Annotated in this window: 103 protein-coding genes (1 of these 103 running past the window's edge); 67 read left to right on the top strand and 36 right to left on the bottom strand. The window is 65.2% G+C overall.

Annotated elements, in window-relative coordinates:
- Positions 1 to 215: the final stretch of a TRAP transporter large permease gene (locus AC066Y_RS17875; RefSeq protein ID WP_456757905.1), read on the top strand. It extends 1126 nt beyond the left edge of the window; 215 of the gene's 1341 nt are visible here — the last part of the coding sequence; the start codon falls outside the window, past its left edge; it ends in the stop codon at positions 213 to 215.
- 8 nt (positions 216 to 223) lie between these two features.
- Here AC066Y_RS17875 and AC066Y_RS17870 read toward each other — a convergent pair whose 3' ends face one another.
- The gene (locus AC066Y_RS17870) at positions 224 to 1015 is read right to left on the bottom strand and encodes an enoyl-CoA hydratase/isomerase family protein (RefSeq protein WP_478275016.1); all 792 of its coding nucleotides are present in this window, start codon (positions 1013 to 1015) and stop codon (positions 224 to 226) included.
- Between the two features lie 259 nt (positions 1016 to 1274).
- Here AC066Y_RS17870 and AC066Y_RS17865 point away from each other — a divergent pair, with 259 nt between their 5' ends.
- On the top strand, positions 1275 to 2492 hold the full coding sequence (locus AC066Y_RS17865) for an NAD(P)/FAD-dependent oxidoreductase (protein ID WP_478275015.1): 1218 nt from the start codon (positions 1275 to 1277) through the stop codon (positions 2490 to 2492).
- A gap of 101 nt (positions 2493 to 2593) precedes the next feature.
- Here AC066Y_RS17865 and AC066Y_RS17860 read toward each other — a convergent pair whose 3' ends face one another.
- Together AC066Y_RS17860 and AC066Y_RS17855 are read right to left on the bottom strand one after the other, a co-directional pair.
- Positions 2594 to 3529, bottom strand: a complete 936-nt coding sequence (locus tag AC066Y_RS17860) for a ribokinase (RefSeq protein WP_478275014.1) — start codon at positions 3527 to 3529, stop codon at positions 2594 to 2596.
- A 21-nt stretch (positions 3530 to 3550) separates the two neighbouring features.
- Positions 3551 to 4444 (bottom strand): sugar kinase, encoded by an 894-nt coding sequence (locus tag AC066Y_RS17855; protein ID WP_478275013.1) that lies wholly within the window; start codon positions 4442 to 4444, stop codon positions 3551 to 3553.
- A gap of 222 nt (positions 4445 to 4666) precedes the next feature.
- Between AC066Y_RS17855 and AC066Y_RS17850 the strand changes: the two genes are divergently transcribed.
- From AC066Y_RS17850 to AC066Y_RS17805, 10 genes are all read left to right on the top strand, one after another.
- Entirely contained in the window at positions 4667 to 5524 is an 858-nt protein-coding gene (locus AC066Y_RS17850; protein WP_478275012.1) for a VOC family protein, read from the top strand.
- Positions 5525 to 5794: 270 nt separating this feature from the next.
- Positions 5795 to 6448, top strand: a complete 654-nt coding sequence (locus AC066Y_RS17845; protein ID WP_478275011.1) for a TetR/AcrR family transcriptional regulator — start codon at positions 5795 to 5797, stop codon at positions 6446 to 6448.
- A gap of 265 nt (positions 6449 to 6713) precedes the next feature.
- A complete protein-coding gene (locus AC066Y_RS17840) occupies positions 6714 to 7523 on the top strand; it encodes an ABC transporter permease (protein WP_478275010.1) in 810 nt (269 codons plus the stop codon).
- A gap of 61 nt (positions 7524 to 7584) precedes the next feature.
- Positions 7585 to 8583, top strand: a complete 999-nt coding sequence (locus tag AC066Y_RS17835) for an ABC transporter substrate-binding protein (RefSeq protein ID WP_478275009.1) — start codon at positions 7585 to 7587, stop codon at positions 8581 to 8583.
- A gap of 151 nt (positions 8584 to 8734) precedes the next feature.
- The gene (locus AC066Y_RS17830) at positions 8735 to 9583 is read left to right on the top strand and encodes an ABC transporter ATP-binding protein (RefSeq protein WP_478275008.1); all 849 of its coding nucleotides are present in this window, start codon (positions 8735 to 8737) and stop codon (positions 9581 to 9583) included.
- 14 nt (positions 9584 to 9597) lie between these two features.
- Positions 9598 to 11001, top strand: a complete 1404-nt coding sequence (locus AC066Y_RS17825) for an enolase-like domain-containing protein (protein WP_478275007.1) — start codon at positions 9598 to 9600, stop codon at positions 10999 to 11001.
- Positions 10998 to 12149, top strand: coding sequence for a Gfo/Idh/MocA family protein (locus AC066Y_RS17820; protein ID WP_478275006.1), 1152 nt, complete (start codon positions 10998 to 11000; stop codon positions 12147 to 12149). The genes AC066Y_RS17825 and AC066Y_RS17820 overlap by 4 nt, the downstream gene beginning before the upstream one ends.
- A 14-nt stretch (positions 12150 to 12163) precedes the next feature.
- Positions 12164 to 13357, top strand: coding sequence for a dihydrodipicolinate synthase family protein (locus tag AC066Y_RS17815; protein WP_478275005.1), 1194 nt, complete (start codon positions 12164 to 12166; stop codon positions 13355 to 13357).
- A complete protein-coding gene (locus AC066Y_RS17810) occupies positions 13357 to 14220 on the top strand; it encodes a sugar phosphate isomerase/epimerase family protein (RefSeq protein ID WP_478275004.1) in 864 nt (287 codons plus the stop codon). The genes AC066Y_RS17815 and AC066Y_RS17810 overlap by 1 nt, the downstream gene beginning before the upstream one ends.
- Before the next feature lie 112 nt (positions 14221 to 14332).
- Positions 14333 to 15478 (top strand): alpha-hydroxy acid oxidase, encoded by a 1146-nt coding sequence (locus tag AC066Y_RS17805; protein ID WP_478275003.1) that lies wholly within the window; start codon positions 14333 to 14335, stop codon positions 15476 to 15478.
- 24 nt (positions 15479 to 15502) lie between these two features.
- Here the strand turns inward: AC066Y_RS17805 and AC066Y_RS17800 are convergent, their stop codons facing one another.
- Positions 15503 to 16195, bottom strand: a complete 693-nt coding sequence (locus AC066Y_RS17800) for an ion channel (RefSeq protein WP_478275002.1) — start codon at positions 16193 to 16195, stop codon at positions 15503 to 15505.
- A gap of 123 nt (positions 16196 to 16318) precedes the next feature.
- On the bottom strand, positions 16319 to 17557 hold the full coding sequence (locus AC066Y_RS17795; protein WP_478275001.1) for a Spy/CpxP family protein refolding chaperone: 1239 nt from the start codon (positions 17555 to 17557) through the stop codon (positions 16319 to 16321).
- Here AC066Y_RS17795 and AC066Y_RS17790 point away from each other — a divergent pair.
- Positions 17513 to 17740 carry a hypothetical protein gene (locus AC066Y_RS17790; protein ID WP_478275000.1) on the top strand — a complete coding sequence of 76 codons (228 nt, stop codon included), beginning with the start codon at positions 17513 to 17515 and terminating at the stop codon, positions 17738 to 17740. The two genes, AC066Y_RS17795 and AC066Y_RS17790, sit on opposite strands and share 45 nt — an antisense overlap.
- A gap of 509 nt (positions 17741 to 18249) precedes the next feature.
- Here the strand turns inward: AC066Y_RS17790 and rocD are convergent.
- Both rocD and AC066Y_RS17780 read right to left on the bottom strand, forming a co-directional pair.
- A complete protein-coding gene (gene rocD, locus AC066Y_RS17785) occupies positions 18250 to 19464 on the bottom strand; it encodes an ornithine--oxo-acid transaminase (RefSeq protein ID WP_478275124.1) in 1215 nt (404 codons plus the stop codon).
- A gap of 126 nt (positions 19465 to 19590) precedes the next feature.
- On the bottom strand, positions 19591 to 20814 hold the full coding sequence (locus AC066Y_RS17780) for a cytochrome P450 (protein ID WP_478274999.1): 1224 nt from the start codon (positions 20812 to 20814) through the stop codon (positions 19591 to 19593).
- A gap of 207 nt (positions 20815 to 21021) precedes the next feature.
- Here AC066Y_RS17780 and AC066Y_RS17775 point away from each other — a divergent pair, with 207 nt between their 5' ends.
- From AC066Y_RS17775 to cnbZ, 6 genes are all read left to right on the top strand, one after another.
- Entirely contained in the window at positions 21022 to 21555 is a 534-nt protein-coding gene (locus tag AC066Y_RS17775; protein WP_478274998.1) for a phosphonopyruvate decarboxylase, read from the top strand.
- Positions 21552 to 22142 carry a thiamine pyrophosphate-dependent enzyme gene (locus AC066Y_RS17770; protein WP_478274997.1) on the top strand — a complete coding sequence of 197 codons (591 nt, stop codon included), beginning with the start codon at positions 21552 to 21554 and terminating at the stop codon, positions 22140 to 22142. Before AC066Y_RS17775 ends, AC066Y_RS17770 begins: the two co-directional genes overlap by 4 nt.
- 64 nt (positions 22143 to 22206) lie before the next feature.
- Complete coding sequence (locus AC066Y_RS17765) at positions 22207 to 22908, top strand: TetR/AcrR family transcriptional regulator (protein WP_478274996.1); 702 nt, start codon at positions 22207 to 22209, stop codon at positions 22906 to 22908.
- A gap of 1 nt (position 22909) precedes the next feature.
- On the top strand, positions 22910 to 24103 hold the full coding sequence (locus AC066Y_RS17760) for an efflux RND transporter periplasmic adaptor subunit (RefSeq protein ID WP_478274995.1): 1194 nt from the start codon (positions 22910 to 22912) through the stop codon (positions 24101 to 24103).
- A gap of 82 nt (positions 24104 to 24185) precedes the next feature.
- Positions 24186 to 27287: a multidrug efflux RND transporter permease subunit gene (locus tag AC066Y_RS17755; RefSeq protein WP_478274994.1), complete on the top strand. Its 3102-nt coding sequence runs from the start codon at positions 24186 to 24188 to the stop codon at positions 27285 to 27287.
- A gap of 189 nt (positions 27288 to 27476) precedes the next feature.
- Positions 27477 to 28220 carry a 2-amino-5-chloromuconate deaminase CnbZ gene (cnbZ, locus tag AC066Y_RS17750; RefSeq protein ID WP_478274993.1) on the top strand — a complete coding sequence of 248 codons (744 nt, stop codon included), beginning with the start codon at positions 27477 to 27479 and terminating at the stop codon, positions 28218 to 28220.
- Positions 28221 to 28387: 167 nt separating this feature from the next.
- Here cnbZ and AC066Y_RS17745 read toward each other — a convergent pair whose 3' ends face one another.
- The 12 genes from AC066Y_RS17745 to AC066Y_RS17690 all read right to left on the bottom strand — a co-directional run bounded on the left by AC066Y_RS17745 (position 28388) and on the right by AC066Y_RS17690 (position 42324).
- Complete coding sequence (locus AC066Y_RS17745) at positions 28388 to 29278, bottom strand: ABC transporter permease (RefSeq protein ID WP_478274992.1); 891 nt, start codon at positions 29276 to 29278, stop codon at positions 28388 to 28390.
- Positions 29279 to 29282: 4 nt separating this feature from the next.
- A complete protein-coding gene (locus tag AC066Y_RS17740) occupies positions 29283 to 30224 on the bottom strand; it encodes an ABC transporter permease (protein WP_478274991.1) in 942 nt (313 codons plus the stop codon).
- Between the two features lie 31 nt (positions 30225 to 30255).
- Complete coding sequence (locus AC066Y_RS17735; protein ID WP_478274990.1) at positions 30256 to 31767, bottom strand: ABC transporter substrate-binding protein; 1512 nt, start codon at positions 31765 to 31767, stop codon at positions 30256 to 30258.
- A 27-nt stretch (positions 31768 to 31794) separates the two neighbouring features.
- Entirely contained in the window at positions 31795 to 32877 is a 1083-nt protein-coding gene (locus tag AC066Y_RS17730) for an ABC transporter ATP-binding protein (protein WP_478274989.1), read from the bottom strand.
- The gene (locus tag AC066Y_RS17725) at positions 32874 to 33863 is read right to left on the bottom strand and encodes an ABC transporter ATP-binding protein (protein ID WP_478274988.1); all 990 of its coding nucleotides are present in this window, start codon (positions 33861 to 33863) and stop codon (positions 32874 to 32876) included. Before AC066Y_RS17725 ends, AC066Y_RS17730 begins: the two co-directional genes overlap by 4 nt.
- The gene (locus AC066Y_RS17720) at positions 33860 to 34570 is read right to left on the bottom strand and encodes a DUF1028 domain-containing protein (protein WP_478274987.1); all 711 of its coding nucleotides are present in this window, start codon (positions 34568 to 34570) and stop codon (positions 33860 to 33862) included. The genes AC066Y_RS17725 and AC066Y_RS17720 overlap by 4 nt, the downstream gene beginning before the upstream one ends.
- Positions 34571 to 34789: 219 nt before the next feature.
- Positions 34790 to 36595, bottom strand: a complete 1806-nt coding sequence (locus tag AC066Y_RS17715) for a gamma-glutamyltransferase family protein (RefSeq protein WP_478274986.1) — start codon at positions 36593 to 36595, stop codon at positions 34790 to 34792.
- A gap of 100 nt (positions 36596 to 36695) precedes the next feature.
- Entirely contained in the window at positions 36696 to 37691 is a 996-nt protein-coding gene (locus tag AC066Y_RS17710) for an ABC transporter ATP-binding protein (protein ID WP_478274985.1), read from the bottom strand.
- Positions 37688 to 38671 carry an ABC transporter ATP-binding protein gene (locus tag AC066Y_RS17705; protein ID WP_342723243.1) on the bottom strand — a complete coding sequence of 328 codons (984 nt, stop codon included), beginning with the start codon at positions 38669 to 38671 and terminating at the stop codon, positions 37688 to 37690. The genes AC066Y_RS17710 and AC066Y_RS17705 overlap by 4 nt, the downstream gene beginning before the upstream one ends.
- Positions 38668 to 39630 (bottom strand): ABC transporter permease, encoded by a 963-nt coding sequence (locus tag AC066Y_RS17700; RefSeq protein ID WP_478274984.1) that lies wholly within the window; start codon positions 39628 to 39630, stop codon positions 38668 to 38670. Before AC066Y_RS17700 ends, AC066Y_RS17705 begins: the two co-directional genes overlap by 4 nt.
- Before the next feature lie 11 nt (positions 39631 to 39641).
- Positions 39642 to 40622, bottom strand: coding sequence for an ABC transporter permease (locus AC066Y_RS17695; RefSeq protein ID WP_478274983.1), 981 nt, complete (start codon positions 40620 to 40622; stop codon positions 39642 to 39644).
- 103 nt (positions 40623 to 40725) lie between these two features.
- Positions 40726 to 42324, bottom strand: a complete 1599-nt coding sequence (locus AC066Y_RS17690; protein ID WP_478274982.1) for an ABC transporter substrate-binding protein — start codon at positions 42322 to 42324, stop codon at positions 40726 to 40728.
- Between the two features lie 375 nt (positions 42325 to 42699).
- On the opposite strand from AC066Y_RS17690, the gene AC066Y_RS17685 reads away from it, so the two are divergent.
- The 15 genes from AC066Y_RS17685 (at position 42700) to AC066Y_RS17615 (ending at position 60532) form a co-directional block, all read left to right on the top strand.
- Entirely contained in the window at positions 42700 to 42957 is a 258-nt protein-coding gene (locus AC066Y_RS17685; RefSeq protein WP_092125001.1) for a DUF6489 family protein, read from the top strand.
- Positions 42958 to 43022: 65 nt separating this feature from the next.
- A complete protein-coding gene (locus tag AC066Y_RS17680; RefSeq protein ID WP_478275123.1) occupies positions 43023 to 43757 on the top strand; it encodes an alpha/beta hydrolase in 735 nt (244 codons plus the stop codon).
- Positions 43758 to 43815: 58 nt separating this feature from the next.
- Entirely contained in the window at positions 43816 to 45366 is a 1551-nt protein-coding gene (locus tag AC066Y_RS17675; protein WP_478274981.1) for a WS/DGAT/MGAT family O-acyltransferase, read from the top strand.
- 11 nt (positions 45367 to 45377) lie between these two features.
- The gene (locus tag AC066Y_RS17670; protein WP_478274980.1) at positions 45378 to 46373 is read left to right on the top strand and encodes an alpha/beta fold hydrolase; all 996 of its coding nucleotides are present in this window, start codon (positions 45378 to 45380) and stop codon (positions 46371 to 46373) included.
- 133 nt (positions 46374 to 46506) lie between these two features.
- Complete coding sequence (locus AC066Y_RS17665; protein ID WP_478274979.1) at positions 46507 to 49740, top strand: bifunctional cytochrome P450/NADPH--P450 reductase; 3234 nt, start codon at positions 46507 to 46509, stop codon at positions 49738 to 49740.
- Between the two features lie 172 nt (positions 49741 to 49912).
- On the top strand, positions 49913 to 50587 hold the full coding sequence (locus AC066Y_RS17660) for a polyamine aminopropyltransferase (protein WP_478274978.1): 675 nt from the start codon (positions 49913 to 49915) through the stop codon (positions 50585 to 50587).
- A gap of 146 nt (positions 50588 to 50733) precedes the next feature.
- Positions 50734 to 51597, top strand: a complete 864-nt coding sequence (locus AC066Y_RS17655; protein ID WP_478274977.1) for a helix-turn-helix domain-containing protein — start codon at positions 50734 to 50736, stop codon at positions 51595 to 51597.
- Positions 51598 to 51772: 175 nt separating this feature from the next.
- Entirely contained in the window at positions 51773 to 52894 is a 1122-nt protein-coding gene (locus AC066Y_RS17650) for a maleylacetate reductase (RefSeq protein ID WP_478275122.1), read from the top strand.
- Positions 52895 to 52919: 25 nt separating this feature from the next.
- Positions 52920 to 53822: an intradiol ring-cleavage dioxygenase gene (locus AC066Y_RS17645; RefSeq protein ID WP_478274976.1), complete on the top strand. Its 903-nt coding sequence runs from the start codon at positions 52920 to 52922 to the stop codon at positions 53820 to 53822.
- A 35-nt stretch (positions 53823 to 53857) separates the two neighbouring features.
- Entirely contained in the window at positions 53858 to 55648 is a 1791-nt protein-coding gene (locus AC066Y_RS17640; protein WP_478274975.1) for an FAD-dependent oxidoreductase, read from the top strand.
- Positions 55649 to 55728: 80 nt separating this feature from the next.
- A complete protein-coding gene (locus AC066Y_RS17635) occupies positions 55729 to 57072 on the top strand; it encodes an ABC transporter substrate-binding protein (protein WP_478274974.1) in 1344 nt (447 codons plus the stop codon).
- A gap of 26 nt (positions 57073 to 57098) precedes the next feature.
- Positions 57099 to 57866: an ABC transporter ATP-binding protein gene (locus tag AC066Y_RS17630; protein ID WP_478274973.1), complete on the top strand. Its 768-nt coding sequence runs from the start codon at positions 57099 to 57101 to the stop codon at positions 57864 to 57866.
- Entirely contained in the window at positions 57863 to 58567 is a 705-nt protein-coding gene (locus tag AC066Y_RS17625) for an ABC transporter ATP-binding protein (protein ID WP_478274972.1), read from the top strand. The genes AC066Y_RS17630 and AC066Y_RS17625 overlap by 4 nt, the downstream gene beginning before the upstream one ends.
- A gap of 7 nt (positions 58568 to 58574) precedes the next feature.
- Positions 58575 to 59441 (top strand): branched-chain amino acid ABC transporter permease, encoded by an 867-nt coding sequence (locus tag AC066Y_RS17620; RefSeq protein WP_478274971.1) that lies wholly within the window; start codon positions 58575 to 58577, stop codon positions 59439 to 59441.
- Positions 59438 to 60532 carry a branched-chain amino acid ABC transporter permease gene (locus AC066Y_RS17615; RefSeq protein WP_478274970.1) on the top strand — a complete coding sequence of 365 codons (1095 nt, stop codon included), beginning with the start codon at positions 59438 to 59440 and terminating at the stop codon, positions 60530 to 60532. Before AC066Y_RS17620 ends, AC066Y_RS17615 begins: the two co-directional genes overlap by 4 nt.
- 257 nt (positions 60533 to 60789) lie before the next feature.
- Here AC066Y_RS17615 and AC066Y_RS17610 read toward each other — a convergent pair whose 3' ends face one another.
- Complete coding sequence (locus AC066Y_RS17610) at positions 60790 to 61254, bottom strand: nuclear transport factor 2 family protein (RefSeq protein WP_478274969.1); 465 nt, start codon at positions 61252 to 61254, stop codon at positions 60790 to 60792.
- Positions 61255 to 61471: 217 nt separating this feature from the next.
- Complete coding sequence (locus tag AC066Y_RS17605) at positions 61472 to 62392, bottom strand: alpha/beta fold hydrolase (RefSeq protein ID WP_478274968.1); 921 nt, start codon at positions 62390 to 62392, stop codon at positions 61472 to 61474.
- 181 nt (positions 62393 to 62573) lie between these two features.
- Here AC066Y_RS17605 and AC066Y_RS17600 point away from each other — a divergent pair, with 181 nt between their 5' ends.
- The 16 genes from AC066Y_RS17600 (at position 62574) to AC066Y_RS17525 (ending at position 77425) form a co-directional block, all read left to right on the top strand.
- Positions 62574 to 62957 carry a hypothetical protein gene (locus AC066Y_RS17600; RefSeq protein WP_478274967.1) on the top strand — a complete coding sequence of 128 codons (384 nt, stop codon included), beginning with the start codon at positions 62574 to 62576 and terminating at the stop codon, positions 62955 to 62957.
- Positions 62954 to 64036: a PHA/PHB synthase family protein gene (locus tag AC066Y_RS17595; protein WP_478274966.1), complete on the top strand. Its 1083-nt coding sequence runs from the start codon at positions 62954 to 62956 to the stop codon at positions 64034 to 64036. The genes AC066Y_RS17600 and AC066Y_RS17595 overlap by 4 nt, the downstream gene beginning before the upstream one ends.
- Positions 64033 to 64629 carry a GNAT family N-acetyltransferase gene (locus AC066Y_RS17590; protein ID WP_176532683.1) on the top strand — a complete coding sequence of 199 codons (597 nt, stop codon included), beginning with the start codon at positions 64033 to 64035 and terminating at the stop codon, positions 64627 to 64629. Before AC066Y_RS17595 ends, AC066Y_RS17590 begins: the two co-directional genes overlap by 4 nt.
- Positions 64630 to 64809: 180 nt before the next feature.
- On the top strand, positions 64810 to 65286 hold the full coding sequence (locus AC066Y_RS17585) for a phasin (RefSeq protein ID WP_092125019.1): 477 nt from the start codon (positions 64810 to 64812) through the stop codon (positions 65284 to 65286).
- Positions 65287 to 65541: 255 nt separating this feature from the next.
- Positions 65542 to 66825 (top strand): DUF445 domain-containing protein, encoded by a 1284-nt coding sequence (locus AC066Y_RS17580; RefSeq protein ID WP_478274965.1) that lies wholly within the window; start codon positions 65542 to 65544, stop codon positions 66823 to 66825.
- Positions 66826 to 67022: 197 nt separating this feature from the next.
- Positions 67023 to 67793, top strand: a complete 771-nt coding sequence (locus AC066Y_RS17575; RefSeq protein ID WP_456724250.1) for an esterase/lipase family protein — start codon at positions 67023 to 67025, stop codon at positions 67791 to 67793.
- A 221-nt stretch (positions 67794 to 68014) separates the two neighbouring features.
- A complete protein-coding gene (paaX, locus tag AC066Y_RS17570) occupies positions 68015 to 68884 on the top strand; it encodes a phenylacetic acid degradation operon negative regulatory protein PaaX (RefSeq protein WP_478274964.1) in 870 nt (289 codons plus the stop codon).
- Positions 68885 to 68960: 76 nt separating this feature from the next.
- A complete protein-coding gene (paaA, locus tag AC066Y_RS17565) occupies positions 68961 to 69953 on the top strand; it encodes a 1,2-phenylacetyl-CoA epoxidase subunit PaaA (RefSeq protein ID WP_050626131.1) in 993 nt (330 codons plus the stop codon).
- A 13-nt stretch (positions 69954 to 69966) separates the two neighbouring features.
- A complete protein-coding gene (paaB, locus tag AC066Y_RS17560) occupies positions 69967 to 70254 on the top strand; it encodes a 1,2-phenylacetyl-CoA epoxidase subunit PaaB (RefSeq protein ID WP_024579339.1) in 288 nt (95 codons plus the stop codon).
- Between the two features lie 145 nt (positions 70255 to 70399).
- The gene (paaC, locus tag AC066Y_RS17555; RefSeq protein ID WP_478274963.1) at positions 70400 to 71176 is read left to right on the top strand and encodes a 1,2-phenylacetyl-CoA epoxidase subunit PaaC; all 777 of its coding nucleotides are present in this window, start codon (positions 70400 to 70402) and stop codon (positions 71174 to 71176) included.
- Entirely contained in the window at positions 71170 to 71673 is a 504-nt protein-coding gene (gene paaD, locus AC066Y_RS17550) for a 1,2-phenylacetyl-CoA epoxidase subunit PaaD (protein ID WP_478274962.1), read from the top strand. Before paaC ends, paaD begins: the two co-directional genes overlap by 7 nt.
- A gap of 2 nt (positions 71674 to 71675) precedes the next feature.
- Entirely contained in the window at positions 71676 to 72752 is a 1077-nt protein-coding gene (gene paaE / locus AC066Y_RS17545; protein WP_478274961.1) for a 1,2-phenylacetyl-CoA epoxidase subunit PaaE, read from the top strand.
- Between the two features lie 89 nt (positions 72753 to 72841).
- Entirely contained in the window at positions 72842 to 73312 is a 471-nt protein-coding gene (gene paaI / locus AC066Y_RS17540) for a hydroxyphenylacetyl-CoA thioesterase PaaI (RefSeq protein ID WP_478274960.1), read from the top strand.
- A 19-nt stretch (positions 73313 to 73331) separates the two neighbouring features.
- Positions 73332 to 74663, top strand: coding sequence for a phenylacetate--CoA ligase PaaK (gene paaK, locus AC066Y_RS17535; protein ID WP_478274959.1), 1332 nt, complete (start codon positions 73332 to 73334; stop codon positions 74661 to 74663).
- Between the two features lie 36 nt (positions 74664 to 74699).
- A complete protein-coding gene (iaaH, locus tag AC066Y_RS17530) occupies positions 74700 to 76130 on the top strand; it encodes an indoleacetamide hydrolase (RefSeq protein WP_478274958.1) in 1431 nt (476 codons plus the stop codon).
- A gap of 239 nt (positions 76131 to 76369) precedes the next feature.
- Complete coding sequence (locus tag AC066Y_RS17525) at positions 76370 to 77425, top strand: YeeE/YedE family protein (protein WP_478274957.1); 1056 nt, start codon at positions 76370 to 76372, stop codon at positions 77423 to 77425.
- Positions 77426 to 77596: 171 nt separating this feature from the next.
- On the opposite strand, the gene acuR is transcribed toward AC066Y_RS17525, so the two are convergent.
- From acuR to AC066Y_RS17505, 4 genes are all read right to left on the bottom strand, one after another.
- On the bottom strand, positions 77597 to 78229 hold the full coding sequence (acuR, locus tag AC066Y_RS17520) for an acrylate utilization transcriptional regulator AcuR (protein WP_478274956.1): 633 nt from the start codon (positions 78227 to 78229) through the stop codon (positions 77597 to 77599).
- 127 nt (positions 78230 to 78356) lie between these two features.
- Positions 78357 to 79982: an alpha/beta hydrolase domain-containing protein gene (locus tag AC066Y_RS17515; protein WP_478274955.1), complete on the bottom strand. Its 1626-nt coding sequence runs from the start codon at positions 79980 to 79982 to the stop codon at positions 78357 to 78359.
- A gap of 85 nt (positions 79983 to 80067) precedes the next feature.
- Positions 80068 to 80586 carry a hypothetical protein gene (locus AC066Y_RS17510; protein WP_478274954.1) on the bottom strand — a complete coding sequence of 173 codons (519 nt, stop codon included), beginning with the start codon at positions 80584 to 80586 and terminating at the stop codon, positions 80068 to 80070.
- A gap of 425 nt (positions 80587 to 81011) precedes the next feature.
- Positions 81012 to 81920, bottom strand: coding sequence for a DMT family transporter (locus tag AC066Y_RS17505; protein ID WP_478274953.1), 909 nt, complete (start codon positions 81918 to 81920; stop codon positions 81012 to 81014).
- An 81-nt stretch (positions 81921 to 82001) separates the two neighbouring features.
- Between AC066Y_RS17505 and pdxR the strand changes: the two genes are divergently transcribed.
- A complete protein-coding gene (pdxR, locus tag AC066Y_RS17500; protein ID WP_478274952.1) occupies positions 82002 to 83459 on the top strand; it encodes a MocR-like pyridoxine biosynthesis transcription factor PdxR in 1458 nt (485 codons plus the stop codon).
- Between the two features lie 209 nt (positions 83460 to 83668).
- Here the strand turns inward: pdxR and AC066Y_RS17495 are convergent, their stop codons facing one another.
- The 5 genes from AC066Y_RS17495 to AC066Y_RS17475 form a co-directional block, all read right to left on the bottom strand.
- Entirely contained in the window at positions 83669 to 84889 is a 1221-nt protein-coding gene (locus AC066Y_RS17495; protein ID WP_478274951.1) for a bifunctional alpha/beta hydrolase/OsmC family protein, read from the bottom strand.
- A gap of 156 nt (positions 84890 to 85045) precedes the next feature.
- On the bottom strand, positions 85046 to 85708 hold the full coding sequence (locus AC066Y_RS17490; RefSeq protein WP_478274950.1) for a sulfite oxidase-like oxidoreductase: 663 nt from the start codon (positions 85706 to 85708) through the stop codon (positions 85046 to 85048).
- A 13-nt stretch (positions 85709 to 85721) separates the two neighbouring features.
- Positions 85722 to 87044 (bottom strand): MFS transporter, encoded by a 1323-nt coding sequence (locus tag AC066Y_RS17485; protein WP_478274949.1) that lies wholly within the window; start codon positions 87042 to 87044, stop codon positions 85722 to 85724.
- Positions 87045 to 87129: 85 nt separating this feature from the next.
- Entirely contained in the window at positions 87130 to 88356 is a 1227-nt protein-coding gene (locus tag AC066Y_RS17480) for a cytochrome P450 (RefSeq protein ID WP_478274948.1), read from the bottom strand.
- A gap of 74 nt (positions 88357 to 88430) precedes the next feature.
- Positions 88431 to 88637 carry a ferredoxin gene (locus tag AC066Y_RS17475; RefSeq protein WP_038387982.1) on the bottom strand — a complete coding sequence of 69 codons (207 nt, stop codon included), beginning with the start codon at positions 88635 to 88637 and terminating at the stop codon, positions 88431 to 88433.
- A gap of 177 nt (positions 88638 to 88814) precedes the next feature.
- Here AC066Y_RS17475 and AC066Y_RS17470 point away from each other — a divergent pair, with 177 nt between their 5' ends.
- Positions 88815 to 89447 (top strand): TetR/AcrR family transcriptional regulator, encoded by a 633-nt coding sequence (locus tag AC066Y_RS17470; protein WP_478274947.1) that lies wholly within the window; start codon positions 88815 to 88817, stop codon positions 89445 to 89447.
- A gap of 6 nt (positions 89448 to 89453) precedes the next feature.
- Here AC066Y_RS17470 and AC066Y_RS17465 read toward each other — a convergent pair whose 3' ends face one another.
- On the bottom strand, positions 89454 to 90875 hold the full coding sequence (locus tag AC066Y_RS17465; protein ID WP_478274946.1) for an amidase: 1422 nt from the start codon (positions 90873 to 90875) through the stop codon (positions 89454 to 89456).
- Positions 90876 to 90963: 88 nt separating this feature from the next.
- On the opposite strand from AC066Y_RS17465, the gene AC066Y_RS17460 reads away from it, so the two are divergent.
- Complete coding sequence (locus tag AC066Y_RS17460; RefSeq protein ID WP_478274945.1) at positions 90964 to 91818, top strand: alpha/beta hydrolase; 855 nt, start codon at positions 90964 to 90966, stop codon at positions 91816 to 91818.
- Positions 91819 to 91946: 128 nt separating this feature from the next.
- Here the strand turns inward: AC066Y_RS17460 and AC066Y_RS17455 are convergent, their stop codons facing one another.
- Positions 91947 to 92723, bottom strand: coding sequence for an SDR family oxidoreductase (locus AC066Y_RS17455; RefSeq protein ID WP_478274944.1), 777 nt, complete (start codon positions 92721 to 92723; stop codon positions 91947 to 91949).
- A 170-nt stretch (positions 92724 to 92893) separates the two neighbouring features.
- Here AC066Y_RS17455 and AC066Y_RS17450 point away from each other — a divergent pair, with 170 nt between their 5' ends.
- Positions 92894 to 93970: a tartrate dehydrogenase gene (locus AC066Y_RS17450; protein WP_478274943.1), complete on the top strand. Its 1077-nt coding sequence runs from the start codon at positions 92894 to 92896 to the stop codon at positions 93968 to 93970.
- A 265-nt stretch (positions 93971 to 94235) separates the two neighbouring features.
- Here AC066Y_RS17450 and AC066Y_RS17445 read toward each other — a convergent pair whose 3' ends face one another.
- From AC066Y_RS17445 to AC066Y_RS17435, 3 genes are all read right to left on the bottom strand, one after another.
- Positions 94236 to 95147: an NAD(P)-dependent oxidoreductase gene (locus AC066Y_RS17445; RefSeq protein ID WP_478274942.1), complete on the bottom strand. Its 912-nt coding sequence runs from the start codon at positions 95145 to 95147 to the stop codon at positions 94236 to 94238.
- 32 nt (positions 95148 to 95179) lie between these two features.
- The gene (locus AC066Y_RS17440) at positions 95180 to 96430 is read right to left on the bottom strand and encodes an allantoate amidohydrolase (RefSeq protein ID WP_478274941.1); all 1251 of its coding nucleotides are present in this window, start codon (positions 96428 to 96430) and stop codon (positions 95180 to 95182) included.
- A gap of 122 nt (positions 96431 to 96552) precedes the next feature.
- The gene (locus AC066Y_RS17435) at positions 96553 to 97470 is read right to left on the bottom strand and encodes a LysR family transcriptional regulator (protein WP_092125043.1); all 918 of its coding nucleotides are present in this window, start codon (positions 97468 to 97470) and stop codon (positions 96553 to 96555) included.
- 120 nt (positions 97471 to 97590) lie between these two features.
- Here AC066Y_RS17435 and AC066Y_RS17430 point away from each other — a divergent pair, with 120 nt between their 5' ends.
- The 6 genes from AC066Y_RS17430 to AC066Y_RS17405 all read left to right on the top strand — a co-directional run bounded on the left by AC066Y_RS17430 (position 97591) and on the right by AC066Y_RS17405 (position 103227).
- Entirely contained in the window at positions 97591 to 98406 is an 816-nt protein-coding gene (locus AC066Y_RS17430) for a putative hydro-lyase (RefSeq protein WP_478274940.1), read from the top strand.
- A gap of 87 nt (positions 98407 to 98493) precedes the next feature.
- A complete protein-coding gene (locus tag AC066Y_RS17425; protein ID WP_478274939.1) occupies positions 98494 to 99741 on the top strand; it encodes an ABC transporter substrate-binding protein in 1248 nt (415 codons plus the stop codon).
- A gap of 202 nt (positions 99742 to 99943) precedes the next feature.
- A complete protein-coding gene (locus AC066Y_RS17420; protein WP_478274938.1) occupies positions 99944 to 100822 on the top strand; it encodes a branched-chain amino acid ABC transporter permease in 879 nt (292 codons plus the stop codon).
- Complete coding sequence (locus AC066Y_RS17415; protein ID WP_478274937.1) at positions 100822 to 101808, top strand: branched-chain amino acid ABC transporter permease; 987 nt, start codon at positions 100822 to 100824, stop codon at positions 101806 to 101808. Before AC066Y_RS17420 ends, AC066Y_RS17415 begins: the two co-directional genes overlap by 1 nt.
- Positions 101805 to 102539: an ABC transporter ATP-binding protein gene (locus AC066Y_RS17410; protein WP_478274936.1), complete on the top strand. Its 735-nt coding sequence runs from the start codon at positions 101805 to 101807 to the stop codon at positions 102537 to 102539. The genes AC066Y_RS17415 and AC066Y_RS17410 overlap by 4 nt, the downstream gene beginning before the upstream one ends.
- Positions 102523 to 103227: an ABC transporter ATP-binding protein gene (locus tag AC066Y_RS17405; protein WP_212311178.1), complete on the top strand. Its 705-nt coding sequence runs from the start codon at positions 102523 to 102525 to the stop codon at positions 103225 to 103227. The genes AC066Y_RS17410 and AC066Y_RS17405 overlap by 17 nt, the downstream gene beginning before the upstream one ends.
- Positions 103228 to 103424: 197 nt before the next feature.
- Here the strand turns inward: AC066Y_RS17405 and otnC are convergent, their stop codons facing one another.
- Entirely contained in the window at positions 103425 to 104075 is a 651-nt protein-coding gene (gene otnC, locus AC066Y_RS17400) for a 3-oxo-tetronate 4-phosphate decarboxylase (RefSeq protein WP_478274935.1), read from the bottom strand.
- Between the two features lie 176 nt (positions 104076 to 104251).
- On the opposite strand from otnC, the gene ltnD reads away from it, so the two are divergent.
- The 7 genes from ltnD (at position 104252) to AC066Y_RS17365 (ending at position 114037) form a co-directional block, all read left to right on the top strand.
- Positions 104252 to 105163 carry an L-threonate dehydrogenase gene (ltnD, locus tag AC066Y_RS17395; protein WP_478274934.1) on the top strand — a complete coding sequence of 304 codons (912 nt, stop codon included), beginning with the start codon at positions 104252 to 104254 and terminating at the stop codon, positions 105161 to 105163.
- A gap of 12 nt (positions 105164 to 105175) precedes the next feature.
- Positions 105176 to 105958 (top strand): 2-oxo-tetronate isomerase, encoded by a 783-nt coding sequence (gene otnI / locus AC066Y_RS17390; RefSeq protein WP_478274933.1) that lies wholly within the window; start codon positions 105176 to 105178, stop codon positions 105956 to 105958.
- Complete coding sequence (otnK, locus tag AC066Y_RS17385; protein ID WP_478274932.1) at positions 105955 to 107232, top strand: 3-oxo-tetronate kinase; 1278 nt, start codon at positions 105955 to 105957, stop codon at positions 107230 to 107232. Before otnI ends, otnK begins: the two co-directional genes overlap by 4 nt.
- A gap of 170 nt (positions 107233 to 107402) precedes the next feature.
- A complete protein-coding gene (locus AC066Y_RS17380; RefSeq protein WP_478274931.1) occupies positions 107403 to 109094 on the top strand; it encodes a methyl-accepting chemotaxis protein in 1692 nt (563 codons plus the stop codon).
- Between the two features lie 61 nt (positions 109095 to 109155).
- Entirely contained in the window at positions 109156 to 109281 is a 126-nt protein-coding gene (locus AC066Y_RS17375; RefSeq protein ID WP_478275127.1) for a hypothetical protein, read from the top strand.
- Between the two features lie 387 nt (positions 109282 to 109668).
- Positions 109669 to 112848, top strand: a complete 3180-nt coding sequence (locus AC066Y_RS17370) for an efflux RND transporter permease subunit (RefSeq protein WP_478274930.1) — start codon at positions 109669 to 109671, stop codon at positions 112846 to 112848.
- On the top strand, positions 112835 to 114037 hold the full coding sequence (locus AC066Y_RS17365; protein WP_478274929.1) for an efflux RND transporter periplasmic adaptor subunit: 1203 nt from the start codon (positions 112835 to 112837) through the stop codon (positions 114035 to 114037). Before AC066Y_RS17370 ends, AC066Y_RS17365 begins: the two co-directional genes overlap by 14 nt.
- Positions 114038 to 114335: the final 298 nt, after the last annotated feature.

The raw sequence follows: 114335 nt of genomic DNA, 5'->3' as shown, positions 1-114335 counted from the left end.
ACGGGCTCGTGCTGCTGATGGCCTCGAAATTCGTCGGCATCAGCTTTGCAAAAGCGCTGCGGGCGGCGCTGCCGATCTATGTCGTGTTCCTGGTCACGATCTGCTTCACGATCTATTTCCCGAAGGTCGTGCTGTGGCTGCCCAAGCAGGTGATCCCGGAATCGGTCGGCTGCTTCAAGGCGCCCGGCGGCAGCGGATACATCTGCCCGAACTAGCCCACCCTCTATTTCGATTTGCTGGTGAACTTCTTCACGGCGACGCGGAAATCCTCGGTATGCATCGATGTGATGATCCTGTGCTCCTCGGCATCGAGCTGCTGCTTGGTCGGCATGGTGGCAGCCTGATAGACCAGCGACTTGGTCCCGGCGATCGCGGCGGGCGGATTTTTCGCCAGGCGCTCGGCGAGCTGCCGGGTGGCCGCCTTCAGCTCGGCTGCGGGGACGGTCTTGACGACCAGTCCCCATTCATAGGCTTGCTGCGCGGTGAAGCCATCCTCGGCAAGGAAAATCTGCAGCGCGCGACGGGTCCCGACCGTGCCGACGATGCCGACCGTGCTGCCGCCGTCGGGCGATACGCCGATCTTGGCATAGGCGGGCGTGAAACGGGCATCCTCCGCGGCGATGCACAGGTCGGTCACGAAGGCGAGGCCCATGCCGGCGCCGGCCGCCGACCCGTGCACGCTGGACAGCACGACCTTCGGCATCCGCCGAACCGTCTCGATGAAGGCGTGATAGTGGTGAAGCATTTCGCCGACCACGGGCGCGACGTTGTTGGCTTCGGTCGCAGCACCGATGGTTTGCAGGTCGCCGCCGGCGCAGAAGGCACGGCCTTCGCCCTCGATGACCAGCACGCGGATGTCCTTGTTGGCTTCGACCTCGGCGCCGAGCTGCTCGAGCTTTTTGGCGATCGTCATGTCGATCGCGTTGAACGCGGCCGGCCGGTTCAGCGTGATGGTCGCGATGGCGCCGTCGATGCGGAGCAAAGCGGGGTCGTTGGGGGAGGCGGGATCGGGCATTTTTGAAGACCTTGGGCTTGTTATTTCCGGACATTTAAGGCCTTGACGGCAGCCGTGGCAATCCGGCAGGGGCCTGGAGGCGGCTTTCTGGTGTCCAGATTTGCCGGCGACCCCCTTGCATCAGGGCGAGCCATGGGGCCAAATGGCGCGCGCCTTCGGTACGCAGACACGAGCGCTGTGGTGACGGGGCACGCAAGCTAACATCGACAAGAGGAAACGGCATGGGTCACTCCTGCTCGCGCGTATTTGGGTTGTTTCGATGACAGGCTCGGTCATCATCGTCGGCGCCGGACATGCCGGCTTCCAGCTCGCGGCGTCGCTGCGCCAGGCCGGCTTCGCCGAGCGCATCGCCCTGATCAATGACGAGGGCCATTTGCCGTACCAGCGGCCGCCTTTATCGAAGGCCTATCTGAAGGGGACCGGCGGGCCCGAGTCCCTGATGTTCCGGCCCGACAAGTTCTACCAGGACAACAAGATCGAGCTGATCACCGATCGCGCCCACGCGGTCGACCGCAACGCGCGGAAAGTGGCGCTCGCCTCCGGCACGTCGCTCGACTACGGCCATCTGGTGTTCGCGACCGGCGCGCGGAACCGGCTGCTCGATATTCCCAACGCAAAGCTCGACGCCGTCCGCTACCTGCGCATCCTGGATGAGAGCCAGGCGCTGCGCGATTTGCTCGCGCCCGGCATGCGCGTCGTCGTGATCGGCGCGGGCTTCATCGGGCTCGAATTCGCGGCCACCGCGCGGGCCAAGGGCCTCGAGGTCGACGTGGTCGAGCTCGCCTCGCGCGTGATGGCGCGCGCGGTGACTGCGGAGATCTCCGAGTTCTCGCAGTCCCGCCATGGCGCGGCCGGCATCCGGATCCACCTCGGGGTGCAGGTTACGGCGATCGAGGCCGATGGCGCCAAGGTCACCGGCGTCAGCCTGAGCAACGGCACGCACATCCCTGCCGATCTCGTCGTGGTCGGCGTCGGCGTGCTGCCGAATGTCGAGCTCGCTGCGGAGGCCGGCCTGCCGGTCGCATCGGGCATCATCGTCGACGAGCATCTTTCGACCGCCGATCCGAATATCTCCGCGATCGGCGATTGCGCGCTCTACACCAGCAAGCGCTTCGGCGGATCGCTGCGGCTGGAGTCGGTGCAGAACGCGACCGATCATGCGCGCTGCGTGGCCTCGCGCCTGACCGGCAAGACCGAGGTCTATGACGGCCTGCCGTGGTTCTGGAGCGACCAGGGTCCCGACAAGCTGCAGATGGCGGGTCTGACCACCGGCTACGACCGCGTCGTGGTGCGCGGCGACCGCGCGCAGGGGGCATTCTCGGCGTTTTGCTATCGCGGTGACAGGCTGCTCGGCATCGAGTCGGTCAATCGCGCCGGCGATCACATGTTCGGCCGCCGGCTGCTCGGCGCGGGCGGTTCGATCACGCCGGAGCAGGCGGCGGATGCGAGCTTTGATTTGAAGAGCGCGCTTTCCTAACCCCTGGTCGTCCCGGCGAAGGCCGGGACCCATACTCCGCGGCGGTTATTGGCGGAGATGAACGCAGTCACTATGCGCGTGCCCCAAACTGTAGCCGGTGGTTATGGGTCCCGGCCTTCGCCGGGACGACGTGTAGAGAGAGCGTCCTTCACCTCCTGTGCCGTCGGCATCGACGGCGCAGCCCCCATCCGTTGCACGCAGATCGAGGCGGCAATGTTGGCGTAAGCCAGCGCGTCGCCGAGCTGCTTGCCGATGGCGAGCTGCGAGGCGAGGGCGCCGACGAAGCAATCGCCGGCGCCTGTGGTGTCGACGGCCTTGACCGCGCGTCCGGGCACCAGCAGCGGCTGGCCCTCGACCAGCGCAAGAACGCCGCGCTTGCCGAGCGTGACGCAGACGATCTTGCCTTGCCCCAACGCGCGCGCCGCCTCGGCAAAGCAGGAGGGGGCGTCGCTGTCGCGCAGCTCCGTTCCGGTGAGCAAGCCGAGCTCGGTCTCGTTGAGGATCAGGATATCGACGAGATCAAGCAATGCACCGTCGGCCTGTTTCGCCGGGGCCGGATTGAGCATCGTGGTGGCGCCGGCGGCGCGGGCGCGGCTGAAGAATGCGGCGATCGTCGGCAGCGGGATCTCGAACTGGCTGACCGCGACGTCACCCTTCGCAAGCACGGGGGCTGCGACATCATCGGCATCGACCAGCCCGTTGGCGCCCGGCACGACGACGATCGTGTTGTCGGCATTGGCAAGCGTGATGATCGCCGTGCCCGAATGCGCGCCGCCGGTGTCCTTGACGAAGCTGAGATCGACGCCTTGCGCGGCGAGGAAGGCTCTCAGCTCCTTGCCGAACGCATCGGTGCCGAGCCGGCCGACCAGCGTGGTCGGCACGCCCTGCTTGGCCGACGCTACCGCCTGGTTGGCGCCCTTGCCGCCGGGAAAATACAGCACGGCATCGCCGGCTACGGTTTCGCCGACCTTCGGATGGCGTTCGGCGGTCACCACCACGTCCATATTGATGCTGCCTGCGACGAAGACGCGCCCCATCCCTAACCCCATTCAGCCGTGTCAGGCTTCTGCGCGAAACTCCTGCTTGACCGCCGCGATATCGGCGAGCGTCGGCAGGCCGGCTTCGTTGCCGAGCTTCTGGATCTTGAAGGTCGACGCCGCACGCGCGAACTTGAAATGCTCATGCCAGCCTTTGCTCGGGTTTGACAGATAGGAGTAGATGTAGGCGCCATGGAAGACGTCGCCCGCGCCGTTGGTGTCGATCACGCGCTTGCGCGGGATCGGAAACGCCGGCAGCGTTTGCACCTTGCCCGCCTCGTCATACCAGAGCAGGCCGCGCTCACCCATGGTGATGCCGCCGACCCGGCAGCCGCGGCTCTTGAGATAGTCGAGCATCTGGTCCGGCGTCTTGTCCATCTGCTCGCACAGCCGTTCGGCGACGATCGCGACGTCGATGAATGCGAGCAGCTCGTGGGTGTTGGTGCGCAGGCCGCCGCCGTCGAGCGAGGTCAGGATACCGTCCTCACGGCAGAGCTTTGCATAGTGGATCGCGGCGTCCGGCTGGTGGCCGTCGATGTGCAGCGCGCGGCAGCCCTTGATGTTCAGCAGTGGAAAGGGGTGGATGTGCTGGTCGTCGCGGCAGCGGACGATGGCGCGCTTGCCGTCGTTCGGCATGATGAAGGACAGCGAGGAGGAGTTCACCTTGCGGGGATGGAACGAGATGCCGTACCTGTCGGCCATGTCCCAGAACATCCGTCCCAGCCAGTCATTGGCCATGGTGGCGATCAGGTCCGGCTCGACGCCGAGCTTGGCGCAGCAGAACGCCGCGGTCACCGCGTTGCCGCCGAACGACACCGCATAGGCGTCCGCAACGTGCTTCTCGTCGCCGACAGGCATGTGATCCGTGATGAAGGTGACGTCGATATAGGTCTGTCCAATGAAGAGAGCCTGCATTCGCTTCCCGTGATCGCTTGGTGTGGTCCCGGCCGAAGATCAGACTAGCACCGCTGATCGGCCGATATCGCTGAAATTATTCGCAACCCTGCTTGGTTTACAGGTAGAGATGATGGATGTACCGGGCCGTTCTGGTATGCGGCATAACGGCCGGTGGCAGGGCGTGGTTCCGGGATTCGTAAGGAGAAGCACAATGACGGCAGATTCGGGGAGGCCAAAGCCATGATTACCGGTCTCGATCATGTCGTCGTCCTCACCGGCGACATTGCTGCCGCCAGCGCCGCCTACGAGAGGCTGTTTGCGCGGGCGCCGGCCTGGCGCAACAGCGGCGACGGCGCCGACCGCGTGCTGTTCACGCTCGACAACACGACGCTGGAATTGATGGCGCCGCGCGGCGATGACGATGCCGCCCAGCGCGTCCGCAGCGCGCTCGTCACGCAAGGCGAGGGGCTTGCGAGCCTCTGCTTCCGCACCAGCGATATTGCAAGGACACACCGCAAGCTTGAGCGGCTGACCCTGAAGCCCGAGCCCGTCGCCGAGGTCGAGAGCCGCGACGAGACCAGCGGCGCCACGCTGTCGTGGAAGCGGACGCGCGCGGCGACCGATGCGACGCGCGGCGTGCGCATGTTTTTCCTGGAGCGGGCGCAGGAGCGGCCGCTGTCGGTGCGCACCACGCCGGCCTCGATCACCGCGATGGATCATGTGGTGGTCTCGACCGCCGACCCGGAACGCGCGGCCGCGCTCTATGGCGCGCGGCTCGGGCTCGACATGGCGCTCGACCGGTCGCATCCCGAATGGGGCCGGTTGATGTTCTTCCGTTGCGGCGACCTCGTGGTCGAGGTCACGCACCGGCCGGGCAAGGAAAACAAAGCGGAGACGGACGCGCCGGACCGGCTGCGCGGCATCTGCTGGCGCGTCACCGATATCGATGCCACGCGCGCGCGGCTGGTTGCGGCCGGCGTCGACGTCTCCGAGATTCGCACCGGCCGCAAGCCCGGCACGCGCGTGATGACGGTGCGCAACGGCACGTGCGGCGTGCCGACGCTTCTGGTGCAGCCCTCACAGGGAAAGCCAGACTAGGCCGCGTTTCATCCGCTCGTCGTCACGACAGCGTGCACCGCCGGCAATCCGAGCGCCGATCTCCTCCGTCATTCCCCGGTGCGCAATTGCGCACCGGGGAATGACGAAGGAGTGGCTGTGGCAGCTGCGAGAAATATTCCCGCATCGCCGTCACGACAACATTCGTTCGCAAACGCCGCGCGTCATGCTACATTCATCAACCCAGCATCACGGGCGATCGATTTGGCCAAAGCAAAGCGGATACAGAGATGGCAGCGCGACCCCCAGGGGATGCGGCTGCGGATTCTCGAGGCGGCCAAGCAGGAATTCGCCGCCCATGGCCTTGCCGGCGCTCGGGTTGATCGCATCGCGGCCAATGCCGACGCCAACAAGCGCATGCTTTATTACCATGTCGGCAACAAGGAGGATCTCTATCTCGAGGTGCTTGAGGGCGCCTACGAGAAGATCCGCGCCGAGGAGCGCTCGCTCGATCTCGAGCATCTCGACCCGCCCGAGGCGATCGCGCGCCTGATTAATTTCACGTGGAACTATTTTCTGCGCAATCCAGAGTTCCTGGCGTTGCTGAACACGGAAAACCTCGCCAAGGCAAAGCACCTGAAGCGCTCGACCAAGGTCAAGTCGATGCACTCGCCCTTTGTCGAGATGATCCGCACCGTGGTGACGCGTGGGGTCGAAAGCGGCGATTTCCGCGACGCGGTCGATCCGGTGCAGCTCTATATCTCGATCGCCGGGATGGCGTTCTTTTATCTCTCCAACAGCGCCACGCTGAGCGTGATCTTCGGCCGCGACCTGCTCAAGAAGGACGCCCGCGACCAGCGCCTCGAGCACATGACCGCGCTGGTGCTGGCGGCGCTGACCGGCAAGTCCACCGCCGCGTTTGGCGCGATGCCGGTGCGGCACGCTGCGGAACACCGCGTGGTGTGAGGGCGCGCGACTCATTCGCGCTCATTGCCCAGCATTTCGGCGCGTAGCCCGGATGGAGCGAAGCCCAATCCGGGGAGCTGCATCCGCGGATAATGCGGTCCCGGATTTCGCTGCGCTGCATCCGGGCTACGGACTCAAATCCAAAAATCTCGCCTGACGAAAGTAGCGTGCTTCGGCGCGATTTTGCCGCGTGCCGGGGGCTGGACAGTATTTATCCAACGGGTTAATTTCTACTCGAACGAGAGAGACTAGAAGGGAGCGTGACGTGGCGGAGGCAAAGAGCCCTTCGGGCGTGTCGAAGGTGCTGAATGCGGCGTGGGTGCGTCCGTTCCTGTTCCTGGTGGTCATCGTGGTGGCTTGGGACCTTGGGATCCGGCTGTTCCACATCCCGGCCTATCAGATCCCGTCGCCCGGCGACGTCGTCGCGGTGCTGTGGAGCGACTGGCCGGAGTTGCTGCGGCAGTCCTGGCCGACCACCTATGCGACGATCTGCGGTTTCCTGCTCTCGGCGCTGTTCGGCATTCCCACAGCGATGCTGATCGCGGGCTCGAAGACGGTCGAGAGCTACGTCTATCCGCTCCTGGTGTTCTCCCAATCGGTGCCGAAGATCGCGATCGCGCCGCTGTTCGTGGTGTGGTTCGGCTTCGGCATCGTCCCCAAGGTGATTTCCGCGTTCCTGCTCGGCTTCTTCCCCGTCGTGGTCTCGGCCGTGCAGGGCTTCAAGTCGGTCGATCCCGACATGGTCGATCTGGCGCGCGCGATGCAGGGCAGCCGCTTCAAGGTGTTCTGTGCGGTCAACCTGCCGCATGCGATGCCAGCGATCTTCTCCGGCCTGAAGGTGTCGGTGACACTCGCCGTGGTCGGCGCGGTGGTGGGCGAGTTCGTCGGCTCCAATTCCGGCATCGGCTATGTGATGCAGCGCTCGATCGGTACCTTCGACCTGCCGACGATGTTCGCAGCGCTGGTGATCCTGGCGCTGCTCGGCGTCATCCTGTTCTGGATCGTCGACCGCATCGAGCGGCTGGTGATCCCGTGGCACGTCAGCCAGCGCGACGACATCATCTTCGCGTCCTAGCGCAGTAACCGGACAAGCGGCCCAGACAAGGGCCGCGGTACAATAAAAAGGGAGAACAACCATGAAGCGTTTGATTGCGGTCGCCGGCGCGGCACTGGCCTGGACCGCGCTTGCGGTGGCGCCCGTGTCCGCGGCCGACAAGGTCGTGCTGATGCTGAACTGGTACGTCTATGGCGAGCACGCGCCGTTCTATTACGGCAAGGCCAAGGGCATCTATGCTGCCGAGGGCATCGACCTCGAGATCCAGGAAGGCCGCGGCTCGGCCGCGACCACGCAGGCGGTGGCGGCCAAGACCGCCGATTTCGGCTATGTCGACGTGCCCACGATGATGCGCGCCGCGGTGAAGGGGGCGCCTGTCATCGCCACCGGCGTGCTGCTGCAGACCAGCCCGATGTCGGCGATGGGCTTCGTCGACAAGAACATCAGGAAGCCGGAGGACATCAAGGGCAAGACGGTCGCGATCACGCCGGCGGATTCGATGACGCAGATCTGGCCGCTGTTCCTGAAGAAGACCGGGCTGAAGGAAAGCGACTTCCAGACCGTCGCCGGCGACGGCCAGACCAAGCTCAACGCCGTGATCAACGGCCAGGCCGATCTGTTGCTCGGCTACGTCATGGACCAGTCGATGAAGATCAAGGACGCCACCGGCAAGGACGTCTATCCGATCAAGTTCGCCGACTACGGCATCAACATGGTGTCGTCGGGCATCATCGCGAACTCAGACTATGTGAAGGCCAATGCCGACCTGGTCCGCCGCTTCATGTCGGCGACCACCAAGGCGGTGGAAGCCGCGGAGAAAGAGCCGAAGGCGGCCGCGCAGTCGATCCTCGACGCCAACCCGAAGGGCGGCAAGATCGACACGCTGACCCAGGGTTTTGAGCTGACGATCCCGCTCTATCGCACGGCGGAGACCAAGGCCAAGCGGCCGTTCCAGGTCACCGATCAGAACATGACCGAGTCGGTCAATCTGATGGTCGAGTATGGTGGCCTCGACGCCAAGGCCAAGGCCAATCCGAAGGCGTTCTACACCAACGACTATCTGCCGAAGGGTGACTCGTGAACCGTAAACTCCCGCTGTCGTCCCTGCGAAAGCAGGGACCCATAACCACCGGCCCTGATTGGTGCGGAAGGCCTCTGCCCGCCTGCCCAAACGAGAGAACACGGAGTATGGGTCCCTGCTTGCGCAGGGACGACGAGTGGAGAGGGACGCGATGAATCCTGCAACCAAACCAGTAGAAGTCGGCCAGCCCGCCGCGCATCTGCGCCTGGTGTCGGATCGCGCGGCCGGCGCCACGCCGGGCATCACGCTGTCGGGCGTGTCGAAGACCTACCGGTCGCGCGACGGCGACGTGCCGTCGCTGCGGCCACTCGACTTCACCATCAATGACGGCGAGTTCTTTGTCGTGGTCGGGCCTTCCGGCTGCGGCAAGTCCACGCTGCTGAAGATGATCTCGGGCCTGTTGCCGCCGACGACGGGCGAGGTGCTGGTCGACGGCGAGCCGGTGACCAGGCCGCATGGCAATGTCGGCATCGTGTTCCAGAATGCGCTGCTGCTGCCGTGGCGCAACATCCTCTCCAACGTGATGCTGCCGATCGACATGAAGCAGCTGCCGCGGGACAAATATCTCGCCCGCGCCAAGGCGCTGCTGAAGCTGGTCGGGCTCGAGGGTTTCGAGAAAAAGCTGCCCTGGCAGCTGTCCGGCGGCATGCAGCAGCGCGCCTCGATCTGCCGCGCGCTGGTGCACGATCCCAAGATCATGCTGATGGACGAGCCGTTCGGGGCGCTCGACGCCATGACGCGCGAGCGGATGAATGTCGAGCTGATGCGGATCCAGCGCGAGACCGGCAAGACGGTGCTGTTGATCACGCACTCGATCCCGGAAGCCGTGTTCCTCGCCGACCGCGTTCTCGTGATGACCGAGCGGCCCGGCGCGATCGCCGCGATCTATGACGTGCCGATGCCACGGCCGCGCTCGCTCGAGACCATGTCCGATCCCGTCTTCACCGAACTGGTGCAGCGGATCCGCAAGCATTTCTTCACGCAGGGGTCGCTGGACTAACACCCGAGTCTCCAATGCCGCTTCGCCTCAAAGTCAACGATATCGCCTTCTTCGAACGGCCGCTGGTGTTTGCCCGGCCGTTCCGTTTCGGCGCCGTGACGATCACCGCGTCGACGCAGCTGTTCGTGCGGGTCGAGATCGAGGTGGAAGGCAAGGGCCGCGCCACCGGCGCCAGTGCCGAGATGCTGGCGCCGAAGTGGTTCGACAAGCGGCCGCATCTGACCGAGGCGCGGTCGCTCGACGGACTGCGCCGTTCGCTTGCGATTGCCCGCGAGCTCTATCTGGCGAACAGGGGCTTTGACACCGCGTTCGGCCTGCACGCCGCCTGTATCGGTCCGCAGGTCGCGGCCTGCGCTGTGCAGGACATTCCGCCACTCGCAGCGAGCTTCGGCCCGGCCGAGATCGACAAGGCAATCCTGGATGCGCTGCTGCGCGTGGCCGGCGCGAACTTCTTCGACGCCATAGCCGGCAATATCGCCGGCATCGACGCCCGGCTGACGCCGGATGTCGACGACGCGGCTATCGCGCGGTTCCTTTCAACACGCAGGCGGATCGACCGTGTGGCGGTCAGGCATACGGTCGGGATGGACGACAAGGTTGAAGGCGAGGGCGGAGTCGCCGACGCAGGCGAGAATGCCGGTGCGCGCTATTTCAAGCTCAAGCTGAACGGCGATCCCGCCCATGACGCGGCGCGGCTGGCGCGGATCGGCGCCGAGCTCACTAGGCTGCCTTACGCTACCCAGGTCACGCTCGACGCCAACGAGCAATATGCCGACCTTGCCGCACTGAACGCGCTGGTCGACCGGCTCGACCACGACGCGGCGCTTGAACCGATCGCGGCAAACCTGCTCTACATCGAGCAGCCGATGCCGCGCGATATCACCAAGGCATCGCCGCTCGGGGGATTGGCCGCGCGCAGCTTCATCATCGACGAGGCCGACGATTCCTACGATGCGTTCCCGCAGGCGCGGGCGCTCGGCTATCGCGGCATCTCCTCGAAATCGTGCAAGGGCATCTACAAGTCGATCATCAATGCCACGCGTGCGGCGGCGTGGGGCGCCGATGGCCGGTATTTCATCAGCGGCGAGGACCTGACCTGTCAGGCCGGGCTCGCCGTGCAGCAGGATCTCGCGCTCGGGGCGCTGATCGGCGTCACCCATGCCGAACGCAATGGACATCATTACGTCGACGGCTTTGCCGACACCCCGGCCGATGAGGCCGACGCCTTCCTCGCCGCGCATCCCGATCTCTACACGCGCGCCGGCGGCAAGGTCCGCCTCGCGATCCACGACGGCGACCTGCTGACGGGGTCGATCGCCGCCGCACAGGGCTTTGCCAGTTCGATCCATCCGGACTGGTCCACCATGCAGCCGCTGAAGCGGCCCACACCACGCGTTTCGCAGGAGCAGACAGCATGACGACCAAGCGCCTCGGCCTGATCATGAACGGCATTACGGGCCGGATGGGGCTCAACCAGCATCTGATCCGCTCGATCGTTGCGATCCGCGAGCAGGGCGGCGTGCTGCTCGCGAACGGCGACCGCATCATGCCCGATCCGATCCTGGTCGGCCGCGATGCCGAGAAGGTCGCCAGCCTGGCCAAACGCTTCAACATCGAGCGCCACACCACCGATCTCGATCGCGCGCTGGCCGACAAGGGCGACACTCTGTTCTTCGATGCTGCCACCACGCAGGCGCGGCCGTCGCTGCTGACCAAGGCGATCAACGCCGGCAAGCATGTCTATTGCGAGAAGCCGATCGCGACCAATCTCGAGGAAGCCGTTGCGGTCGTGAAGCTCGCCAATGCCAGGGGGCTCAAGCACGGCACGGTGCAGGACAAGCTGTTCCTGCCGGGCCTGAAGAAGCTCGCCTTCCTGCGCGACTCCGGCTTCTTCGGCCGCATGCTCTCGGTACGCGGCGAATTCGGCTATTGGGTGTTCGAGGGCGGCTGGCAGGAGGCGCAGCGGCCGTCTTGGAACTACCGTGCCGAGGATGGCGGCGGCATCATTCTGGATATGGTCTGCCATTGGCGCTACGTGCTCGACAATCTCTTTGGCGAAGTCGAGAGCGTGGTCTGCATCGGCACGACCGATATCCCCGAGCGCTATGACGAGAAGGGCAAGAAGTACCAGGCGACCGCCGACGATTCCGCTTACGCCACCTTCAAGCTGAAGGGCGGCGTGATCGCCCACATCAACATGAGCTGGGTGACGCGCGTCTACCGCGACGACCTCGTCACCTTCCAGGTCGACGGCACCCACGGCTCGGCGGTTGCGGGCCTGACCGACTGCGTCATCCAGGCGCGCCAGGCCACGCCGCGGCCGGTGTGGAATCCGGACGAGAAGCGCATGTACGATTTCTATACCGACTGGCAGAAGCTTCCCGACAACGTCGTCTTCGACAACGGCTTCAAGGAGCAGTGGGAGATGTTCATCCGCCATGTCTGCGAGGATGCGCCCTACAAATACACCCTGCTCGAAGGCGCCAAGGGCGTGCAACTCGCCGAATGTGCGCTGAAGAGCTGGAAGGAGCGGCGCTGGATCGACGTCGCCCCGATCGTGGTCTGAGAAAGGACGTTGTCATGAACAAGCCGGTCCTGCCGATATCGTCGCTGTCGCTGAAGCTGCCGACCGCCGATGGTGGTCTCGAGACCTATCGCCTGGCAGCGTCGCGGACCTTTCCGGCGAAGCTCGAGGGCACGCTGAACCGCGTCGCGTTCTCTGCCGCCCATGTGGTGGCCGATCCGCGGGCCGACGTCGATCCCTGGCTGACCGCTGCGATCGACTGGGACAAGACGATCGCGTTCCGCGAACACGTCTGGGACCTCGGCCTTGGCGTTGCCGAGGCGATGGATACCGCCCAGCGTGGCATGGGCCTGGACTGGGCGACGTCGCTCGAATTGATCCAGCGCTCGGTGAAGGCGGCGAAGGCAAGAGGCAATGCGCTGGTGTTCTCGGGCGCCGGCACCGATCACCTCGCGGTGGAGGACGCCAAATCGATCGACGACGTGATCCGCGCCTATGAGGAACAGATCGTGGCAGTCGAGAAAGCGGGGGGACGCATCATCCTGATGGCCTCTCGCGCGCTGGCAAAACTCGGCAGGAATGCGGACGATTACGCGAAGGTCTATGACCGGGTGTTGTCGCAGGTCCGCGAGCCCGTGATCATCCACTGGCTCGGTGACATGTTCGATCCAGCGCTGTCAGGCTATTGGGGTACGGCCGATCTCGACGAGGCGATGGACACGGCGGTTGCAATCATCAACGCCAATGCGGCCAAGGTCGATGGCGTCAAGGTCTCGCTGCTCGACAAGCAGCGCGAGATCGACATGCGGCGACGGCTCGACAGCAGCGTGAAAATGTACACCGGCGACGATTTCAACTATGCGGAGCTGATCGCCGGCGACGACAAGGGATTTTCCCACGCGCTGCTCGGAATCTTCGATGCCATCGCGCCCGCCGCGTCCTATGCGCTGTCGCGCCTGGCTGCGGGCGACGAGGCCGGCTTCCACGACGTGCTGGGACCGACGGTGCCGCTGTCGCGCCACATCTTCAAGGCGCCGACGCGCTTCTACAAGACCGGCATCGTGTTCATGGCCTATCTCAACGGCCATCAGGATCACTTCACGATGGTCGGCGGGCAGGAGAGCGCGCGCTCGACCCTGCATCTTGCCGAGCTGTTCCGGCTCGCCGACCAGGCGGGGCTGCTCGCCAGTCCGGAGCTCGCGACGCGTCGAATGGCGGCGATCATGGCCACGCGGGGCGTTGACGCCTGATGCGTGATTTTTCCAGAGATCACCGTTGGCTGTCGCTCAACACGGCGACGGTCCGCAAGCAGGGCGATCTTCTCGCCATCATCGATGCCTGTGCGCGCCACGGCATCCGCGCGATCGATCCCTGGCGTGACCAGGTCGCTGCCATCGGCCTCGACCGCGCTGTGCGCGCGGTCAAGGACGCCGGGCTCGATCTGTCAGGCTATTGCCGCGGCGGCATGTTCACGGCCGATAGCGCACGTCGCAGCGAGGCGCGTGACGACAACCGCCGCGCGGTGGACGAGGCGGCAGCGCTCGGCGCTTCCTGCATCGTGCTGGTGGTCGGCGGCCTGCCGCAATATTCGCGGCCGGGCAGCGCGGCGTCCAAGGATATCGCTGCGGCACGGTCGCAGGTGCATGACGGCATCGCCGAGATGCTGGAGTATGCAAAAAAGGCAAAGCTGCCGCTCGCGATCGAACCGCTGCATCCGGCCTATGCCGCCGACCGCGCCTGCGTGAACACCACGAAACATGCCCTCGACATCTGCGACGCGCTCGATCCCGGCCGCACCGGTGCGATCGGCGTCGCGCTCGACGTCTATCACATCTGGTGGGATCCCGAACTCAAGAGCCAGATCGCGCGCGCCGGCAAGGACCGGCTGCTCGCGTTCCACGTCTGCGACTGGCTGGTGCCGACCAGGGATATCCTCAATGATCGCGGCATGATGGGCGATGGGATCATCGACATCAAATCCGTCCGCGCGATGGTCGAAGCACAGGGCTTTGCCGGTTATTCGGAGATCGAGATCTTCTCGAATGACTGGTGGAGCCGTCCGCTGGACGACGTGCTGCGGACCTGCGTCGAGCGGCATCGGAGGGTGGTCTGACCCAACGACCGGTTCGATGGACAAGGCGAAGCGTGCCCGTTATTCCGGGGGTGTGGGTGTGAACGGCACTGGAGGCCGTTGAACTCCGCGGTCTGGACCTTCGGAGCACGACATGCGCTTGAGCCACTGCCACAACTTCCATGACTTCCGCGAACTGGCGCGGCGGCGGCTCCCGGGGCCGATCTTCGATTACATCGACGGCGGGGCGGACGATGAGGCGACGCTTCGGCAGAACACCGCGAGCTTCGAGCGCTGCGACCTGGTGCCCAACGTCCTGCGCGGCGTGGAGAATGTGGATCTCTCGGTCACCGTGATGGGCCAGAAGCTGGCGACGCCTTTCTATTGTTCGCCAACCGCGCTGCAGCGTCTGTTTCATCATCAGGGCGAAAGGGCGGTCGCAGCCGCCGCGGCGAAATTCGGTACGATGTTTGGCGTGTCCTCGCTCGGTACCGTGAGCCTGGAGGAATTGCGCAAAGCTTACGACACGCCGCAAGTCTATCAGTTCTATTTTCACCGGGACCGAGGCCTGAACACGGCGATGATGCAGCGTGCCAAGCAGGCCGGCGTCAACGTGATGATGTTGACCGTCGACAGCATCACCGGCGGCAACCGCGAGCGCGACCTGCGGACCGGGTTTTCGATCCCCTTCAGGCTGACGCTCGGCGGCATGCTGCAATTCGCCATCAAGCCGGCGTGGGCCATCAACTACGTCACGCATGAGAGTTTCAAGCTGCCGCAACTCGACGAGCATGTCGATATGAGCGGCGGTGCCATGTCGATCGGGCGTTATTTCACGGAAATGCTCGATCCCGCCATGACATGGGACGATGTGGCCAAAATGGTCCGGGAGTGGAACGGACAGTTCTGCCTGAAGGGCGTCATGTCGGTTGATGATGCCAAACGCGCGGTCGAGATCGGCTGCACCGGCATCATTCTGTCCAACCACGGCGGCCGGCAGCTCGATGGCTCGCGGGCGGCGTTCGATCAGCTGGCCGAGATCGTCGATGCCGTGGGCGACCGGATCGATGTGATGATGGACGGCGGCATCAAGCGGGGCAGCCATGTGCTGAAAGCGCTGTCGCTGGGCGCCAAGGCCGTCGGCCTCGGACGCTTCTATCTCTATCCGCTGGCGTCGGCCGGCCAGGCCGGGGTCGAGCGGGCGCTTGGTCTGCTGCAGGCGGAGCTGGTGCGGGACATGCGGCTGATGGGGTGTTCCTCGATCAGCCAGCTCTCCCGGGCAAACCTGCGGTTCAGATAGCCGCCCGGCCAATCTCGATTGCGCTCACGAATCCTGATCGCTGTGCGTGATCTCGAGCGTCACGAGCCGCGCCAGCAGCGTTGCGGGATAGAGCTGACCGAAGATCGCCTCGAGATTGCACAGGCTGCGTGCGATCGGATGCAGCGGAGCGACGTCGCCATAGCCGGTGGTCGTCAACGTCATGAAGCTGAAATAGATCAGCTGGTTCGCCAGCGCAGGACTGTCCTCCATCTTCATTCCGGAAAAGGCGTTCGGCAGCAGCGTGCCGATGAAGGTGTAGAGGGCCGAGAAGATCACGGCAACGGACAGATAGAGCAGGACGGCGCCGATCACGCGGTGATAGGTGACGCGGCCCGGCGCGAATGTCGCGCGAGCCACCGTCACAGCCAGGGTGATGCCGACGATCAGCCACGAGCCAGCGAACAGATTGAGGTCGAGGATCGAGGGCGAACGTAGCCTCAGGACTCCGCCCGTGACGATCATGGCGAGCGCAATCAGCATCGCGGCGACCGCGATTGCGCTTCCCGACATCAGGAACACGCCGCCGACCAGGAACAGCGCGAGCAGCAGCTCGAAGATCTGGAATTCGAACAGGCCGAGGGCCTGGAGCGGTGCGATCACGAACATCATGATCATGATCAGGGCCGTGAACACGGTCAGCAGGGAATCACCCCAGCGCTCGCGCAGCTCACCGATGCTCGTCCAACCCCGCTTCATATCCGCCCCGCCGTTCGGCATCGCTTCAGGATGCGCCGGCGCCAAACATTGCTGCGGGGCAGCGGCAAAGGCAAGACGGAGCCCGGCCTCGCGTGCCGGGCGGTCGGGATGGTAGGCTGGGCCTCAGGGGCTCGCGACCCGCTCCAGGGTGTTGAAGCGTGCCTTCTGCTCGCTGCTCAGCAAGGCATAGAACTTGTCCAGCGCGGGCTCGATCAGCTTCGCGGCCTTCTGCATGGCCTCGAGCCGGTGTTGCATCGCCTCCAGCCGGCCGACCGGCGTCAGCGGAATGTCGTTCGGGCAGGCCGCCTGCAGATCCGCAATGGCCTTTGTGGTCGCATCGCTCAGGCGATCAAGCGCGTCCTTCTGCTTGCCCGCCGGATGAAGCGAGGCATCGATCCGGTTGATCGGCAGTTGCGCCAGGTCGGATTTCGAATCGCCGCAATTCCCGGCTTGCGCGGTCGCTTGCTGTTGGTGCGGCGAACGCTCGCCGATATGCGGACCGAGTGCGTTGAAGCGGGCCTGTTGCTCGTCGCTGAGCGAGCTGTAGAAATTCTCGAGCGCGGGCCGCACGATCCTGATCGCCTCGAGCGTCGAGCTGATGCGATTCAGCATCGAGCGCAAACGGCCGGTCGGCGTCATGGCATAGCTGTCGGTGCAGGAGTCCTTGAAGACATTGGCGGCCTGGGCCGCTGCTGTCTTCAGGTCGTCGAGCAAGACGCGCTGCTGCTGGCTCGGCCGCACCGCGCGCGCGATGTCGGCAAGCGGCCAGGCCGTGACGCCCTTGTCCGGTTCACCGCAAAGCTGCTGGATTGCCTGCGGACTCATGTCGGCGCGTTGACGGGATCGCGTGCGGCCTGCGGTCGGCGGATAATCGCCAGGCTCGATGCCGGCATAGGCGGAGTAGGGACTGTTGGTGTCCCAGAACACGGTGTCGACGAAGTCGTCGTAGGCGTAGGCCCAATAGCCGGGGTCGTAGGCGTAGGACCAGAACGTGTAGTCGAAGATGTCCGAATAGGCGTAAGGCAGGAACACCGGGCCCAGCCACGCCACGAACGCTGCGCGGTGGCCGCGCCGCCAGGCATTCCGGGGCGCCCAGCCGCCTTGGCGCGCCGCGAGCGCGGCCTGGCCTTGCGCGCCCGCCTGGTCGCGGAAGCGTGCCGCAAATCGCTCGCGCTGGGCGGCCTGCGCTGCGGCCGTGGTCGCGGCGGCGGCCCCAACCGTCGTGGCCGGCGCCAGTCGCTGCTGGCGGGCAAGGTCGGCTTGCTGTGAGCGCTGCTCGCGCTGTAGCAGGCGGTTCTGCGCCTGCAGGGCACGGTCATGGACGCGTTGCGCGCGTGCGCCTTCGACCTTTTGCGACTGCAATTGCTGGACGCGTTGCTGCAGTCGATCGATCCGGGTCTGCCGTTCCGCGGTCTGGCGCGAGAGCGTGTCACGCTGCCGTTGCTGCGTGGCCTGCTGGCGTTGCTGGGTGAGCTGCTGGCGCTGTTGAATTCGTTCGGTCGGCGACGGTCGCTCGCTTACGCGCGCCGGTGGGCTTGGGCGTGATGGCGCGGCCACATGGGGAGCCGAGCGCTGCGGCGGCGCACCACGGCGGAATTCGGGTCGGTGCGTTGCGACGCTGGGCGCTGTGATATGAGGAGCCTGGCGCACCGACGGGGCGGCGAAATGCGGCGCCGGGCGTGATGCCATCGCGGGTCGCTGCGGGGCATGGAACGCGGGTGCGGCCGGCCGAGCCATCGCTTGTGGCCGAGCCATTGCTGGCGGTCTCGCCATTGCGGGCGGCGCGGCGTGGACCACCGGTGCGGAAGGACGCGCCATCGCTGGCGGTGCGGCTGGGCGTGCCGCCGGTCCACCCTTGACATGCGGCTGGGCGGACGCGCCGCCACTTGCCACTAGCATTGAGGCACTAATCAAAAAGACAATAAGTCTTGCGCGCCGGGAAGACATGAGCGTGGCTCTCCGTCCATCCCTGCCCGCAGAGCTTCAACGCATGGACGTTGAAATCGTTCTTGAAGATCGCAACTGGTTCTGCGGTCTTCCGACGCAGGGAACCGTCAGGAGAGGTCCTGCGTCAGCGCAGTCGCGATCCGTTCTGACGCCCAGTCGACCTGATCGGCTGTGATCACCAGCGGCGGCGCGATGCGGATGGTGTGCTCATGGGTGTCCTTGGCGAGGATGCCGCGCGCCTGCAGCGCGAGGCAGTAGCGGCGGGCGCCGCCGGCCTCCGGATGCAGTTCGATCGCTAGCATCAGCCCGCGCCCGCGCACCTCGCGGATCACGTTGGCGCGGATGTCCTGCAACCCGGCGAGAAAGCGCGCGCCTTGCCGCGCCGCGTTCTCGATCATCCCTTCCTCGACCAGCACGCGCAGCGCGGCGCGGGCCACCGCGCAGGCCAGCGGATTGCCGCCGAAGGTCGAGCCGTGCTGGCCCGGCCGCAGCGTACCGAGCACGGCGTTGTTGGAGAGCACCGCCGACACCGGATAGAAGCCGCCCGACAGCGCCTTGCCGAGCAGCGTCACGTCAGCCTCGATGCCCTCGTGCTGTTCGGCGAGCAGCTTGCCGGTGCGACCGAGCCCGGTCTGGATCTCGTCGAGGACCAGCATCACATTGTGCGCAGTGCACAGCTCGCGCACGCGCGTGAAATAGCCGGGCGGTGGAATCATGACGCCGGCTTCGCCCTGGATCGGCTCGACCAGGAACGCCGCGGTGTTCGGCGTGATCGCCTGCTCGAGTGCCGCGGCATCGCCGAACGGGATGATCTTGAAGCCCGGCGCGAACGGGCCGAAATGGTCGCGCGACGCCGGGTCGGTCGAGAAGCCGACGATGCCGAGCGTGCGTCCGTGGAAATTATTGGCGCAGACGATGATCTCGGCCTGGCCGTCCGGCACGCCCTTGACCTCATAGGCCCATTTGCGCACCGACTTGATCGCGCTCTCCACCGCCTCGGCGCCGCTGTTCATCGGCAGCACCTTGTGCGAGCCGGTCAGCTCCGCGAGCTCGCGGTAGAAGGGAGCGAGCTGGTCGTTGTGGAACGCGCGCGAGGTCAGCGTCAGCCGATGCGCCTGCTCGATCATTGCGGCCAGGATCTTCGGATGGCAGTGGCCCTGGCTCACCGCCGAATAGGCCGAGAGACAGTCGAGATACCGGTTGCCATCGGTGTCCCAGACCCAGACGCCTTCGCCGCGGGATAGCACGACCCCGATCGGCTCGTAATTGTGGGTGCCGAACTGCGCTTCGGTTGCGAGGAAATCAGTGACCGTTGCATTCATCATGCGTCACTCCCGCTGCAGCACAGCAGAGATTACATCAATCCGCGCCTGCAGTTGATGTGGGTGTCAGTTCCTCCACAGGGAAGTGGTGCAGCCGGCCAAATTCGCAGGGGACAATGCGCTGTTCTATGCGCTGATGCGGCAGGGCACGCTGAGGAAGCCGCGGAAGCGCACCCGGCCGCCGCGCACCGGCTCGCCGTCGAGCACATAGTTCGGGAAGCGCGCCAGGAAGCGCGAGATCGCGATGGCGCCCTCGAGACGCGCCAGCGCCATGCCGGCGCATTGATGCGCGCCGGTCCCGAAGGCGAGGTGGCGGTTCGGCGTGCGCGCGACGTCGAAGCCTTCCGGGTTGGGGAACTGCGCGGGGTCGCGGTTCGCGGCGCCGATGCACAAAGTGACCAGCGTGCCGGCCGGCATCTTGATGCCGCCGAGCTCGGTCTCCTCCACGATCATCCGGTTGCCGAGCTGGTTCGAGCTCTCGTAGCGCAGCATCTCCTCGACCGCGGTCTTGATCAACTCGGGCTGCGCGATCAAGCGCTGCTTTTCTTCGGGATATTGGGTGAGCGTCACCAGCCCGTTGCCGATCAGGTTGGTCGTGGTCTCGTGGCCGGCGTTGAGCAGGAAGATGCAGTTGTGCAGCAATTCCTTCGCGGTCAGCCGTTCGCCATTGTCCTCACGCTGGATCAATCGGGTCAGCACGTCGCGCTCGGGATTGCCCGGTTTGGCGCGACGCCTTTCGACCAGGGTTTCGAGATAGGCGAGAAAATCCTTCACCGCATCGTTGCCGCGGTCGAACGCGTCCTTTGCGATCACGGGCTCCAGCGCGCCCAGGATCGCCAGCGACCAGTCGCGCAGCGGCTCGCGCTCGTCGTGCGGCACGTCGAGCAGATTGCCGATCACCTCGACCGGGATTGCGGAGGCGAAGTCGCCGATCAGCTCGAAGCGGTCTTTCGCGGCGATCCGGTCGAGCAGACTGTCGACCAGCGCGATCAGGTCCGGCTCCATGCCGGCGATCGCCCGCGGCGACAATGCGCCCATGATCAATCGCCGCACGCGGGTGTGCGCCGGCGGGTCGTTGAAGACGAGGCTGGTCGTGTGGTGCTCGTAGAGCAGCGAGTTGCCGTATTTCGGCAAGAACTCCTTCTTCTTGTCGGAGGAGAAGGTCTTGGTGTTCTTGTAGGCGGTGATGAGGTCGTCGTAGCGCGTGAGAAAATAGCAGCCGTTCGGCAGCCGCTTCACCGGCGCGTGCTCGCGCAGCGCGCGATAGGTCGGGTAGGGGTTCGCGTAGAAGTCAGGCGTCAGCTTTTCCAGATCGAAGCCGTCAGCCAGCTCTCGCGCGTGCCTGTCCATGGCGGATATCCAACCCACATTAGTTTCATTTGCAACTATCGTAAGCCGCGGGCGGCGGCCGCGCAACAGGATTTGCGGGCACCGGGATCACCGCGGCGCACGCCGCGCGATGCGAGTAAATCGCAGAGCCATATGCGGTTTTGCGCTTTGATGAAGTGCGCGCGCCCCTCTACAGTCGCGGCCAAACAATCAAGACCGGAAACGCCGATGCATGCCCGAGCCGACACCGCGGCCTCCTGGCCCGAGGAGGTTTTTTCGATTCTGCAGCGCTTCGAGGTGCGTCAGGTGCCCTATGTGCCGGACGCCGGGCATTCAGAGCTGATCGAGCGCGTGCTGGGATCGCCGTCGATGCGCGGCATTGCGCTGACCACCGAGGAGGAGGGCGTGGCGCTGCTCGCAGGCGCCTGGGCCGGCGGCCAGCGCGGCGTGCTGCTGATGCAGTCGAGCGGGGTCGGCAATTGCATCAACATGCTGTCGCTGGTGCAGATCTTCCGCTTGCCGTTCCTCACGCTGGTGACGATGCGCGGCGAATGGGGCGAGTTCAATCCCTGGCAGGTGCCGATGGGCTCGAACACCCAAGGGATTCTCGAATTGGCGGGGATCAAGGTGCTGCGCGCCTCGCGTCCGGACGAGGTGCGCGAGGTCGTCGAAGCCGGCGCGGCGCAAGCCTACAACGCCTGCACGCCAACCGCCGTCCTGCTGTCGCAGCGCCTGATCGGGGCAAAGGTCTTCACCAAATGAGCAAAGCCAATCTCCTCGACCGCCGCGCCGTGGTTGCCGAACTGCTGAGGGATCGCAAGGGCGCCTTCGCCATCGGCGGCCTCGGCGCCTCGACCTATGACATCGCCGCGGCCGGCGACCACGACCGCAACTTCTACCTCTGGGGTGGCATGGGCGGCGCTGTCATGATCGGGCTCGGCCTCGCGCTGGCCCAGCCGACGCTGCCGGTCGTCGTGATCACCGGCGATGGCGAGATGCTGATGGGCATGGGGAGCCTCGCGACCGTCGCGCTGCAGCAGCCGAAAAACCTCTCGATCATCGTGCTCGACAACGAGGCCTATGGCGAGACCGGCGGCCAGGCCAGCCACACCGGCGGCCTCGCCGACCTCGTGGGTGTTGCCAAAGCCTGCGGAATCGGGGATAGCCGGGCGATCAGCACGATGGCCGAGGTCGAGGCTTTTGCCGTGTCTTTGCAAGACGTTGCGGCGGGGCCACGGTTCGCCAGCGCGAAGATCGACGGTGCCAATCTGGAACGCGTGCTGTCCAGCCGCGACGGCACCTACATCGTCAACCGGATCAGAGGGTCGATCGGACACACTCCGATATAAAGTGACTTTCGCGGTGCAATAGAACCTTGACTTTTGGTAAAGTGAGTGATTACTCACGACCCAAATGTCTACCTTACGCATGACGAGTGACTTGCGGCGTCAGTTGATCCTGAGCGCCGCAAAGCGGTGTTTCGCCCGCAACGGCTTTGCCGGCACCACGACAAAGAGCGTGGCGGCCGCGGCTGCCATTTCGGAAGGGCTGCTGTTCAAGCACTTCCCGTCGAAGGCGGCGCTCTACGCCGAAATCCTTGCCGAAGAGTGCGAGGCGGATCCGGATCTCGCGCATCTGCTCGGCCAGGAGCCCTCCACCGCGACGCTGATCGAACTGGTGCAGGGCATGGTCGGCCATTTCATGCAGCTGCGCGACGCGCCCGACCAGGAAGAGGCGCAACGGATGCGGCTGATGGTGACAAGCCATCTCGACGACGGCGAGTTTGCGCGCCTGCTCTACGACAAGGTCGGCAAGCTGATCGGTCCGACTTTCTCCGCCTCGCTCGAGCGCGCGATCGCCGCCGGCGAAGCGACGCGGATCGGCGACGAGCCGCTCAACCTGTTCTGGTTTGCGCACCATACCGTGCTTATGGGCGCGCTGACGCAGCTGCCTGCGACACCTTGTCTCCCCTATGGGGATGCCGCCGCGGCCGAACGGCAGCTTTGCCAGTTCATTCTTCGCGGCATCGGACTTACCGAAGCCGCAATTTCAACTCATTTGGGCCGCCAGCCGTCGCCGAGCGCAGGACCGTCGGTAACTGCAGAAAGTGCATGACATGAATATCCAGACCGAAAGCCACATCTCGGGGCAACCGCTCAAGGAAAAGCAAGCCAAGCGCCCCGTCCGCCTGGTGCGTTGGTTCATCATCGTAGGCCTGTTGCTGGCCCTGCTGGTCGGCGCGCTGGTCGGCTTCAACGCCTTCCGCAGCCACATGATCGCGCAGTTCTTCGCCAACAATAAGCCGCCGCCGTCGAACGTCTCGATCGCCGAAGCGAAGACCGAGGTGATTCCGAATCTGCTGACCGCCGTCGGCGATCTCGTCGCCGTGCACCAGGTCAATGTCACGACCGACGTGCCGGGCCGCATCACCGAGATACTGTTCACCGCCGGCAGCCATGTGAAGGCGGGCACGCCGCTGGTGCAGTTGTTCGACGCACCGGAGCAGGGTGACCTCGCCAGCTTCAAGGCGCAGGCGACCGTGGGCGAGCAGCAGCTCGACCGCGCCAAGCAGCTCGCGTCGCGCCAGTTCGGGCCGCAGTCGACCGTCGATACGGCGCAGGCGACCTACGACCAGGCCAAGGCGGGCATTGCCAAGACCGAAGCGCTGATCTCGCAGAAGCTGGTGCGCGCGCCGTTCGAAGGCGATCTCGGCGTTCGCCAGGTCGAAGTCGGCCAGTATCTGACGGCCGGCACGCAGATCGTGTCGCTGACGGATTTGTCGGTGCTGTACGCCAACCTGACCGTGACCGAGAAGCAGAGCTCGCAGATCAAGGTCGGCCAGGCCGTGCGGGTCGCGGTCGACGCCTATCCGGGCCGCACCTTCGAGGGCAAGATCACCACCATCGAGCCGCAGATCGCGACCGAGACCCGCAACATCCGGGTACAGGCGACGATCCAGAATCCGGAAAGTATCCTCAAGCCCGGCATGTTCGCGACCACCACGATCGTGCTGCCCGAGAAGCCGCCGGTCGTGACCATTCCCGAAACCGCCGTCGACTACACGCTGTACGGCGACTCGGTGTTCCTGATCACCGAGAAGAAGGGTGAGGACGGCAAGACCAGCCTGACCGCGGACCGCACCTTCGTGAAGACGGGCAACCGTGTCGAAGGCCGCGTCCAAATCCTCAAGGGCCTGAAGGCCGGGGACAAGGTCGTGGCCGTCGGCCAGATCAAGCTGCAATCGGGCATGCCGGTTGTGATCTCGACCGATCCGCCGCCGCCGGTTCCGGCCGAGCCGCCGCGCTACTAATCCCGATCATGAAACCCGGAGGGCCGGTTGGCCCTCCGCCACATGTTGCCGCAACCGGCAGACAACACGAATCGAGTTGGCGATGGCCTTCACTGATATTTTCATCAAGCGCCCGGTGCTGTCGGTCGTGGTCAGCCTGCTGATCCTCTTGATCGGCTTGCGCGCGGCGATGGTGCTGCCGATCCGGCAATATCCGAACCTGTCGAATACCGTCGTGACAATCACGACGTCATATCCCGGCGCGTCGCCCGAGCTGATCAACGGCTTCATCACCACACCGATCGAGCAGGCCGTCGCTTCGGCCGAAGGCGTCGATTACATGACGTCGAACTCGGTGCTCGGCACCTCGACGATCCAGGTCTACGTCAAGCTTAATCACGATCCGAACCAGGCGCTGACCGAAGTGCTCGCCAAGGTCAATTCGGTCAAATATCTGATCCCGAAGGAAGCCTTCGATCCGGTGGTGAGCAAGGCGACCGGCGACACCATCGCCGTGATGTATCTCGGCTTCTCCAGCGAAGAGCTGACCGGATCGGCGATCTCGGACTATCTGACCCGCGTCGTGCAGCCGGTGCTCTCGACGGTCGACGGCGTCGCTTCGGCCGACATTTTGGGCGGCCAGACCTTTGCGATGCGTGTCTGGCTCGATCCGAACCGGATGGCCGGACGCGGCGTGTCGCCCAACGACGTCGCGGCTGCGATCGCCGCCAACAACTTCCAGGCGGCCGCCGGCCAGACCAAGGGCTTCTTCATCGTATCGAACGTCTCGGCCAATACCGACCTTCAGAACATCGATCAGTTCAAGCGGATGATCGTGAAGGCGAAGGACGGCGGCTTCGTGCGCATCGAGGACATCGCGACGGTGGAGCTCGCGGCGCAGTCGACCGACGCCAGCGTCGCCTTCAACGGCGAGCATGCGATCTTCATCGGCATCAAGGCGACGCCGCAAGGCAACCCGCTGACCCTGGTGAAGGGGGTCCGCGCGCTGTTCCCCGACCTCGAGCGCAACCTGCCGCCGTCGATGAAGATGAAGGTGGCCTACGACTCCACCAAGTTCATCCAATCGTCGATCGACGAGGTCGAGAAGACGCTGACCGAGGCGGTCCTGATCGTCGTCGTCGTCATCTTCCTGTTCCTGGCCTCGCTGCGGTCGGTGATCATCCCCGTCGTCACCATTCCGCTGTCGCTGGTCGGCGTCTGCATCCTGATGCTGGCCGCAGGCTTCAGCTTCAACCTGCTGACGCTGCTGGCGATGGTGCTGGCGATCGGCCTCGTGGTCGACGACGCCATCGTGGTGGTGGAGAACATCCATCGACATCTCGAGGAGGGCCTGCCACCAGTTCAGGCATCGCTGAAAGGTGCGCGCGAGATCGTGGGCCCGGTCGTCTCGATGACGATCACGTTGGCGGCGGTGTACGCGCCGATCGGCTTCCTCGGCGGCGTGACCGGCACGCTGTTCCGCGAATTCGCCTTCACGCTGGCAGGTTCGGTGATCGTGTCGGGCGTAATCGCGCTGACGCTGTCGCCGATGATGTGCTCGGTTTTCCTCAAGAGCGCGGAGGAGGGGCGTTTCGCCAAGCTGGTCAATCGCGTGTTCGGCGCGTTGACGCGCGCCTATGGCCGCCAGCTCGACCGTTCGCTCGACTACCGCCCGATCACGGCGCTGTTCGCCGTGACCATCCTCGGCCTGGTCGGCTTCCTTTATATGCACATCCAGAAGGAACTGGCGCCGCAGGAAGACCAGGGCATCGTGTTCGCGGTGACCAAGGCGCCGAAATACGCCAACATCGACTACATCGATTTCTACGGCGACAAGATGGACAAGGAGTTCCAGAAGTTTCCCGAGACCGACCTGCGGTTCATCCTGAACGGCATCACCGGTCCGCAGGGCGGCTTCGCCGGCATGCTGCTCAAGCCGTGGGATGAGCGCAAGCGCAGCGCGCAGGCGCTGCAGCCGCTGGTGCAGGCCGAGCTGTCGAAGATCGAGGGCATCAGCGCGTTCGCGTTCAGCCTGCCGCCGTTGCCCGGCGGTCCCGGCGGTCTGCCGGTGCAGATGGTGATCTCGTCGACGGCCGGATTCCAGCAGGTGTTCGACCAGATGAACAAGCTGAAGGATGCCGCGCGCAAGAGCGGCCTGTTCATCGTCACCGACAGTGACCTCGACTTCAACCAGCCGGTGGTCAGGGTGAAAGTCGATCGCTCTAAGGCGAGCGACCTCGGCATCACCATGCAGTCGATCGGCGGCGCGCTGGCGACGCTGCTCGGCGGCAACTACGTCAACCGCTTCAACCTCGAAGGACGCTCCTATCAGGTGATCCCGCAGGTGCCGCGCGCCAGCCGGCTCGCGCCGGAATCGTTCGACAACTACTACGTCCCGACCGCGACCGGGCAGCTGGTGCGGCTGTCGACCGTGGTTACGGTCGAGACCGGCGTCGATCCGAACGCGCTGACCCACTACAACCAGCTCAACTCGTCGACCTTCCAGGCCGTGCCGATGCCCGGCGTTTCGATGGGGCAGGCGGTGGAGTTCCTGCAGGGTGAAGCCAAGAAGCTGCCGTCCGGCTTCAGCTACGACTTCCTGGCCGACTCCCGGCAGTACGTCCACGAAGGCAACCAGCTGCTGGTCACCTTCGCGTTCGCCATCATCATCATCTTCCTGGTGCTGGCAGCGCAGTTCGAGAGCCTGCGCGATCCGTTCGTGATCATGATCAGCGTGCCGATGGCGATCGTCGGCGCCCTGATCCCGCTGTTCTTCGGCGTCGCCACCATGAACATCTACACCCAGGTCGGCCTGCTGACGCTGGTCGGACTGATCACCAAGCACGGCATCCTGATGGTGGAGTTCGCCAACGAGCTGCAACTCAACGAGGGACTGGACCGCCGTTCCGCAATCGAGATGTCGGCCCGGATTCGTCTGCGGCCGATCCTGATGACGACGGCGGCCATGGTCACCGGCCTGCTGCCGCTGCTCACCGCCTCGGGCGCCGGTGCCGCCAGCCGCTTCTCGATCGGGCTTGTCGTCGTCACCGGCATGACGATCGGCACGCTGTTCACCCTGTTCGTGCTGCCGATGGTCTACACGGTGATTGCGACCGACCACCAGGCCGCGGCCCGGTCCGAGCGTGCCAAGCAGATCGCCGACTACGAACTCGAAGGCCGCGGCGGCGCACTGAAACCGACCTGAGCCCTCCAAGCTCATGCTCGCAGGAAAGGCGGCATTGGCGAAAGCCACTGCCGCCTTTTCTTTGTCCCGCGAACGCCTTGCCGATGGGCGTGCCGAACGCTGCTTGGCTTGACGCGTTTTCTTGACTCGACCGGGAGACCAATTCGCTCGAAAGCGCTATGCTCCTCACAAGATCTGGAGGAAACAGGCATGGCGAGCGAATTTGCGGCGGGCAATTACCGGTTCATTCCGGCCGTGTTCCAATATTCAAGCGGTGCGCAGGCGAACGCCGGCTACGAGATCGAGCGGGTGCGCTTCGATCGCCTGGTGCCGCTTGCGGAAGGTTTTGCGCGCATTGCGGCCTACATCAAGGACGCCGGCCGGCCGCTGACCTCGTTCTGCGCCTGCGAACTGCGCTCGCCGGCCGCCTTTACCGAGGACGGCTTCCGCGCCTTCAACCAGCACTATGTCAAGACGCTCGCCGAATGGGGCCTGTTCGACGGCACCATCAATCCGGTGGCGCGCAGCAATGTCTGTCCCGAGATCGATCCGCCGGCCGAGCCGTCGTTTTACGCGTTCTCGTTCACGCGGCCCAGCACGAGCACGTCGCCGTCCTTCGTGATCGCGGGCGGCGCCGAAGCCCGCAGTGGCACTGCCAGCTACCCCGACCGCATCGTTTGTTACCGCGATCTCAGCCCCGGCGCGTGGCGGGAGAAGGTCCGCTTCACCACCGGCGAGATGGAGCGCCGTCTTGCTGAGTTCAGCTTCGGCTGGGAGGAGACGACAGCGGTGCAGGCCTACACCGTGCACGACATCCATCCCGTGATATCAGACGAGTTGGTCCGCCGCGGCGCGACGCGCTCGGGCCTGACCTGGCACTTCTGCCGCCCGCCGGTCGTCGATCTGGAATACGAGATGGATTGCCGGCGCGTGCTGCGCGAGGTGGTGATTTAGCTGAAGAGCTTTGGGTGCGCGTGCAACGAGTCCCGTCATCCTGAGGAGCGCGTAGCGCGTCTCGAAGTATGCACGGCCCGGCTGGTGGCCGTCGACCCTTCGAGACGCGCGTTCCGCGCTCCTCAGGGTGACAGGAAGAATGGCGCGCGTTAGGGACGGCCGACCGGTCACCGCGCCTTCGGATCCAGCGCGTCGCGCAGGCCGTCGCCGACCAGGTTGAACGACAGCACGACCAGGAAGATCGCAAGCCCCGGCCAGACCGCCATCCATGGCGCGCTGGTCAGGAAGCGTTGCGCGGCGTTGAGCATGCTGCCCCAGGACGGCGCCGGCGGCTGCTGGCCGAGGCCGAGGAAGGACAGCGCCGCCTCGGCGATGATCGCGGCCGCGATCGACAGCGTGGCCTGCACCAGGAGAGCTGGCAGGATGTTGGGCAGGATATGGACCAGCGCGATGCGCCAGCGCGGATTTCCCATGGCGCGCGCGGCCTCGACATAGTCCTCGACCTTGACGCTCATCACCTGGCCGCGGGTCAGGCGGATGAAGATCGGGGTCGCCGAGATGCCGATCGCGATCATCGCATTGCCGAGGCTCGGGCCGAGGAAGGCGGCGAGCGCGATCGCCAGGATCAGGAACGGGCAGGCCAGCATCGCATCGGTGATGCGGCTGATCAGCGCGTCGATGAAGCCGCCGCGATAGCCGGCGAGCAGCCCGAGCGGCACGCCGATCGCAAGCGCGATGCTGACCGAGATAACGCCGGCAAGCAGCGAGGCGCGGGCGCCGAACACGACGCGGGCGAGCACGTCGCGGCCGAGCTCATCGGTGCCGAACCAGTGCTGCATCGACGGCGCCTTGCGGACCAGCGACCAGCTCGTCGCGATCGGATCATAGGGCACGATCAGCGGCGCGAAGACGGCGAGCAGGATGAAGAGCGCGATCACGGCGAGGCCGAGCACGGCACCCTTGCGCCGGATCAGCCGCCGCCCGGCGCGCCGTGCCGGGCTCTCCAGCGTCTCGGCGGTGGCAAGCGAAGCTGATGTCCTGAGCACGGCGTCGGTCATCTAGTCAGCCTCTCAGCCGCGGATTGACCAGGATGTAGGCGATGTCGGCGATCAGGTTGAGCGTGATGTAGATCGTCGCCGTGGTCAGCACCACGCCCTGCACGACCGCATAGTCGCGGTTGAACACGGCATCGACGATCAGCTTGCCGAAGCCCGGGATCGAGAAGATCTGCTCGGTGAGGACTGCGCCCGACAGCAGCGTGCCAAGCTCGAGCGCGCCGAGCGTGATGATCGGCGTCAGCGCGTTGCGCATCGCATGCTTGAGGATCACCGTGCGCTCGGAGAGGCCCTTGGCCCGCGCGGTGCGGACATAGTCGCTCTCGAGCACCTGCAGCATGGCGCTTCGGGTGTGCCGCATCAGGACCGCGGCGATCGCATTGCCGAGCACGAAGGCGGGCATGACGGATGCGGCGAGGCTGGCGCGCCAGTTTTCGCTGAGCGGCACGTAGCCGGAGGCCGGCAGCCAGCCAAGTTCGACGGAGAACAGGAAGATCAGCATGATGCCGAGCCAGAAATTCGGCGTCGAGATGCCCCACAGCGCGAACAGATTGGCGCCGTAATCCCAGGCGGTACCTTTCTTCACCGCCGAGATGATGCCGGCAGGAATGCCGATCAGGAAGGCGACCACGATCGCCATGCTGGCGATTTGCATCGTAACCGGCAGCTTCTGCGCGATCAGGCTCGACACCGGCATCTTGTTGCGCAGGGACTCGCCGAAGTCGCCCATCAGCACGCCCTTGACCCAATAGGCGTATTGCACCGGGATCGCTCGATCCAGGTGATACTGCTGGCGGATCTGTTCGATGACGGCCGGATCACGCTCCTCGCCGGCCATCACGAGTGCCGGATCGCCGGGCAGCAAATGTTGCAGCGAGAAGATCAGGAGCGAGACGAAGAACAGCGTCGGGATCAGCTGAACCAGCCGCTTGGCGAGGAAGTTCAGCATCGGCAGCCCCGCGTGCCCTGGGCTGAGGCGATCATTTCAATTTCAGCCCGACCACGCGCACCAATCCATCCGGCATCTGCCGATAACCTTCGACCTTGGTGGTGTGCGCGATCAGGAGTGTGCGGTGATAGATGTAGATGATCGGCTCGTCATTGAGCACGATCTTGGTCATCTTCTCGTAGATCGCCTTGCGCTGGACAGGATCGTTGATCAGCCGCGCATCTTCCATCAGTCTGTCAGCTTCCGCGTTGGAATAGCCGCCATCGTTCTGCGGCGCCTTGGTGTGCAGGAAGACATAGGAATTGCCGTCAGGATCGATCCGGCCGCTCCAGTTGATCTGAAACACCTGAAATTCGCCGGCTTGGGCTTGCTTGAAGGTCGTCGCAAATTCGACCACGCGAATCTTGATGTCGAAGCCCGCTTCGGCCGCCATCGACTGCACGACCTGGGCCACGGCCTCGTTCTCGGCCCCCTTGGGGACCATGTAGTCGATGGTGACGGGCAGCGTAACACCGGCCTCCTTCAGCAGCGCCTTGGCCTTGGCAATATCGCGTCCCCGAACCGGAAAGGCCTTCTGATAGTAAGGATGTACCGGGCTGACCCATTGATTGCCCGGCGTGAACTCGCCGTTGAAGACGACCTGGTTGAGCGCCTCGCGGTCAATCGACAGGTCGAGCGCCTGGCGCACCTTTTCCGACTGGCTGAGCGGCCCCTTGCTCTTGTCGTTGCCGATGTTGATGGTGAGGCCGAGATAGCCGAGTTCGGGCGCGGTCGACAGCACGAGCCGCTTGTCGGCGCGGACGTCCTTGATGTCGGTGGCGAGCACGCGCTCGATCAGATCGAGCCCGCCGGATTTCAGATTGGCGAGCCGCACCGTGGCATCGACGATGGGAAGGAACACGATGCGATCGATGAAGACGTTATCCTTATTCCAGTAATCCTGAAACTTCTCGAACACCATGCGGTCCTGCTGCACGCGTTCGACGAACTTGTAGGGGCCGGCGCAGACCGGATGCAGGCCGAATTTGTCGCCCGCTTCCTTCACCGCCTTCGGCGAGACCATCATGCCGGCGCGGTCGGTCAACTGGGCGATCAGCGGCGAGTAGGGCGTCTTGAGCACCAGTTTGATAGTCAAGGGATCGACGACGTCGACATGGTCGAGCGCGGCCAGTTCGGGTTTGCGAAACGAGGTCGGCAGCGTGAGATGGCGCTCCAGCGAGAATTTCGCGGCTTCGGCGTCGAACGGCTCGCCGTCATGGAACTTGACGCCCGGCCGGAGCCTGATCGTCATCTCCTTGCCGTCAGCCGAGTTCTCGTAGGACAGCGCGAGCTGCGGAACGATGTTCAGCTTCTCGTCAATGTCGAACAGCTTGTCGCAGAAGGCGGAAAAGACGATGCGGCCGACATAAGTGCGTCCGATTGAAGGATCGAGGATGTCGGGGTCCTCGGCGAGCCCGATGCGAAGCGTGGTCTCGGCACGTGCGCTCGTTCCGCACCAGGTCACGAGGGCCGCCATCAGGACCGCCAAGCGCCAAAATCTCATCGCCAACCCCTTAATTCCCTACGTTCCTTACGAAATAACCCCGGGCCGCCCCGAGGCTTCCGCCGCATTGAACGCCGCCACCAGCTTTTCCAGTGTCGGCGAGAACCCGCCATCGGACGGCACGATCGCCTCCGCGCCGGGCAGCTCGCCCGTCCGGTGGCAGGCCGTTGCATATCCGGTGCCATCTTCGCGCAACTGCGGCACTTCGCTGCGGCAGCGCGCGATCACATAGGGGCAGCGGGTATGGAAGCGGCAGCCGGAGGGCGGATTGAGCGCGCTCGGCAGCTCGCCCTCCAGCACGATGCGGCTGCGCCTGGCGCGCGGCTTCGGCACCGGGATCGCCGACAACAGCGCGCGGCTGTAGGGATGGCGCGGCGCGGCGAACAGCGCTTGTGCCTCCGCCGTCTCGACGATGGTGCCGAGATTCATCACGGCGACGCGGTCGGCAATGTGCTTCACCACCGCGAGATCGTGCGAGACGAAGATGTAGGCGAGCTTCAGGCGATCCTGCAGGTCGCGCAGCAGATTCAGGATCTGGGAGCGGATCGAGACATCGAGCGCCGACACCGGCTCGTCGCAGATGATCAGCTTCGGCTCGACCGCAAGGGCGCGCGCAATCGCGATGCGCTGGCGCTGGCCGCCGGAGAATTCATGCGGATAGCGGCGGGCGAAGCGCGGCTCGAGGCCGACAAGGCGCAACAGCTCCTCGACCCGCTCACGGCGGCCCGCCGGAGGGACAAGATTGTGCAGCGCCAGAGGCTCGGTCAGGATCTGGCTCACCGTCATGCGCGGGTTGAGCGAGGCGTAGGGGTCCTGGAAGATCAGCTGCGCGTCGCGGCGGAACGCGCGCAATTGCTCGGCATTGAGCGCGCCGAGGTCGCGGCCCTCGAAGCTGACGCGGCCGGCGTCCGGCTCGATCAGCCGTAGCACCAGGCGGCTGACGGTTGATTTGCCGCAGCCGGATTCGCCGACCAGCGCCAGCGTCTTGCCGGCCTCGACCGTGAAGCTGACGCCGTCGACAGCCTTTACATGAGCGGTGGGCCAGCCGAACACCGAGCGTTCGGCGACGAAATGCTTCACCAGCCCTTCGACCTCGAGCAGCGCAGTCATGATACCAGCCGCTCCAAGGGCGCGCGGATGCAGCGCGAGGCATGGGACGCGCTCAGCAGCGCGAGCGGCGGTGGCGACCGGGTGCAGGCATCTTCCACGAATGGGCAGCGCGCGGCAAATCGGCAGCCCGCCGGCGGGGTCGCCATGTTCGGGACCATGCCTTCGATGGTGGCGAGATGGCTGGTGCGGCGGTCGAGCCGGGGGATCGAACCGAGCAGGCCGACCGTGTAGGGATGCTGCGGATTGGCAAACAGATCGTCGACCGGCGCGCGTTCGACGATCTCACCCGCATACATCACCGCGACCTCGTCGCAGACCTCGGCGACGACGCCGAGATCGTGGGTGATCAGGATGATCGCCGCGCCGCTCGCTGCCTTCAGCTCGCGCATCAGATCGAGGATCTGTGCCTGCAGCGTGACGTCGAGCGCGGTGGTCGGCTCGTCGGCGATCAAGAGCTGCGGATCGCAGGCCAGCGCCATCGCGATCATCACGCGCTGGCGCATGCCGCCGGACAGCTTGTGCGGATACTCGTCGATGCGCTTCTCGGGCGAGGGAATATGGACGCGGCGCAGCAGTTCGATGGTGCGCTCGCGCGCCGCGCGCCGGGAGCCGCCGCGGTGGCGCAAAATGGTTTCGGCGATCTGGTCGCCGATGGTGAAGCTCGGGTTGAGCGAGGTCATCGGCTCCTGAAAGATCATCGCGAGGCGATTGCCGCGCAGGTCGCGCAGCGTCGCGTCCGGCACGTCGAGCAGGTCGAAGCCGTCGAAGCGGATCGCGCCGGAGACCGCGGCGGACTGCTTCGGCAACAGCCCCATGATGGCGAGCGAGGCGACGCTCTTGCCGCAGCCGGACTCGCCGACCAGGCCGAGCGTGGCGCCGTTGGCTACCGAAAGGTCCACGCTGTCGACGGCATGCGTCATGCGGCCGTCGTCGCCGTGGAAGGTGACGCGCAGTCCCTCGATCTCGATCAGCGGACCGGCGGTCATTCGCGGCTCTTCGATGCCGCTGCGATGCCGGCCTCGATCCTGGCGCGGTCGCTGGTTCCGGCCGGGTTGTCGCGGGTCGGCATGAAGCTCCGGAACGGCACCCAGTGTTCGCGGCTGACCGCTTCCAGCCGTTCCAGCTCGCGCAAGGGATCGGCGTGGTCGTCGACCCGCAGGTCGAGCAACGGCCATTGCTCGGTTCCGTGGATCAGAAGGGCCGCCGATTGCTTGCCGCGCTTGTCACCGCCGGCTGTCTCGCCGGCGAACATCGCCTTGATCAGCCGCTCCGCGAACGGCAGCTTCTCGTTCGCGGCATAGACGCGCGCGGTCTCGTCGAGCACGGCGGGGCCGGCCAGCATATTGCCGGCGATCGAGAAGCCGTCGTCGGCGATATGACCGAACCAGTCGATGCAATCCTTGCCCGAATGCGCGGCGATCCGGCGGTTGCTGTCCATGACATGCACCTGCCGGCTCTCACGGCCGCCGTCACGCGCGAGCAGCGCCGCGATCGTCTCGTGCGGGCTCTTGCCGTCGCGCAGCAGCGCGAGGCCGTCGATGCCGTAATAGGGATTGACCAGCGCCTGCGTCGCAATGGCGCCGATCCCCGGTGCAATATGCGGCACGAGGGCGCCGACCGCGAAGAACCGCGTTGCGACGGCGATGCCGAGCTGGCCGGTGGCGCTGTCGCGGGCGATGATCGACCAGGTCATCTCATGTCTCTTCTCCCTCTCCCCGCTCTTTGCGGGGAGAGGGTTGGGGTGAGGGGCTCGTTCCGCGAAAGCGGCAGATGTCGGCTTTGCGGAGGCTCCCCCTCACCCGGATCGCATCTTCGATGCGATCCGACCTCTCCCCGCAAGCGGGGCGAGGTGGAGTTTGAGGCTTGGCCCGCAATTCGATCCGACGTCATCATGATACGATGGTCATCTCGTCTAGCGGCCCGCAGCGTAACCCTGCATGCCGCGCGGGTTGGCGGCGGCGCGGCGGCGGGGGCCGACCTTCGAGGCCGCGGTGAGGCGTCCTTCCGACCAATCGGGCCCAATCTCCACCACATGGCCGCGGCGCTTCAATTCGTCGATGGTCGATTTCGGCACGCGATTCTCCAGCACCAGCACGCCGGGGCGCGAGGTGCGCGGCCAGAACGAGATCGGGAAATGCTCGGAGTGCCAGGCCGGCGCGTCGATCGCCTCCTGCAGATTGAGCCTGGCGTGGACATGGCGCAGGAAGAACTGCGTGATCCACTGGTCCTGCTGGTCGCCGCCCGGCGAGCCCCAGGAGAGGTACGGCTCGCCGTCGCGCAGCGCCATCGTCGGCGACAGCGTGGTGCGCGGCCGCTTGCCCGGCGCCAGCGAGGCAGGGTGGTTTTCTTCCAGCCAGAACATCTGGGCGCGGCTGCCGAGGCAGAAGCCGATCTCGGGAATCACCGGCGAGGATTGCAGCCAGCCGCCGGACGGCGTCGCCGAGATCATGTTGCCGGCCTTGTCGATGATGTCGAAATGCACGGTGTCGCCGCGCACCTCGCCGAACCGGCCGACGGTCGGCTCGCCCGCGCCCATGGCGCCGACCGCCTCGCGATGCCCTTCGGCGTGTCGCAGCTTCACGACGCCGCCGAAGCCTGTGACCGAGCCGGGCCGGAAGTCGAGTGAAGCCTTGTCTTTCGAGATCAGCTTGCGCCGTTCGTTGTTATAGGCATCGGACAGCAGCGTTTCGATCGGGATCTCAGTGAACTTGGGATCGCCATAGAACGTCTCGCGATCGGCATAGGCAAGCTTGGCGGCTTCGATCTGCAGATGGATGAAGTCGGGGCCTGCGGGGTCGAGCCCGTCGAGCTCAAAACCCTTCAGCAGCGCGAGCTGCTGCAGCATCACTGGACCTTGGCTCCAGACGCCGCACTTCTGCACGGTGTAGCGGCCGTAATCGTAGGTCAGCGGCGCCTCGATGGTCGGCTGCCAGCGCGCCATATCGTCGGCCGACAGCACGCCGCGATGCGGCGAGCCGGAGACGTCCATCACCTCCTGGGTGCGGCAGAATCTGTCGATCGCTTCGGCGACGAAGCCCTTCGACCAGGCCTGCCGCGCGCGCTCGATCTGCACCACGCGGTCGTGGCCTGCGCTCTCCGCCTCGGTCAGAATGCGTGCGTAGGTCTCCGCGAGCTTCTTGTTGGTGAAGATGGTGCCGGGCTTCGGCACCTCGCCACCAGGCAGATAGACCTCGGCCGACGTGGGCCAGTATTTCCGGAACAGCTGCTCGACGGTCTTGATGGTGGCCGAGGCACGCTCGACCAGCGGATGGCCGTCGCGGGCATAGGCGATCGCGGGCTCCAGCACGTCGCGCAGCTTCATCGTGCCGTAGTCGCGCAGCAACAGCATCCAGGTTTCGAACGTGCCGGGCACGCAGGCCGCGAGCAGGCCGGTGCCGGGAACCATTTCGAGGCCTTCGCCGCGATAATGCGCGATCGTCGCCTTCGCCGGCGCCGGTCCCTGGCCGCAGATCACTTCGGTTTTGCCGCGCTTGACGTCGTGCACGATGAGCGGGACGTCGCCGCCGGGGCCGTTCAGATGCGGCTCGACCACCTGCAACGTGAACGCCGCCGCAACGCCGGCGTCGAAGGCATTGCCGCCTTTCTCCAACGCCGCCATTCCGACGGCGGTCGCGATCCAGTGGGTCGAGGTGACGACGCCGAAGGTGCCTTCGATCTCGGGCCTTGTGGTGAACGGATCGGGGTTGACGTTGCTCATGGGGCTGCGCTTCCGGCTAGGTCTTGTGGCGCGCGCACTTGATCACAGGCGGGCTGGTATGCCAACCGCTTGGTGGACATGGCCGCTCCCATCCGCGTGATCATGCCGGAACGGCGGCGGCGGGGCTGTTGACGGCGTGGCAGGCGACGCCGTCGATCAGTTCCGGCGCCTTCTCGCGGCAGAGATCGAAGGCGAGGGGACAGCGCGGGTTGAACGCACAGCCCCGCGGCGGATCGATCGGATTGGGGATCTCGCCCTTGACCGGGATGCGCTGGCGGCCGGACATCGCAAGGTCCGGAACCGCGCCGAGCAGCATCTTGGTGTAGGGCATCCGCGGGTTCTCGAACAACTTTCGGCCCTCGGCGATCTCGACGATGCGGCCGAGATACATCACGCCGATTCTGGTCGCCATGTGACGGACAACTGCCAGATTGTGGCTGATGAAGAGGTAGGTCAGGCCGAACTTGTCCTGCAGGTCGCGCATCAGATTGAGGATCTGCGCCTGCACGGAGACGTCGAGCGCCGAGGTCGGCTCGTCGCAGACGATGAACTCGGCCTCTGACGCCAGTGCGCGGGCGATCGCGATGCGCTGGCGCTGGCCGCCGGAAAATTCATGCGGGAATTTTTGGCCGTCATCGGGGTGCAGGCCGACCAGCGAGAGCAAGTCGCCGACCCGGGCCTTGATCTCACGTTCGCCCTCGATCAGGTCGAAGGCGCGGATCGGCTCGGCGACGATGGCGGCGACCCGGTAGCGCGGATTGAGGCTGGCATAGGGATCCTGAAAGACCATCTGGATGCGCCGACGCAGCCGGCGGCGCGCCTGCGCCTGCCGCGGATCGGTCATCGAGACGCCATCGATGACGACTTCGCCCGAGCTCGGCGGCAACAGGCCGACGACCATGCGCGCGACCGTGGTCTTGCCGGAGCCGGATTCGCCGACCAGCGCAAACGTCTCGCCGCGCCTGATGTCGAAGCTGACGCCGTCGACGGCTTTCAGGAATTCGAGATGGCCGCCCTCGATCACGCGGTTGAGCCATGGCTTCGAGACGTCGAAGACGCGGCGCAGGTTCTTGACCTCGATCAATGTCCCGCTCATGCCGCCGTCTCCTTCGCCGGCTCGAACAGATGGCAGGCGACGGATTGGGTGCCCTGCCGGATCGGCTCGGGGCGTTCGACGCGGCAGCGATCGAAGACAAACGCACAGCGCGGATTGAACGGGCAGCCGGCCGGAATCGCCGACAGCCGCGGCATCGAGCCCGGGATCTGCACCAGCCGCTTGTCCTCGCCCGCGAGCGTAGGGATCGCGCCCATCAAGCCCCTGGCGTAAGGATGCAGCGGGTTGCGCACCACCTCCTGCACCGGGCCGATCTCGGCGATGCGGCCGGAATACATCACCGCAACGCGGTCGCAGGTCTCGGCGATCACGCCCATGTCGTGGGTCACCAGCATCACGGCGGTGCCGTGGTCGCGGCCGAGCCGCTTGATCAGCGCGATGATCTGCGCCTGCACCGAGACGTCGAGTGCGGTGGTCGGCTCGTCGGCGATGATCAACTCGGGCTCGGCGCAGATCGCAAGCGCGATCACGACGCGCTGGCGCATGCCGCCGGAGAATTCGTGCGGGTAGCCGTCGATGCGCTTCTCCGGCGCGGGGATGCCGACCTCGGCGAGCAGATCGATCGCGCGCCGGCGCGCGGCGCTTTCGCTCAGATTGGTGTGGGTGCGAATCGTCTCGATGATCTGGTCGCCGATCCGGTAGAGCGGATTGAGGCTGGTCAGCGGATCCTGGAAGATCATGCCGATCCGCTTGCCCCTGATGCGGCGGATCTCTTCCGGCGGAAGATGGTCGATCCGCGTGCCCGACAGCTCGATCTGGCCGCCGGAGATACGGCCGGGCGGATCGATCAGCCCGATCACCGCAAGCCCGGTGACCGACTTGCCTGCGCCGGACTCGCCGACCACGCCGAGCACCTCGCCCTTGGCGATATCGAACGACACACCGTTGATGGCGCGCAAGGTCGCGCGGCGGGTGACGAATTCCACCTCGAGATTGCGCACGGAGAGAACAGGCTGGGTCATCGGAGCCTTGGGTTCAATGCGTCGCGCAGCCAGTCGCCGAGCAGGTTGATGGAGAGGATCAGGCCCGCCAGTGCGATACCTGGAAAGGCGACGATCCACCATTCGCCGGCAAACAGATAGTTGTTGCCGATCCGGATCAGGGTGCCGAGCGAGGGCATGGTGTCGGGCATGCCGGCGCCGAGGAAAGACAGCGTCGCCTCGGTGATGATCGCGAGCGCGAGGTTGATGGTGGCGATGACCAGGATCGGGCCCATCGTGTTCGGCAGCACGTGCCGCAGCATGATCTTCGGCGCCGGCAGGCCGATCAGCTGAGCTGCTGCCACATAATCCTTGTTCTTCTCCACCATGACCGAGCCGCGCACGGTGCGGGCATATTGCACCCAGAAACTGAGGCCGATCGCGATGATCAGCACGCCGAACGTGCTCATCTCGTCGAGCCGGTTGCCGAGCAGCGATTTGGCGACCCCGTTGACCAGGAGCGCGATCAGGATCGCAGGGAAGGTGAGCTGGACGTCGGCGATCCGCATGATCACGCTGTCGACCACGCCGCCGAAATAACCGGCGACCAGCCCGAGGGCGATGCCGAGCGCGCCGGCGAACACCACGCCGGCAATGCCGACCGCAAGCGAGATGCGCAGGCCGTAGAGGATCGCCGAGAGCACGTCGCGGCCCTGTTCGTCGGTGCCGAGCAGGAACGGGCTCTGGCCGTCGGCGGTCCACAGCGGCGCGATCCGCGAGTTGATCAGCTGTAGTTGCGCCGGATCGAACGGGTTCTGCACCGCAAGCCATGACGCAAAGATCGCCAGCAGGAAGAACAACAGCGTGATCACGGCGGCGACCATCGTCAGCCTGGATCGGCGGAACGAATAGAGGATGTCGCTGTCGAGCGCGCGCCCGAACCAGCCGGCAGGTGCCTGCGGGTGATCGTCGGAGCGATGGGGGACGACGGCGTCGGACATCGGTTGCGCCCTCACGCCGCGCGGCCGATGGTCGAGCGCAAGCGCGGATCGACCACGGTGTAGAGGATGTCGACCACCAGATTGATGGTGACGAAGATCAGCGAGACCATCAACAGATACGCGGCCATGATCGGGATATCGACGTTTTGCACGGCCTGCACGAACAGAAGTCCCATGCCCGGCCATTGGAACACGGTTTCGGTGATGATCGAGAAAGCAATAACCGAGCCAAACTGCAGGCCGGCGACCGTGATCACCGGAACCAGGGTATTCTTCAGCGCATGGCCGAAATGGATCGCGCGCGTGGTCAGTCCGCGGGCGCGGGCGAAGCGGATATAGTCGGTTCGCAGCACTTCCAGCATTTCGGCCCGCACCAGCCGCATGATCAGGGTCATCTGGAACAATCCGAGCGTGATCGCCGGCATGATCAGCGCCTTCAGGCCGGAGACGGTGAGCAGCCCGGTCGACCACCAGCCGAGCTTCACCACCTCGCCGCGGCCGAAGGAGGGCAGCCAGCCCAGCGTCACCGCGAACAGATAGATCAGCAGGATGCCGATCAGGAAGGTCGGCAGCGAAATGCCGATCAGCGACACCGCCTGGAATAATTTGGCGAGCACGGTGTCGCGGCGCAGCGCCGAGTAGACCCCCATCAGGATGCCGGCGATCATCGCGAACACCGTGGCGCAGATCGCAAGCTCCAGCGTCGCCGGCAGCCGTTCGGCCAGCAGCGATGAGACCGGCAGGCGGAACTGGTAGGACACGCCGAACTTGAACTGCAGCGCATCGATGAAGTAGCGGCCGAACTGCACCAGCACGGGATCGTCAAGGCCGAGCGAGCGCCGGATTTCAGCGCGCTGCGCGGCCGAGGTGTCGATCGAGACGATCTGGCTCACCGGATCGCCGGCGAAGCGGAACATCGCGAACGCAATGACGCCTACGGCGAGCATCACGCCGATCGCCTGCAGCACGCGGCGAAGAGTGAAAGCGAGCATCTCTACCTTTCACTGCTTTTGACATCCGGCGCGCGGCTTTGCGCGGCCAAAGATCGAGAGGTCCCGGAAGCCTGCGCTTCCGGGACCCAATTCGCTAGAGCCACTATTCACCTTGTTTGGTCGCCCAGTAGAGCAGCACCTGATTGTCCGCGCGCTGGGTCAATTTGACCTTTTTCGACACGCCCCACACCAGCGGTTGCTGATGCAGCGGAATGTAGCCGTAATCCTTGATGACGATTTCGTAGGCTTGCTTGATCAACTGGTCGCGCTTGGCAGTGTCAGTCTCGACCAGAACCTTGTCGGCGAGCGCGTCGACTTCCTTGTTGCAGTAGCCGCCGAGATTGGCTTCGCCTCGGGTCGAATCCTTCGGATCGTCACGGCAGCCGAGGATGTCGTGCAGCACGTTGTGCGAGTCGGACGTCGCGGGCGTCCAGCCCAGCATGAACAACGAGGTCTGGTAGCCGCCGGGCTTCAGCACCTTGGCGAAATACTGTGCCTTCGGCTGCGCCAGCAGGTTCACCTTGACGCCGATGCGGGCCAGCATGCCGACCACCGCCTGGCAGATCGCAGCGTCGTTGACGTAGCGGTCGTTCGGGCAATCCATCGTGACTTCGAAGCCGTTCGGATAGCCGGCCTCGGCCAGCAGCTTCTTGGCGCCATCGGGATCGAGCTTCGGTCGGGTGAACTCCTTCGATAGCGGATAGAGTTCGGGCGCGATCATCAGCGTCGAGGGCGTCGACATGCCGCGCATGACGCGGGTCTTGATCAGATCGACGTCGATCGTCTTGTAGAAGGCTTCGCGGACCTTGATGTCCTTGAACGGATTCTTGCCCTTGACGTTGGAGTACAGCAGCTCATCGCGCGCCATGTCCATGCCGATGAAGATGGTGCGGATCTCCGGCGCGGTCATGACGGTGGCGACGCCGCTGGAATTGACGCGCTGGATGTCCTGCAGCGGAACCGGCTCGATGACATCGACTTCGCCCGAGAGCAGCGCGGCAACGCGGGTGGCGTCGGAGCCGATCGGGGTGAAGATGATCTCCTGGAGATTATGCTCGGGCTTGCGCCAATAGCCTGGAAACGCCTTGAACACGGTCTTCACGCCGGGCTGGTGGCTCTCGATCGTGAAGGGGCCGGTGCCGTTCTCGTGCAGCGCCGCGTAGCTCGGCGTGGTCGCGGAGGCAGGCGTCGGTGCGACGGCGTTGTTCTCCTCGCACCACTTCTTGTCCATGATGTACCAGCTATCCCACTGCGAGGTCAGGATGGGATTGGGCGAGTCCAGCGTCACGTCGACCGTGTAGTCGTCGACCTTGGTGAACTTGGCGTCGGCCGGGACATTGCTGAGGAAATTGGAGCCCTTGGCGCGGACGCGGTCGGCCGAGAACAGCACGTCGTCGGCGGTGAAAGGATCGCCGTTGTGGAATTTCACGCCCTTGCGGAGGTGGAAGCGCCATTTGGTCGGGCTCAGCGTCTCCCAGCTTTCCGCCAGTGCAGGAATGATCTTGAGGTCCTTGTCGCGTGCGGTGAGGCCTTCGTAGACATGGGCGTGGTGCGCGATCGTCGTGGTTTCCTTCAGCGTGTAAGGATCCAGCGACTTCAGCTCGCCCTGATTGGCATATTTCAGTGTCTGCGCCGATGCCGGCAAGGCAAGGGCGACCAGCGCGACGGCAGTCGCCGCAAACAAACTCCAACGTCCCGACATGTGATCCCGCGTCCCCGTTTTTGTCCGCCGGCTGCTTTGTCCGGCTGGTATTATTGATGCATGTTGCCAGAGTTTACCGGCCGCGCAAGCGCGATTTGCCAAAGGGTTAATCGGTTCGCGCGGGTGCAGCGCAATGAACAGGACTCGAGAATAGGCGGCTGGCGCAACGGCGTGACATTCGACTTTCGGAGTGCCGGTCGTCGGCCGCGGAGACGATCACCGGCGAGCGCTGTTTCGCCGACCGCCCAGGACAGTCTGGTTGACCATAACAGATGATTGAGGCCGACCATGCCTTGGGTCAGGCACGGCTCGCTTGCGTGATGCACCCTGTCGCGGCGATACTGAGGCGGGCCAGGCGCATTTGAGGAGGCGGATATGAAGGTCAACGTCGAGATAGATTGTACGCCCCTTGAAGCGCGGCAGTTCTTCGGCCTGCCGGACGTGGCACCGATGCAGAACGCGGTGATGGACAGGCTGCAACAGCAGATGCTGTCGAATATCGACAAGGTTTCGCCGGAAGCGTTGCTGCAAAGCTGGTTCACCTTCGATCCCAAGCTCGCCGAGCGCTTCCAGGACATGTTCGTGGCGATGGCCGGCTTCGGCGGCGGCGCGGGCAAGAAGGACAAGAAATAGTGCCGGCCGCGAAAGGGAGCGTCGATGGGGCCGAACACCGGTTGCGTCCGCCCAGCCTGTTGCTGATGCTGGCGGAAGCGCGCGGCGTGCTCGAGCTGAATTCGAGCCTGCTGCTGTCGCCCCTGCTGATGCAGGCGCCGAAGGGCGACGGTCATCCGGTGCTGGCGCTGCCCGGCTTCCTCGCCAGCGACCTTTCGATGGCGCCGATGCGGCGCTATCTGAAGGAGCTCGGCTATGACGCCTACGCCTGGAACATGGGCCGCAATTTCGGCGGCATCGCCAGCAGGCGGACTGCGCTGCGCGACCTGCTGAAACGGGTCCATGAGGCGTCGGGGCGCAAGGTCTCGATCATCGGCTGGAGCCTCGGTGGCGTCTATGCGCGCGACCTGGCGTCGCAGATGCCGGAGCTGGTGCGCTCCATCATCACGCTGGGCAGCCCGTTCGCCGACGATATCCGCGCCACCAACGCGACCCGGCTGTACGAGCTGCTGTCCGGCGAGGGGGTGGACGACATTCCCGAGATTCGCGCGGCGATCGCCGGCGACATGCCGGTGCCGGCAACCTCGATCTATTCCCGCACCGACGGCATCGTGAATTGGCGGACCTCACGGGTACGGCCGTCGGCGACCGCCGAGAACATCGAGGTGCATTTGGCCAGCCATCTCGGCCTCGGCGTCAACCCCGCGGCGCTGTGGGCGATCGCGGACCGGCTGGCACAGCCGGAAGGAGAGTTCCGGCATTTTGACCGCTCGGGCCCCTTTGCCATTGCCTATGGGCCGGCAGAACAGGCACTATCCTGACCAGACGACGAGAAGCGCCGCCAAGGCGCCCGCGTGAGTTGGCTCTCGGGAGGAGACCATGAGCGACGCCAAAAAGCTGTCCTCGCTGGACGCATCGTTTCTGTATCTGGAAACGCCGGAAATGCCGATGCATGTCGGCAGCATGGCGATCTTCCGGCTGCCCGACGGCTACAAGGGCGACTTCTTCGAGGAGTTCAAGGCGATGATCGCCTCGCGGCTGCACATCGCGCCGATCCTCAAGGCGCGCCTGCAGAAGGCGCCGCTCGACATCGATCACCCGTCCTGGGTCGAGGACGACCAGTTCGACATCGACCGCCACATCTTCCGCGCCAGCCTGCCGGCGCCGCGCGACCGCGCGACGCTGGAGCGCATCGTCGGCTGGATGCACGCCAAGCTGTTGAACCGCGCCCGCCCGCTCTGGGAGTTCTACGTCTTCGAGGGCATGAAAGACAACGAGATCGGGCTCTATTCCAAGATGCACCACGCCTGCATCGACGGCGGCGCCGGCGCGGCGCTGACCAGCATGATCTACGACCTGACGCCAGTGCCGCGGCAGATCGATCCGCCGAGCGCCAAAAAGGTCGCGCAGGAGCCGCGCGACATCGCGGCCAATTTGATCGACGCCTATCAGCAGCTCTGGACCCAGCCGTTCGAGGCGGCCGCCGCCGCGCAAAAGAGCCTGGAACTGCCGCGCTCCGGCAAGAGCGACCTCGGCTCGATCCTGTTCGACAACGCCATGTTCCAGATCGAGAGCGCGGTGAAGTTCGCGGGCTCCATGCCGACCGTGCTCAAGAGCCTGTCCGACGTCGTCGCCAAGATCGCCGATCCCAGGTCGCGCGAGAGTCTGCAAGCGATGTCCTCGCCCCCGACCATCCTCAACAAGGCGATCTCGTCGGAGCGCAGCTTTGCCGGCACCTCGATCTCGCTGTCGCGCGCCAAGGCGCTGGCGAAGGCATCGGGCGGCAAGCTCAACGACGTCGTGCTGGCGCTCGCCTCGGGCGTGGTGCGGCGTTATCTGATCAGCCAGGGCGCGCTGCCGAACAAGTCGCTGACGGCCGGCGTGCCGATCTCGCTGCGCGAAGAAGGCAACGCCGAATCCAACAACCAGGTGTTCGGCATGATCTGCTCGATCGCGACCGACGTCGAGGATCCGAAGAAGCGGCTCGAAACCATCATCGCGCAGTCCATCAAGTCCAAGGAGATGTCGCATCCGCTGCGCGCCCTGGTGCCGCAGGTCTCCAACATCTCGCTGCTCGGCGCGCCGATCCTGGTACAGATCATGGCGCTGCTCTACAGCCGATCCGACCTGTCCAATGTGCTGCCGCCAGCCACCAACATCACGGTGTCGAACGTGCCGGGGCCGCGGCAGACGCTGTACGCGGCCGGCGCAGAGCTGCTGCACATCTTCCCGGTCTCGATCTCGACCCACGGGATCGCACTCAACATCACCGTGCAGAGCTACCGCGATCAGCTTGATTTCGGCTTCATCGTCGGCGCCAACATCATCCCCCATGTGCAGGTGATGTGCGACATGCTGCCGCTCGAATTCGATGCACTCGAGGCGGCATTCGCGCCGCCGCCTGCCGACATCAAGGGCGCGGCCGAATAGGAATCCTGTCAATGATCGAAATGCCACCGCTGCAGTTCGCCGAGACCAACGGCATCCGCATGGGGTTCTACGAAGCCGGCCCCAGGACCGACACGCCGCCCGTGGTGCTGTGCCACGGCTGGCCCGAGCTGGCGTTCTCCTGGCGTCACCAGATGAAGGCGCTGGGTGAGGCCGGCATCCGGGTGATTGCGCCGGATCAGCGCGGCTATGGCGCGACCGACCGGCCGGAGCCGGTCGAGGCCTACGACATGGAGCACCTGACCGGCGATCTGGTCGGCCTGCTCGACCATCTCAAGATCGACAAGGCGATCTTCGTCGGTCACGACTGGGGCGGCTTTGTCGTCTGGCAGATGCCGCTCAGGCATCCGTCGCGGGTTGCCGGCGTCGTCGGCGTCAACACGCCGCATCTGAACCGCGCGCCGATGGACCCGATCGCGCTCTTCCGCCAGCGTTTCGGCGACCAGATGTACATCGTCCAGTTCCAGGATCCGGCGCGCGAGCCCGACCGCATCTTCGGCAGCCGCGTGGAGCAGACCTTCGATGCCTTCATGCGCAAACCGGCGGCGCGCCCGCCGGGTACGCCGGAGGAGCAGCCGATCGCCGGCGTCGGCGCCTCGGCGCGGCTGAACCTGGCGTTCCCACAGATGATCGCGAATTACGACGCCAAGCACGATCCGCGGACGCCGATCCTGTCGGCCGAGGAGAAGAAGGTGTTCGTCGACACCTTCAGCAAGACCGGCTTCACCGGCGGCATCAACTGGTATCGCAACTTCACCCGCAACTGGGAACGTTCGGCGGGGCTCGACCATCAGGTGCGGGTGCCGTCGCTGATGATCATGGCGGAGAACGACGCGGTGCTGCCGCCGTCTGCCGCCGATGGCATGGAGAAGCTGGTGCCGGACCTCGAAAAGTATCTGGTCCGCGACAGCGGCCATTGGACACAGCAGGAAAAGCCGGACGAGGTCAGCGCCAAGCTGATTGAGTGGCGCAAGCGAAAATTCGGCTAGGCGTCATCCTGAGGTGCGCGCCGGCTTCGGCGCGCCTCGAAGGATGAGGGGGACTGGAGCAAGCGGCTATCCTTCGAGCCGCGCGCGGTGCGCGCTCCTCAGGATGACGACGTAGTGAGGGGGCATTTCGAAGATGGCGTCCGGCAACAGACTGAGTCCGATTCCGCATCCGCCGACGAAGCCGGTGGTCGGCAACATGCTGTCGCTGGATTCGACTGCGCCGGTGCAGCATCTGGTCAAGCTCTCCAAGGAGCTCGGGCCGATCTTCTGGCTCGACATGATGGGTGCGCCGATGGTGATCGTCTCCGGTCACGATCTGGTCGACGAGCTCTCCGACGAGAAGCGCTTCGACAAGGCGGTGCGCGGCTCGCTGCGCCGGGTGCGCGCGGTCGGCGGCGACGGGCTGTTCACTGCCGACACCAAGGAGCCGAACTGGAGCAAGGCGCACAACATCCTGATGCAGCCGTTCGGCAACCGCGCCATGCAGTCGTATCACCCGAGCATGGTCGATATCGCCGAGCAGCTGGTCAAGAAATGGGAGCGCCTCAACGCCGACGAGGAGATCGAGGTCGTCCACGACATGACGGCGCTGACCCTCGACACCATCGGGCTCTGCGGCTTCGACTACCGCTTCAACTCGTTCTACCGCCGCGACTACCACCCGTTCGTGGAATCGCTGGTGCGCTCGCTCGAGACCATCATGATGACCCGCGGCCTGCCGCTCGAGGGTCTTTGGATGCAGAAGCGGCGCAAGACGCTCGCCGACGACGTCGCCTTCATGAACAAGATGGTCGACGAGATCATCGCCGAGCGGCGTGGCAATACCAACGTGACCAGCGACAAGAAGGACATGCTGGCCGCGATGATGACCGGCGTCGACCGCGCGACCGGCGAGCAGCTCGACGACGTCAACATCCGCTACCAGATCAACACCTTCCTGATCGCCGGCCACGAGACCACCTCTGGCCTGCTGTCGTGCACGATCTATGCGCTGTTGAAGCATCCCGAGGTGCTGAAGAAGGCCTATGAGGAGGTCGATCGGGTCCTTGGTCCCGACGTCGACGCGAGGCCGACCTATCAGCAGGTGACGCAGCTCACCTACATCACCCAATGTCTCAAGGAAGCATTGCGGCTGTGGCCGCCGGCGCCGGCCTACGGCATTGCGCCGCTCAGCGACGAGACGATCGGCGGCAAGTACAAGCTCAAGAAGAACACCTTTATCACCATCCTGGTGATGGCGCTGCACCGCGATCCCTCCGTCTGGGGCCCGAACCCCGATGTGTTCGATCCCGAGAATTTCAGCCGTGAGGCGGAGGCCAAGCGCCCGATCAACGCCTGGAAGCCGTTCGGCAACGGGCAGCGCGCCTGCATCGGCCGCGGCTTTGCCATGCATGAGGCGGCGCTCGCGATCGGGATGATCCTGCAGCGCTTCAGGCTGCTCGACGTGCATCGCTACCAGATGCACCTGAAGGAGACGCTGACCGTCAAGCCCGACGGCTTCAGGATCAAGGTGCGGCCGCGCGACGACAGGGATCGCGGCGCGTTCGCCGGCAGCACGGGCGCCGTTGCGGCCGCGCCGAAGGCACCGCGCGCGCCGACCACGCGCCCCGGTCACAACACGCCGATGCTGGTGCTCTACGGCTCCAACCTCGGTTCGGCCGAGGAGCTGGCGACCCGCATGGCGGATCTGTCGGAGATCAACGGCTTCGCCACCCGGCTTGGTCCGCTGGACGACTATGTCGGCAAGCTGCCGGAGGAGGGCGGCGTCCTGATCATCTGCGCCTCCTACAACGGCGCGGCGCCCGACAACGCGACGCAATTCGTCAAATGGCTTGAGACCGATCTGCCGAAGGACGCCTTCGCCAAGGTGCGCTACGCGGTGTTCGGCTGCGGCAACAGCGATTGGGCCGCGACCTACCAGTCGGTGCCGCGCTTCATCGACGAGCAGCTGACCAAGCACGGCGCTCGCGCGGTCTATCCGCGCGGCGAGGGCGATGCGCGCAGCGATCTCGACGGCCAGTTCCAGAAATGGTTCCCGGAGGCCGCAAAGGTCGCGACCAAGGAATTCGGCATCGACTGGAATTTCACCCGCACCGCCGAGGACGAGCCGCTCTACGCGATCGAGCCGGTGGCGCAGGGCGCGGTCAACACCATCGTGACGCAGGGCGGCGCGGTGCCGATGAAGGTGCTCGCCAACAACGAGCTGCAGAACAAGGAAGGCGCCCATCCGTCGGAACGCTCGACTCGGCATATCGAGGTCGAGCTGCCGGCCAATCTCAAATATCGCGTCGGCGATCATCTCAGCGTGGTGCCGCGCAACGATCCGACCCTGGTCGATTCCGTCGCACGCCGGTTCGGCTTCCTGCCGGCCGACCAGATCCGTCTGCAGGTGTCGGAAGGCCGCCGCGCGCAACTGCCGGTCGGCAATGCCGTGTCGGTCGGGCGGCTGCTCACCGAGTTCGTCGAGCTGCAGCAGGTCGCGACCCGCAAGCAGATCCAGATCATGGCCGAGCACACACGCTGCCCGGTGACCAAGCCGAAGCTGATGGCTTATGTCGGCGACGATGAGGCTTCGGCCGGGCGTTATCGCTCCGAGGTGCTGGCCAAGCGCAAATCGGTGTTCGACCTGCTCGAGGAATATCCGGCCTGCGAGCTGCCGTTCCACCTCTACCTGGAAATGCTGTCGCTGCTGGCGCCGCGCTATTACTCGATCTCGTCGTCTCCGGCCGGCGAGGCGCAGCGCTGCAGCGTCACCGTGGGGGTGGTGGAAGCGCCTGCGAGCTCGGGACGCGGGATCTACAAAGGGGTCTGCTCGAACTATCTGGCGCGTCGCCGCGCCGGCGACACTGTCCACGCCACGATCAAGGAGACCAAGGCCGGCTTCCGCCTGCCCGACGACAACGCCGTGCCGATCATCATGATCGGGCCGGGCACCGGGCTCGCACCGTTCCGCGGCTTCCTGCAGGAGCGCGCCGCGCGCAAGGCAAAAGGCGCTGCGCTGGGCCCTGCGATGCTGTTCTTCGGCTGCCGGCATCCGGAGCAGGATTTCATCTATGCCGATGAGCTGAAGGCGTTCGCAGCCGATGGCGTCGGTGAACTCCACACCGCCTTCTCGCGCGCCGACGGGCCCAAGACCTATGTGCAGCACCTCGTCGCCGCGCAGAAGGATCTGGTCTGGGAGCTGATCCAGAAGGGTGCGATCGTCTATGTCTGCGGCGACGGCGGCAAGATGGAGCCCGACGTCAAGGCAACCCTGATGTCGATCTATCGCGAGCGCAGCGGAGCCGACATCGATGCCGCCGCGCGCTGGATCGAGGAGATGGGCACCAGGAACCGCTACGTGCTCGACGTCTGGGCCGGCGGGTAGCCTCGGCGCCGGGGAACGACAGTGATGCGGTTGAGGGCAGGTTCCTTTCCCCATCGTCGTCCCTGCTTTCGCAGGGACGACACTGAGTTTGTTGCGCCATTCGTGAGTCACTATTTCGCATGCTCTGGGCGCTAGCTTCGCCCGCCCTGACGCCCATGCTACAAGCCGCCGCATGATTCCCTGGGAAAAGATCGATACCGCGCGCATTCCCGGCACCGAAGGTGAATTGCGCCTGATGCAGCGCGGCCGCGAATTCTCGATCATGCTCGGCACCAACGAGCTGATGAACAGCCGTCTGTCGGGCTCGGAAGCCGCGCTGGCGACGCTCGCTGCGAAGAAGATCGAGAAGGTCGCACGGCCGCGTTTTCTGATCGGCGGCCTCGGCATGGGCTTCACGCTGCGGGCGGCGCTGACCGTGCTTGGACCCGAGGCGGACATCGTGGTGGCCGAGCTGGTGCCGGCCGTGGTCACCTGGGCGAGAGGCCCGATGGCCGAGATCTTCGGCGACAGCCTGAACGATCCACGCGTCAGCATCCAGGAGGTGGATGTCGCCGATGTGATCGAGCGCAATCCGCGCACCTACGATGCCATTCTCCTCGATGTCGATAACGGCCCCGAAGGCCTGACCCGCAAGGCCAATGACGCGCTGTACGACGTCTCCGGACTGAAGATCGCCCACACGGCGCTGCGGCGCGGCGGCGTGCTCGCCGTCTGGTCGTCCGGTCCGAACGCCAGGTTCCCGAAATCGCTGTCCCGCGCAGGGTTCGCGGTCAATGAAGTCGCCGTCCGCGCCACCGGCCGAGGCCGCGGCGTGCGCCACGTGATCTGGATCGCGGTCAAGGAGTAGCAGGCCCCGCTATTGCGACGCAGCAACACCTCCAGCAGTGCCGTTCGGTTCGATTGTGTTGAAAATCGAGGGCCGTTGGGTTTCACTCGCGGCACCGAAGCCTCGAGCCCTTGGTCTGTCGGATGCAGGCGACGTCGAATTTTGGGGTGCAGGAGACGCACGGGATCCTGGACCGTTTCCAGGCCGAATTCCGCGGCTCGAGCGAAGGGCTCGGCTGGTCGTCAGCGTATGCCTCGGTTCAGCGCGAGCGGCCGTTCGACGGGCACTTCCACGCGCTCTCCGACAATCTGATGGTGTTGCACCGGGGTGGCCCGGTCGACATCACCTATGTGATGGACGGCAAGTCGGTTGCCCGGCACATCCCGCGCGGCGGGGTGTTCTTCCTGCCGGCCGGGCACGCCTGCAACGTGGTGCTGCGCGAGGCGCTGGAATCCACCCACATCTATCTGCGCTCCGACCTGTTCGCGGGCCGGGACGGGGCGGCGAGCCTGATCGGCGGGCTCGCGCCGATGCTCGGCGATCAGGATGCCGTGCTGGAGCATCTCGCCGCGGCGATCGGCGACACCATCACCAGCGGCCTGCCGGCCTCGTCGCTGTTCGTCGATCCGATCGCGCAGGCGATCGCCAACCGCTTCGTCGCGATCAATTTCCACAAGCCGAGCGTCGAGGCCGGCAAGCATCCGAACCTGCTGAACAACCGGCAGATGGCGCGCATCCGCGAGTTCGTCGACACAAATCTCGATAGCGATATCCGGCTCGACCAGCTGGCGGAGCTGTGCGGCCGCAGCACCGAATATTTCGTGCGCCTGTTCAAGGCGACCAGCGGCGTCTCGCCCTACCAATACGTGCTCAATCTGCGCATCGAGCGCGCCAGGGCGCTGCTCGCCGACGAGACGCAGAGCCTCGCCGACATCGCACTGGCCTGTGGCTTCTCCCATCAGGAGCATTTTACGCGCATGTTCCGCCGCTTCACCGGCGTGACGCCGGGGCGCTACCGGCGCAGCCATTAGCGGGCGGCTCGGACGGGCGGGGGCGCTAGCGCCAAGCCTGCGGATGATTTTTCCGGTTTCGTGCAGATTTTCTCCGGTTTCGTGCAGGCCCGCCATGGCCACCCGCCGCTAGCTTTCTCCCAACAAGACGAGATTGCCGGTTCGCCGGCTTGGGAGAAATGCCATGAGCGTTGCGATGCCGGATGCCGGAGGCGCATCCATTGCGTCCGTTGCGGCGGCCGGTGATGCCGGCCAGGGCACCTTTGCCTATTGCTCGCAGCAGTATCGCGTGGTGTTCGGCGGCGGCACCTCGGCGCGGCTTGGCGAGGAGAGCGAGCGCCTCGGCATCAAGCGGGCGCTGGTGCTGACCACGAGCGAGCAGCAGGACCTCGGGCGCCGGCTCGGCGCAGGCCTCGGCGACAGGCTCGCCGGACTGTTTGCAGGCGCACGCATGCATACGCCGGTCGAGGTCACCAATGAAGCGCTTGGCATGGTGGAGTCCCGCGACATCGATGGGCTGGTCGCGATCGGCGGCGGCTCGACGATCGGGCTCGGCAAGGCACTGTCGCTGCGCACCGGGCTGCCGCATATCGCGATGCCGACCACTTATGCCGGCTCGGAGATGACGCCGATCCTCGGCGAGACCAGCAACGGCATCAAGACCACGCAGCATTCCCAGGATCTGGTGCCGGACACCGTCATCTACGACGTCGATCTCACCGTCAGCCTGCCGCCGCACGTCTCCGCGGCCAGCGGCATGAATGCGATCGCCCACGCCGTCGAGGCGCTCTATGCGCCCGACGCCAACCCGCTGACCTCGCTGATGGCGGAAGAGGGCATCGCCGCGCTTGCCCGCGCATTGCCGCGCATCATGACGGCACCGGCCGATGCCGGCGCCCGCCGCGACGCGCTCTATGGCGCCTGGCTGTGCGGCGTCTGCCTCGGCGCGGTCGGGATGTCGCTGCATCACAAGCTCTGCCACGTGCTGGGCGGCATGTTCAACCTGCCGCATGCCGAAACCCACGCGATCGTGTTGCCCCATGCGGCTGCCTACAATGCCGCCGCGGCGCCGGAGGCGATGACTCGCGTGGCACGCGCACTGCACAGCGCCAATGCACCGCAGGGTCTGTTTGACCTTGCCCGGCAGCTCGCGCTGCCACGCGCGCTTTCCGGCATCGGAATGCCCGAGGACGGCATCGCACGCGCCGCGGAGATGGCGGTGCGCAATCCCTATGCCAACCCAAGACCGGTCGAACGTGCCCCGATCGAACAATTGATCGCGGCGGCCTGGCGCGGCGATGCGCCCGTGCAGCACTGACATCCAAGGATCAAAGGACAACACGATGGCCAATTTCAACGAGCATGACCTCACCGACGAGGTGATCAGCAGCTTCGCCAATACGCCGAACAAGCGGCTGAAGTTCCTCATCGAGGAGACGGTCAAGTCGCTGCACGATCTGGTGCGCCGCACCGAACTCACCTTCGAGGAATGGAATCAGGCGATCGAATTCCTGACCCGGACCGGCCAGACCTGCACGCCGCTGCGCCAGGAGTTCATCCTGCTCTCCGACGTGCTCGGCGTCTCGATGCTGGTCGACGCCGTCAATCACCGTGAGCGCGAGGGCGCGACCGAGACCACGGTGCTCGGCCCGTTCTATGTCGGCGAGCACCGCGTCACGCCGCACGGCGCCAACATCTCGGAGGGGATCGACGGTGAACCGATGTTCGTGCAGAGCCGCGTCACGGATCTGGCCGGCAAACCGCTCGCCGGTGCCGAGATCGACGTCTGGCATGCCGACGACGACGGCTTCTACGATTCGCAGAAGGCGGACTACGCGACCCACGGTCCGTCGCTGCGCGCGCGCTTCGTCACCGATGCCGATGGCCGCTTCTCGTTCCGCACCATCCTGCCGTGCAGCTATCCGATCCCGACCGACGGCCCGGTCGGCGACGTCATCGCCGCCACGCAACGCCATCCGATGCGGCCGGCGCATGTGCATTTCCTGGTCAAGGCCGACGGCTACGAGCCGCTGATCACCCACGTCTTCCTGGATGGCGACGAATATCTGCGCAGCGACGTGGTGTTCGGCGTCAAGGACGAGCTCATTGCGCGCGTCGAGCCGAAGAGCGAGCCGGCGCTGCCGAACGGCGAGCGGGTCTCCGGCCGATGGCACCTGATGACTTACGACTTCCAGATGAAGCCAGGTGCGGGCCTGGTGCCGAAGCCGATGATGGCCGCGGAATGACGATCGCAACCAACAGGACGACCAAGGAGAGGACCATGACCAGCAAACCGATCGAGACCGACGTCCTTGTCGTCGGCAGTGGCCCGGCCGGCGCGACGGCGGCGGCGCTGCTCGGCATGTATGGCGTCAAGCATATCCTGGTGACCAAATATGGCTGGCTGGCCGACACGCCGCGCGCCCACATCACCAACCAGCGCGCGATGGAGGTGCTGCGCGATCTCGGCCTCGAAGAGAAGGCCGTCGCGCAGGCCGTGCCGCAGCATCTGATGGCCAACAACGTGTTCTGCGAGAGCCTCGCAGGCGAGGAATTCGGCCGGCTGTATTCGTGGGGCAACCATCCCTCGCGCAAGGCGGATTACGATCTCGCCAGTCCCGCGCGCATCTGCGACCTGCCGCAGAATTTCCTCGAGCCGATCCTGATCGAGGCCGCCGGCCAGCGCGGCACCTCGCTGTGCTTCAACACCGAGTTCGTCGACCTGGTGCAGGATGGCGACGGCGTCACGGCGACCGTGAAGGATCGACTGTCCGGTGAGACCTATCAGATCCGCGCCAAATATCTGATTGGCGCCGATGGCGGCCGCAGCCGGGTCGCCGAAGTGATCGGACTGCCGATGGAGGGCCAGATGGGCCGCGCCGGCAGCATGAACATCATCGTGCAGGCCGACTTGAGCAAGTACGTCGCGCATCGGCCGAGCGTGCTGTACTGGGTATTGCAGCCCGGTGCTGAGATCGGCGGCATCGGTGCCGGCCTGATCCGCATGGTGCGGCCATGGAACGAGTGGCTGATCATCTGGGGCTACGACATCGAGCAGGGCGAGCGCAAGCTCTCTAATGACGAGGCCGTCTCGATCGTGCGCAATTTGGTCGGCGACGAGACCCTCGAGGTCAAGGTGCGCTCGACGTCGACCTGGACCGTGAACGAGATGTATGCCGGCCACTATTCGTCCGGCCGCGTGTTCTGTGTCGGCGACGCCGTGCACCGCCATCCGCCGACCAACGGCCTCGGCTCCAACACCTCGATCCAGGATTCCTTCAATCTGTGCTGGAAGCTGAAGCTGGTGCTCGAAGGCCACGCGGCGCCGTCGCTGCTGGAAACTTATTCGGCCGAGCGCCAGCCGGTCGGCAAGCAGATCGTGACCCGCGCCAACAAGAGCATCGGCGACTTCCCGCCGATCTTCGAGGCGGTGGGCCTCGTCGCTTCGACCGACCCGGCCGAAGCCCGCAAGGCGATCGCGGCGCGCAAGGCGCCGACCGCCGAGGGCAAGGCGCGCCGCAAGAAGCTCTACGAGGCCATCGCCAACAAGAGCTACGAGTTCAACTGCCACGGCGTCGAGATGAACCAGCGCTACGGGTCGACCGCCGTGGTGTCCGATGGCACGCCGATGCCGGCCTTCAGTCGCGATCACGAGCTGTATTATCAGGCCACCACCTGGCCCGGCGCGCATTTGCCGCATGTCTGGGTCGAGCATCAGGGCGAGCGGAAGTCGACGCTCGATCTCACGGGCAAGGGCCGCTTCACGCTGCTCACCGGGATCGGCGGCGACGGCTGGAAGGCGGCCGCAACCGCAGTCGAGAAGGCCTACGGGCTGCCGGTCGATGTCGTCACCGTCGGCCCGCAAGGCTGCGATGCGCTCGACATCTATGCCGACTGGTATCGCCAGAGCGAGGTCGACGAGGACGGCTGCGTGCTGGTGCGCCCCGACATGTATGTCGCCTGGCGCGCCAGGGAAGCGGCGGTGAATGCCTCCGATCTGTTGCTCGACGTGTTCGGTCAGATCCTCGGCCGCGGCGCAAAGGCGCAGACCAAGTCCGTTGCCGCCGCGTGATGTGGCACGGCGCCGGTAATTTTCAGAACGGAATGAACGGCAGGCGGCTTGAAAACCGGCTTGCCTCAAGGGAGGGGAAAATGACCAAGGACCATTTGAACGCCAACGACCATTTGAACGCATTGTCTTTCGATCGCCGCCGGGTGCTGCAAGGCATCGCCGGTGGTTTCGCCGCCGCAGGCGCGACCACGTTGTTCGCACCGGCCGTGCGGGCGGCCAACAAGCCGATCAAGATCGGCTATGTCTCGCCGAAGAGCGGCCCGCTCGCTGCGTTCGCCGAAGCCGACGATTTCGTGCTCGGCGAATTTCGAAAATTCATCAAGGATGGCGTCAAGGTCGGATCGCAGACCTATCCGGTCGAGGTGGTGACCAAGGACAGCCAGTCCAATCCGAACCGCGCCGCCGAAGTCGCCAAGGAACTGATCACGCGCGACAATGTCAGCCTGATCGTGGTCGGCGCGACGCCGGAGACCAACAATCCGGTGGCGACGCAGTGCGAGCTCGAGCAGGTGCCGTGCATCTCCACCGTCGCACCATGGCAGACCAATTTCATCGGCCGGCAAGCCAATCCCGGCGATCCCAAGAGCTGGAAACCGTTCGACTACACCTTCCACTACTTCTGGGGCCTCGAGGACGTGATCGGCGTCTTCACCAGCATGTGGAGCCAGGTCGCGACCAACAAATCGGTCGGCGCGCTGTTCCCGAACGATGCCGATGGCAATGCCTGGGGCGACACCACGATCGGCTTCCCGCCGGTTATGGCCAAGCAAGGCTTCAGGCTGACCGATCCCGGCCGCTTCCAGAATCTCACCGATGATTTCAGCTCGCAGATCGCCGCCTTCCGTGGCGCCGACGCCGAGATCATCACCGGCGTGATCATCCCGCCCGACTTCACCACGTTCTGGAATCAGGCGCGCCAGAAGGGGTTGAAGCCGAAAGTCGTGTCTGTCGCCAAGGCGTTGCTGTTCCCGGCGTCGGTGCAGGCGCTCGGCAAGGGCGGCAACAACATCTCCACCGAGGTGTGGTGGACGCCGACGCATCCCTACAAGTCGAGCCTCAGCGGCGTCGGCGCGGCCGATCTCGCCAAGGGATATGAGCAGGCCTCCGGCAAGCAATGGACCCAGCCGATCGGCTTCGTGCATTCGCTGTTCGAGGTCGCGATCGACGCCATCAAGCGCTCCAGCGACCCGGGCGATGGCGCGGCGCTGGCGAAGGCGATCGGCGCAACCAAGCTCGATACGATCGTGGGCCAGGTCGCGTTTGGCTCCAGCGCGGTGCCGCCGTTCGCTGCGAAGAACATCGCCAAGACGCCGCTGGTCGGCGGCCAGTGGCGGCTCAACGGCGACAAGTACGACATGGTGATCACCGACAACGAGCTGGCGCCGCAGATCCCGCTCGGCGGCGACATGCAGGCGCTGAGCTAGCGCAAGCACGTCATCGAAGACAGCAGATGCGTGGCATTGCCACGCATCTTCTCTCCGCCGCAATCATCCAGTGGGCGACCATGCTCGAACTCCATGCCATCTCGAAAAGGTTCGGCGCCATCGTCGTTGCCGACGCGATCGACCTGACGCTCTCCTCCGGCGAGGCGCTGGGCGTGATCGGGCCGAACGGCGCCGGCAAATCGACGCTGTTCAACCTGATTACCGGGCTGCTGCGGCCGGATGCCGGCCGCATCGTCCTCGATGGCGTCGACATCACGGCTCTCTCTCCCGAAGCACGCTGCCGGGCGGGCATCGGGCGCTCGTTCCAGATCCCGCAGCCGTTCGACCATCTCTCGGTGTTCGAGAACCTTGCGGTCGCTGCCCAGTTCGGCGGCGGGCTGTCGCAGGCGGATGCGGTCCAGCATTGCGGCCGCATGCTTGATCTGACCGGCCTCGAAGCCAAGGCCAATCGGCTCGCCGGGAGCCTGCCGCTGCTCGATCGCAAGCGGCTCGAGCTGGCGCGGGCTCTCGCCACTCGGCCACGCACGCTGCTGCTCGACGAGATCGCAGGTGGCCTCACCGATGCCGAATGTCATGAACTGGTCGAGACCATCCGTACCATCCACGCCGAAGGTGTCGGCATCATCTGGATCGAGCATGTGGTGCACGCGCTGCTCGCGGTGGTGCAGCGGCTGGTGGTGCTGAACTTCGGCAAGGTGGTCGCGCAAGGCGCACCAGTCGAGGTGATGCGCTCGCGCGAGGTCGAGACCATTTACATGGGAGTGCCGGCATGACCGCGCTGCTCAATGTCACGGCGCTCGATGCGTTCTATGGCGACTTCCAGGCGCTGTTCGGCATCGATTTCGAATTGGCGGAGGGCGAGGCAGTCGCGGTGATTGGCGCCAACGGCGCCGGCAAATCGACCATGTTGAAGTCGCTGGCCGGGCTCGTGAAGAGCCGCCCCGACGCGATCCGCCTCGGCGGTCGGGCGATCGGCGATGCGTCCGCCGCCCGCATCGTGCGGCTCGGCCTTGCGCTGGTCCCCGAGGGCCGCCAGCTGTTTCCTTCGCTCAGCGTCGAGGAGAATCTGCTGATCGGCGCTTATGGCGGCGAACGCAGCGCGCCCTGGGATCTCGCGGCGGTCTACCGGATGTTTCCGGTGCTCAGGGAGCGGCGGCGCGGCGCCGTCACGGCGCTGTCGGGCGGTCAGCAGCAGATGGTGGCGATCGGCCGCGCGCTGATGTCGAACCCACAGGTTCTGCTGTGCGACGAGATCAGCCTCGGCCTCGCGCCGATCGTGGTGGAGGACATCTACCGCATGCTGCCGCAGATTCGTTCGGGCGGCACCGCGGTCATGCTGGTCGAACAGGACATCGCCCGCGCGCTGCGGGCCGCCGACCGCTTCTACTGCCTACAGGAGGGACGGGTGACGCTGAGCGGACGGCCCAAGGATGTGGATCAGGACACGATCCGCGCGGCCTATTTCGGAGCATGAGGGAGCCATGAGCGGGTTCGATACCATCATCGAGGGCGTGCTGCTCGGCGGCGTCTATGCGCTGTTCGCGCTCGGCCTGTCGCTGATCTTCGGCATCATGCGGCTCGTCAATCTGGCGCATGGCGACCTGATCCTGCTCGCGGCCTATCTTGTGCTCGGCGCGACCACGGCGCTTGGCCTGCCGCTTGCGGCCGCAGCGCTCCTGGTCGTCGTGACGATGTTCGTGCTCGGTTTCGTGCTGCAGCGGCTGGTGCTGGAGCGCGTGCTCGGCGACGACATTCTGCCGCCGCTGCTGGTCACCTTCGGCCTGTCGATCGTGATCCAGAACGGGTTGCTGCTCGGCTATGGCGCGGACAGCCGCCGGTTGCAGGCGGGCGCCTTCGAATCCTCGTCGGTGACGCTGGCTCCCGGCTTGAGCGTCGGCCTGGCGCCGCTGACAGCGCTGGTGACGGCGATCGCCGCCGTCGCGCTGCTGCAGCTCATTTTCTACCGCACCTCGCTCGGCCGCGCCTTCCGCGCCACCGCCGACAATCCCGCGATCGCGCAATTGATGGGAGTCAATGAGCGCAATGTCTATGCCATCGCCGTCGGGCTGTCGCTCGCGGTGTCGGTGATCGCCGCTGTCGTGTTCGGCATCCGCGCCAGTTTCGATCCATCGATCGGCCCGGCGCGGCTGCTCTATGCGTTCGAGGCCGTGATCATCGGCGGTCTCGGCAGTCTGTGGGGAACGCTGGCCGGCGGCATCGTGCTCGGGCTGGCGCAGGCGATCGGGGGGCGGATCAACCCGGAGTGGCAGATCCTGGCCGGCCATCTCGCTTTCCTTGCCGTGCTGATGGTGCGGCCGCGCGGTCTCTTCCCGGCGAGGCGGACATGAGCGTCGAAAGCATCCGTGTCCCGGCAAGCCGGGAGCAACGTCCGGCGGATCTGCCGGTCTGGCAAGTTCGGGTCGGCACGCGGTTGTCGCGCGCTGCCGCGGTGGCCGGCATCGCGCTGGTGGTGGTGCTTGCCGCGCTGCCGGCGATTGCTTCGCGCAATTTGATCCAGGATCTGATCTTCGTCCTCACCATGCTGACACTGGCACAGCTCTGGAACGTGCTGGCCGGCTGGGGCGGGCTGGTGTCGGTCGGGCAGCAGGCGTTCGTCGGGCTCGGCGCCTATGCGCTGTTTGCCGCCATCGTGATGGCCGGGCTCGACCCCGTTGCGGCGATCCCGCTGGCCGGGCTGTTCGCGGCGCTGGTCGCGGCGGTGCTCGGCCCACTGCTGTTCCGGCTGGAGGGGCCTTATTTCGCGATCGGCAGCTGGGTCGCCGCCGAAGCGCTGCGGCTGATCTGCGCCCAGTTCAAGTCGCTCGGCGGCGGCACCGGGATGTCGATCTCGCCGGGCGAGCTGTCGCAGATGGTCGGGCTGAAGGCGGTGCGGGCGCTGCTCGGATTGCGGCCGGCGGCCGCGCGCGACGTGCTGGTCTACTGGCTGGCGCTGCTGCTCGCCGTGCTGGTCACGCTCGGTATCTACGCCTTCATCCGCTCGCGCCATGGCCTCGCGCTGGCGGCAAGCCGCGACAATGCGGCGGCAGCGCGCAGCGTCGGCGTCCGCACCGCGCGGATTCGCCATCTGCTGTGGATCGCGGTCGCCTTCGCCACCGGCATGGTCGGCGCGGTGGTCTATCTGCAGAAGGCGCGCATCTCGCCGGACGCCGCCTTCAGCGTCACCGACTGGACCGCCTATGTGATCTTCATCGTCGTGATCGGCGGGGTGCGCACCATCGAAGGCCCGATGGTCGGCGTGCTCCTGCTATGGGGGCTCGTCACCTGGCTCGCCCAGTATGGCAGCCTGTATCTGGTCGTGCTCGGCACGCTCGCCATCCTGATCATGCTGTTCATGCCAAGGGGCGTGTGGGGCGCGGCAGCGCGGCGCTGGCAGGTGCAGTTGTTTCCGACCCAGCGTTGGCTCGGCCGCAACCAGTAGCTCCGGTTGCGCGATCCCACGCCCTCACACCGTCACTCTGAGAGAGTGTGAACGCATGACTCTCGATGACGCAACCTACTCGATGTCGTCCCTGCGAACGCAGGGACCCATACTCAGCGGCGGGTGTTATGAAAGGGACTCGTCGTCCCGGCGGTGCGAAACTATAAGCTTCGGTGGTTATGGGTCCCTGCTTTCGCAGGGACGACACTGAATCTGTTGTCCAGTTACTGAGCGCTATCGCCTGCGGCCGGCGCGCCTCAGAACATCGTATTGTTGTTGGCCGGAGTTTCCGGAACCGGCTGCACCACGTCCCAGTGTTCGACGATCTTGCCGTCCTCGAGCTTGAAGATGTCGATAATCGCATTGCCGCGGGTGCCGGGTTCGCGCACGGCGTGGACGTGCAGGATCACGTAGTCGCCGTCGACGAACGAACGCTTGATCTCGCTGTGCGAGTTCGGAAACTTCTCGCGCAGGAAGGTAATGAATTTGCGGAAGCCGTCGGGACCGTCGGCCGCGCCGGGATTGTGTTGCACATAGCGGTTGCCGACATAGGCGAGCGCCGCGTCGGCGTCCTTCTGATTCAGCCCCTTCTCGTAGAAGGCCAGCACCGCCTTGCGGTTGGCTTCCTGCTGCGCGTCGCCGGTCGCGGCCATCGCGGCAGAAGACGCGAGCGCGAGCAAGAGAGCGGCGACGGCTGTCGGCGGCCGGAGGATGGTCTTCATCTGGGGACTCCCGAGGCTGATGGCGCGCGACCCGCGCGCTGCATCGCGCTGTCTACAGCCTCCATGCCGTGCCCGGAAGAACGCACCCCTGGCTCACATGGTCACCGGAAGATACTAGAGCCCCGTTCCGATTGAACCGGAACGGGGCTCTGGATTCTTGTTTGACGCGTTTTCTTGACGCGAACCGGTATCCACTTCGCTCGAAAACGCTCTAGCCTCACGCCGCCTTCACCGCAGCCCCATGCGCGTGCTTGTCGATGGCGTCGATGATCTGCGGCCACATCGGGATCGGCAGCGCATGGCCCATGCCCTCGATCATCAGGAGCTTTGCGCCGGGGATCGAGACCGCGGTGTCCTTGCCGCCTTCGGGATGCACCAGCGGATCGACGGTGCCGTGGATCACCAGCGTCGGTGCCTTGACGCTGCGCAGGCGCTCCTTGCGGCTGCCCGAGGCGAGGATGGCGCGGAGCTGGCGGCCGACGCCCTCCGGATTGAGGCCACGCTCAAAGGTGCGCCGCGCGCGCTCGGAATCGAGCGCCTCATCTTCGGGGAACGAGCCGTTGCGCAGCACCTTCCAGGTCTGGCCGAAACGCACGAAGTACTCCTCCTTGCTCTTCGGTGGCGGCGCCATCAGCACCGCGGTCGCCTCGCGGGTCGGCCCCGGCACCTTTGGATTGCCGGTGGTCGACATGATCGAGGTCAGCGAGCGCACGCGCTCGGGGAAGGTGATCGCAACCTCCTGCGCGATCATGCCGCCCATCGAGGCGCCGACAAGGTGCGCGGTACGGATGCCGAGCGCATCCATCAATCCGATCGTGTCTCGCGCCATGTCGGCCAGCCGGTAGGGCGCTGCGACCGGAATCTTCAGGAAGCGCAGCTTCAGCAGTTCAAGTGCGGTCAGCCGCTTGCCGCCGCTCATGCGGGAGGACTTGCCGATATCCCGATTGTCGAACCGGATCACGCGAAAACCGCGCGCAGCAAGCTGGCGACAGAATTCGTCGTCCCAATGGATCATCTGGGCGCCGAGGCCCATGATCAAAAGCAGCGGCTCCGCATTCGCATCGCCAAAAATCTCGTAGCAGATGTCTATGCCATTGGCGCGGGTTAGTTGCGGCAACTGATGGGCGAGCGTGGTCACGGGCGTCCTCTCCTGGATTCGCGGTCAGGAACCTGCATGCTGCCACGGTTTGACGCAGCGCAGAAGAGCTTCGACGTCGCCGGGCGCGCCGCACTGTTGACCGATCAGCGGCAACAGTGTCGTATGGCACAAACAAACGGAAGCGCGACAAGCGCTCGGAATTGACGTGGAGGAGGGCCTCATGGCCGACAAGGGCAACGACCCTGCCGTGATCTGGCAGACGATGATTGGCGAGATGGAGAAGGGGTTCAACTCCTTCGGCAACCAGTTGATGAGCTCGCCTGAATTCTCCAAGGTGATGAATCAGGCCGGCAGCGCCGCAGCGGGCGCGCAGAAGCAGCTCGGCGAGATGATGGAGAAATATCTGCTGGCGATGAACCTGCCGAGCCGCGCCCAGCTCATCGGCATGGCCGAGCGCCTGCAGTCGATGGAGACCCAGCTCAACGAGATCAAGACGCTGCTGCAGCAGGTGCACCACAATTCGCTGGCGCCGGACGACGGCTACGGCGCAACGCCACGGCCGCCGCGCACCAGGCGCCCGCCATCCGAGGGAGACAGCAAATGAATGCTCCCACCGGGTTTGATTTCGCCTCGATCTCCGAGCGGGTACAGTCCGAGGTGCAGCGTGCGATCCAGCGCAGCATCAAGGGCGTCGAGTATTTCTCGAGCTCCGGCCCCGAGCTCGGCTCGACGCCGAAGGACGTGCTGTATTCGCGCGGCACCATGAACCTCTATCACTACCGGCCGCAGGCCGACGAAGTTTATCGCGTGCCGGTCCTGATCGTGATGGCGACCACCAACCGCGGCTACATCCTCGACCTGGTGCCGGGGCAGAGCTTCATCGAGTTCCTGCTCAAGCGCGGGTTCGACGTCTATATGCTGGACTGGACCGCGCCGAAGCCCGAGGAAAAATCGCTGCGCATGGAGGACTACGTCCTCGACTTCATCCCGGAATCGGTCCGCCGCGTGCAGCAGGATTCCGGCGAAAAGGACGTCTCCGTGATCGGCTATTGCTTCGGCGGCGTATTGTCGCTGCTCTATGGCTCGATCTTCAACGACGGGCCGATGAAGAACCTGATCTGCTTCACCACGCCGATCGATTTTCGCGAGATGAAGCTGTTCTCGAATTTCGCCGACCGCCGCTACTTCGACGTCGACCGCCTCATCGACAGCACCGGCAACATGCCGCCCGAACTGATCCTGCAATCGTTCGACATGCTGCGGCCGGCCGCGCGCGTCGTCGGCCAGATCCAGCTCTGGGACAACATCTGGAACGACGAGTTCGTCAAGTCGTACCGGATGTTCGATCGCTGGGCGACCGACACGCTGCCGCTGGCCGGCGAATATTTCCGCGCCATCACCAAGGACCTGATGTGGGACAACAAGCTCTACAACGACACCATGACGGTCGGCGGCCGCGCCGCAAAGCTCGCCGACATCAAGGTGCCGATCCTGCACGCGGTCGCCGAGCACGACCACATCGTGCCGTATGACGCGGCAAAGCACCTGATCACCAAGATCGGCTCCGAGGACAAGGAGGAGGTGATGCTGAAAGGCGGTCACGTCTCACTGGTCGCCGGCGCCAATGCAATCAAGCGGCTGTGGCCGAAACTGGACTCCTGGTTGAGCAAGAGATCGACATGACCGAACAACGTTCCTATCCGCGCCACGTCAAGACCGAGGCCGGTGACATCGAGTTCCGGCTGATGAAGCGGGCCGACGAGGCCGCAGTGCTGGCCTTCGCGCAGAAACTGCCGACGCATGATCTGCTGTTCCTGCCGCGCAACATCAGCCAGCCGAAGGTGCTGTCGGCCTGGATCAACGAGATCGAGCGCGGCGACATCACGAGCCTGCTCGCGATCAAGGACGGCAAGGTGGTCGGCTGCGGCACCCTGGTGCGCGATCCGCACTCCTGGTCGCCGCATGTCGGCGAGATCCGGATGGTGGTGTCGCTCGATGTGCGCGGGCAGGGCGTCGGCCGGGCGCTGTCGCAGGAGACCTTCGCCATCGCGCTCGGCGCCGGGCTGGAGAAGTTCTCGGTGCAGATGACAGTCGACCAGCGGGCGGCGATCGCGCTGTTCGAAAGCCTCGGCTTCAAAGCGGAGGCCCTGCTGCGCGACCATGTCCGCGACGTCGAGGGCAAGACCCACGATATCGTCGTGCTCGGGCACAATGTGGCGCAGGTCCGGGCGCAGATGGAGGCGTACGGGGTGTCCGAGGCAGTTGGCGGTAATTAGAAACCGTAAGTCGCTGGTTCCTTAAGCAGTCTGCGGATCTTCATGCTGTTCACAGGTTCGTGATACCGCGCTGCAACATTGATGTTGCGTCGCACCATGGATTGTGACACAACAGCCTTGCCCCGGGCCAATACGGACGGGGTGAGCCCATAGCTCAAACCTGAGGATGGAGAGACCCCAATGACCACCGAAACCAATTCCGTGCTGAACAGCGTCAAGGATGCCTTCGCGCCCGTCACCGAGGCGTTCACCAAGCTCCAGAACCTGGAAGTTCCGGAAGCCGCCCGTGAGTTCGTGAAGAAGCAGGCCGAGGCCGCCAAGACCCGCGCCGCCGATGCGTATGCCGGCTCCGAGAAGGTGACCAACGTGATCGAGACCGCCGTTGCCGGTTCGGTGACCGAGGCCGCCAAGATCAGCCGCAACATCCAGCAGGCGCTCTACCAGGACGCCGAGGCGTTCTTCGCCGGCATCGACAAGCTCGCTTCCGCCAAGTCGCTGAGCGAAGCCGCCCAGATCCAGTCGGACATGGTCCGTGCGCGTGGCGAACTGTTCGTCTCGCGGGCGAAGGCCACCACCGAGTATCTCGGCAAGCTCGTCACCGACGGTGCGAAGACCGCGCAGGACAACTTCGCCAAGGTCTACAGCAAGACCGCCTGATCGCGCTTGCACTGACCAACTGCCCTTTTCGAAGGCCCGCCATTTTGCGGGCCTTCTTTTTTGCCTCCTCGGACGTCATCCTGAGGTGCGAGCGGAGCGAGCCTCGAAGGATGGGAGCGAGCGACCGTGCTTGTGGCCATCCTTCGAGGCGCGCGAAGTGCGCGCACCTCCAGCGACAACGGCAAAGCCGTTGCGCGGGGATGACGCCTGTACGTGTGGTATCCAGGTCAAACTAGCGTTCATTCGAAAGCCGTCATGACCCTTCCTGCCGCCCTCATCGCAACGCCCGTCGACGCCGAACGCGCGGCCGAGCTGCGGCGCGTGAAGTGGCTGGCGACCGGCGTGCTGACGGCAACCCTCGTCATCTTCATCACAGCGAAGGCGCTGCTGCCGGTGCATCCCGCCTTCGGCTTCATCGCGGCCTTTGCCGAGGCCGCGACCATCGGCGGGCTCGCCGACTGGTATGCCGTCGTCGCCCTGTTCAAGCGGCCGCTTGGGCTGCCGATCCCGCACACCGCGATCATCCAGAGCAATCAGGAGCGCATCGCCGAGAAGCTCGGCGAATTCATCGAGAACAATTTCCTGGAATCCGGGCCGGTCGAGGCCAAGCTGCGCGAGATCGATTTCGGCAGCTTCATCGCCGACTGGCTGCGCGACCGCAAGCGTTCCGAGGATCTCGCCCGCTTCGTGCTGCGGATGCTGCCCGAAGCGTTTGCGGCGACCGAGAGCTCGGGCTTGATGCAATTCATCGGCCGCCGCGTCACGACGCAGGTGCTCTCGATCGATCTTGCGCCGCTTGCGGCCGGCGCGCTGCGCGGCTTCGTGCAGGAGGGCAAGCATGGCGGCCTGCTCGACGACATCCTGCGGGTGCTGCACCAGACGCTGACGCAGCAGGAGACCATGGCCGTGATCCGCGACAAGGTCCGCGCGGAGATGCCGACGTTGTTGAGGCTCTATCGCGCCGACAAGTTCGTGGTGAACCGGATCATCGCCTCGGCCACGAAATTCTTCGAGGAGGTGCGCAACGATCCGCAACATCCGTTCCGCGGCGAGTTCGACCGCATGCTGCTGTCGTTCGTCGACCGGCTCGGCAGCGACAAGGCGTTCGCCGATCGCATCGATGGTCTCAAGCGCGATCTGATGGCGCGGCCGGAGCTGGCCAATCTCGGGCGCACGATCTGGGCCAACGTCAAGGATTTCATCGAGCGCAGCGCCTCGGGCGAGTCGCAGGTGCTGCAGCATCAGCTGGCGCGGATGTTCGTCGAGGCCGGCGACGCGCTGGACGGCGACGCCGAGCTGCGCGCCGAAATCAACCAGGGCCTGGTCGCGGTTCTGCGCACGGTCGTTGCCGAGCAGAAGAGCGGCGTCTCGACCTTCATCGCCGATCAGATGAAGAGCTGGGACATGGAGCAGCTGATATCCCTGATCGAGGTCAATGTCGGCAAGGACCTGCAATACATCCGCTTCAACGGCTCGCTGATCGGCGGGCTCGCCGGCTTGGCGCTCTACACGCTGGAATATGTGCTGCGGCTGCTGTGACCGATTGGGCACGGAGGTCACTTTAGTTGTGGCAAGTGTGACCTGGGCCGCTTGCACCAAAGTGATCGGTTCCCTAGCTTTTCAAGGTTGATTGTTGCGTTGCGGAACGATTCCGCCGGGTTTGCGTCAATCCTGTTGACCCATCCTGTTGATCCCATTGCCGGCCGCCGAGACATCGTGCCGGAAGAGGAGTTGAAATGTCCGTTGCTGCGCAGACGCTACGCCCGCCGTCCAGGACACTGATGTTTCTGGAAGGCCGCGCCATTCACGAGCTCGGTGCCTTTCTTGGTGCATTGCCGCTGTTGAGCCTCGCGCCGCGCGGCGATGGGCATCCGGTGCTGGTGTTGCCCGGGCTGATCGCCTCCGACATGTCGACGCGCCCGCTGCGCGACTTCCTCAAGAGCAAGGGCTACGCCGTCAGCGGCTGGCGCCAGGGCCGCAACCTTGGGCTTCGCGCCGGCGTGCAGGACGGGATGGTCGATCTGCTGCAGGAGATGAATGAGACCAGCGGCCGCACGGTCTCGGTGGTCGGCTGGAGCCTCGGCGGCCTCTATGCGCGCCAGCTCGCCAAGATGATGCCTGAGCGCGTGCGCCAGGTGATCACCCTCGGCAGCCCGTTCGCCGCGGGCCCGAAGGCGACCAACGCCTGGCGCGTCTACGAGATGGCCAGCGGGCGCCGTGCCGATGAAGAGGACCAGCGTTTCGGCGGCTCGCTCGCCAGCGCGCCGCCGGTGCCGACCACCGCGATCTTCAGCCGCACCGACGGCGTCTGCGCCTGGCAGGGCTGTCGCGAGCAGGCTTCGTCGATGACCGACAGCATCGAGGTCGAGAGCAGCCATTGCGGCATGGGCCATCATCCGGCCGTGGTCTACGCGGTGGCCGATCGCCTCGCGCAGAAGGAAGGCGAGTGGGCCCCGTTCGATCGCAGCGGCTGGCGCAGCTTCGTCTATCCGGATCCCAATCGCTGAGGCTCGGAAGTCTTTCTTCACCTCGCCCCGCTTGCGGGGAGAGGTCGGATCGCATCGCAGATGCGATCCGGGTGAGGGGGAGTCTCGACGCACTCACGTCTGTCCAATTTTTTGCGGGGCAGCCCCTCACCCCAACCCTCTCCCCGCAAGAGCGGGGCGAGGGAGCGGAGACACCGCACCCCGCATTGTCGTGAATCGATAAAACGCGCTATGCGTTGGGCATGCCACAGCCGCTTGCCCGCATCGTCGACCAGTTGAAGCGCGAGCCGTCACGCACCGGCTCGATCATCATCACCGTGTTCGGCGATTCCATCGTGCCGCGCGGCGGCTCGGTGTGGCTCGGCACGCTACTCGAATTCTTCAAGTCGCTCGACATCGACGGCAATGTGGTGCGCACGGCGATGTCGCGGCTCGCCGCCGACGGCTGGCTCGAGCGCAGCAAGGTCGGCCGCAACAGTTTTTATCGCTTGAATGCCAAGGGCCGGCAGACCTTCGACACCGCAACCCGGCACATCTACGATCCGCCGCCGTCGGACTGGACCGGCCGCTTCGAGCTGCTGTTGATCGGCAATGCCGAGGACCGCGACGCTGCGCGCGAGGCGTTGAAGAATGCCGGCTTCGGCAGCCCGCTGCCGGGCGTGTGGGTTGCGCCGTCGGGCGTGCCGATCCCCGATGAAGCATCGCGCGCGATCCGTCTCGAAGTATCGGCGGAAGACGACAGCGGGCGCAGGCTGCTCAGCGAGAGCTGGCCGCTCGATCGCACCGCGGACGCCTATCTGAAGTTCATGAAAACGTTCGAGCCGCTGCACGGCTGGATCGTCAGAGGCGAGAAGTTGAGCGACGCCGACGCCTTCACCGCGCGCATCCTACTGATCCATCATTACCGCCGGGTCGTGCTGCGCGATCCGCTGCTGCCATATCAGCTGTTGCCGACAGATTGGCCGGGAAGGGCAGCCCGCAAACTCTGCGGCGAGATCTATCGCGGGCTGCTTCCGCCGTCAGAACAATGGCTTGACGACCATGCAACCAATGAGGACGGGCCGCTGCCGAAGCCCAACGGGGCCGTGGCGCGCCGTTTCGAAGGCGTCTGAACATATTACAAAAACATATTGCATTTCGAAATTTGTGTTATATATTCCTGCCTAACAACACATCGGGAGGTCGGCCATGTATACGCAGGCGCTCAATTCATCCGACGGCGACGATCGCGGCGTCGAGGATGTCGCCCGTGCCAGTCAGTTCCAGGCCCGCATCGACGCCGATGAGCGCATCGAGCCGAACGACTGGATGCCCGCGGCCTACCGCAAGACGCTGACCCGGCAGATTTCCCAGCACGCCCATTCCGAAATCGTCGGCATGCTCCCCGAGGGCAACTGGATCACCCGCGCGCCGTCGCTGCGCCGCAAGGCCGCGCTGCTCGCCAAGGTGCAGGACGAATGCGGCCACGGCCTCTATCTCTACGCCGCTGCCGAGACGCTCGGCACCTCGCGCGAAGAGCTGGTCGACGCGATGCTCTCGGGCAAGGCGAAGTATTCCTCGATCTTCAATTATCCGACCCTGACCTGGGCCGACATCGGCACCATCGGCTGGCTGGTCGACGGCGCCGCGATCATGAACCAGATCCCGCTGTGCCGCTGCTCCTATGGCCCCTATGCGCGCGCGATGATCCGCGTCTGCAAGGAAGAGTCGTTCCACCAGCGCCAGGGCTTTGAGATCATGGTGACGCTGTGCCGCGGCACCGCGGAGCAGAAGGCGATGGCGCAGAACGCGCTCGATCGCTGGTGGTGGCCGGTGCTGATGATGTTCGGCCCGCCGGACCAGGTCAGCCAGCACAGCGACACTTCGACGAAGTGGAAGATCAAGCGCTTCTCCAATGACGAGCTGCGCCAGAAATTCATCGACGCCACCGTGCCGCAGGCCGAGTTCCTCGGGCTCACAATTCCCGATCCCGGCATGAAGCAGAACGAGAACGGCAACTGGGTGCACAGCCCGATCGACTGGGACGAGTTCAAGCAGGTGCTTGCCGGCAACGGCCCCTGCAACCGCGATCGCCTCGCCGCGCGCCGCAAGGCGCATGAGGAAGGCGCCTGGGTCCGCGAGGCCGCGATGGCCTATGCCGAGAAGCGCAAGAGCCGCCAGCTCGCGCAAGCCGCAGAATAAGGGAGCGCTAGAGATGGCCACGCCGAACGTTCCGCTCTGGGAAGTCTTCATCCGCAGCCGCAACGGCCTAGCGCACAAGCATGTCGGCTCGCTGCATGCGGCGGACTCGACGCTGGCGCTGCAGGCGGCGCGCGACATCTACACCCGCCGCGGCGAGGGCTTGTCGATCTGGGTGGTGCCCTCGAACGCGATCACCGCGTCCGACCCGTCCGAGAAGGGCATGATGTTCGAGCCGGCGGAATCCAAGATCTACCGTCACCCGACCTTCTACGACGTCCCCGACGAAGTCGGGCATATGTGACTTTCGCCCGTCATGGTGAGGAGGCGCGGCACGCGCCGTCTCGAACCATGACGCCCCGATCGTAACCGCGGCCATCCTTCGAGACGCCTGCTGCGCAGGCTCCTCAGGATGACGTCGAGCAAGTGGATGCAGGTGGAATAGGAACATGGCAGCCGCCAACATCGAAGTCTCCGAAACGCCGCTGGTGCTCTATGCGCTGCGCCACGCCGACGATGCGCTGATCCTCGGTCATCGGCTGTCCGAATGGTGCGGCCATGCGCCCGCGCTGGAAGAGGACATGGCGCTCGCCAATATGGGTCTCGACCTGCTCGGCCAGGCCCGCGAGCTCTACACCTATGCCGCCAAGGTCGAAGGCAGGGATAACGACGAAGACAAGTTCGCCTATCTGCGCGACGTCAGGCAGTACCGCAATCTGCTGCTGGTCGAGCAGCCGAACGGCGACTTCGCGCGCACCATGGTGCGGCAGTTCTTCTATGCGGCGTTCGCCGATCTCTACTGGCGCGCGATGATGGCGTCCTCCGACCCGACGTTTGCCGCGATCGCGGCGAAGTCGGAGAAGGAGAGCGCCTATCATTTGCGGCATTCGTCGGAATGGATCGTCCGTCTCGGCGACGGCACCGAGGAGAGCCACCGCCGCGCGCAGGATGCGATCGACGATCTCTGGGCCTATACCGGCGAGATGTTCGCGGTCGACGACAGCGAGCGAGGTCTGATCGAGGCCGGCATCGCGATCGATGCTGCGGCGCTCAAGCCGCGCTGGCTGAAGACCGTCACCGGCATCGTCAACGAGGCGACGCTGGCGCTGCCATCGGGCAACTGGATGCAGCGGGGCGGCCGCAGCGGCAGCCACAGCGAGCATCTCGGCCACCTGCTCAGCGAGCTGCAGTCGATGCAGCGGACCTTTCCGGGGGCAACATGGTGACGACTGCGCTCAGCGATGCCGATCTGCGCCGGCGCGCCTGGAGCGCGGCTGCGCAGGTGGTCGATCCCGAAATTCCGGTGCTGACCATCGCCGATCTCGGCGTGCTGCGCGATGTCGCGGTCCACGACGGCCATGTCGAGGTCGCGATCACGCCGACCTATTCCGGCTGTCCCGCGATGAACATGATCGCGCTCGAGATCGAGCTCGCGCTGGAACGCGAAGGCATTCATCGGCCCAAAGTCCGCACCGTGCTGTCGCCGGCCTGGACCACCGACTGGATGAGCGAGGACGGCCGCCGCAAGCTCAGGGAATATGGCATCGCGCCGCCGCTGCCGGGCTCCTCGCGCCGCGCGCTGTTCGGCGAGCAGGCGGTGGCGTGCCCGCAATGCGGGTCAGGCGATACCGAACTGCTGTCCGAGTTCGGCTCGACCTCCTGCAAGGCGCTGTGGCGTTGCAAGAGCTGCCGTGAACCCTTCGATTACTTCAAGTGTCATTGACCATGTCGACACCACGATTCCACCGTTTGTCCGTCAGCGATCTGCGCCGCGAGGCGTCGGACGCCATCTCGATGACCTTTGCGATCCCCGACGAGCTGCAGGGCGACTACCGCTTCACGCCGGGCCAGTATCTGACGCTGCGCACCACGATGGACGGCGAGGAAGTCCGCCGTTCCTACTCGATCTGCTCCGGCCCCGACGATGGCGAATTGCGCATCGCGGTGAAGAAGGTCGATGGCGGCGCCTTCTCGAACTGGGCCGCCGACGAGCTGAAGGCCGGCGACGAGCTCGACGTGATGACGCCGACCGGCCGTTTCGGCGTCGCCCATGCGCCCGGCGAGGCGCGGACCTACGTCGGCTTCGCCGCCGGCAGCGGCATCACGCCGATCCTCTCGATCATCAAGGGCGTGCTGGCGCGCGAGCCGGACAGCCGCTTCTTCCTGTTCTACGGCAACCGCTCGACCGAGGGCATGTTGTTCCGCGAGGCGCTGGAGGAGCTGAAGGACCGCTTCATGCAGCGGCTGTCGGTGTTCCACGTCATCTCGGGCGAGGAGCAGGACATCCCGATCCTGCACGGCCGGCTCGACGGCGAGAAGGTGCGGGTGCTGCTGCGCTCGCTGGTGCCTGCCTCGACCGTCGATCATGTCTTCGTCTGCGGCCCGGCCGCGATGAGCGAGACCATCGAGGCGACCTGCCGCGAAATCGGCATCGCCGCAGAGCGCATCCATGTCGAGCGCTTCGTGTCGGAATTCGGCGGCAAGCCGCGAGCGAAAGTCGTCGTTCCCGCCGGTGCGCCGCCGAAGGCGATCGTCGGCTTGATCATCGACGGCAAGCGCCGCGAGGTCCCGGTGGCCGATGGCGAGTCGATCCTCGATGCCGCGCTGCGCGCCGGCATGGACCTGCCGTTCGCCTGCAAGGGCGGCATGTGCTCGACCTGCCGCGCCAAGCTCGTCGAAGGCGAGGCGCCGATGGATCTGAACTATTCGCTCGAGCCATGGGAGCTGAAGGCAGGGTTCATCCTCACCTGCCAGGCCAAGCCGTGCTCCGGCAAGGTCGTGGTCGACTACGACCACGTCTAATTCTATTCGCGCGTTGACACCCCCGGTGTCGCGTCCAACACTGACACCAAGAAGCCCGTTGCAACGGGCCCGCACACAGGGAGTTCGATGTGAACGTGAAGGCCACGCTATCGCCCGAGGACATGACGCAGGAAGATTTGGCCCGCGCCTGCGCGGATGCGATGTGGAAGCAAGACGACGCCAGCAAGGGCCTCGGCATGGAGCTCATCGAGATCAAGCCGGGGCAGGCGGTGATGGCGATGACGGTGCTGCCGCACATGGTCAACGGCCAGCGCATCTGCCATGGCGGCTACATCTTCACGCTCGCCGATTCAGCCTTCGCCTTTGCCTGCAACAGCCGCAACGATCGCGCGGTGGCGGCGCAGGGCAACGTCACCTTCATCCGGCCCGGCAAGCTCGGCGACCGTCTGGTGGCGACCGCGCGCGAGATCTCGCGCAGCGGCCGCTCGGGAATCTACGACGTGCGCGTTACCGCCGGCGACGGCGTGATCGCCGAATTTCGTGGGCATTCGCGCGTGATACAAGGCAGCTGGCTGCCGGACACGGACATCAAGGCATAAGGCTTCAGGGGAAACGTCGATGGCAACGGCAAAGCTCAAGGTCAAGGACGGCGGTTATCACGCCGAGCTCGATGCGGCCGAACGCGCCTCGCGCGACGAGATCATGGCGCTGCAGACCAGGCGGCTGGCCTGGTCGCTCAAGCACGCCTATGACAATGTCGCGCACTACAAGAAGAGCTTCGACGCGGCGGGCGTGCACCCGTCCGATTTCAAGCAGCTTTCCGATCTCGCAAAATTTCCCTTCACGGTGAAGACCGATCTGCGCGACAATTATCCCTTCAACATGTTCGCGGTGCCGCGCGAGCAGCTGGTGCGCGTCCATGCTTCCTCCGGCACGACCGGCAAGCCGATCGTGGTCGGCTACACCAGGGCCGATATCGATACCTGGGCGGACGTGATGGCGCGCTCGATCCGCGCCGCCGGCGGCCGCACCGGCATGCTGATGCACAATGCCTATGGCTATGGCCTGTTCACCGGCGGCCTCGGCGCGCATTACGGCGCCGAGCGGCTCGGCTGCACGGTGATCCCGATCTCCGGCGGCATGACCGAGCGGCAGGTGCAGCTCATCAACGACTTCCGGCCCGACATCATCACGGTGACGCCGAGCTACATGCTGGCGATCCTCGACGAGTTCAAGCGGCAAGGGCTCGACCCGCGCAAATCGTCGCTGAAGTTCGGCATCTTCGGCGCCGAGCCCTGGACCAACGCGATGCGCGTCGAGATCGAGCAGGCCTTCGACATGGACGCCACCGACATCTATGGCCTGTCGGAGGTGATCGGCCCCGGTGTCGCGCAGGAATGCGTGGAGACCAAGGACGGCCTGCACATCTGGGAGGATCACTTCTATCCTGAAGTGATCGATCCGCTGACCGGCAAGGTGCTGCCCGACGGCGAGAAGGGCGAACTGGTGTTCACCTCGCTGACCAAGGAAGCCTTCCCGATCATCCGCTACCGCACTCGCGACCTGACGCGGCTGTTGCCCGGCACGGCGCGGCCCGGCATGCGGCGGATGGAGAAGGTGACCGGCCGCTCCGACGACATGATCATCCTGCGCGGCGTCAACGTGTTCCCGACCCAGATCGAGGAAGCGCTGCTGGCGACCGACTGGTGCGGCGGCCATTTCGTCATCGAGCTGACCCGCGAGGGCCGCATGGACGAGATGACGGTGCTCGCCGAAGCCCGGCCCGAGAGCTGGGACGGCGAGGGGCTGACCGCGCACGCCGAGAAAGTCTCCGCCTTCATCAAGAACACGATCGGCATCTCGACCCGCGTCCGCGTCGTCGCGCCCGAGACGTTGGAACGTTCGCTCGGCAAGGCGAAACGTGTTTACGACAAGCGGCCGAAAGAATAGCCTCTCGCCCGCAATGCTGGAGGGCGCGGGGTTTCCATGGCCGATACCAACGAAGCAACCGCTGCGAAAATCGTGGCTGATATCCGCGACGGGAAGGTGACGGCGGTCAGCGTCGTCGAGGCGGCGCTCGATCGCGCGGAGCGGCTCAAGCACCTCAACGCCTTCATCGTGCTGAACCGCGACGGCGCGCTGGCGGCGGCGCGCCAGGTCGATGCCGGCACGCGCACCGGCGTGCTGGCCGGGCTTCCGATCGTCGTGAAGGACAACATCAACACGTCAGACCTGCCGACATCGGGCGGCACTCCGGCGCTGCAACACGCGCGGCCTGCGCGCAATGCGCCGTCGCTGCAGAAGCTGCTCGATGCCGGTGCTGTGGTCATCGGCAAGACCAATCTGCACGAACTCGCCTTCGGCATCACCAGCACCAATCTTGCGCCGTTCGCGGGACCGGTGCGGAATCCCTACGACACCAACAGGATCCCGGGCGGCTCGTCGGGCGGAACTTCGGCGGCGATCGCCGCGCGTATCGCCACCTGCGGCCTCGGATCGGACACCGGCGGCTCGACCCGCGTGCCCGCGGCGCTGACCGGGACCGTGGGCCTGCGGCCTTCGGTCGGCAATGGCGGCGCCGAGCGGCGCTATCACGACGACAACCAGGTGGTTCCGATCAGCCACACCCGCGACACGGTTGGCCCGATGGGACGCACGGTCGCCGATGTCGCGCTGCTCGATGCCGTCATCACCGGCACGCCGCCGGCGTCAGCGATTCCGCTGCGCGGCGTGCGTCTCGGCATTCCCGGCTGTTTCTGGAGCGGCCTCGATCGCGATGTCGAGACTGTCGCCCGCGCGGCCTGCGCGCGACTCACGGCTGATGGCGCGGTGCTGGTCGATGTCGATATGCCCGGCCTGTTCGAGCAGAACGACAAGGTGTCGTTCGTGGTCGCGCTGCATGAACCGATCGCCGATATCCCGGCCTGGCTCGCCGCCTCCGGAATTGAAGGGATCACGCTGTCCGATATCGCGGCCGGCGTCGCCAGTCCCGACGTGGTCGGGGCTTTCGGTGCCATCACGGCGGACGCCTTCGGTGCCGCCTATGATGATGCGATCAAGGTGCAGCGGCCGGCGTTGCAGGCGATCTATGCGGCGTATCTCAGGGACAACAAACTGGACGCCATCCTGTTTCCGACCACGATCGCGCCTGCGCCTGTCATCGACGAGAAGACCGGGTCCGGCGAGATGTCGGTCAATGGCGGCGAGCCGGTGCCGACCTTCGGCACCATGATCCGCAACACCGATCCCGGCAGCAATGCCGGCCTTCCCGGGCTGTCGCTCTATGCCGGCATGACGCCCGATGGCCTGCCGGTCGGGCTCGAACTCGACGGTCCGGTCGGCAGCGATGCCGGATTGCTCGGGCTTGGTCTGTCGATCGAAGCGCTTCTGGGAACGGCCCCACCGCCGCAGCTCTGAGTAGAGCGTTTCAAGCGAAGTGGCTACCGGTTCGCGTGAAGAAAACGCGTCGAAACAAGAATCCAGAGCCCCGTTCCGATCCGATCGGAACGGGGCTCTAGGCCTCCCTCAACAAGCCCCTTGAATTGATCGGCCAGTCGACTAGTCATGGCCTGAGGCCGCCTGGCCGCCACGATCCGCGCGCCTCGCGGCGCGCTTTTCGCTTCGCCCGCAGTGACGAAGGCAATTGAAGGATTGTCATGGACCCCGCCACGATCGTCATCCTCGCCGCCCTGATCATCGGCCTGATCTATGGCTCGGTCGGGCTCGTCAGCGGCTTCTGCATGATGAGCGGCCTGCGCGGCTGGTGGGCGGACGGCGACGGCCGGCTGGCGCGCACCTACGCGCTGGCGATGGGAATTGCGATCGCGGCCTCGCAGCTTCTGGCGGCCGCCGGCCTCGTCGATCTCGGCAAGTCGATCTATCTGCAACCGTCGTTCTCGGCGCCGGTGATGTTCCTCGGCGGGCTGTTGTTCGGCTACGGCATGGTGCTGTCGAATGGCTGCGGCTCGCGGGCGCTGGTGCTGCTCGGGCGCGGCAATCTCCGTTCCTTCGTGGTCGTGATCGTGCTCGGCATCTTTGCCGAGATGACGCTGAAGGGCCTGATCGCGCCCATGCGGATCGCGATGGTGCAGGCCTCGCAGGCCACGGTATCAGCCAATTCGGCGCCGGCGCTATTGGCAAGCATCGGCCTCGGCGCGGTGCCGGCGCGGATGGTGGCGGCCTCCGTGCTGTCAGCCGTCCTGATCATTTTCGCCTTCGCCCATGCGCCGTTCCGCAGGTCGCCCGGCCAGATCGCGGCCGGCCTGATCGTCGGCCTGCTGGTGGCGGGCGGCTGGTACGCGACCGGTTATCTCGGCGCCGATGATTTCAATCCGGTACCGGTGACGTCGCTCACCTTCATCGCGCCGATCGCCGACGCCCTGCAATATGTCATGCTGTCGACCGGCTCGACGCTCAATTTCGGCATCGTCACCGTGTTCGGCGTGTTTGCCGGCAGCCTGGTCACGGCGATCGCCACCGGGCGCTTCCAGCTCGAAGGCTATCGCTCGCCGCAGCACATGCTGCGCTCGGCAGGCGGCGCCGCGCTGATGGGCGCGGGCGGCGTGATGGCATTCGGCTGCTCGGTCGGGCAGGGGCTGACCGGCTTGTCGACGCTGTCGCTGTCGTCCTTCATCGCAATCGCCGGCATCATGCTCGGGACCGGCGCCGGCCTGCGCGGCGCCTTGCGGGTCAAGCCGCTGGCAACGGCTTGATTCTCTTTTTGAGCGCCGTTTGCAACGAGCATGAGATCAATCAGCTTAACGGGATGTTCTAGATCGGCAGGCTCTCGCGGCCGGGCGCGAGCGGCCGATCAAGCCGGTTGAAATGATGGCACGGAGATAGTGTGGTGGATTGTGCCTTCGGCCATCTACACGAAAAACGACTCATTCACCGAGGAGCTTGAAAAAGCCCTTTGAGAAGGAATGAAGCGGTTCGGAACGGCGTTCGAGTTTGGCGCGAAGAACGGCGCCCTCCCAACCGATCCAGAAGAACTCGGCAAGCCAGTCGCAATCTTGGTTGGAAGAGATTGCACCGGTAGCCTGGGCAGCTCTCAAGCACTTGGCAGTGCGCTGCTGCCAGTCGATGAACACATCGAACAGCTGCTGGCGAAATGATTGTGGAAGTACGCTCATCTCCTGCCCAAGATTGCCCACCAAACAGCCTCGCGCATAACGGAAGCGCTTCATGGCGGATGTAGCATCGTCGGCAAAACCTCTGAGCCTTTCGAGCGGGGGATGCTGCTCGTTCAGGAAGAAGGTGTCGAGCTTCCGCGAAAAGTAGCCAGCGTAGCTGTCGATCAGCTCCGCTCCAAATGCCTCTTTGCTCGGAAAGTAGTGGTAGAACGACCCCTTTGGCACGTCGACGCTCCGCAAGACTTCCTCGATCCCCGTCGCGGAATAGCCCTTCTCCGTCAGCATAACGACACCTGCACGGACCAGCGCGTCACGGGTCGCGCTGGTGCCGGCAAGTTCCTTAGCAGGTCGCCCGCGACGGCGGCGAGGCAGCGTCTTGCTCATGCAGATCGTAATAGACCGATCGTCTAGGAGAAAGCAAACTGCCCGTGATGCGGCGTTCTGCAAGTGACGGAGCCGCTCTCACTCCATCCACTAGTTCAGTGGCAGGCCTAGCTCCGGCTTGGCTCGCTCAACGTGGCTCGGCATTCGTTGGTGCGGGCGCGAACAGGTTAGTCGACGCGGCTTCCTGAACGATCACTGCCGCGTCTTCCGGCAGCAGAAACCCACGCGCCAGCAGATCCTGGGCGGCGATCCGGATCCGGTTCACGTAATCGTCGCGGCCGTGATAGCGCTCTTCGATCGACGGGCGGGCGTCACCGATACGCTCTCGTTCCGCTTTCGTCGCTGCGAATGGCGAGAAGGACCCGATCAGCATGCAGGTGAATGTCTGCGGTTGGTTCTGGGCGCCATTGGTGCCGGTCGGCACCGCGACATCCGGCAGCCGCACGCCGCCGAGCGCATTGCCGTCCTGATCGCGTTTCGGCACTTGTATCACTGCAGCGGAAAGCCGAGTCGGGGCGCGCAGCGCAGGTGGCTCGCCGCCCGCGGCTTCAAGCGACATCAGTTCGCTGGCGGGCGGCTCGGTGCCGCGGCTTACCCAGGCATCAAGGTGCAGCAGGAGGGCCCGCGACAGCGGCGACCAATCGAGGCGCCCCGGCGTCAGTGTGCAGGCCGGTGCCTTGGGGGCGGGTACATGCGGGCCTCCCGCGATGTCGTACATCCGCACATTGGCGGGCAGTGGCTGATCCGCGGTTCCGGACGCGCCCGTGCGGCCAAGCGAAGCGCGCAGCGAATAGTAGTCCGTGGTGGAGTTCACGAGTATCATCCTCGGAGGCACCTCGCCGCGCGCCTCGACCTTGGCCGTGATCTCCCCGATCGTGAGCGGTCCGTCATTCACGCCGGGAAAATCCGGGTTGTCGAATGCGGGAGCCCCCTCGGCGCTCGACATTGGTCCAAGGCCCGTCTGCAGGATCGGAAGAAGGCCAGCGGCCGAGACGAACACATGCATTCCGTCGAAGACGCGCCGGTTGCCCATCATGTTGAAGCCATTCAGGAGAAAGGTCTTCAGGAATCGTCCATCCTGGGACCTGCCGCTCGCGAGCACGCGGTTGATCGCTCCCTTGAGCGGGTTGGGCGTTCCACCCTTGTCAGAAGCTGCATGCGCGAAGAAATCCGCGGCATCGCGGACGATCGCAAAGCCCACTCCCTCGACGAAGCGCGTCTTGCCATCGGCGTCAGTGAACGAAGGCAGGTCCGCACCCTGTCCAAGCTCCCAAAAAACCTCCGCAACCGCGAAACCATGGTCCTGAAGAAAGCCGGTGCCCTGCTCCAGCGTTCCCGGGAGAAACCGCACGTCGCGTGGCGAGTTGTAGATCGCCTCGGCCCAGACTTGCCCGCGGTTGGGTACGTCCACCAGCAACGCGCCGTTTTCCCCGCGCGGAGCCGCCGGCATCATGAGAATGATCTTCGCCGCGTAGTCGACGCGCCCGCGTTCATTGCGCGGCGCCTTGTCGATCCCAGGGATGGCCTCTTGCGGCGATAGGTCGCCGCGGATCTTGCCCTGCCAGATCACATAGTCGCCGGCGCGAAATGTGCCGTAAGGCTGCTTCGACGTGAACTCGATCCGGGTAACTTCTGCGCTCACTGGCCGCGCCGTCGAGATCAGGCTGAACAAGCAATACAAGAACAACACAATTCGCCCGTTTCGACGGTGCGGCATGCGAATTCTCCGGAGATAGCGGCTGGTTTCGAGCATTTTTTGATCACGACAGGCCGCATCAGAACGGACATGATGGACCGGCAACTTTTTCACCGGTCCATTGCCTATCGCGAAAGCCTTCTCACTCCATCCAATAGTCGATGTCCGTCTGATTGGCATTGATGCCTGCCTTCGGCTCGGACGGGCCATGACTGCTGATGATGCCACGCATTCTGGCGAGGCTACCCGTGCCACCGGTAATGACGCCCGATGTCATGTTCGTAAGCTTCCCATCTCCACTGCTTTGAGCGACCAGAGATGTCCTGACAAAAAACTGCTCCCCGTTCTCCAGTATCCAAACGTTGTAGATGAGAGCCGGACCATTGTTGTCGATGTAGTCCGACATGCCGCGTGTCCACTGCTCCTTCAACCTCGATCCGTTGATGAGGGGGGCATCGTCACCATAGGTCCGCCGAATTTCGAAGAGCCGAGCTTGATGTCCCGGAATGTCGCCAACGTCGATGACGTGTTGTTGGGTGTATATCGTCTGAGTTGCCGGCGTATCATAGCTGATGTGGTGCTTTTGCTGCGCAATGGCCACCGGCACGGTTAGAGGCACGGCGAGAGCGATCGTCATTCCAAGCGCGATATTGCGAAACATGCGTGACCTCTCATGCTGGAAATCCACCAACCGTGAAGTGTGGGCGGACGTTGTTTGTTGAAGGTCACCGCTCCGTAGCGACCGAGCCCCAACCAAAGCTGATTTCACCGCGCTTTTCCCAGGTGCCATAAATTAGACCGATCGTCTAGAATTCGGCTTGGCTGCAGGCGATTTCGCCCATCAATCTTTTTTGACAGCGCTTTGTCGGATAAGGCTTCTGCCCGCTAAGCCGGTCATTGCGGTGCCCGACGCGGAGGTCAGCTACCGGGCCAGGAAGGGACATAATCAATTGGTGGGCGTACCCTTGCAGTTTAACAGCTCGCGGTAGGGCTCCTCACCCGATTTGCTGCGCAATCGACCTCTCGCCGTCGGGGAGCGGTGGACCGAATGCGCGGTCAACCACTTCAGCGTAACTTCATCATGCCCTAGGCGCGCGACGGCGCGTCCGCAAGCGAGCTCAGCGCAATCCCGCCGACGATCAGCGCCGCGGCAATCGCCAGCGATAGATCGATCGGCTCGCCGAGCAGCAGCGCTGCGGTCACGATGCCGACGATCGGCGTCGCGGTGGTGCCGAGCGAAGTCGTCAGCGCCGGCAGGCTCTTGTTGACCATCGACATCGCCCAATAGGCCAGCGCCGTGCCGATGAAGCCGGAGTAGAGGAACAGCAGCACGAGGTGCGGCGACCATGTCACCGTGGGCACGCCCTCGGTGACCAGCGCCGTCGTGGTCAGCACCACCGTCGCAACCAGCACCTGCCACAGCAACAGCTGCAGCGGCGTCGCGATCCAGCGGTGTGAGCGGATATAGATGATGTTCGCGGCCCAGCAAATCGCGGCGATGATGATCATGCCGGCGCCGGCGATGACATGCAGATTGCTCCAGTCGAGCGATGCCGGGTTGAGGATCACGCAGAGTCCGGCGAGTCCCAACGCGACGCCGACGAGCTTCAGCGCGCCGAGCCGTTCGGTGCGCGCCGCGCCCGCGGCCAGCGCGACCCACAGCGGCGTGGTGTAGCCGAGCACGACGCCCTTGCTGGCCGGCAGATAGCGCAGGCCGGCGGCGACCAGGGTCGAGAAGAACGTCATGTGCAAGAGCGCGACGCTGAGCACGACCGGGACATCGGCGATCCGCGGAATGATCAAATTGCCGCTGGCGCGCAGGATCACCAGCAGGGCGACCAGGGCGACCCAGCTGCGGATCGACGCGGTCCACAGCGGCGGCACCGCCTCGACCAGCGATTTCGTCACCGACCAGTTGATGCCCCAGGCCAGCACCACGACGATGAACAAGGCGGCGGCTTTGGCAGGGGAGAGCGATGAGTTCACGGGCGGCATCCTTGCAGGCGATACCGCTTGTGAATAGGATCGCGCTGGCTCTCTCGAAAGAGCCAGATTTGACAGATCAAAGGAGCCAGATTGATCCTCGCCGAATTGCTCGCGCTGAAGCGTACCGATGATGCCGGGCTGACCGCGCAGCTGACGCAGCAGCTGCGTGGGCTGATGGCGAGCGGCCGGATCAGGAGCGGGGCCGTGCTGCCGTCGAGCCGCACGCTTGCGGCCGAGCTCGACGTGTCGCGCAACACGGTGACGCATGCCTACGAGCAGCTCGCGGCCGAGGGGTATCTGCGCGTCGCCGCGCGGCGGCGGCCGGTGGCCACGGACGATATCGAGGCGCGCTTCGCCAGGGCGGTGCCGGCGCCACGGCGCGATGCCGCCCGCAAGCCGCAGCTGTCGCCCTGGGCCTTGCAGCTCTCCGACACGGATTGGCCGCTGTCCTACCAGGCCGATTTCCGGCCGCTGCGTCCCGGACTAGCGGATGCGCGCGAATTTCCGCACGAGATCTGGGCACGCTGCCTGCGCCGCAGCGCGCTGCGCCGCCGCTTCAACGACCAGACCGTGATCAACCGGCCGAGCCTGCGCGAAGCCTTGCGCGACTACCTCGAAATCAGCCGCGGCGTGCGCGCCGAGGCCGATCAGATCCTGATCCTGCCGACGGCGCAGGCGGCGCTGACGCTGATCGCCGCGACCACCGTCGTGGCCGGCGACTCGGTATGGACCGAGGATCCCGGCTATCCCGGCGCGGCGGCGGCGTTTCGCGCGGCCGGAGCGGCCGTCGTCGGCGTCAGGCTCGATCAATGGGGCATGATGCGGACGCGCGAGGCGCGCGCTCCGAAGCTGATCTTCACCACGCCGTCGCATCAGCATCCGACCGGACGGGTGATGCCGGTTGCGCGTCGCACCGAGTTGTTGGCGGCGGCCGAGCCCGGCAAGACCTGGATCGTCGAGGACGATTACGACGGCGAGTTTCACTATGACAGCCGCCCGATGCCGGCCCTCCAGGGGCTCGATCGCGAGGGACGCGTGCTTTATCTCGGCACCTTCGCCAAGGCGATGACCGCCGATATCCGCATCGGCTATCTGGTGGTGCCGCCGTCATTGGCTCGAACGATGGAGATCGCGCAGCGCCATCTCGGGCTGATCGCCTCCGTGCACGTCCAGGAGGCGCTGGCCGGCTTCACGGCGGACGGGCATTTCCTGGCGCATGTCCGGCGGATGCGGCGGATCTATCGCGCGCGCCGCGACCACCTCGCAGCGGCGCTGGCACGGCAGCTCGAGCCGGTGCTCGCGGCCGAAGTCCCGCCGGGCGGCATGCAGCTGATCGCGCGCTTCAGGGATGGCGCCGCGGACCAGAGCGCCGTGACGCGGCTGGTCGCAGCCGGCGTCGCGGTGCGCGCGCTGTCGAGCCTCGCACTGGAGCGGCCGCACGACCACGGCCTGCTGCTCGGCTTCGCGGCCTGGCGCGAGAACGAGATCGGCGCCGCCGTCCGCATCATGGCGAACTGCCTGACCGGCAAGCGCCCGGCGCGTAGGTAGAAGGGCGTTGGCGCGATTTCGGAATAATAGAAGAATATCCCTGAGTTGCCCGACGTGTCAAGTGCCTTGTCGAACGCCGGCGGCCGCCGGCACCTTTGCATGGGGTTGTTTTCGATATTTTTCAGCGCGCCCCTGCGACGGCCCGCAAGCGGGAGGGGGATGCAGCCGCCATGCCGCCACGGCTCGACCCGTCTCGCTGCGTCGAGAGCTCAATCCGCCGCCTTGGTGACGATCCGGACCTCCGACGTCAGCGTCTTGTGCACCGGGCACTTGTCGGCGATCTCCATCAGCCGCTTGCGCTGATCGGCGTCGAGGTCGCCCTCGATCCTGATCACGCGGTCGATCTGGTCCAGCATGCCGTCGCGCGTCTCGCACTCCTCGCAATCCTTCGCATAAATCTTGTTGTGCTGGAGCGTTACGGTGATGCGATCGACCGGCAGCGACTTGCGGTCGGCATACATCCGCATCGTCATCGAGGTGCAGGCGCCGAGACCGGTGAGCAGGAAATCGTAAGGTCCGGGGCCGGCGTCGTCGCCGCCAACGCTGACTGGTTCGTCGGCGATCAACCGGTGCGGACCGGTGGTGACGATCTGCTGGAACTTGCCGTTTCGAGTCTCCTGCACCACGACGTTGCGCGGCGCGCTGCCGGTGTCGGTCACAGGCCGCGGCGCGAGGTCGACGTAGCGCTCGGCCCAGGCGCCGATCACGTCGGCGACATAGGCGGCATCCTGCTTGCCGCTCAGGAGGTGATCCGCGCCGGCAAGCGAGACGAAGCTCTTCGGGTGCTTGGCCGCAATGAAGATATTGGTGGCGTTGTCGATGCCGACAGTGTCGTCGGTCGGCGAGTGCATGACCAGCAGCGCCTTGTGCAGCTGCTTTACCTGCGCCATCAGGTTCTGCTCGGCGACGTCGTCGAGGAATTCGCGCTTGATACGGAACGGGCGGCCGGCGAGCGACACTTCGCCTTCACCCTGTGCGCGGATGTCCTCGATCCTGTCCCTGAAGAAGTGCGTGACATGGACGGGATCGGACGGCGCGGCGATGGTGACGACCGCCTTCGCCTCGGGAATCCGGCCAGCGGCCGCGAGGATCGCGGCGCCGCCCAGGCTGTGGCCGATCAGGATCGCGGGTGCCTTGCGGGTCTCGCGCAGATGGTCGGCGGCGCGGACGAGATCGGCGACGTTCGACGAGAACGTCGAATTGGCGAAATCGCCCTCGCTGGAGCCGAGGCCGGTGAAGTCGAACCGCAGCGTGGCGATGCCTTTGGCGGCGAGCGCGACCGCGATGCGCTTGGCCGCCAGCACGTCCTTGCCGCAGGTGAAGCAGTGCGCGAATAGCGCATAGGCCTTGATCGGGCCGTCCGGCGTATCAAGCGCGGCGGCAAGCTGATGGCCGCCCACACCGGTGAATTGAAAGCGTTCATGCGGCATCTTTTGCTCCGGATGGTTCTAAACCTCTCCCATAGGGAGAGGTCGAATTTCGAGCATAGCGAGAAATTCGGGTGAGGGGTTACGCTCCATCTAGGGACCGCGACCCCTCACCCGGCGCTTCGCGCCGACCTCTCCCGATGGGAGAGGTGAGGAAAGTCAGTCGCCAGAATAGCGCTGTTCGGCCCAGGGATCACCGCGATTGTGATAACCGCGCACCTCCCAGAAGCCGGGCGCATCCGCAGGTAAAAATTCGATGCGCTGCAGCCACTTCGCGCTTTTCCAGAAATACAGATGCGGCACCACCAGCCGCACCGGGCCGCCATGCTCCTGCTCCAGCGGCTTGCCCGACCAGCTATGGGCGAGCAGCGCGTCCTCGGCGGCAAAATCCTCGAGCGCCAGGTTTGTCGTATAGCCGTCATACGAATGCAGCGCGACGAATCGCGCGTCCTCGCGCGGCTGGCAGGCGGCGAGCAGGTCGCGGATCGCAAGCCCCTCCCACTGATTGTCGTAGCGCGACCAGGTGGTGACGCAGTGGATGTCGGAGACGAATTGGGTCTGCGGCTGCGCCATGAATTGCGACCAGTCCCAGTAGATGGTCTGCTCGACCGCGCCGTGGACGTCGAGCCGCCAGCGCTCCCGCGTCACGTTCGGCAGCAGCCCGAGATCGAGCACCGGCCAGTCCGCCGTCAGATGCTGGCCCGGCGGCAGGCGCTGCTCTTCCGGCCGGGTGATCTTGCCGGTGAGGAATTTGCCCTCGCGCGCCCAGCGCTGCTTGCTGCGCGTCAGCTTGCTCTCGGGTGGCTCGGCGTCGTCGGTCATCGGCGTTGTGCCATCATTCGTGGCGATGCATTGCGGAGTCGTGCTTGGTGTCGCGCATGGTCGAATAGATCAGGAGCGACAGGAAGATCATGCCACTGAGATAATAGTAGAACCAGTCCTCGTGCCCGATGCTCTTGAAATAGAGCGCGACCGCAGGCGCGGTGCCGCCGAAGACCGACACCGTGATGGCGTAGGGCAGGCCGACGCCGAGCGCACGGACATTGGTAGGGAACAGCTCGGCCTTCACGATCGCATTGATCGAGGTGTAGCCGGCGACGAAGATCCAGGCGCCGCAGATCAGGAGGAAGGCGATGAAGGGCGACTTGGTCTCCTTCAGGGCGGTCAGGATCGGGATCGTCGCGAGCGTGCCGACGACGCCGAAGAAGATCAACAGCGGCTTGCGGCCGATGCGGTCGGACAGCGCGCCATAGATCGGCTGCAGGAAGGTCGCGAAGATCAGCGAGCCGAAGATCACGAAGGTGGTCTGGTCCTCGGTGAGGCCGACCGACAGCTTCACGAAGGTCTGCATGTAGGTGGTGAAGGTGTAGAACGCAGCGGTGCCGCCGGCGGTGAGACCAACCACCAGCAGCAATTCGCGCGGATAGTTCAGGAGGCCGACGATCGAGCCGGTCGGCTTGGAGACCTTCTTGGCCTCCTCGAACGCCTCGGTCTCGTGCAGGCCGCGCCGCATCACCGCCGCGAAGATCGCGAGCATGGCGCCGATCACGAACGGAATCCGCCAGCCCCAGGCTTTCAGCTCGTCCGGGGTCAGGAACACCTTCTGCAGCAGCAAGAGCACGATGATCGCGGTGAGCTGGCCGCCGATCAGCGTCACGTACTGGAAGCTCGAATAGAAGCCGCGATGCTTGGGATCGGCGACCTCGCTGAGATAGGTGGCGCTGGCGCCGTATTCGCCGCCGAGGCTCAGGCCCTCGATGATGCGGGCGAGTGCCAGGATCGCAGGTGCGGCAATGCCGATGGTGGCATAGGTCGGCGTCACCGCGATGATCAGCGAGCCGAAGCACATGCACACCACGGACAGCGTCAGCGACAGCCGTCGGCCATAGCGGTCGGCGATGTAGCCGAACAGCCAGCCGCCCAGCGGGCGCATCAGGAAGGTCGCGGCAAACAGCACGGCCGCATTGAGCTGCTGCACCACCGGATCGCTGTGCGGGAAGAACGCCGGCGCGAAATACAGCGCGAACGCGGTGTAGGCGTAGAAATCGTACCACTCGACGAGATTGCCGACCGAGCCGATGAAGATCGCCTTGACCCGCCGCTCGACGTCATGGATGTCGAGATGGTCGCTCGCGGATTGAGCGGTTTGTTCGGACATTGGCAGGCCTCCCCGGATTTTCTGGCGCGATTCCGGGGCAACCTATCTCATTTGCGTGGTGCGGTGTAACTGCTGTGCTGTTGCTTTAGGCGTTCTTGCCGAACAGAACGGGCAGTTGACGCGGGCCGCGCACCGTGCCTTCCGACCAGGTGACCTTGCCGGCCGGGTCGAGGCGGAAATCCGGAATCCGCTTCAGCCATTCCTCGATCGCCACCTGCATCTCCATCCGCGCCAGGTTGGAACCGACGCAGCGATGGATGCCGAGGCCGAACGCCGCGTGGCGGTTCTCCTTGCGGTCGATCACCACCTTGTCCGCATCGGGGAACATCGCGGGGTCGCGGTTGGCCGCGGGGAACGACAGCAGCACCATGTTGCCGGCCTTGACCGGGCAGCCGGAGATCGTGGTCTCCTTCATCACCTCGCGCGCCATCGTCACCGGCGAATAGGCGCGCAGGAATTCCTCGATCGCGGTCGGGATCAGCGCCGGCTCCGCGACCAGCCGCTCGCGATCGGCGGGCGTCTTGGCGAGGTGCCAGAGCGAGGAGCCGATCGCGCTCCAGGTGGTATCGATGCCGGCGATCAGGAGCAGCCGCAGCGAGCCGAGCACATGCTCGTCGGTCAGCGGCTGGCCGCCGGGGCCCTTGGCCCGCAAGAGCTGCGAGATCAGATCGTCGCCCGGCTCAAGCTTGCGCTGCTCGAGATGGGCCATGAAGTAGCCGGTCATCTCGCGCACGCCGTTCATCAGCTCGTCTTCGTTCCTGATGCCGAGCTCGAGGATCTGGTGGATCCACTTGATGAAGAGGTCGCCGTCCTTCTCGGGGATTCCCAGCATGTGCGCGATGGCGCGCACCGGGATGTGCTTGGTGTAGCGCGCCGCGGCGTCGCAACGGCCGTCGGCGATGAATTCGTCGATCAGCTCGTTGCAGATCGCGCGTACCCGCGGCTCCAGCCGCTTCATCGCGTCCGGCGTGAAGGGCGGCAGCAGCACCTGCTTGGCGGGCTTGTGCTCCGGCGGATCGGAGGTGATCGGCGGCGCGCGGGCGGAGATCTCGGGCCGCACGTCGCGCACGATGACGCGGCGCGAAGAGAAGTGCTCGGTGTCGTAGGCGATCTCCTTCACCGCCTGATAGGTGGTCGGCATGTAGCAGCCGAGGAAGCGCTCGGTGTGCACGACCGGCGAGGCGGTGCGCAGCGTCTCCCAGATCGGGAACGGGTCGTCGGTCCAGACCGGATCGGTATGGTCGAAATCATGGACCCAGTCGGTGACCGGGGGATGTTCGGGTAGATAGGTTGCGGACGGGGAATCGGACATCGGCTCGTTTCCTTCTCGTTCGATCAAAACGCTGGTCGGCTCAACGGGAGGCACCCGGCCATCCCTGCTGGCCGCTATTCCTCGGTGACTTCGATCGCGATTTCCGGGCAGTTGGTCTGCGCGAGCCAGGCCTTGTCCTCGAGCCCGGCCGGAACGGTCCCGTCGCCGACTTCATGGGCGTTGCCGTATTCGTCGAGCTCGAACAATTCGGGGGCGAGCGATTTGCAGCGGGCGTGACCCTGGCACTTGTCCTGGTCGACGCGGATTTTGAGCTTGGACATGCAAGCACTCTCCCTCGGCTCTGGCGCACAGGTAGGGCGCGCCGGGTTCCTCATTTTAATTTATGCAAGTTCCAGCTTGCTTGGGCGGCCGGCCTCTTAACCGGATCACCAAGTTATAGCATATTACATTATCGTCGTGCTTGCGCGTCAAGCGAAAATTCAGCGATCATTGCCGCAATGGGACAAATCGTTCGTAAGCCGTTGAAAACCTACCACCATGGCGACCTCCGCGAAGCCCTGATTCAGGCGGCGTTACGCGAGGTCGAGCTCGGTGGCCCCGAAGCGATCAGCATCAAGGCGCTGGCCAGGCAGCTCGGCGTCTCGCAGCCGGCGCCGTACCGGCATTTCGCCGACCGCGAGGCGTTGCTTGAGGCGGTGACCGCGGAAGCGTTCCGGCAGTTCAACGTGATCATGCGCGAGGCGATCGAGCAGCCCGGCAAGGGCTCGAAACTGTCGCGCTTTGCCCAGGCTGCGCTGGCTTTCGGGCTCGAGCGCCACGGCATCTACCGGTTGATGTTCGCGTCCAGAACCATGGCCTGCGCGCCCGTCGGCAGCGAGCTGCACGTCGCGGCGATGGAAACGCTGGCGCTGTTGATCGAGTCGTTCGAGGCGCCGGCCGTCGGGCTGTTGCGCGAACGGCAGGCGCTGAAGATCTGGGCCGGGTTGCACGGCATCGTGATGCTCGCCGAGCAGGGCCTGCTCACCGGCGAGGTCGGCCAGATCAGCCGCGAGGAACTGATGGACGAGATCGTCGAGCAGACCAAGCTCGCACTCACCGTCGCGCTGCATGCGACGGAAGAGAAGACGTAGAACGCCTTATCTCGGCGACCGCGGATCGATCGGGGTGGTACCACGCACGCCCAGAATGTCCTCCAGCACTTTCGCGCCGGCCAGAAGCTGCGCCTCGGCGCGGGGCTTGGCGACCATCTGCAGGCCGACCGGCAGGCCCGATGCGGTGAAGCCGCAGGGCAGCGACAGCGCCGGGCAGCAAGCCAGCGTGATCGCATAGACGATGCCGAGCCATTCGACATAATTGTCGAACTTCTTGCCGTCGCATTCGGCGACATAGCGGTTCTCGACTGGGAATGGCGGCACGATGGTCGCGGGCGCCAGCAGCAAATCGTATCGCTCGAAGAATTCAAGCGCACGCGCGGTCATCGCCACCCGCTGCGCCTCGGCGCGCTCGAGCTTTTCGACCGTGAGCTTCAGCCCTTCCTCGATGTTCCAGATCACTTCGGGCTTGAGCAGGTCGCGCTTGGTGCGCAGCAATTCGGCCTTGCTGATCGCGAAATCGAACGCGCGCAGCACGTGGAAGCATTCATGGGCCTCGCGGAGGTCGGGATGCGCCTCCTCGACGATCGCACCGGTTTCCGCAAACCGCTCCGCGGCCTTGCGGGTCACCGCTTTGACCTCGGGATCGACCGGAGTGATGCCGAGATCGGGTGAATAGGCGATGCGCTTCGGCTTCTGATTCGAGCGCGCCGCAGACAGGAACGAGGTCGGCAGCACCGGCAGCGACAGCGGATCGGCAGCATGCTCGCCGCTCATTGCGTCGAGCAGCAGCGCGAGGTCCTCGACATTGCGCGCCATCGGCCCCTGCACGCCGAGCGTGCGGTCGACCCCGAATTTCGGCGTGTGGGCGACCCGGCCGATCGACGGCCGGAGGCCTACGACGCCGCAGAAGCTCGCCGGGTTGCGCAGGCTGCCGCCCATGTCGGAGCCGTGGGCGAGCCACGCGGTGCCGCTGGACAGCGCCGCCGCGGCGCCGCCGGAGGAGCCGGCGGCCGAGCGCGATGTGTCCCAGGGATTGCGGGTCGGACCGAACACCTCGTTGAAGGTGTTGGCGCCGGCGCCGAATTCCGGGGTGTTCGACTTGGCGTAGATCACGCCGCCGTTCTGCTCGAGGCGCTCGACCAGGATGTCCGACTTCGCGGGGATGTTGTCCTTGAAGATTGGTGAGCCCAGCGTGGTGAGCACGCCGGAGACGGCGGTGAGGTCCTTGATCGGGACCGGAAGTCCCGCAAGCAGGCCGCGCTCGCTGGCCGGCTTCTGCATCAGGGCCTTGGCGTGTCTGCGGGCGCGGTCGAAGCAGAGCGTCGGCAGCGCGTTGACCTTGCCGTCGACCTCGGCGATGCGCTTTTCCAGCACGTCGAGCAGGTCGAGCGGCGTGACGTCGCCGGCTTTCAGTTTCGCGACGACGGCACACGCCGTTTCCTTCACCAAGCCCTGATCAGCCATGCGCCGTTGCTCCTATGTCTTCCGTTTGCTTGTGCTGTAGAACATTTCCTGCCGTCGTGGCAATGCGACGAGAACCGAAGAGGCAGGGATGGCAGCGTTGTTTTCCGCGCTGGACTGGCGCGCGATGAGCCAGCAGGAGCGGGACCTCGGGTTGAACAATGGCGTTGCCGTCAAGGGCAGCGCCGAGATCGCCGCCGGCTGGGAGCAGCGCTCCGCAGCGCTGCGGCAGAAGCATCCCGAGCACCTCGACCTTCGATACGGCCCGCGTGAACGCAACCGGATCGATTTTCTGAAGATGCGCGACGGCGCGCCGACGCTCCTGTTTATCCACGGCGGCTATTGGCAGACCCGCGCCAAGGAGGTGTTCACGATCTTTGCCGAGGGGCCGATGGCGCAGGGCATCAATGTGGCCCTGATCGGCTACACGCTGGCGCCGGATGCGACGCTCGACGACATCGTCGCCGAGATTCATGCGGGCATCGATTTTCTTGCCGGGCAGTTGCCCGCGCTCGGTGCCGCTGCCGAAGGTATCGTCGTGTCGGGCTGGTCGGCCGGCGGTCATCTGACATCGATGGCGTTGTCGAACACCCATGTCCGGGCCGGCATGGCGATCTCGGGCATCTACGACCTCGAGCCGATCCGGCATTCCTATCTCAACGAGAAGCTCAGGCTCGACGAAGCCGCCTCACGGCGCAATTCGCCCATGATGCAGCAAGGCAGCACGGCAAAACCGCTGTCGCTGGTGGTCGGCAGCGCTGAGCTGCCGCTGCTGCGCAAGCAGACCGCCGATTTCGCCGGCCATCGCGCCCGCTATGGCTTGCCGGTGACCTATGAGGAGATCGCCGGCGCCGACCACTTCTCGATCATGAACCAGATGCTGGCGCCGCAGGGCCGCATCACCACGCTGATCCGGCAGTTGTTCGAGCGGACGGCGTCATCCTGAGGTGCGAGCCTTGCGGCGCAATTGCGCCGCTGAGCGAGCCTCGAAGGATGACGCAGCCCGTGGCCCATCCTTCGAGACGCCGCGCAAAGGCGCGGCTCCTCAGGATGACGTCAAATAAGTGGCAAGGCCTACCCCCATCCCGACGTCAGCCCGCCATCCACCGTGTAGATCACGCCCGACGTATAGCCTGCACGATCGGACGCCAGGAACGCCATCAGGTCGCCGATCTCGCGCGCATGCGCGGGGCGCCCGAGCGGCAGGCCCTTCTGGAATTCCGTGTAGCGGCTCTCGTCGCCGAACTGGTTCTTGGCGCGGGTCTTGAGCAGCGTGACGTGGCGGTCGGTACCGACCGGGCCGGGGTTGATGCCGACGACGCGGATGTTGTCGGCGAGGCTCTTGCCGCCGAGCGCGCGGGTGAACGACATCAGCGCTGCATTGCCGGCGCTGCCGCAGATGTAATTGGCGTCGAACTTCTCGCCGGCCGCGCCGATGTCGTTGACGATCACACCGCCGCCGCGCACCTTCATCTGGGCATAGATCGCGCGCGTCAAATTGACATAGCCGAACACCTTGAGCTCCCAGGCGTGCCGCCACGTCGCCTCGTCGATCTTGTCGATCGAGCCGCCCGGGATGTCGCCGGCATTGTTGACCAGGATGTCGATATCGGCGGCCTCTTTTGCCAATCGCGCCAGATCTTCCGATTTGCGCAGATCGACGACGCTGATCGCTGCATCGATCTGATGCGCCGAACGCAGCCGTTCGGCCAGCGCCTTCAATTGCTCGCCGTTGCGGGCGGCGAGCAGCAGATTGGCGCCTTCCTCGGCAAAGGCTTCGGCGGCGGCCGTGCCAATGCCCTTGGAGGCGCCGGTGATCAGGACACGCTTGCCGCGCAGATGCAGATCCATGGGATGTCTCGCTTTGGTATGAGGAGTGGGATGTCCGCGAAATTGGTGGGGCAGGGTCGCGCCGCGGTCAACACTGCACTGCAGCGTTGCGCTCGCACGAAGTTTGGTCCATTGCAGGACCATCAGGATAGGCGGCATTGCCGGCCGGGCAAATCACAAGGGTGTTCTCGATGAGCAGCAAAAAGCAGTATCGGATTGCGGTCATTCCCGGCGACGGCATCGGCAAGGAAGTGATGCCGGAGGGCCTGCGCGTCATCGAGGCGGCGGCGAAGAAGTACGGCGTCGACGTGAAGTTCGATCATTTCGACTTCGCCTCCTACGACTATTACGAGAAGCACGGCGAGATGATGCCGGCCGACTGGAAGGCCCAGATCGGCAAGCATGACGCGATCTACTTTGGTGCGGTCGGCTGGCCGGCGAAAATACCTGACCATATCTCGTTGTGGGGTTCGCTCATAAAATTCCGCCGCGAGTTCGACCAGTACGTCAACTTGCGCCCGGTGCGGCTGATGCCCGGCGTGCCGTCGCCGCTGGCAAACCGCAAGCCCGGCGATATCGACTTCTGGGTGGTGCGCGAGAACACCGAGGGCGAGTACTCCTCCGTCGGCGGCCGCATGTTCCCGGACACCGACCGCGAATTCGTCACCCAGCAGACCGTGATGACCCGCATTGGCGTCGACCGCATCCTGAAATTCGCATTCGATCTGGCGCAGTCGCGGCCGAAGAAGCATCTGACCTCGGCGACCAAGTCGAACGGCATCTCCATCACCATGCCCTACTGGGACGAGCGCGTGGAGGCGATGGCCAAGAAGTATCCCGGTGTGAAGTGGGACAAGTACCACATCGACATTCTCACCGCGAACTTCGTGCTGCATCCGGACTGGTTCGACGTCGTGGTCGGCTCCAATCTGTTCGGGGATATTCTCTCCGACCTCGGCCCGGCCTGCACCGGCACGATCGGCATCGCGCCATCGGGCAACATCAATCCGGAAGGCGATTTCCCCTCGGTGTTCGAGCCGGTGCACGGCTCGGCGCCTGACATTGCCGGGCAGGGCATCGCCAACCCGATCGGCATGATCTGGTCGGGCGCGATGATGCTGGAGCACCTCGGCGAGAAGCAGGCAGCTGCCGCCATCGTCAGCGCGATCGAGCGCACGCTCGGCGAACGCACGCTGCGCACCCGCGACCTCGGCGGCAACGCCGACACCACGGCATGCGGCAAGGCCGTCGCGGAGATGGTGGACTAGGTTCGCTGTCAACCATGGGGGCGTCCTGGCGAAAGCCAGGACCCATTACCCCGAATGCTTGTTGTCTTGAGAGGTCTAACCACCGCCCTGCGCGATGACGCAGGCCAGTGGTAATGGGTCCTGGAATCGCGCTCGCTACGCTCGCTTGTCCAGGACGACGTCGATATTGATTGCTTCGCGGTCTGCGTAGGGTGGGTCAGCCGGAGGCCCACCATTTCTTTCCTTCAAAGTCGGCGGGTTACGCTTCGCTAACCCGCCCTACGGTCTACCCCTTCACGATCCGCCGGCAATGCTCCCATGCCGCGTGGATCAGGTTCTCGCTCGCCTCGGGCGTGCGGAAGGCGGAATGCGCAGACAGCGTCACATTCGGGATCTTGGTCAGCGGGTGATCCTTCGGCAGCGGCTCGATGTTGTAGACGTCGAGGCCGGCGTGGCGGATGTGGCCGGAGTTGAGCGCATCGATCATCGCTTGCTCATCGACGATCGCGCCGCGGGCGGTGTTGATCAGCACCACGCCCTTTTTCATTTTGGCGATCTTGTCGCGCGTAATCAGGCCGCGGGTCTCGTCGTTCAGCAAGAGATGGATCGAGACCACGTCGCTGTTCGCCAGCACGGTGTCGAGTTCGGTGAATTCGACGCCCGGATGGCTCTTGGGCGACCGGTTCCAGGCGATCACCTTCATGCCGCTGCCGAGCGCGATGCGGGCAACCTCGGCGGCGATGCCGCCGAAGCCGACCAGGCCAAGCGTCTTGCCGGTGAGCTGCATGCCGTCTTCGCGCAGCCAGTTGCCGGCGCGCATCTCGCGGTCCATCTGCGCGATCACCCGCGCCGATGACCACATCAGCGCGATCGCGGACTCCGCGACCGCGGTGTCGCCATAGCCCTTGATCAGATGCACGGAGATGCCGAGCTCGGCGAGCTCTTCCGGATTCATGTAGCTGCGCGCGCCGGTGCCGAGGAACACGACATGCTTCAGGCCGGCGCACTTTTTCGCAATGTCGGTGGGCAGCGCGGTGTGGTCGACGACCGCGATCTCGGCGCCGTCGAGCACTGCAGGATAATCCTCCGGCTTGATGTCGGGGTTGCGGTTGATCCGCATCTGGGGATCGCCTGACTTCTCCAATCGCTCGGTGATGACAGCGAGCGATTCATTGGCGTCAACAAACACTGCGCGCACGAAAGCCTCCATCCGATGAGAAGTAGCGATGATCAGGATGCGACGCCGGCGAGCGCCAGCACCGTATGCATCAGGACGTTGGCGCCGGCGGCGCAATCGGTCTGCGTGGCGTCTTCCAGCTCGTTATGGCTGATGCCGTCCTTGCAGGGCACGAACACCATCGCCGCCGGCATCACCGTGTTGAGGTTGCAGGCGTCATGGCCGGCGCCGGAGGTGATGCGGCGGTGCGAATAGCCGAGCTGCTGGGCCGCGTTCTCCACCGCGTCGACCAGCTTCGGATCGAAATGCGTCGGCGCCTTGCGCCAGACCAGGTCGAGCTGGACCTCGACCTTGCGCTTTGCTGCGATCTCGGTGACGGCTGCACGCAGGTCGCGATCCAGCGCGTCCATGATCGCGGCGTCGGCGCTGCGGCAATCCACCGTGAAGGCGATCTCGCCGGGGATGACGTTGCGCGAGGGCGCTGCGATCACGGCCTCGCCGATGGTGCCGACCGCGTTCGGCCCGTGTTTCTTCGCAATGCTTTCCATCGCCAGCACGATCTCCGACAGCGTTGCCAGCGCATCGCGGCGCAGCGGCATCGGGGTGGAGCCGGCATGGCTCTCGAAGCCCGTGATCTTGCCGTCGTACCACAACACGCCCTGGCCGGAATCGACCACGCCGATGGTCTTGCCCTCGGCCTCCAGGATCGGGCCCTGCTCAATATGCAGCTCGACGAAGCTGGTGAACTTCTGGCGGCCGACCGGGGCATCGCCGCGATAGCCGATCGAGTCCAGCGCCTGCGCCACCGTGACGCCGTCGGCATCCTTGCGCGACAGGATGTCGTCGGTGGTGAAATCGCCGACATAGGCGGCAGAGGCCATCATCGCCGGCGCAAAGCGCGAGCCTTCCTCGTTGGTCCAGTTGCAGATGCAGATCGGCAGCTCGGTCTCGATGCCGGCATCGTTGAGCGTGCGCACCATCTCGAGCGCGGCCAGCGTGCCGAGGATGCCATCATATTTGCCGCCGGTCGGCTGGGTGTCGAGATGCGAGCCGACGCCGATCGGCGGCTTCGACATGTCCCGTCCTTTCCGCAAGCCGAACATCGAGCCGAGTGCATCGACCTGAACCTCGAGGCCGGCGCTCTCGCAGGCCTTGCGGAACCAGTCGCGCACCTGCTTGTCTTCGGCGCTGAGGGTTAGCCGCCGCACGCCGCCCTTTGGCGTTGCACCGAACTGCGCGGTTTCGTGGATGGTGCCCCAGAGGCGGGCGGAATCGATCTGCAGGTTGGTCGCGGCTCGGCTCATGTCGTCAGTCCATTTCAGCTGTCTTTCCGGGGCGATGCGTCAGCATCGAACCCGGAATCTCGAGATTCCGGGTTCGGCTCTTCGAGCCGTTCCGGAATGACGTTTGATTATCCGGCACTCGTTCAATGGCGCGCCGCTTCCACCGCGTCAACCGCCACGCTCGCCTGCGCGATCTGCCTGGCGAGATGGGCGACGCGCTCGATGGCGACCGCATCGGGCGAAGCGAGCCAGCTCGCGGTGAAGGTGAGGGGCGGCAGCTTGAGGTCGGTATCGAGCAGTTGCAAGCGGCCGTCGGCCAGCTCGTTCTCGACGATCGCCGACGGAATCACCGCAATGCCAAGGCCTTCATTGGCCATGTGGATCACGGTCGCGAGCGAGGTCGAGGCGTGCAGCCGGATCGGCGGCAGGTCGGGGGCGTTGAACAGCGCGCGCACGGTCTCATAGGGCTGGGTCTTGCGCGGAAATGTGATGATCGGAAACCGCGCCAGATCCCGCCGCGCCACCGGGCCGGAGCCGAGGCCGAGCGACGGACTCGCCAGGAAGCCGATCGGGTAATCGCACAGCACATGATTGTGCGCGCCGGATGCCGAGACCGGTCCGAGCACGAAGGCGAGCTCGATCTCCTGCGCCAGCAGTCGCGGGGTCAGGTTCGGCGTGATGTCGACCTCGATCTCCAGCGACAGGTTCGGGTAGATCTCGTTGACGCTCTTGACCAGCCGCGGCAGCCAGGTGTGCACGATGGTCTCCGCGACACCGAGCCGCAGCGCGCCGCGCATCGCCGAACGGTCGCCGACCTCCGCCATCATCTCCGAGCGCAGGCCGATCAGCTTCTCGGCGTAGGTCATCATCAGCCGTCCGCTCGGCGTCGGCGAGGCCACCCGGTGATCGCGGTTCAGCAGCTTGACGCCCATCTCGCGCTCGAGCTGGGCGATGCGCTGGGAGATCGCCGGCTGGGTGGTGTTGAGCCGCTGGGCGGCGCCGCGGAAGCTGCCGAGCTTGACGACCCAGAGGAAGGTTTCGATCGAGCGGAAGTCCGTCATTGGAAGCATATCCCCGATCGATAAATCTTATTTATCGATTTTGATTAGAAAGGACGATTAGACATTATATCACGCTTGGTGTTGGTTTGTCCTTGTCGAGATTATGGGCAGGAGAATCCCATGACTGTTTTTGCGGCAGTGCAGCGATCTCAGGAGCCGGTGCTCGCGAGCGTCGAAGCGCGGCACGCCAGCCGCAACGGCATGGCCTCGGCGACCACAGCCGGGCTCGCCAACGGTTTCGTCCAGGGCAATCTGGCGATCCTGCCGGAGAAGCTCGCCGGCGCCTTCCACCGCTTCTGCCAGCTCAATCCGAAGCCGTGCCCGATCATCGGCATGTCCGACGTCGGCGATCCCAGAATCCCCGCGCTCGGCCTCGACCTCGACATCCGCACCGACGTGCCGCGCTACCGGGTCTGGCGCGACGGCGAGGTGGCGGACGAGCCGACCGACATCACCAAATACTGGCGCGACGATCTCGTCACCTTCGTGCTCGGCTGCTCCTATTCGTTCGAGGAGGCGCTGCTGGAGGACGGGCTGCCGATCCGTCACATCGAACGCAACCTGCGTGTGCCAATGTACCGGACCAACATCGCCTGCCAGCCGTCGGGGCCGTTCGCGGGACCGATGGTGGTGTCGATGCGCCCGTTCAAGCCGGCGGATGCGATCCGCGCGGTGCAGATCACCTCGCGCTTCCCGTCGGTGCATGGCGCACCGGTTCATCTCGGCCACCCGCATGCGATCGGCATCAAGGATATCGCCAAGCCCGACTATGGCGATCCGGTGCCGGTGGCCGATGACGAGATCCCGGTGTTCTGGGCCTGTGGCGTGACGCCGCAATCGGTGATCGCAAGTGCGAAGCTGCCGTTCGCGATCACGCATTCGCCGGGCCTGATGCTGGTGACCGATCTCAGGAACAAGCAGTTGGCTGTGCTCTGAATAGGCAATTCGTGCAATTCATTGAGGCTTTACTGCGCGCTACAAGCATCACATCGAAAATAACAAGCTGACCTAAGGGGAATTTCGATGACGATCTCTCGCCGTAACGTGTTGCTGGGTGCCACTGCCGCCGCTGCGCTCGGTCCGATCGCCGCGCGCGCGCAGACAAGCGAAGTGGCAATCGGCGTGATCTATCCGCTGTCCGGCTCCAGCGCCGCGATCGGCGTCGACGCGCAGCACGCCTTCAATACCGCGGCCGAGATCATCAACAAGAACTATGATTTCGCGCTGCCGCTCGCCAAGGGCGAAGGCCTGTCCGGCCTCGGCGGCGCCAAGGTCCGCCTCGTGTTCGCCGATCACCAGGCCGATCCGCAGAAGGGCCGCGCCGAGACCGAGCGGCTGATCACCCAGGAGAAGGTCTGCGCCGTCGTCGGCACCTATCAGAGCGCGGTGGCCGTCACCGTCAGCCAGACCTGCGAGCGCTATGGCGTTCCGTTCATCTCGGCCGACAATTCCTCGCCGAGCCTGCATCGCCGTGGTTTGAAATACTATTTCCGCGCCTCGCCGCATGACGAGATGTTCTCGGCCGCGATGTTCGACTTCTTCGATGCGATGAAGAAGAAGGGCCAGAAGATCGAGACCCTGGCGCTGTTCCACGAGGACACCATCTTCGGCACCGATTCGGCGAACGCGCAGACCAAGCTCGCCGGCGAGCGCGGCTACAAGATCGTGGCCGACATCAAGTACCGCGCCAACTCGCCGTCGCTGACCGCCGAGGTGCAGCAGCTCAAGGCCGCGAATGCCGACGTGCTGATGCCGTCGAGCTACACCACCGACTCGATCCTGCTGGTCAAGACCATGGCGGAGCTCGGCTACAAGCCGAAGAACATCATGGCGCAGGACGCCGGCTTCTCGGAGAAGGCGACCTATGATGCGGTCGGCGACAAGCTCGAGGGCGTGATCTCGCGCGGCAGCTTCTCGCTCGACCTGGCGCAGAAGCGGCCGATGGTCGGTCTCATCAACGAGATGTACCGCGCCAAGTCGGGCAAGGACTTCAACGACTACTCGTCGCGCCAGTTCATGGGCCTGATCGTGATGGCCGACGCCATCAACCGCGCCAAGTCGACCGACGGCGAGAAGATCCGCGAAGCGCTGGTCGCCACCGACATGCCGGGCGACGTGACCATCATGCCGTGGCGGCGCGTCAAGTTCGACGAGATGGGGCAGAACAATTTCGCCGATCCGGTGTTGCTGCAATATACCGCGAAGAACTTCGTGACGATCTTCCCGGAACAGGCCGCCGTCTCCGAGGCGATCTGGCCGATGAACAGCTGATCGTTCGGACGCTTTCTCTCCGTCGTCCCGGGCAAGCGAAGCGCGACCCGAGATCCCCGCGCGAGTGCGTGCACTCATCGCGTAACACAGGCAGGCGTTTTGCGATGATTGGTTGTTGGTCCTGCTACCGATGCATTTGTGGTTATGGGTCTTGGCCTTCGCCAGGACGACGCGAGAGACACATGTTGACTGGGGCACAGCGGTGACAGCCGAGACCATTATCCAGAGTTTGGCGAGCGGCCTCCTGATGGGGTTGCTCTACGGACTGATCGCCGCCGGCCTCGCATTGATCTTCGGATTGATGGACGTCGTGAATTTCGCGCACGGCGAATTCCTGATGATCGCGATGTACGCGACCTTCTTCCTGTTCGCGTTCTTCGCGATCGACCCCTTGCTCGCGGCGCCGTTGGTCGCCGCGGCATTGTTCGTGTTCGGCGCGGTGGTCTACCTCTTGGTGGTCCGCTTCGCGATGCGCGCCAAGGCCAATGCCGGCATGGTGCAGATCTTCTCCACCTTCGGCCTTGCGATCGTGATGCGGGGCCTCGCCCAGTTCTTCTTCACGCCCGACTACCGCAGCGTCACCAACTCCTGGGTCGGCGGCAAGACGATCTCGATCGCCGGCATCTATCTGCCGGAGCCGCAGCTGATCGGCGCGATGCTGTCGATCGCGGCCTTCGTCGCGCTCTACTTCTTCATCAATCACACCGATTTCGGCCGCGCGCTCGAGGCGACCCGCGAAGACGCCGGCGCGGTGGCGCTGGTCGGCATCGACAAGAACCGGGTGTTCGCGCTCGGCTGGGGCCTCGGTGCCGCGCTGGTCGGCCTGGCCGGCGCCATCATGGCAATCTTCTTCTATGTCTATCCAGACGTCGGCGCGTCGTTTGCGCTGATCGCCTACGTCACCGTGGCGCTCGGCGGCTTCGGTAGCGTGTTCGGCGCCTTTGCCGGCGGCATCATCGTCGGCCTGGTCGAGGCGACCACCGCGATGATCCTGCCGCCGTCGCTGAAATCGGTCGGCATCTATGCCGTCTATCTCCTGGTCGTCTTCATCCGCCCACGTGGCCTGTTCGGATCGATGTGATGGACACCCACTTCGCCCAACGCCGCAGGCGTGACCTGATCGTGGCGGCCTGCCTTGCGGTGATCGCAGCGTTAGTGCCGCTGTTCGTCAAGGACGTCTACATCCAGAACATCATGGTCTTGACCCTGATGTATGCCGCGCTGTCGCAGAGCTGGAACATCCTGTCCGGCTATTGCGGACAGATCTCGCTCGGCCATGCGCTGTATTTCGGGCTCGGCGCCTACACCACCGCGCTGCTGTTCACCAAGTTCGGCGTGCTGCCGTGGTTCGGCATGCTGGCGGGCGGGGCGATCTCCGCCATGATCGCAATGGCGCTCGGCTATCCCTGCTTCCGCCTGCGCGGGCATTATTTCGTGATCGCGACCATCGTGATCGCCGAGATCGCGCTGCTGCTGATCCAGAACTGGGATTGGGCTGGCGCCGCTCTCGGCATCGATATCCCGGTGCGCGGCGACAGCTGGCTCAAATTCCAGTTCACGCGCTCCAAGCTGCCATACTTCTATTTCGCGCTGGCGCTGGCCTGCATCGCCTGGCTCGTCACCTGGTGGCTTGAGGACTCCAAATGGGGTTATTGGTGGCGGGCGGTGAAGGACAATCCGGATGCTGCCGAGAGCCTCGGCGTGGTCGTGTTCAATTCCAAGATGGGCGCGGCGGCGGTCTCCGCCTTCCTTGTCGCCGTCGGCGGCAGCTTCTACGCCCAGTTCGTCTCCTATATCGACCCCGAAAGCGTGATGGGTTTCCAGTTCTCGTTGTTGATGGCGCTGCCCGCTGTGTTGGGGGGCATCGGCACGCTGTGGGGGCCGGTGCTCGGCGCGGTGATCCTGATCCCGCTGACAGAGCTGACGCGATCCTTTGTCGGCGGTTCCGGCCGCGGCGTCGACCTGATCGTCTATGGCGCGCTGATCGTCGCGATCTCGCTGGCACTGCCGAAGGGGCTCGTCAGCGTGTTCAGCATGCTCTCCGGGCGCAAGGAGGCCGCGCGATGACGGCCCCGCTCTTGGAAACCCGCGGCGTCTGGCAGCGCTTCGGCGGCCTCATCGCCAACAGCGACGTCTCGATCTCGGTCGGGCGCGGCGAGATCGTCGGCCTGATCGGGCCGAACGGCGCCGGCAAGTCGACGCTGTTCAACCTGATCGCGGGCGTGCTGCCGCCCACCCAGGGCTCGATCATCTTCGACGGCGAGGACGTGACGAAGCTGCCGGCGGCGGAACGCTGCCAGCGCGGCGTCGGGCGCACCTTCCAGGTGGTCAAGAGTTTCGAGACCATGACCGTGATCGACAACGTCATCGTCGGCGCGCTGATCCGCAACACCAAGATGCGCATCGCGCGGCAGAAGGCCTATGAGGTCCTGGAGTTCTGCGGACTTGCGGCGCGCGCCGAAAAGCTCGCCGCCGACCTCGTGCCGTCGGAGAAGCGCCGGCTCGAAGTCGCCCGTGCGCTGGCCACCGAACCGAAGCTGCTGCTGCTCGACGAAGTGCTGACCGGGCTGACGCCGGTCGAGGCGCAGACCGGCGTCGAGCTGGTGCGCAAGGTGCGGGCCACCGGCGTCACCGTGCTGATGGTCGAGCATGTGATGGAGATCGTGATGCCGCTCGTCGACCGCGCCATCGTGCTCAATCTCGGCAAGGTGCTGGTCGAGGGCAAGCCGACCGAGGTCGTCCGCAATCCAGAAGTCATTTCTGCCTATCTCGGGGATCGTCATGCTGTCGGTGCGTGAAGTCACCACCGCCTATCAGGGCCTGGTTGCGATCTCCTCGGTGTCGATCGACGTCACCAAGGGCGAGATCGTCTGCGTCGCCGGCGCCAACGGCGCGGGTAAGTCGACGCTACTGAAATCGATCGCCGGCGCCGAGCGGCCGCGCGCCGGCACCGTCACCTTCGACGGCAAGCGGATCGACGGACAGCCGCAGCACGTCATCACCGCTGATGGCATCGCCTTCGTGCCGGAGAACCGCCGGCTGTTTCCGCGGCTCTCGGTGCGCGACAATCTGCGGCTCGGCAGCTATCTCTATCGCAGCCAATCCGACCGCGATGCGCCGCTCGATCTGGTGTTCAATCTGTTCCCGCGGCTCGGCGAGCGGCTCGAGCAGCGCGCCGAGACCTTGTCCGGCGGCGAGCAGCAGATGCTCGCGATCGGCCGCGCCCTGATGACGCGGCCGCGGCTTCTGATGCTCGACGAGCCGTCGCAGGGCATCATGCCGAAGCTGGTCGACGAGATCTTCCAGGCCGTGAAGCGCATCCGCGACGCCGGCATGACGGTCCTGATCGTCGAGCAGCGCATGGCGGAGTGCCTCGAGATCGCCGACCGCGCCTACATCCTGCAGACCGGCCGCGTGCTGATGCAGGGCACCGCGGCCGAGATCACCGGCAATCCCGACGTGCGCAAGGCGTATCTGGGGCTGTAGTTGCGGACGCGTTGCCGCAGTCGGGGTGAGCGCAGCGACATCCGGGCCAGCCCTCCCGCATGTCGCTTCGCTCATGCGGGCAAGGCGATCGACTTTGTAGGGCGGATTAGCCGAAGGCGTAATCCGCCGTGATGCCGCATACGAAAGACGGCGGATTACGCTCCGCTAATCCGCCCCACGGACTACGGACCGCCCGCTCAATGCTCATGCTCCGGCAGCCCGAATACCTTCGTCAAATCTGCCACCTGTTCGGGCGAGAGATAGCGCGGGTTCAGCCCGCGCAGCAGCAGATAGAGCTTGGCGGTTTCCTCGAGCTCCTCGGTCGCGAATACCGCCGCTTCCAGCGTGTCGCCTGACACCACGGGCCCGTGATTGGCGAGCAGCACCGATGAATATTTCCCGGCCAGGCCCCTGATCGCGTCGGCAACGCCGGGGTCGCCGGGGCGATAGTAGGGCACCAGCGCGGTTTGGCCGCATTTCATGACGTAATAGGCCGTCATCGCCGGCAGCGCCGCGCGCGGGTCGATCTCGGGCAGCATCGAAAGCGCGACCGAATGGGTCGAGTGCAGATGCACCACTGCGCCGGCGCTGGTGCGCGTCTGGTAGAGCGCGGTGTGCAGCGGCACTTCCTTGGTCGGGGCATCGCCGGAGATGAGGCGGCCGTCGGCGTCGAGCCGCGACATTTTCGCCGGATCGAGGAAACCGAGCGAGGCGTTGGTCGGCGTCACCAGCCAGCCGCCGTCGTCGAGCCGGACGCTGATATTGCCCGAGGAGCCCGGCGTCAGCCCACGCTCGAACAGCGAGCGGCCGAAGCGGCAGATATCCTCACGAAGCTTTGTTTCGCTCATCCGCTTTTGTCCACCGGTTTCGTCCGCCTGTTTTTGTCTTGGCGCTATCCGTTTTCCGCTTTGTCTCATGCTTTGGCAGCACGGCCAAGGCGTGATAGGCAAGCAGCAACGCGCGTGATCCGGAAGAGTGGAAACCCGCTTCACGTGCAATCAAGTAAAAATTTGAGGATCGCCGCATGTCGAGTTCCGCAACACCGCAGGTCGCCGTCATCGGACTGGGCTCGATGGGATACGGCATGGCGACCTCGCTCAAGCGCGCCGGCCTTGTGGTGACCGGCTGCGACGTGTCGGCCGATGCCGTGGCGCGCTTTGTGGCCGACGGCGGCAAGGGTGCAAAAACGCCGGCCGAAGCGGCCAGGGATGCCGACATCGTCGTCAGCGTCGTCGTCAATGCGGCGCAGACCGAGGCCATCCTGTTCGGCAAGGACGGTGCCGCCGAGACCTTGGCCAAGGACGCGGTCTTCATTTCCTCGGCGACCATGGATCCCGATATCGCGCGTCGGCTCGCAAAGCAGCTTGAAGCGACCGGCCGGCATTATCTCGACGCCCCGATCTCCGGCGGCGCGCAGCGCGCGGCCCAGGGCGAATTGACGATCCTCGCCTCCGGCAGCGCGGCGGCGTTCGCGAAGGCGCGGCCGGCGCTGGATGCGATGGCGGCAAAGCTCTACGAGCTCGGCGATGCCGCAGGGCAGGGCGCCGCGTTCAAGATGATCAACCAGCTGCTGGCCGGCGTGCACATCGCGGCCGCCTCGGAGGCGATCGCGTTTGCCGCCAAGCAGGGGCTCGATATCCGCAAGGTCTATGAGGTGATCACGGCCTCCGCCGGCAATTCCTGGATGTTCGAGAACCGCATCCCGCATGTGCTCGACGGCGACTACGCGCCGCGCAGCGCGGTCGAGATCTTCGTCAAGGACCTCGGCATCATCCAGGATATGGCGCGCAATGCGCGCTTCCCGGTGCCGGTCTCGGCCGCGGCGCTGCAGATGTTCCTGATGACATCGGCCGCCGGCATGGGCCGCGACGACGACGCGTCGGTGGCGCGGATGTATGCGCAGGTCACCGGCACCAAGCTTCCCGGCGCGAAATAGGAGGATCCTGCCATGCCCCGCTTTGCCGCCAACCTCACCATGATGTTCAACGAGGTCCCGTTCCTCGACCGCTTCGATGCGGCGGCGAAAGCGGGCTTCACCGCGGTCGAGTTCCTGTTTCCGTACGACCATCCGGCCGAGGAGGTCGGCAAGCGGCTCAAGGCCGCCGGGCTGACGCAGGCGCTGTTCAACCTGCCGCCGGGCGACTGGAACGCCGGCGAGAAGGGATTTGCCGCGCTGCCAGATCGTTTCGCCGATTTGCAAGCGAGCCTGAAGACCGCGCTGCCTTATGCGCAGGCGACCGGCGTCAAGCGTGTGCATCTGATGGCCGGGATCGCGGACCGCAGCGATGCCAGGGCGGTCGCGGCGTTTCGCAAATCGGTCGCGCATGCCGCCGAGTTCTTCGCGCCGCACGGCCTCGACGTCGTGATCGAGCCGATCAATCCGCGCAACGTGCCCGGCTACTTCCTCAACGACTTCATCTTCGCGCGCGACCTGATCAAGGAGGTTGATATCGCGAACCTCAAGCTGCAGTTCGACATCTACCACTGCCAGATCATCCATGGCGACGTCACGATGCGGCTGCGCGAGATGATGCCGATCATTGGCCACGTCCAGATCGCCTCGATCCCCTCGCGCAACGAGCCCGACGGCGAGGAGCTGAACTATCCGTTCCTGTTCGGTGAACTCGACCGGCTCGGTTACGGCGGCTTTGTCGGCTGCGAATATAATCCGCGCGGCAAGACCACCGACGGTCTCGCCTGGTTCAAGCCCTATGCCGGAGTGAGGCCGTGACACTCGCACTCGGTTGCATCGCCGACGACTATACCGGCGCCTCCGACCTCGCCAACACGCTGACCCGCGCCGGCCTACGCACGGTGCAGACCATCGGCGTGCCCGCCGACGATCTCGCGCTGCCGGAGGTCGACGCCGTCGTGGTGTCGCTGAAGAGCCGCTCGATCGAGGCCGGCGTTGCCGTGACACGTTCGCGCGCCGCGGAGAGCTGGCTGCGCGGCCGCGGCGCAGGGCACGTCCTGTTCAAGATCTGCTCGACCTTCGATTCCACCGATGCCGGCAATATCGGTCCGGTGATGGACGCGCTGCGCGCCGACTCCAAAGACAATATCGTGCTGGTGACGCCGGCGTTCCCGGAAACCGGCCGCACCGTCTATCAGGGCAATCTGTTCGTCGGCTCGGTGCCGCTGAACGAGAGCCCGCTGAAGGACCATCCGCTCAACCCGATGCATGATTCCAATCTGGTCCGCGTGCTGGCGCGCCAGAGCACGACCAAGATCGGCCTGATCGATCTGGCGACGCTGAGCCGCGGCACCGAGGCCGTTCGGACAAAGCTCGCCGAGCTTGCGCGCAGCGGCATCGGCGCTGCGATCGTCGACGCGGTGTTCGACCGCGACCTCGAAACCATCGGGCAGGTGGCGCTGGATCACGGTCTCTCGGTCGGCGCCTCCGGCATCGGGCTTGGATTGGCGCGGGCGCTGGTTGCCGCAGGCAAGGCCAAATCGGGTGCCGTGAATGCCGTGACCAGCGCAGCAATCGGCGGGCCGGCCGCCTGCCTCGCCGGCAGTTGCTCGCAGGCGACCCTGCGCCAGATCGCCAGCGCCGAGAAGGTGATGCCGGTCCTGCACCTCGACCCCGAGCGGGTGATCGCCGGCAAGGACGAGGCGCAGCGCGCGCTCGCCTGGGCCAAAGAGCGGCTCGGCACGGGGCCGATTCTGATCGCCAGCAGCTCGACCCCGGAGGAGGTGGCAGCTCTGCAATCCCGTCATGGCCGTGATGCAGCCGGACATGCGATCGAGCAGGCGATGGCCGACATCGCGGAGGGGCTGGTGCGGTCGGGCGTGCACAGGCTGGTGGTCGCCGGTGGTGAAACTTCAGGCGCCGTGGTCGACCGCCTGGGTATCCCGGGATTCCTGGTCGGTGCGGAAATCGCTGCGGGCGTGCCGGTTCTGCGCGCGGTCGGCGCTGGAAAGGGCGAGATGGTGCTTGCCCTGAAATCAGGCAATTTCGGCGGGCCGGAGTTCTTCTCGGACGCGCTGGCATTGATGCCTTGATGCGCCCGCCGCGCATCATGTCGCGGCGGTGACGGGCATCTCCGTAGTTCAACGGGGAACCAAATTAACCCTACTTAAGGAGGGGGGCTGGCTTTGATGTCTACGGCGTTGCGCCGCGCCCCCAGCCATTCGATCGGGCCTCGCGAGCCCGATATCCAAGAGACCTCAAGATGTTCGCCAAATTCTCGATCCGCGCCAAGATCATTGCCGTGGTGTCCTTCCTGCTTGTCGCAATGGCGGGCATGGGCCTGCTGTCGGTCACGAGCATGCGGTCGATCAATGCCAACACGGTGGATATCACGAAGAACTGGCTACCGAGCGTGCGTGCGCTTGGGGATCTGCGCGCCGGCGCCATCACCTACCGCAACGTGATCCGCGAGCACATGCTGGTCGAGACGCTGGAGGAGAAGCTCGCGCAGGAGAAGACCCTGGCGTCGGTGGTCGAAGCCAACACCAAGGTCCGCGCGATCTACGAGCCGATGATCACCTTGCCGGAAGAGCGGGCGCTCTACAATCAATGGGTCGACACCTGGACCCGCTACCAGAAGGGCACCGAGGAGGTGATGGCGCTGTCGCGCAAGGAGGTCGGCAAGGTCCCGCACGAAGCGCATGAGCTGAACGCCAAAACCGTGAACAAGATCGGCCTCGAGGCGGACGAGATCCTGCGCAAGGATATCGACCTCAACAACGCCGGTGCCGACAAGGCGGCGCAGGATGCTGCGAACAGCTACGCATCGGCGTTCATGCTGCTTGCGATCATGCTCGGCGCCGTCATCATCGTGGGCGCCGGTATCGGCTTCCTGATGATCCGCGACGTGACGTCCGGCATCGCCTCGATCGTGAGCCCGATGCAGGCGCTCGGCCGCGGTGACCTCACCGCAATCGTGCCGCACCAGGGCGAGAAGACCGAGATCGGCGCGATGGCCGACACGCTGCAGGTGTTCAAGGAAGCCCTGGTTGCCAAGAAGGCCGCCGATGAGGCCGCCGCCGCCGACGCGGAAGCCAAGATCGAGCGCGGCCGCCGGGTCGATACCATCACCCGCAATTTCGAGCAGATGATCGGTGAGATCGTGCAGACCGTGTCGTCGGCCTCGACCCAGCTCGAAGCTTCGGCCAGCACGCTGTCGTCGACCGCACGGCGGTCGCAGGAACTGACCACTTCGGTTGCCGCTGCGTCCGAGGAGGCCTCGACCAACGTGCAGTCGGTGGCGTCTGCGACCGAAGAGCTGTCGTCGTCGGTGACCGAGATCAGCCGCCAGGTGCAGGAGTCGGCGCGGATGGCGGGCGATGCCGTCGGCCAGGCGCGCACCACCAACGATCGCGTCAGCGAGTTGTCGAAGGCCGCCGCGCGGATCGGCGACGTCGTCGAACTGATCAACACGATTGCCGGCCAGACCAACCTGCTGGCGCTGAACGCCACCATCGAGGCGGCGCGCGCCGGTGAAGCCGGCCGCGGCTTCGCGGTCGTGGCCTCCGAGGTGAAGGCGCTGGCCGAGCAGACCGCGAAGGCCACCGGCGAGATCGGTCAGCAGATCGCCGGCATCCAGACCGCGACCCAGGAGTCGGTCGGCGCGATCAAGGAGATCTCGTCGACCATCGAGCGGCTGTCGGAGATCTCCTCCACCATTGCCGCCGCGGTCGAAGAGCAGGGTGCCGCGACGCAGGAGATTTCCCGCAACGTGCAGCAGGCGGCGCAGGGCACCCAGCAGGTCTCGGCCAACATCACCGACGTGCAGCACGGCGCCAACGAAACCGGCTCGGCTTCGACCCAGGTGCTGTCGGCGGCGCAGTCGCTCTCGGGTGACAGCAACCGCCTCAAGCTCGAGGTCGGCAAATTCCTCGACGCCGTCCGCGCGGCCTGACGCCGGGCGAGCCTTTGACCATCGAATATGCCCGGCCGACCGGCCGGGCATTGTTCTTTGCGTGGATACGGTGACCGGCTCGGCGTCGGGCCAGGTGGTGCTGTCGGCGGCGCAGTCGCTCTCGGGCGACAGCAGCCGCCTCAAGCTCGAAGTCGGCAAGTTCCTCGACGCCGTCCGCGCGGCCTGATCCGGCGCCGCCTGGGCGGCCATACAGGCATCGTTGTCGGGGCAACCGATCCTGGCGTGGTGAGCCGGCCGGCCCACCACGCTTTACATTTTCGCAGAGCAGCGATGCGCCAGCCTCGTGACGGCCGAAACGGCGTGCTCGGCCAGCGCATATTCGCAGCAGAGCCGTCTCTTTTTTGACGATGATACGAGCGCGATCAGCGGCACCGCGTCCAGCGTACCCGATCGGAGCGCACGGCTTCACGTACTATGCCAAGGAAGTGAAGGCCGCCGCGGCTCCGCAGGTTGGCGTTTTGCCCGTCATCGGGTAAATCGGCCGCTGCGGAACGGCTTTTGCAATGTCGATTCCGCTGCCCGGGGCGGGCTTCATTTCGGGAATGCTGCTTTTATGATCGCACTGGTCCGTATCGCGCTGAGCCGGCCATATACTTTCGTCGTGCTCGCGATCCTGCTCTTGATCATCGGACCGCTGGCCGCACTGCGCACGCCGACCGACATCTTTCCCGACATTCGTATCCCCGTGATCGGCGTGGTCTGGCAGTACACCGGTCTGCCGCCCGACCAGATGGCCGGCCGCATCACTTCGCCGTTCCAGCGCGCGCTGACCACGACGGTCAACGACATCGAGCACATCACCGCCAACTCGTATAACGGGTTCGGCATCATCAAGATCTTCTTCCAGCCCAATGTCGACATCCGCACCGCCAACGCGCAGGTCACCGCGATTTCGCAGACCCTGCTCAAGCAGATGCCGCCGGGCGCGACGCCGCCGCTGATCCTGAACTACAGCGCCTCGACGGTTCCGATCATCCAGGTCGCATTGTCGGGCGAAGGCCTGACCGAGCAGAACCTCGCCGACATCGGCATCAACCAGCTGCGCACGCCGCTGGTCACGGTGCCTGGCGCTGCGATCCCCTATCCGTTCGGCGGCAAGCAGCGCCAGGTCCAGATCGATCTCAATTCGACCGCGCTGCAGGCGCGCGGCCTGTCCGGCCAGGACGTCGCCAACACGCTCGCGGCACAGAACCTGATCACGCCGGTCGGCACGCAGAAGATCGGCAATTTCGAATACACCGTAAACCTGAACAACTCGCCGCTCCGGATGGAGGAACTCGGCGACCTGCCGATCAAGCAGGTCAACGGCGCAATGGTCTATGTGCGTGACGTCGCCACCGTCCGCGACGGCAACCCGCCGCAGACCAACATCGTCCATGTCGACGGCAACCGTTCGGTGCTGATGATGGTGCTAAAGGCCGGCGCCACCTCGACGCTCGATATCATCTCCGGCATCAAGCAGAAGGTGATCGACGTCAAGGATCAGATGCCGGACGCGCTGAAGATCGGCTTCATCGGCGACCAGTCGGTATTCGTCCGCGGTGCGATCACCGGCGTCGCCTTCGAGGGCGTGATCGCCGCGCTGCTCACCAGTGTGATGATCCTGCTGTTCCTCGGCAGCTGGCGCTCGACCGTCATCATCGCGGTGTCGATCCCGCTGTCGGTGCTCGGGGCCATCATCATGCTGTCCCTGATCGGCGAGACGCTGAACATCATGACGCTCGGCGGCCTTGCGCTCGCGGTCGGCATCCTGGTCGACGACGCCACGGTGACCATCGAGAACATCAACTACCATCTCGAGCAGGGCAAGCCGGTCGAGCAATCGATCCTCGACGGCGCCAACCAGATCGTGACGCCGGCCTTCGTCTCGCTGCTCTGTATCTGCATCGTGTTTGTGCCGATGTTCTTCCTGACCGGCGTGGCGCGCTTCCTGTTCGTGCCGATGGCCGAAGCTGTCATGTTCGCGATGATCTGGTCGTTCATCCTGTCGCGCACTTTGGTGCCGACCATGGCGAACTATTTGCTGCAGGCGCATGTCCATCACGAGGGCGCGCCGCCGAAATCGCGCAATCCGCTGGTCTGGTTCCAGCGCAGCTTCGAGGCGCGGTTCGAGCGCATCCGCGGCGGCTATCGCGGCCTGCTCGAGATGGCGCTCGGCCACCGCAAGGTGTTCGTCGGCGGCTTCCTCGCGGTGGTTGCCGCGTCGTTCGTGCTGGTGCCGTTTCTGGGGCGCAACTTCTTTCCGTCGGTCGATGCCGGCAACATCCTGATGCATGTCCGCACCCAGGTCGGCACCCGTGTCGAGGAGACCGCCAACCAGCTCGCCGACATCCAGAAGGCGATCCGCAAGCTGGTCCCCGGCGAGATCGAGACCATGACCGACAACATCGGCATGCCGATCTCCGGCATCAACATGACCTACAACAACACCGGCGTGATCGGTCCGCAGGACGGCGACATCCAGATCCGCCTCAAGGAAGGCCACAAGCCGACCGAGCAGCATGTCCGCACGCTGCGTGAACAGTTGCCGCGGCTGTTTCCGGGCACCAGCTTCGCGTTCCTGCCGGCCGACATCGTCAGCCAGATCCTGAACTTCGGCGCGCCGGCGCCGATCGATTTGCAGATCCGCGGCGCCAACCTCGATGCCAATTTCGCCTACGCCAACAAGCTATTGGCGAAGATCAAGCGCATCCCCGGCATTGCCGACGCGCGGATCCAGCAGTCGCCGAACAATCCGACCTTCAACATCGATGTCGATCGCACCCGCGCGCAATATGTCGGCCTGACCGAGCGCGACGTCACCAACTCGCTGGTCGTCAACCTTGCCGGCTCCTCGCAGGTCGCGCCGACCTACTATCTCAATCCCGACAACGGCGTGTCCTATTCCATCGTGATGCAGACGCCGCAATACCAGATCGACTCGCTGAGCGCGCTGCAGACGCTGCCGATCACCGCGACCGGCAACACCCAGGCGCCGATCCTCGGCGGCATCGCCGACATCAAGCGCGCGACCTCGAGCGCGGTGGTGTCGCAATACGACATCCAGTCGCTGGTGCAGATCTACGCCACGACGCAGGGCCGCGATCTCGGCGGCGTCGCGACCGACGTGCGCCAGCTGATTGCTGACACCGCAAAGGAAGTGCCGAAGGGCTCCTCCGTGGTGCTGCTCGGCCAGGTGCAGACCATGAACTCGGCCTTCACTGGCCTCTTGTTCGGCCTGCTCGGCGCGGTCGTCTTGATCTACTTCCTGATCGTGGTGAACTTCCAGTCCTGGTCGGACCCGTTCGTGATCATCACGGCGTTGCCCGCAGCACTCGCCGGCATCGTCTGGATGCTGTTCACGACCCAGACCACGCTGTCGGTTCCGGCGCTGACCGGCGCCATCATGTGCATGGGCGTTGCGACCGCCAACAGCGTGCTCGTGATCAGCTTTGCCCGCGAGCGCTATGAGGAACTTGGCGATCCCGTCGCGGCCGCGCTGGAGGCCGGATTTGTCCGCTTCCGCCCAGTGCTGATGACCGCGCTCGCCATGATCATCGGCATGGCGCCGATGGCGCTGGGGCTCGGCGAGGGCGGCGAGCAGAACGCGCCGCTGGGCCGCGCCGTGATCGGCGGCCTGATCTTTGCAACCTTCGCGACGCTGATGTTTGTTCCCGTGGTATTCAGTATGGTACACAAGAAACAAGGCGCCAAAGCCGCCGCCTCATCGGAGATTCCGCATGCAGCCCACTGAACAGCGCCCACCGGTGTCTCGCCGGAGATTGGGCATATTCGGCGTGGTTGCACTGGTCGGCGCCGGGCTGATCGTCGGCACCGGCATCCGCGCCCGTGAGGAGCAGGACACAAGGTTGAAGGAATGGACCGACGACCAGGCCATTCCGACGGTCGCCGTGGCGCTGCCGAACGCCAAGGCGCTGAGCCCCACGATCGACCTGCCGGGCCGGCTCGAGGCCTATTCCCGCGCACCGATCTTCGCGCGGGTTTCCGGCTATCTCAAGAGCTGGGACGCCGACATCGGGGCCCGCGTCAAGGCCGGCCAGGTGATCGCCGAGATCGAGGCACCCGACCTTGACCAGCAATTGCTGCAGGCGCGCGCCGATCTCGCCAGTGCCCAGGCCTCAGCCAAGCTCTCCGAGGCGACGCTGACCCGGCGCAAGACGCTGGTCGCCTCGAACTTCGTCTCCGCCCAGGAGATCGACGAGCGCACCGCCGACCTCTCCAACAAGAACGGTGCGGTCAGGTCCGGCCAGGCCAATGTCGAGCGGCTGGAAGCGCTCGCCGGTTACAAGAAGATCACGGCGCCGTTCGACGGCGTGGTGACCTCGCGCGACACCGACGTCGGCGCGCTGATCAACGCCGGCGGCAACTCGGGTCCCGCGATGTTCACGATCTCGGACATCACCAAGCTGCGCGTCTACGTCAACGTGCCGCAGAACTACGTCCCGGCGATCAAGATCGGCGCCAAGGCCTCCTTGGTGTTGCCGGATTACCCGAACCGCACGTTCCAGGCGACGGTGGAAGCCTCCTCGCAGGCGGTCGATGTCGCCTCCGGCACCACGCGGATGCAACTCGGGCTCGACAACTCCTCCGGCGAGCTGATGCCGGGCAGCTACGCCAGCGTGAAGCTCAATTTGCAGCGCGAGGCCGCGCCGCTCAGCATTCCCGCCAGCGCGCTGATCTTCAACGGCAACGGCCTGCGGGTCGCAACCGTCAGCCCTGATGACAAGGTGCTGTTCAAGACCGTCAAGATTGGCCGCGACCTCGGCAAGGAGATCGAGATCGCCTCGGGCCTCGCCCCCGACGACCGCATCATCACCGCCCCGCCGGACGGCCTCGCCGACGGCGATCATGTCCGCGTGACCGGTGTCGGCGCCAAGGGCAAGCCGACAACGGCGTCAGAAAAGCAGGATGTGAAGGGGTAGGGCGCGTAGCGCTCGCCTCTAACCTCGCCCCGCTTGCGGGGAGAGGTCGGATCGCATCGTCAGATGCGATCCGGGTGAGGGGGTACAGGTCTCACGGCGAGCAGAACTCGCGGAAGCGGCCCCTCACCCCAACCCTCTCCCCGCAAGAGCGGGGCGAGGGAGCTTAGAGACCTAGCCCGTCTTATTCATGATTGCCGGGCGGGGCAGCTGGAACATTTCCGGTCGGGGTGAAGGCGCGCGCGAACGCTTCGGCTTTTTCGCCGCTTTTCGACCCGACTTCGTGAACGCGTTGGAGGAC

It is taken from the genome of Bradyrhizobium sp. USDA3010 (genome assembly GCF_056429065.1).
Note: the sequence above shows the minus strand (reverse complement) of the source record. Positions and strands in the feature narration are given on the sequence as shown.

What these genes read in the sequence shown, in the direction of transcription:
- AC066Y_RS17740 (WP_478274991.1), bottom strand. Translation starts at nt 30,224, where the DNA reads ATGCTGAACTTCCTCGCCAAGCGGCTGGTTCAGCTGATCCCGACGCTG.
- AC066Y_RS17365 (WP_478274929.1), top strand. Translation starts at nt 112,835, where the DNA reads ATGCAGCCCACTGAACAGCGCCCACCGGTGTCTCGCCGGAGATTGGGC.
- AC066Y_RS17615 (WP_478274970.1), top strand. Translation starts at nt 59,438, where the DNA reads ATGAGCGTCGAAAGCATCCGTGTCCCGGCAAGCCGGGAGCAACGTCCG.
- AC066Y_RS17725 (WP_478274988.1), bottom strand. Translation starts at nt 33,863, where the DNA reads ATGACCGCCGGTCCGCTGATCGAGATCGAGGGACTGCGCGTCACCTTC.
- AC066Y_RS17430 (WP_478274940.1), top strand. Translation starts at nt 97,591, where the DNA reads ATGACTGTTTTTGCGGCAGTGCAGCGATCTCAGGAGCCGGTGCTCGCG.
- AC066Y_RS17775 (WP_478274998.1), top strand. Translation starts at nt 21,022, where the DNA reads ATGCATGCCCGAGCCGACACCGCGGCCTCCTGGCCCGAGGAGGTTTTT.
- AC066Y_RS17460 (WP_478274945.1), top strand. Translation starts at nt 90,964, where the DNA reads ATGGCAGCGTTGTTTTCCGCGCTGGACTGGCGCGCGATGAGCCAGCAG.
- otnI (WP_478274933.1), top strand. Translation starts at nt 105,176, where the DNA reads ATGCCCCGCTTTGCCGCCAACCTCACCATGATGTTCAACGAGGTCCCG.
- AC066Y_RS17510 (WP_478274954.1), bottom strand. Translation starts at nt 80,586, where the DNA reads ATGTTTCGCAATATCGCGCTTGGAATGACGATCGCTCTCGCCGTGCCT.
- AC066Y_RS17720 (WP_478274987.1), bottom strand. Translation starts at nt 34,570, where the DNA reads ATGACCTGGTCGATCATCGCCCGCGACAGCGCCACCGGCCAGCTCGGC.
- AC066Y_RS17690 (WP_478274982.1), bottom strand. Translation starts at nt 42,324, where the DNA reads ATGTCGGGACGTTGGAGTTTGTTTGCGGCGACTGCCGTCGCGCTGGTC.
- AC066Y_RS17630 (WP_478274973.1), top strand. Translation starts at nt 57,099, where the DNA reads ATGCGTGGCATTGCCACGCATCTTCTCTCCGCCGCAATCATCCAGTGG.
- AC066Y_RS17505 (WP_478274953.1), bottom strand. Translation starts at nt 81,920, where the DNA reads ATGCCGCCCGTGAACTCATCGCTCTCCCCTGCCAAAGCCGCCGCCTTG.
- AC066Y_RS17735 (WP_478274990.1), bottom strand. Translation starts at nt 31,767, where the DNA reads ATGAGATTTTGGCGCTTGGCGGTCCTGATGGCGGCCCTCGTGACCTGG.
- AC066Y_RS17455 (WP_478274944.1), bottom strand. Translation starts at nt 92,723, where the DNA reads ATGGATCTGCATCTGCGCGGCAAGCGTGTCCTGATCACCGGCGCCTCC.
- AC066Y_RS17755 (WP_478274994.1), top strand. Translation starts at nt 24,186, where the DNA reads ATGGCCTTCACTGATATTTTCATCAAGCGCCCGGTGCTGTCGGTCGTG.
- AC066Y_RS17760 (WP_478274995.1), top strand. Translation starts at nt 22,910, where the DNA reads ATGAATATCCAGACCGAAAGCCACATCTCGGGGCAACCGCTCAAGGAA.
- AC066Y_RS17715 (WP_478274986.1), bottom strand. Translation starts at nt 36,595, where the DNA reads ATGAGCAACGTCAACCCCGATCCGTTCACCACAAGGCCCGAGATCGAA.
- AC066Y_RS17770 (WP_478274997.1), top strand. Translation starts at nt 21,552, where the DNA reads ATGAGCAAAGCCAATCTCCTCGACCGCCGCGCCGTGGTTGCCGAACTG.
- AC066Y_RS17575 (WP_456724250.1), top strand. Translation starts at nt 67,023, where the DNA reads ATGTCCGTTGCTGCGCAGACGCTACGCCCGCCGTCCAGGACACTGATG.
- AC066Y_RS17480 (WP_478274948.1), bottom strand. Translation starts at nt 88,356, where the DNA reads ATGTCCGATTCCCCGTCCGCAACCTATCTACCCGAACATCCCCCGGTC.
- AC066Y_RS17685 (WP_092125001.1), top strand. Translation starts at nt 42,700, where the DNA reads ATGAAGGTCAACGTCGAGATAGATTGTACGCCCCTTGAAGCGCGGCAG.
- AC066Y_RS17595 (WP_478274966.1), top strand. Translation starts at nt 62,954, where the DNA reads ATGAATGCTCCCACCGGGTTTGATTTCGCCTCGATCTCCGAGCGGGTA.
- AC066Y_RS17730 (WP_478274989.1), bottom strand. Translation starts at nt 32,877, where the DNA reads ATGACTGCGCTGCTCGAGGTCGAAGGGCTGGTGAAGCATTTCGTCGCC.
- AC066Y_RS17670 (WP_478274980.1), top strand. Translation starts at nt 45,378, where the DNA reads ATGATCGAAATGCCACCGCTGCAGTTCGCCGAGACCAACGGCATCCGC.
- AC066Y_RS17470 (WP_478274947.1), top strand. Translation starts at nt 88,815, where the DNA reads ATGGGACAAATCGTTCGTAAGCCGTTGAAAACCTACCACCATGGCGAC.
- AC066Y_RS17580 (WP_478274965.1), top strand. Translation starts at nt 65,542, where the DNA reads ATGACCCTTCCTGCCGCCCTCATCGCAACGCCCGTCGACGCCGAACGC.
- paaX (WP_478274964.1), top strand. Translation starts at nt 68,015, where the DNA reads ATGCCACAGCCGCTTGCCCGCATCGTCGACCAGTTGAAGCGCGAGCCG.
- AC066Y_RS17590 (WP_176532683.1), top strand. Translation starts at nt 64,033, where the DNA reads ATGACCGAACAACGTTCCTATCCGCGCCACGTCAAGACCGAGGCCGGT.
- AC066Y_RS17515 (WP_478274955.1), bottom strand. Translation starts at nt 79,982, where the DNA reads ATGCTCGAAACCAGCCGCTATCTCCGGAGAATTCGCATGCCGCACCGT.
- rocD (WP_478275124.1), bottom strand. Translation starts at nt 19,464, where the DNA reads ATGAATGCAACGGTCACTGATTTCCTCGCAACCGAAGCGCAGTTCGGC.
- AC066Y_RS17370 (WP_478274930.1), top strand. Translation starts at nt 109,669, where the DNA reads ATGATCGCACTGGTCCGTATCGCGCTGAGCCGGCCATATACTTTCGTC.
- AC066Y_RS17825 (WP_478275007.1), top strand. Translation starts at nt 9,598, where the DNA reads ATGCCGCTTCGCCTCAAAGTCAACGATATCGCCTTCTTCGAACGGCCG.
- AC066Y_RS17610 (WP_478274969.1), bottom strand. Translation starts at nt 61,254, where the DNA reads ATGAAGACCATCCTCCGGCCGCCGACAGCCGTCGCCGCTCTCTTGCTC.
- AC066Y_RS17870 (WP_478275016.1), bottom strand. Translation starts at nt 1,015, where the DNA reads ATGCCCGATCCCGCCTCCCCCAACGACCCCGCTTTGCTCCGCATCGAC.
- AC066Y_RS17465 (WP_478274946.1), bottom strand. Translation starts at nt 90,875, where the DNA reads ATGGCTGATCAGGGCTTGGTGAAGGAAACGGCGTGTGCCGTCGTCGCG.
- AC066Y_RS17800 (WP_478275002.1), bottom strand. Translation starts at nt 16,195, where the DNA reads ATGAAGCGGGGTTGGACGAGCATCGGTGAGCTGCGCGAGCGCTGGGGT.
- AC066Y_RS17380 (WP_478274931.1), top strand. Translation starts at nt 107,403, where the DNA reads ATGTTCGCCAAATTCTCGATCCGCGCCAAGATCATTGCCGTGGTGTCC.
- AC066Y_RS17765 (WP_478274996.1), top strand. Translation starts at nt 22,207, where the DNA reads ATGTCTACCTTACGCATGACGAGTGACTTGCGGCGTCAGTTGATCCTG.
- AC066Y_RS17695 (WP_478274983.1), bottom strand. Translation starts at nt 40,622, where the DNA reads ATGCTCGCTTTCACTCTTCGCCGCGTGCTGCAGGCGATCGGCGTGATG.
- AC066Y_RS17415 (WP_478274937.1), top strand. Translation starts at nt 100,822, where the DNA reads ATGGACACCCACTTCGCCCAACGCCGCAGGCGTGACCTGATCGTGGCG.
- AC066Y_RS17475 (WP_038387982.1), bottom strand. Translation starts at nt 88,637, where the DNA reads ATGTCCAAGCTCAAAATCCGCGTCGACCAGGACAAGTGCCAGGGTCAC.
- AC066Y_RS17490 (WP_478274950.1), bottom strand. Translation starts at nt 85,708, where the DNA reads ATGACCGACGACGCCGAGCCACCCGAGAGCAAGCTGACGCGCAGCAAG.
- AC066Y_RS17745 (WP_478274992.1), bottom strand. Translation starts at nt 29,278, where the DNA reads ATGACCGACGCCGTGCTCAGGACATCAGCTTCGCTTGCCACCGCCGAG.
- AC066Y_RS17425 (WP_478274939.1), top strand. Translation starts at nt 98,494, where the DNA reads ATGACGATCTCTCGCCGTAACGTGTTGCTGGGTGCCACTGCCGCCGCT.
- AC066Y_RS17495 (WP_478274951.1), bottom strand. Translation starts at nt 84,889, where the DNA reads ATGCCGCATGAACGCTTTCAATTCACCGGTGTGGGCGGCCATCAGCTT.
- AC066Y_RS17855 (WP_478275013.1), bottom strand. Translation starts at nt 4,444, where the DNA reads ATGCAGGCTCTCTTCATTGGACAGACCTATATCGACGTCACCTTCATC.
- AC066Y_RS17810 (WP_478275004.1), top strand. Translation starts at nt 13,357, where the DNA reads ATGCGTGATTTTTCCAGAGATCACCGTTGGCTGTCGCTCAACACGGCG.
- paaK (WP_478274959.1), top strand. Translation starts at nt 73,332, where the DNA reads ATGGCAACGGCAAAGCTCAAGGTCAAGGACGGCGGTTATCACGCCGAG.
- AC066Y_RS17835 (WP_478275009.1), top strand. Translation starts at nt 7,585, where the DNA reads ATGAAGCGTTTGATTGCGGTCGCCGGCGCGGCACTGGCCTGGACCGCG.
- AC066Y_RS17450 (WP_478274943.1), top strand. Translation starts at nt 92,894, where the DNA reads ATGAGCAGCAAAAAGCAGTATCGGATTGCGGTCATTCCCGGCGACGGC.
- AC066Y_RS17675 (WP_478274981.1), top strand. Translation starts at nt 43,816, where the DNA reads ATGAGCGACGCCAAAAAGCTGTCCTCGCTGGACGCATCGTTTCTGTAT.
- AC066Y_RS17820 (WP_478275006.1), top strand. Translation starts at nt 10,998, where the DNA reads ATGACGACCAAGCGCCTCGGCCTGATCATGAACGGCATTACGGGCCGG.
- AC066Y_RS17485 (WP_478274949.1), bottom strand. Translation starts at nt 87,044, where the DNA reads ATGTCCGAACAAACCGCTCAATCCGCGAGCGACCATCTCGACATCCAT.
- acuR (WP_478274956.1), bottom strand. Translation starts at nt 78,229, where the DNA reads ATGAGCAAGACGCTGCCTCGCCGCCGTCGCGGGCGACCTGCTAAGGAA.
- AC066Y_RS17645 (WP_478274976.1), top strand. Translation starts at nt 52,920, where the DNA reads ATGGCCAATTTCAACGAGCATGACCTCACCGACGAGGTGATCAGCAGC.
- paaE (WP_478274961.1), top strand. Translation starts at nt 71,676, where the DNA reads ATGTCGACACCACGATTCCACCGTTTGTCCGTCAGCGATCTGCGCCGC.
- cnbZ (WP_478274993.1), top strand. Translation starts at nt 27,477, where the DNA reads ATGGCGAGCGAATTTGCGGCGGGCAATTACCGGTTCATTCCGGCCGTG.
- AC066Y_RS17845 (WP_478275011.1), top strand. Translation starts at nt 5,795, where the DNA reads ATGCGGCTGCGGATTCTCGAGGCGGCCAAGCAGGAATTCGCCGCCCAT.
- AC066Y_RS17410 (WP_478274936.1), top strand. Translation starts at nt 101,805, where the DNA reads ATGACGGCCCCGCTCTTGGAAACCCGCGGCGTCTGGCAGCGCTTCGGC.
- AC066Y_RS17865 (WP_478275015.1), top strand. Translation starts at nt 1,275, where the DNA reads ATGACAGGCTCGGTCATCATCGTCGGCGCCGGACATGCCGGCTTCCAG.
- otnC (WP_478274935.1), bottom strand. Translation starts at nt 104,075, where the DNA reads ATGAGCGAAACAAAGCTTCGTGAGGATATCTGCCGCTTCGGCCGCTCG.
- AC066Y_RS17650 (WP_478275122.1), top strand. Translation starts at nt 51,773, where the DNA reads ATGCCGGATGCCGGAGGCGCATCCATTGCGTCCGTTGCGGCGGCCGGT.
- AC066Y_RS17585 (WP_092125019.1), top strand. Translation starts at nt 64,810, where the DNA reads ATGACCACCGAAACCAATTCCGTGCTGAACAGCGTCAAGGATGCCTTC.
- AC066Y_RS17680 (WP_478275123.1), top strand. Translation starts at nt 43,023, where the DNA reads ATGCTGGCGGAAGCGCGCGGCGTGCTCGAGCTGAATTCGAGCCTGCTG.
- AC066Y_RS17635 (WP_478274974.1), top strand. Translation starts at nt 55,729, where the DNA reads ATGACCAAGGACCATTTGAACGCCAACGACCATTTGAACGCATTGTCT.
- AC066Y_RS17790 (WP_478275000.1), top strand. Translation starts at nt 17,513, where the DNA reads ATGGACGCGTTGCGCGCGTGCGCCTTCGACCTTTTGCGACTGCAATTG.
- AC066Y_RS17830 (WP_478275008.1), top strand. Translation starts at nt 8,735, where the DNA reads ATGAATCCTGCAACCAAACCAGTAGAAGTCGGCCAGCCCGCCGCGCAT.
- AC066Y_RS17665 (WP_478274979.1), top strand. Translation starts at nt 46,507, where the DNA reads ATGGCGTCCGGCAACAGACTGAGTCCGATTCCGCATCCGCCGACGAAG.
- paaB (WP_024579339.1), top strand. Translation starts at nt 69,967, where the DNA reads ATGGCCACGCCGAACGTTCCGCTCTGGGAAGTCTTCATCCGCAGCCGC.
- ltnD (WP_478274934.1), top strand. Translation starts at nt 104,252, where the DNA reads ATGTCGAGTTCCGCAACACCGCAGGTCGCCGTCATCGGACTGGGCTCG.
- AC066Y_RS17600 (WP_478274967.1), top strand. Translation starts at nt 62,574, where the DNA reads ATGGCCGACAAGGGCAACGACCCTGCCGTGATCTGGCAGACGATGATT.
- AC066Y_RS17620 (WP_478274971.1), top strand. Translation starts at nt 58,575, where the DNA reads ATGAGCGGGTTCGATACCATCATCGAGGGCGTGCTGCTCGGCGGCGTC.
- AC066Y_RS17815 (WP_478275005.1), top strand. Translation starts at nt 12,164, where the DNA reads ATGAACAAGCCGGTCCTGCCGATATCGTCGCTGTCGCTGAAGCTGCCG.
- iaaH (WP_478274958.1), top strand. Translation starts at nt 74,700, where the DNA reads ATGGCCGATACCAACGAAGCAACCGCTGCGAAAATCGTGGCTGATATC.
- AC066Y_RS17710 (WP_478274985.1), bottom strand. Translation starts at nt 37,691, where the DNA reads ATGAGCGGGACATTGATCGAGGTCAAGAACCTGCGCCGCGTCTTCGAC.
- paaC (WP_478274963.1), top strand. Translation starts at nt 70,400, where the DNA reads ATGGCAGCCGCCAACATCGAAGTCTCCGAAACGCCGCTGGTGCTCTAT.
- AC066Y_RS17700 (WP_478274984.1), bottom strand. Translation starts at nt 39,630, where the DNA reads ATGTCCGACGCCGTCGTCCCCCATCGCTCCGACGATCACCCGCAGGCA.
- paaD (WP_478274962.1), top strand. Translation starts at nt 71,170, where the DNA reads ATGGTGACGACTGCGCTCAGCGATGCCGATCTGCGCCGGCGCGCCTGG.
- AC066Y_RS17625 (WP_478274972.1), top strand. Translation starts at nt 57,863, where the DNA reads ATGACCGCGCTGCTCAATGTCACGGCGCTCGATGCGTTCTATGGCGAC.
- AC066Y_RS17405 (WP_212311178.1), top strand. Translation starts at nt 102,523, where the DNA reads ATGCTGTCGGTGCGTGAAGTCACCACCGCCTATCAGGGCCTGGTTGCG.
- AC066Y_RS17705 (WP_342723243.1), bottom strand. Translation starts at nt 38,671, where the DNA reads ATGACCCAGCCTGTTCTCTCCGTGCGCAATCTCGAGGTGGAATTCGTC.
- AC066Y_RS17525 (WP_478274957.1), top strand. Translation starts at nt 76,370, where the DNA reads ATGGACCCCGCCACGATCGTCATCCTCGCCGCCCTGATCATCGGCCTG.
- AC066Y_RS17440 (WP_478274941.1), bottom strand. Translation starts at nt 96,430, where the DNA reads ATGAGCCGAGCCGCGACCAACCTGCAGATCGATTCCGCCCGCCTCTGG.
- paaA (WP_050626131.1), top strand. Translation starts at nt 68,961, where the DNA reads ATGTATACGCAGGCGCTCAATTCATCCGACGGCGACGATCGCGGCGTC.
- AC066Y_RS17850 (WP_478275012.1), top strand. Translation starts at nt 4,667, where the DNA reads ATGATTACCGGTCTCGATCATGTCGTCGTCCTCACCGGCGACATTGCT.
- AC066Y_RS17860 (WP_478275014.1), bottom strand. Translation starts at nt 3,529, where the DNA reads ATGGGGCGCGTCTTCGTCGCAGGCAGCATCAATATGGACGTGGTGGTG.
- AC066Y_RS17640 (WP_478274975.1), top strand. Translation starts at nt 53,858, where the DNA reads ATGACCAGCAAACCGATCGAGACCGACGTCCTTGTCGTCGGCAGTGGC.
- AC066Y_RS17660 (WP_478274978.1), top strand. Translation starts at nt 49,913, where the DNA reads ATGATTCCCTGGGAAAAGATCGATACCGCGCGCATTCCCGGCACCGAA.
- AC066Y_RS17435 (WP_092125043.1), bottom strand. Translation starts at nt 97,470, where the DNA reads ATGACGGACTTCCGCTCGATCGAAACCTTCCTCTGGGTCGTCAAGCTC.
- AC066Y_RS17805 (WP_478275003.1), top strand. Translation starts at nt 14,333, where the DNA reads ATGCGCTTGAGCCACTGCCACAACTTCCATGACTTCCGCGAACTGGCG.
- AC066Y_RS17780 (WP_478274999.1), bottom strand. Translation starts at nt 20,814, where the DNA reads ATGGACAGGCACGCGCGAGAGCTGGCTGACGGCTTCGATCTGGAAAAG.